This is a genomic window from Taklimakanibacter deserti (assembly GCA_003574785.1).
The window spans coordinates 110968-224759 of record QORU01000011.1; the positions used below are offsets into that span (position 1 = coordinate 110968).

Genomic DNA, 113792 nt, shown 5'->3' on the forward strand with positions numbered 1-113792 from the left:
CTGCCCGGAATCCGCCTGTCCAGGTGCGCCGCGACGGGATGAGGCCGACATGGCCGACGACCGGAATGCCCTCATCGCGCAGCCGCCTGACGATGGCGAGGCTCGCCCCGCAATAGACCGCATTGGCGCCGAGCTTGAGGAACCGGAAGGCGGCGCGCAGATAGTCTTCCTCGGTCACATAGAGTCCGGGCTCGAGGCCGGCGACGGCAAAGGGTGTCGGACACACAGCGCGAAACCTCGGCTGCTCGATGATCTCGGGCGGCACTGAAAGCATGTCGATGCCGGCGAGGCTTGCCGCTTCCGCTTCATCGAGCGATTCGACCCTGAGCTTGCTGAGCTGCCGCTTGCCCTTGAGCGCAAGGAGATCGGCGACGGTGGCCTGTGCGGATTTCATGAGGTCCTTCCTAGGCGGCGAGCAGGGATTTGAGCCGATAGGACGGTTCGGCAAGGACTTGCGGATCCGGCCGGCACTGCCTCGCGATGAGCAGCTCGGCGATCTTGATGTCCTTGGCGATCGCGCCCACAGGCCCTATTGCGCTGGCGGCGACGAGCTTTCCCGTGGCGTCGAGATGGAAATTGAGCACCGCATCCGGCACGGCGCGCGCGATCGTCGTCGCACCGCTGTCGGGCAGACCGGCAATCTGCAGGCAGATTTCATATTGATCCGACCAGAACCACGGCACCGCCGTCTGGCTCAACTGCTGGTCCAGCATGTTGCGGGCCGCGAGCGCCCCTTGCTCCAGCGCATTGCGCCAGGATTCGAGCCTGAGGCGCCGGCCGCCGAACAGCGGATGCGTCGCGGCGGCGCAATCTCCCGCGGCGAAGATCATCTCATCGCTGGTGCGAAGGCAGGCATCGGTCGCGATCCCATTGTCGATCGCGAGGCCCGCCTGCTCGGCAAGCGCAATATCGGGACGAGCGCCGACGCCGGCGATCACGATGTCGCCGGCGATCGTTTCACCAGTCGATAATGTCACCTTGCCGTCCAGACCGATCTTCTCGACCGCGACACCGAAATGGAAGACGACGCCGGCGGCGCGATGCCTGGCCTCGACGATGGCGGCGATGTCGGCCGGCACGTTCCGCGACAGGAGCCGTGGCGCAAGCTCGATCACGGTGACAAAGGCGCCGCGCTGCACGGCGCTTGCCGCAAGCTCGAGGCCGATGAAGCCGCCGCCGATGATGGTCACGCGACTGCCTTTCGTGAGATCCGCGCGCAACCGCAGCGCATCCCCATGATGGCGCAAGGTGAGCGCCGCCGCGCCGCCCGGGACGGTGAGCGGCCGGGCTTGCGCCCCGGTCGCGAGCAGCAGCCGGTGATAGGGAACGGTCGCACCGTCATCGAGACGGATCGTGCGATCTGTCCGCTCGATGGCGACCGCGCGGCGCGACCGGCGATGGTCGATCGCCAGCTCTTGGAAGCGCGCCGCATCCGCATTGCACTGGCAGGCCTCCGGACCATCATCGGTCAGGAAGGTTTTCGACAGAGGCGGGCGTTCATAGGGCGCATGCTCTTCCGCGCCGATGAGCGTGATGGCGCCCGTCCAGCCCTGCTCGCGCAAGGCGACCGCGGCCCTGCCGCCGCATTCCCCTGCCCCGATGATGACCATGCCGCGATCCGACACGTTCAAGTCTCAGCCGAGCTTGATGAAGAGCCGGCCGCCATCGACCTTCACCGGATAGGTGGCGAGATCGACGCAGACCGGCGCGCCCTTGGCCTTGCCGGTGGTGTAGTCGAAGCGGCCATTGTGCTTCGGGCATTCGATGATCGTGCCCATCACCAGCCCGCCTGAAAGATGCACTTTCTCATGCGTGCACAGACCGTCGGTGGCGAAGTAGCGGTCGTCCTCGGTGCGGTAGACGGCGAAGGTGCGCCCGTCATGATCGAAGCGGACGACATCCTCCGGGTCAATGTCCTCGGCGCTGCCAGCATCGATCCATTGATCTCCCATGATGAATGTCACTCCGCAGGTCTCAGCACGGTGCCGAAATTATAGGGAACGGACTTGGCGCCGGACGGCAATTGCCGCACCACGTGATATTGGGGCTCGCGGATCTGCCGCAGGATGGTGGGGATGATCTCGCGATAGGCGGCGATGGTGCTCGGATAAGGTGCCGGGCAATCGTCTTTGATCGCGTCGTGCAATTTGGGCAGCGCATGATAGGGCACCATCGGGAACATGTGATGCTCGACATGGTAGTTCATGTTCCAATAGAGGAAGCGGAACAGCGGGTTCATATAGACGGTGCGCGTATTGAGCCGATGGTCGAGCACGTCCTCGGCAAGGCCCGCATGCTGGGTCAGGCCGAAGAAGATGGTCATGAAGCCGCCATAGAAGGTCGGAAGCCCGACCAGCATTGCCGGCAGGAGGCTTCCCATCCACAAACAGGCCGCGATGACGGCGGCAAAGATGGCGAGATAGATGCGCGCCACGAGAGTGACCTTCCAGCGCTCCATCTCGGGGATGAAGGTTTGCTCCTCGGCGGTGAGGCGCCCCGCCGCATGGATGAACAGATGCCGGATGGTGCGCAGGCTGCTCTTGATGGCGAAGACATTGAGCAGGAGCCCCGTCACGTCGGGCGGGCGCGGCACGGCGATCTCCGGATCGCGCCCGACGATGATCGTGTCGGTGTGATGGCGCGTATGGCTCCAGCGCCACACCGTCGGCTCGCGCAGGATCATGAAGCTCGCAATGTGATAGACGACGTCGTTCATCCAGCGCGTCTTGAAGGCCGTGCCATGTCCAGCCTCATGCCAGCGGCTGTCGCTCGATGAGCCATAGAGGACGCCATAGACAAGGAAGAACGGCACGGCCCACCAGCTGCCCCAGAAATAAACGCCCCCGGCCGCGGACGAAAGCAAAGCCGCAAACCATATCACCGTGTCGCGCAAAGCCGGTCCGTCGGACCGCTTCATCAATTCCTTGAGCGCCTTGCGCGGGATCGGACAGGCATACCATTCGGCCGCCGACAGGCCGTTTTCCTCAGCCAGTGCCGAATCCCTGCCGATCAGGCTGTAATCGCGTGCTGAGGGTGTCATCGGCACCTCATTCACCCTTGTGGTCCGCCCCCGGACCCGCTCTATGACATCATTTTGATGCGTCATTTTGAGGATAGCATTCGAATTGGGCAGGTTCAAGGGACATTACGACCAATCAGCCCGGATAAAACCTCATTTTGAGGTTTTTCTTGACCATTGTCCTATCACCCCGCTAGCTTCAGCGAATCGAAAGGACCGCCTTGGCCAAAGAGCGACCCAAGCTGGATGAGATTGCCCGCGCCGCCCGCGTCTCCAAGGCGACGGTCGACCGGGTGGTCAACCAGCGTCCGGGCGTCCAGGACCATACCCGCGCCCATGTGCTTGCCGTGATGGCCGAGCTTTCGGGTGAGAAATCGGCGCTCGCCGCGATCAGGAAGGTCAGTCTCGATTTCGTCCTTCCCGGCGGCAGCAATGCTTTCATCTCCGATCTTGCCCGGCATATCGAGAAGCAGGTCGGCGCGCGCGGCGATGTCGACATCCAGATCCATCGCCTGGGCGGCATCGAGCCGGAAGAGATCGCCGCCCGGCTCGCCAATCTGCGCACCGTGTGCCAGGGCGTCGGGCTGATCGGCCTCGACAGTCCGGCGGTGCGCGAGGCGGTGCGCAAGCTCATCGCGCAAGGCACCGTGGTGATGACGCTCGTCTCCGACATCAGCCATGTCGGGCGCGTGAATTATGTCGGCATCGACAACCGCGCCGCCGGACGGCTCGCCGGCTATCTCATTGGCCGTTTCGTTGCGGGCTCCGCCGGCAAGGTGGCGATGCTCGCCGGCGCCCTCGCCTATCGCGGCCATGAGGAGCGCGAGATGGGCTTCCGTCACATATTGCAGGAGAATTTCCCGCAATTGCGCATCGTCGCGGCGCGCGAGGTGCGCGAGGATGCGAACCGCGCCTATCGCGAGACGCGCTCCCTTCTCGATGAGCATCCCGACCTCAGCGCCATCTATTGCATCGGCGCCGGCCAGGACGGCATTGCCCGCGCCTTGATCGAACGCCAGCGCGACAAGTCCGTCGTCTTCGTCGGCCACGATTTGACCGAGGACACGCGCCAATATCTCCTGACCGGCGTCATGGATGTGGCGATCGACCAGAACGCCCGTGTCGAGGCGCGCGAGGTCGTCGACCGCCTCGTTCGCGCGGTGCGCGGCGAAGATGATATTTCCACCGCCACGATCCGCATACAATCGGTCTTCCGCGAAAACATCCCCAATGAAAGCTGAGCGCATGGACACTATGAGCACCGAGGGGATCTCCCTCGCCTTCCGGCCCGAGAGCGGCATCATCGACGATCTCGTGATCAATTGCGAAGGAGCGAAGGATTTGCGGCCCCTGCATCGCGCCCCCTGGGTCCGCTCCGGCGAAGCCCTGCCCGATGGTGTGGCGCCCGTCGAAAGCCGCCTTGCCGGTGATTTCTTCTGCGCGCCTTTCGGCCGGACGAAGGCCGACATTCCGATCCATGGCTGGGCCGCCAATGGCACATGGGAAAAGGCCGGCAGCGACCGCGCAGGTGACGGCGCCGTCACCACGACATATGCTTTGCGCGAGGCGGTCGAAGGCGCGCGCCTCGTCAAGCATCTGACGCTCTGCCCCCATCACCCGATCGTCTATCAAAGCCATGTCTTCGAGGGCGGCGCCGGCGCCATTCCCGTGGCGCATCACGCCATGATCCATGTGCCGGGCGGCGCGCGCTTGAGCTTTTCACGCAAAGCCTCGGGCTTCACGCTCGGCAAGGCGCTCGAGACCGATCCGAAGCGCGGCCGCTCGGTGCTTCTCTATCCGCAGCGCTTCGCGTCCCTGGCCAAGGTCAAGCGCGCCGATGGCGGCATCAGCGATGCGAGCCTCTATCCCTTCGATCAGGGACATGAGGACTTCATCATCATGAGTGAAAGGCCGGGCACGAAGCTCGGCTGGTCGGCGGCGCTCGCCAAGGCCGATGGCTTTCTGTTCTTCGCGCTCAAGGATGCGACCGTCCTGCCGCATACGGCCCTGTGGATGAGCAATGGCGGACGCAACTACGCGCCATGGAACGGCCGCCACCGGGCGGTGATCGGCATCGAGGAGGCATCGCTCGACCACCATCTGATCGAGGATCCCGAGGACGGGCTTGCGGGCGTGGCGCTCGGCAAGGGCAAGGTCACGGTCCGCTATGCGCTGGGCGCCATCCCGGTGCCGGCGAACTGGACCGCGGTCAGCGACATCGCTCTTGGCAATGGCGAGATCACCCTCACCGATGCGAGCGGCGACACACGCAAGGTGCCCTTCCTCGCCGGCTTCCTCTGACGCGCCTTGACTCGCGCTTCCGCTTCCTCCTACCATCATCAAAATGATGCGGCTCAAATAGCATTTTGAGTTCATGGCCGGGCTTGACCCGGCCACCCAAAAGATAAGTGCGCAACATTAGTGGGAGGATGAAATGCTGAAGCGAATAATGGTCTGTCTCAGTGCCGCACTGGTGGCGCTGAGCCTGGGGCTGGCCTCGAGCGTCTCGGCCGAGGCCAAGAAGACATTCTATTGGATATCGCATGGATCGCCCGCCGATCCGGTCTGGACCTATTTCCTCGCCGGTGCCAAGCAATGGGCCGAGGACACCGGCAACACGGTGAACACCTCCTTCCACAATGGCGATGTGCCGGCGCATCAGGAAGCGGTACGCGCCGCCATTGCCGCCAAGGCCGACGGCATCGTCACCACCAGCCCCGATCCCGGCAGCCTGGTCGCGGTCGCCAAGGAAGCGAATGACGCCGGCATTCCGATCATCAATTTCAATACGCCCGATCCGAAAGCGAGCTTCGATGCCTATGTCGGCGGCGACAACGTCACTTTCGGCCGCAACTGGGCGCAATATCTGGTCGACAAGGGTTTGGTGAAATCGGGCGACTTCGTCTGGATGCCGGTCGAGGTGCCGGGCGCAACCTATGGCGTGCAGGAAGAGGAAGGCATATCGAGCGTCTTCAAGCCGCTCAACATCACCTGGGAGATCACCGACGCCACGCTCGATCAGGCGGAGATCATCACCCGCATGTCGGACTACCTGACCGCCAACCGCGCCAAGATCAAGGCGATCATCGGGCTCGGCGATCTCGTGACCGGCAGCATCAAGCGCGTCTTCGACCAGGTCGGCGTCAAGGCCGGCGAGATTCCGGTGGTAGGCTGGGGCAACTCGACCGAGACCACGCAGGAAGTGCTCACCGGCTATGTGAATGCCGCGCAATGGCAGGACCCGCAGGCGACGAGCTACATGGCGCTGTCCATGGCCGCCATGGCGTCGAGCAAGATCCCGCCCGGCTTCAACATCATCACCGGCGCCCTCTATGAGAAGGACACGGCCGAGGTCTATGACAAGATCCTCTCCGGCAAGTAGTGTTGGCTGAAAGTCCGCAAGCGCATCTCGCCATCCTTATCCTTCCCCCTTGCGGGGAAGGTGGCTACCCGGCCTGGGGCCGGGTAGCCGGATGGGGAGCGGTGCCGCGCGAACAGTGTTGACGGCCGTCATGCAGCACCGCTCCCTTTTGCAGCGCCTCATCGCCGCGCCAGAATTCGGCCCGCTCGTCCTTCTGGTGCTCGAGCTTCTCGTCTTCTGGTCGATCAATCCGGGCTTCTTGTCGCTCCAGAATATCAGCAACACGCTCGCCTTCACTGTCGAGCTCGGCCTCATCGCGCTGGCGATGACCTTGCTCATGACCTCGGGCGAGTTCGATCTCTCGGTCGGCTCGGTCTTCGGCTTCTCGGCCGTGCTGATGTGGACCTTGTTCAACAGCGGTGTCGTGCCGTTGGAAGTGGCCTTTCTCATCGCCTTGGGTGTCAGCCTGTTCATCGGTTTTGCCAATGGCTGGTTCGTCACCAGGCTCAACATCCCCTCCTTCCTCGTGACCTTGGGCATGCTGCTGGTGGTGCGCGGCACGGCACTTTATGTCACCGACGGTTTCCCGCAGCGGACCTGGAATGCCGAAGGCAACTGGCTCGCCGATCTCCTGGTCGGGAGCTTCTATATCGGCACCTTCCGCGTCTATATGTCGGTCTTCTGGTTCGCCCTTGCGGCAATCGCGACGCATTATCTCCTGACCGAGACCAAGGCCGGCAACTGGATCCAGGCCTCGGGCGGCAATCCCGGCGCCGCGCGCGCCCGCGGCGTCAATGTCAAGCGCACCAAGATCCTGCTGTTCATGTTCGCGTCCGCCATGTCGGCGCTGGCCGGCATCATCTCGTCGATCCGCACCTCGGCCGCCAATCCCAATAGCGGCACCGGCTATGAGCTCGAAGTCATCGCCATGGTCGTCATCGGCGGCACACTGTTGACCGGCGGCCGCGGCACGATCCTCGGAACCGTGCTCGGCATCTTCATCCTGCGCGTCATGCGCAACGGCATCGTGCTGGTCGGCGTGCCGGGCCTTGCCTACAATATCTTCATCGGCGCCATCATCCTCGGCATGATGGCGCTCCATTCATGGCTCGAACGCCGGCACAATGCGGGGACTTGAGCAGATGGAAGACGAACTCGTCCGCATGGAGCGGATCAACAAGTTCTATGGCCGCGTCCATGCCTTGCGCGATGTGAGCCTGAGAATCCTGCGGCGCGAGGTCGTGGGGCTCCTCGGCGACAATGGCGCCGGCAAGTCGACTTTGATCAAGGTCCTGTCGGGCGCCGTGCCGATGTCGGGCGGCGAGATCTATGTCAAGGGCCGCAAGGTCGAGATGAAGAGCACCACCGATGCCATCGCCAATGGCATCGAGACCATCTATCAGGATTCGGCCCTGGTGCCGCAGCTCTCGATCGCCCGCAACCTGTTCCTGGGACGCGAGCCGGTCAAAGGCCCGCGCTTCCTCAACCGGCTCGATCACGAAGCGATGAACGGCGTCGCCCGCGACCTGTTGAAGAAGGTCGGCATCACCAAGGAGATCCCGCCCGACACGCCGATCACCGCTCTGTCGGGCGGCGAGCGCCAGGCGGTAGCGATCGCGCGTGCCATGCAGTTCGACAGCGATCTCATCATATTGGACGAGCCGACCAACAATCTCGGTGTCGCCGAAACCCAGGGCGTGCTGCGCTTCGTGCGCGAGGCGCGCAATACCGGCCATTCCTGCATCTTCATCGCCCACAATATCCATCATGTCTTCCAGGTCGTCGACCGCATCATCGTCATGCGCGGCGGCCGGATCGTCGCCGACGACATCGATCCCAAGCAGACCAGCATCGAGGAGGTCGAGCGCGTCATCACCGGCGAAGCCATGATCGCGGCGGTCGAGCGCGCGAGCTAGACTACTTCCCTACTCCGGCTCGTATCCGGCGGCCGTGAATCCCAAAACTCGCTCCTCGGCTGAGGATCAGGGGCCGGTTGGTTTGACCGCTGCGACAACGCGCTTGATCGCCGTCATCAGAGAAGTCGTGCCGCGCCGGTGTTCGCTGTCGTTTTGGCGCATGAACAGGCCGTTTTCTATGCCCTCGAACATGCCGAGAAGTGCCTTCGCCACCTCGCCGGGCACGCCTTCCTCGGCAAGCAGTGCCGCGCGGCGTTCCGGCGGCACCGGCACCGGCGCCACCGGACGGCCGAGAATTTGCGCAAAGGCCGACGCCACATCGCCGGCGCTCCAGTCTTCCGGTCCGCTGAGCTCCACGATCCGCTTCCCGGTCCATTCCTCGCCCAGAAGGGTTGCCGCTGCGCGCCCGACATCGATCGTGCTCACCATCGGGATCTTCTGAGAAGGTTCGAGAAAGGTCGGCAGCACGCTTTCCGACAGGACGGTTTCCGCCGCCTCGCCCCAGGTCTCGACAAAATAGCCCGACCGCAGGAAGGCGGTCGCCGGCGCCACCCCGTCAAGCAGGGCCTCGAACCGGTTGAGGGTGGCAATGACGCCGGTGCCGGAGGCATGCTGCGCGCCGATGGACGACAGGATAACGGCCTTGGGCAGATGCGCCCGCCGTGCCGCATCGGCCAGCGCCGCGCCGAGTTCTTCCGTGCGCTGATAGGGATCGCCGCTCACCGGCGGCGGATTGAGAAGGAACGCTCCCGACGCACCTTTCAGCGCATCGGCCATCGCGTCCGAATCCTCGATGCGCGCGACGACCACCTCCGCGCCGAGTTCTGTCCATTTTTCACCCTGGTCCCTGCGGCGCAGGACGACGCGCACGGCCTTGCCGCGTTCAATGAGGGCGCGCGCTGCCTCGCCGCCGGCCCGTCCGTTTGCTCCAAGCACGACATACATGATGCTCTCCTTCAGTTGCTCGCTGGAGAACGGATAAGCCTGACATTTCCATGCGTCCAATGCATGGTATATATAGTCAGCATGCGCGAAATGGATTTACGCCGGATCGACCTCAACCTGCTGGTGGCGCTCGAGGCACTGCTGGAAGAGAAGAACGTCACACGGGCCGCCCACCGGCTCGGCATGAGCCAGCCGGCCGCGAGCCGGGCGCTCGGACGGTTGCGCGCGCTGTTGTCGGACGCGCTGCTGGTCGATGGGCCGGGCGGCTATGTCCTGAGCTCCCGCGCCGAAGAGCTGCGCCCGGCGCTGCGCCGGATACTGGCCGGTATCGGAGAAATGCTGGAAGCGAACGTGTTCGATCCCGCGACGGCGACGGGCCGGATCCGGCTTCTCATGCCCGATCTCCAGGCCGTGGCACTCGCGCCGCATTTGCTCGCCCGCCTCGCAGAGGAGGCCCCATCCCTCGATCTCGATATTGTCGCACCCGGCACGAACGGGATGGAAGCGCTGGAGCACGGTGACGCCGATGCGATGGTGGCGCTGATCGACGAAGCGCCGGCCGGCATCCACCGACGCCGCCTCTATGACGAAGAACTCGTAACGCTCATGCGGGCGCGCCACCCTGCGCTCGCCCGAAAGCTCACGCTCGACCGCTTTCTGGCGCTCGAGCATATCGTGGTGAGCGTCACCGGCGTCGGGCCTGCGCCTGTCGATGAGGTGCTGGCGCGAATGGGGCGAACGCGACGGGTGAAGCTGCGCGTGCCGAACTTCTTCGCCGCCGTCGAGATCGCCGCTCGCTCCGACCTCGTCATGACCCTGCCGGCAAGCCTGGCGCGCGCCGCCGCCAATATGAGGCGCTTCGTATCCTTGCCGCCGCCCCTCGATCTTGCGAGCTTCACCATGAGCCTCGCCTGGCACGCACGCCAGCAGGATGCGCCGAGGCACATCTGGTTGAGACGCGCCATTGTCGCGGCGGCGATGGATATGTCAGCGTAATCGAAGCTGGAAGCTGAGGCTGCAAATCGGTCTCATCCAGATCTATCTATTGACATTGCGGGCCAAAACGGAGGATTTGGGAAATACAAGGCTGGCAACCTGCGTCTATTCGCTTCACGATCAGTCAATCACATCACGCCAGAATGTCCGCCCGAAAACTGGAAGACCTCTTTTTCAAGACGAGAAATTCCCTGCTCCGCGTCATGCTGAACCACCAACGCCTTGAAATGATTGGAGGCGAAAAGTTTTTCGCAAAAATTCCCTGATAATCCCTGATAATCCCTGATATTCGCTGTTCTTGGACCGGGAGGGCCTTAGAGTCCGCCCGAACGCAAGAGCGGCGGAAGCCGGTTGCTCGACCAGGAGCTGAGGCGCGCTTCGATCCATTGCCCGATGGCGAGAAGCTCGGGCTCGGCGTCCTTGCGGCCGATAAGCTGGACGCCGATCGGCAGGCCGTCGCGCGAGAAGCCGGCGGGCAGCGCCAAGGCCGGATGGCCGGTGACGTTGCACAGCATGCGCACCGAGGCTTCCGACAAGGCGTCGAGCGCCTGGGCATCGTCCATCCGGCACGGCGGCAAGCCGCTGACCGCCGTCATCAGGCAATCGACGCCCGTCAAGGCATCATCGACAAGGGCCGCAAGATCGTTCCGCAATTTCTGGGCGGTGAGATAATCATCCATGTCGAGAAAGGCGCCGGTCAGCAGCATCGATCGCAACGCCGCGCCATAGAGCTCGGGCGCCTCGATGAGCCGCATACGGTGGATGGCGAGCGCTTCGACATGGAGCGTCACCCAGCCCACGGTGTTGATCTTGGCGAGCGGCGCCACTTGGCGCTCGACCAAGGCGCAGCCTTGCTCCGTCAGCTCGGCGATGGCTCTGTCGATGACCGCGGCGACATCAGGAGAAGGCGTCTGATCGCTTCGCCATAGATGATCGAGGAGACCGATGCGCGGCGGCCTGCCCGGTCGGGAGGGTGGCGCGCCGCTGAGACATTCGAAGGCAAGCGCCGCATCGCCGACGGTGCGCGTCATGGGGCCGACCGTGTCCATGCTGGGGGCCAGCGGAAACGTGCCGGCGGTCGAAAGCCTGCCGAAGCCGGGCTTCAGTCCGACGACGCCATTCATCATGGCGGGACTGCGGATCGACCCGCCGGTGTCGGTGCCGACGGCAAGCGGCACCATCCGCGCCGCAAGCGCGGCCCCGCAGCCGCTCGAGCTCGAGCCCGGCGTGAAAGCCGGATTCCAGGGATTGCGTGCCGCGGGCCAAGGGTCGTCTTCGCCGGGCTCGCCCAGCCCATATTCATGCAGGGCTAGCTTGCCGAGCGGAATGGCGCCCGCCGCGACCAGCCTCTCGACCACGACCGCATGGCGCAGGGCCGCTGTCCTGTCGCCCGCCCGCGAATGGCACGTCGTCGGCAGGCCTTCGATGTCGATATTGTCCTTGACCGCGAAGGGAATGCCGAAGAGCGGGGGCAATCCTTCACGCCGCCAAGCGCTGCGGCAGGCCTTGGCCATCGACCGCGCTTTGTCGCCATCGACCCGGAGAAAGGCATGGACGGCCGGATCATGGGCGTCGATCTGCGCCAGTAGCGCATCGACATAGTCGACCGGATCGAGCTCTCCCGAAGCGATGGCGTCGCGCGCCTCGATCAAGGAGAGAAGCGCCGGCGTCGTCATGGTCTGGTGCGCTCGCTCGAAACCTCTTCGAGGGCAGCCCGCAATTTCATCGCGCGCCGGCGCGCCTCATCGAGGTCCTTCGCATATGGCTCGGCGAGCTTCGCCACGAGGTCGGCGTCCGGTGATGTCATTGTCAGTAGGACGAGGTGCCGGCGCCGGCGAGGTCGTGCTTCTCATCGCCCTTGATCGGCGGATTGAACACGCTCACCAGCCGCATGTCGGTCCAGGCCCGCAAGCGATGCGGATCATGCTGGTCGAGCGCATAGAGCGTGCCGCGCCTGATCTCATGCTTGCGCCCTTGCGTGTCCTCGATCTCGCCTTCCCCTTCGATGCAATAGCAGGCTTCGAGATGATGACGATACTGGATGAAGATGTCGGTGCCGGCGAGGATCAGCGTCTCGGTGAAGGCGAAGCCCATGCCGTCCTTCTCGATGAGGAAACGGCGGCTCTGGCCGTTGCCCCAATTGACATCCCGTTCCGTGCCCGCGATCTCGCGCAACGTCCTGACGATCATCCGTCCCTCCTATTTGACTTGGTTAGAGCAATCCCAGCGGGGATCGCGCTCATGACGGATGAAAGGCGAATGGACCGGCGCCCCCGGCCGCAACTGGCGCAAGGTGTCATAATCCTCATCCGGATTGTAGGGGACGAGCGGACGCTCATCCAAGGATCGAAGGACTCGGGCGTAATCGCGCTCATAGCCGGCGATCATCGCCTGATAATCCGCAAGCTCGTCGGGCCCGACGCCGCCCCGTATGCCATGCATGATGAAGGGCCTCAGGACATCGAAGCCGACATAGCGAAAAGCATAGAGGCTCGGCCACAATATGAGCTCGGTCTCGCCTTCCTGGCCGTTATAGGCGCAGGCCCGCGCCGAGGCGCCCGCCGTGGTCGAGGCGAGGAATCTCTTGCCCCGGCAATGGCCGGTATCGTGGCGGCGCCCGCCCGAATACATGCCGCCATAGATGAAGACGCGGTCGATCCAGCCTTTGAGGATGGCGGGCAAGCCGAACCACCACAGCGGAAACTGGGCGATGACCAGATCCGCCCACATCAGATCCTCGATCTGGCGCGTCACATCGGGCGGCGTCGCGCCATCCTCATGCGCCCAGCGCTGCTCGCTCTGCACATCGAAGCGGTCGGCCTTGCGCCGCTTCCGATAGTGGCGCGGATGCTCGACCGGATCGAGCGCGATGGCGGCGAGATCGGTCAGCCGCACTTCCGCCCCTTGCTGCTCGAGGATGTCTTTGGCAAATCGAGCGAGGTGATGATTGTAGGATTGCTGCTCGGGATGGGCGACGATGATGAGCGCCTTCACCATTTCTTCTTCCCCAGCATGCGCTGCGAGATCAGTATGGCGATCTGCTGCTCGGCTTCGAAAGCGAATGTGCAGGAGGACTCGGCCATATCGAGAAGGTCCTCGGGCGTGTCGGCGCGCAGGCAGTGGACGCCCATGGCATGGAGCGATGTCCCCGTCGCGCGTCCCATCGGCACCTGCCAGGGATTGAACTCGGCCCATTCGCCGCGCATCGTCACCAGCATCAGGAGCGGGAAGCGCGACATCGCGGCCAGCGACAGCATATTGATGCAGTTGCCGACGCCGCTCGACTGCATGAGGAGCACGCTGCGCTGGCCGCCAAGCCAGGCGCCGGCGGTGAGCCCGATGCCCTCCTCCTCGGTGGTGAGCACCGTCGATATGACATCGGGATCGGCCAGGAAGAGCTCGATGAGCTTCGAATGACCGGCGTCGGGCACATAGGCCATTTGCCGGATATTCGCCTGCTTCAGGATCTGGTGGAGTCTGGCGGGCCAGTTCTCGATGGCGGCGTCCGTCACGTGCGTTTCCTTCCCCTGTGTTCCGTCTCAGATAAGGCAACTGCCCCAAAAGGATGACTGCCGGTTTTTGTGATCAGCTATAAAGCGGGGCGAGAGCTTCCTCACCAGGAGGCGGAAGCCGTCATGCCGATGGGCACCGTTTCCGAGCCGGTCCAGCATTCGAGCGCGCCATCCCGCAAAGGCGCGGAGCGGACTCGGAAGGGCTGGCGATGCGTCAGAGGCGCCATGCCGCGATAGGAAAGCCGGCGGGGCGCGCGCCCGGCAATCGCCGCCGCATGATAGAGCAGCAAGGTCGCCTGGAGCGGGCCATGCACCACGAGCCCCGCATAGCCCTCTTCGCGCATCGCATATTCGACATCGTAGTGAATGCGATGGCTGTTGAAGGTGAGCGCCGAATAACGGAACAAAAGGACGGGTGAAGGATCGATCACCGTTTCTGCGACATGTGCCTCGGCAGCTGCTTCCGGCGTCGCCGCTTCGCCGCTTGGCTTGTCGCGATAGACGATATCGTGACGCTCGCGGATGCATGTCGAGCCATGGGCGCTGAACTCATGGACGACGGTCACGAAGCACAATGGCCCGGAGCGGCCCCTCTTGAGCGCGACATCCGCGATGCGCGACCGGCGCATGACGGTATCGCCGACCCGCAAGGGCGCCAGCAATTCGAGCTCGCCGCCCGCCCACATGCGGCGCGGCAAAGGCACCGGCGGCAGGAAATCGCCTCGCTTCGGATGCCCGTCGACATCGGCCTCGGCGAGCGTCGACAGGCGCGGCGCCAGGCACCAATGGAAGGCGAGCGGCGCCGGATCGCCCTTCTGCGGGAGGGAGAGATCGCCGCCGATCGTCGCTCTGAACGCGCGGACCCGTTCGACGGTAATCTCGTCTTCGGCACTTTCCGTTCGCCCGACCCAGGCCTGCAAAGAATCGACGTCGATCGCGGTGGTCATGACGGCACGGCCATGGCGGAGAATTCCCGCCGGATCGCGTCGCTGTGCTCGCCGAGCGCCGGCACTTTGGCCCGAGCGACATCGGGATGAAGCGGCGGTGCCGCGAGTTCGAAGGATCCGCCCGGAACCTCGCTCGCCGTGCGGCGCAAGGCCGGATGGGTGGCGAGATCGGCGACCGTCGACACCTTGCCCCAGGCGAGCTGCGCCTGCTCGAGCCTTTGGATCGCTTCGGCGGTCGAGAGCCTGGCGAAGATGGGCCTGATCTCCGCATCGAGCTCGATGCGGTGGATGAGGCGGGAGGGATTGTCGCGGAAGCGGATGTCGTCGACGAGCTCGGGCCGGTCGAGGACCGCGCAGCACAATCGCGACCATTCGCCGGCATTCTGGGCGACGATCACCACGGCCCCGTCGCGGCAGGCGACGAGCCCATAAGGATAGATCGCGGCATGCGACAGCCCGACGCGCGGCGTCGCCCGCCCGGCATAGTCGTGATGCAGCAAGGGCACGTTCATCCAGTCGGCGAGTCCGTCGAACATGGCCATCTCGATCGCCGCACCCTCGCCGGTGCGCTCGCGCCGGAACAACGCTTCGACGATCGCGGCATGGGCATTCATGCCGGTGCTGATATCGGCCACCGACGCGCCGACCTTGGCCGGCGCGTCGGGCGCTCCGGTCACGGCGCAGAGGCCCGACTCGGCCTGGACCAGCATGTCATAGGCGCGCATGCCGGCATATGCCGTGTCCTGGCCGTAGCCCACGATGTCGAGCGCCACCAGGCGGGGAAAGCGCTTGACCAGGTCCTTCGAGCCGAGGCCGAGCCGCCGCGTGGCACCGGGCGCCAGATTCTGGACGAAGACATCGGCCTTGGCCAGCATCGCCTCGAGCAGGATCTTGTCCTTCTCAGCCTTGATATCGAGCACCAGGCTTTCCTTGCCGCGATTGAGCCAGGCGAAATAGGCGCTGGTGCCCTGGACGGTCGCATCATAGTGGCGCGCAGTGTCGCCCTCCTCGCGCTCGATCTTGATGACGCGGGCGCCCGCATCGGCAAGCCGCACGGTGCACATCGGCGCCGCGACCGCCTGTTCGAGGGCGACGACGAGAAGGCCTGCGAGCGGACGGGTCATGAGAGCCTCAATAGGAGCGCGGAAGGCCAAGCACATGCTCGGCGAGATAGCCCAGGATCAGATTGGTCGAGATCGGCGCCACCTGATAGAGCCTCGTCTCGCGGAACTTGCGCTCGATGTCGAATTCCTCGGCGAAGCCGAAGCCGCCATGGGTCTGGACGCAGACATTGGCCGCTTCCCAGGCGGCATCGGCGGCGAGCATCTTCGCCATGTTCGCTTCGGCACCACAGTCCTTGTTCGCCTCGAACAGCGACGCGGCTTTATAGACCATGAGCTCGGCGGCGCGCATGCCGGCATAGGCCTTGGCGATCGGGAACTGGATGCCCTGGTTCTGGCCGATCGGCCGGCCGAAGACGACACGCTCCTTGGCATAGGCGGAAGCCTTGTCGATGAACCATTTGGCATCGCCGATACATTCGGCGGCGATCAGGATGCGCTCGGCATTCATGCCGGAAAGGATGTAGCGGAAGCCCTTGCCCTCTTCGCCGATGAGATTCTTGGCCGACACCTTGAGCCCGTCGAAGAACACTTCCGTGGTCGAATGGTTCATCATCGTGCGGATCGGCCGGATGCTGAGGCCGTGGCCCAGCGCATCGCGCATGTCGACGATGAAGACGGAGAGCCCGTCGGTGCGCTTGACTACTTCCTCGCGCGGCGTCGTGCGCGCCAAGAGCAGCATGAGGTCGGAATGCTCGGCGCGCGAGGTCCATACTTTCTGGCCACTGACGACATAGTGGTCGCCCTCGTGCTTGGCGAAGGTGCGGATCGATGTCGTGTCGGTGCCGCTTGCGGGCTCGGTGACGCCGAAGGCCTGCAGGCGCAATTCGCCCGAGGCGATGCGCGGCAGATATTCGCGCTTCTGCGCCTCGCCGCCGTGATTGAGCAAAGTGCCCATGATGTACATTTGCGCATGCGAGGCAGCCCCGTTGCAGCCATTGCGCTGGATCTCCTCGAGGATGACGGCGGCGGCCGAAAGCGGCAGTCCCGATCCGCCATAGGCCTCGGGGATCAGCGCCGAGAGCCAGCCGGCCTCGGTCAGCGCCTGAACGAACTCCGCCGGATATGTCCGGTCGCGATCGCATTGGCGCCAATAGTCGCCGGGAAATCGCAGGCAGAGCTTGCGGATCTCTTCCCTGATCTCGCGATGCGACGTTACTTCTTCGCTGTCCATTGAAGCTCCTGAGATTCGCTCCTCGGTTTTTTACGCGGCGCCACGAAATAACACCAAGACATAGAGGTTCGATGAGATATAGCGAGTTTCTATGCCTTGTCGCTCAGCAAGTGCCCTGCCCAGACGCCGCTCGAGACGAGATCGCCGACCACGGCGCCGATGCTTTCACCGGCAAATCGGGTGAGCCGGCTGATCGGACGGTCGCCCGGATAAGCGAGGATCAGGCGGCGCGTCGGGGTCGGATCGACGAGAGGGGCGGCCTTGAGCCGGCCCGCGGCGATATCTTCGTGAATGGGCGCCAAAGGCAGGATCGTCAGGCCGAAGCCCGTCTTCACCAGGTCCTTGAGCGTCGAAAGCGAGTCGGCCTCGAGGGCGACGCAGAAGGAGATGCCCGCCTCCTCGGCGCAGCGGTCGACAATGGCGCGAAGCCCATGCCTCGCGCTCGGCAGCAGCATCTTCTCGCCGGCGAGCTTCTGGAACGGCACGGCCCGGATCTGGACCAGGTCCGCTTCGGCGGGCCCGATCAGGAACAGGTTTTCGAGGAGAAGCGGCTTGATCTTGAGGGTTCGCGAGGGTTGCGGGTCATAGAGCACAGCGACATCGACCTCGCCGCGCTGCAGCCAGTCGAGGAGATAGCCGGTGAAAGCCGGCACGAAACGCGGCACCACTTGCGGATGCTTGTCGCGGAACAGCCGGGCGAGCGGAGCGGTGATGATCTCGGCGACGGTCGGCGGCATGCCGATGGCGACGGTGCCTTGCAGCGACGCATTGAGATCGGCGACCGAGGCGCGGATCTGCTCCATCTCGCCGAGGACTCTCAGCGCATGCGCCAGCACCTCGCGGCCGATATCGGTGATCACCATGCCGCGGCCGTGGCGGTCGAAGAGCCGCGCCCCCAATTCCTCCTCGAGCAGGCGGATCTGCCGGCTGAGCGCCGGCTGGGCGATATGGAGCCGGTCGGAGGCTTTGCTCAGGCTTCCGAGCTCCGCCACATGCACCAGGGTGCGCAATTGGCCGACATCCATCCGATTATTCGCTTTTTGCGATAGCTGCTCACGCAATATACGATTTATTCTATCGCCGGCAATGGACTAGGGGATGAGTCAAAGGGAGAAGGCAGATGACATCGGAGATGAACCGGCGCGAGGCCGTCAAGGCGCTGCTCGACTATCGCGACAAGCTTCTCGTCGTCACCGGCCTCGGCTCGCCGAGCTATGACGTCCATGCCTGCGGCGATGCGGAGAGCAACTTCTATCTGTGGGGCGCCATGGGATCGGCCGCGCTTGTCGGCCTCGGCCTCGCCCAGGCGCAGCCCAAGCGGCGCGTGCTCGTCATCACCGGCGATGGCGAGCAGCTCATGGGCCTGGGCGGCCTCGCGACGATAGGCGCCGCTGCGCCGAAGAACCTCACCATTGCCGTCATCGACAATGGCCATTTCGGCGAGACCGGCATGCAATTGAGCCACACCGGCAAGGGCCTGAGCCTCGCCAAGGTCGCTACTGCCTGCGGATTCGCCGAAGTCGAGGAAGTGTGCGATATCAAAAACGTCAGGCGCATCCGCAAGAGATTGCATGAGACCATGGTGGGACCGCGCTTCATCGTCCTGAAGGTCAAGCCCGAAAACCTGCCGCGCTCGCTGCCGCCGCGCGATGCCGTCCATGTGAAGAACAGGTTCCGCGCCGCCCTCGGCTTCCCGACCATTTGAAGGTTTGCGCATGGCGACTCTCGAACGCTTCCACAATATCGTCGATGGCGGGAAGGCCACGGCCGCCAGCGGCCGCTGGTTTCCCTCCTACAATCCGTTCACGGGCGAGGCCTGGGCGGAAATCCCGCATGGCGATGCGACCGATGTCGATCGAGCCGTCATCGCCGCCGATCGCGCCTTCACCGGCGGCGACTGGCCGAAGCTCACCGCCTCGGCGCGCGGCAAGCTGCTGCATCGCTTCGCCGATCTCGTGCTGAGCGAAGCGGAACGCCTGGCCCGGATCGAGACGCGCGACAATGGCAAGCTCTTCGCCGAAATGTCGGGCCAGCTCCGCTATATCCCGGAATGGTTCCACTATTTCGGCGGCCTCGCCGACAAGATCGAAGGCGCGGTCTTGCCGATGGACAAGCCCAACATGTTCGCCTTCACCCGCCGCGAGCCGCTGGGCGTGGTCGCGGCGATCACGCCGTGGAATTCGCCGCTCCTGCTCCTCGCCTGGAAGCTGGCGCCGGCGCTCGCCGCCGGCAACACCGTCGTCATCAAGCCATCCGAATTTGCTTCCGCCTCGACGCTCGCTTTTGCCGAGCTCTTCGCCAAAGCGGGTTTCCCGAAGGGAGTCGTCAACACGGTGACGGGCTATGGCTCGGAGATCGGACAATCCCTCACCGAGCATCCGCTCATCGCCAAGATCGCCTTCACCGGCGGCGATGCGACCGGCGCGCAAGTGGGTGCGGCCGCTACGCGCCATTTGAAGCATGTCACTTTGGAGCTCGGCGGCAAGTCGCCCAATATCGTCTTCGCCGACGCCCGGCTCGACAATGCGGTGAAGGGCGCCGTTGCCGGCATCTTCGCCGCTTCCGGCCAGACCTGCATCGCGGGCTCGCGCCTTCTGGTCGAGCGTAGCATCCATGACGACTTCGTCGACCGTCTCCTCGCCTTGGCGCGCCAGGCCAAGCTTGGCGATCCCGCCGAGGCCGAAACCCAGGTCGGACCGATCACCACCGAAGCGCAGCTCAAGAAGGTCCTTTCTTACATCGATATTGCCAAGGCCGAAGGCGCGAAGCTCATGCTCGGCGGCAAGCGCCCCGAGGTGCCCCATCTGGCGCAAGGCTGGTTCGTCGAGCCCACGATCTTCGCCGGCGTCGACAACCGCATGCGCATCGCGCGCGAGGAGGTCTTCGGGCCGGTGCTCAGCATCATCCCCTTCAGCGATGAGGACGAAGCGGTGAGCATCGCCAATGACAATGCCTATGGGCTCGCCGCCGGCGTGTGGACGGAGAATGCGCGGCGCGCTTTGCGCATGGCGGAGCGCATCCGCGCCGGCACGGTATGGATCAACACCTATCGCGCGGTGAGCTATCTCGCTCCCTTTGGCGGCATGAAGCGCTCAGGGTTGGGGCGCGAGAGCGGCATGCGCGCGATCGATGAATATCTGCAAACCAAGTCGGTCTGGATGAACCTTGCCGAAGACTTCCCCAATCCCTTCGTCCTGCGCTGAGCCTCAAGCTTTTCGCCGCGTGACCATCGGCTTCGTGCCTTCATAGCGCAGGCGCTTGCACATGAGGGCAAAGCCGTCGAGATTGTCGATGATGCGGCCGAAGATGCAGGCCTGGTTCGGATGCTGGAGGCCTTCCTTCGTGTAGATCGTCGTCGGGAAATTCACGCAGGCGTTCCGCCCATAGGCGATCGTCACTTCCTCGATATAAGGATCCCAGATCATGTCGCCGGGCGCCAGCTGCTGGAAGCGGTTCTCGAGCTCATAGCCCAGCTTGTCGAGCATGGGTACCCGGTCGAGATAGAAGGCGGCGTGCCCGAACCAGGCGCAGTGGATCATGTTGCCGCCATAGGGCAAGAGCTCCCAGAAGGCCTGGCAGGTCTTGGGCGCCAGATGGTCGAGCAGCACGGCGCCGAAGATGTCGCCGCCCATTTCGAGCTCGAGCCGCCGGGCGTCGGGCGGGATGGCATGCGGGATCTCGAAGCGGTCATACCACCAGCCGTCCCACATTTCGCGCTGGGCCGCCTTGTCATTCGGATCCATGCCGACGTCTTTGCGCTCACTCATCTGGTGCTCCTGAGCATTGGTTGAACGTCTGCATCTGGCTCCGGAAATGGATTTATTGAAACGACCATTTCTTGCTAGACTGACAATACCATTATGACCAAGCCGACGCACCGCATGGCGCTTCCCGGGCTCGTCCTCGCCCCAAGATCGCGAGCACCTTTGCACCTGCAGATCTACCGCCATCTGCGCCAGGCGGTTCTCACCGGTACGCTGAAGCCCGGCAGCCGCCTGCCGTCGACCCGCAGCCTGGCGGAGGATCTCGGCGTCTCGCGCACCACCGTGCTTGCGGCCTATGACCAGCTTCTTTCCGAAGGCTATGTCGAAGGCCGGATCGGCGCCGGCACGCGCGTCGTGCGTCATCTGCCCGATGGGTTGTCGGGGGCGCCGGCACGGCGTCGCCCGCCTGCCGTTCCAGCCTTGATCGCCAATGACGGTTTGGGCGATCACCCGAGCATCTTCGGCCCGGAGTTCCGTCTCCCGACCAAAGACTGGAAGGCCTGTTTCAGGCTTGCTCTGCCGGCCCTCGATCTCGTGCCCTTCAAGATCTGGGCGCGGCTCGTCGGCAAGCATGTCCGCCGCGCGGCGCGCGAGACGGTTGACTACCATGACGCGTTGGGCCTACCCCGCCTCAGACGGGCGATTGCCGCGCATATCGCGGTGTCGCGCGGCATCGCTTGCGCGCCCGAGCAGATCCTCATTTGCGCCGGCGCCCAGGCGGCTATCGACCTTGTGGCCCGCGCTTTGCTCAAGCCGGGCGACCGTGCCCTCGTCGAAGACCCGTGCCATCTGGGCTTTGCCGGGGTCATCCATGCCGCAAGCGCGATTCTCGTCAGGCGGCCCGTCGACGCCACAGGGATGCGGGTTCCCCGGCAAAGCTCTGCGCCGGCACGTCTCGCCTTCGTGACGCCCTCCAACCAATTTCCGCTCGCCGTCACCATGAGCCTCGCGCGGCGGCTCGAGCTTCTGGACTGGGCCCAAAGAGAGAAAGCCTGGATCGTGGAAGACGACTATGACAGCGAGTTCCGCTTCGACGGCCGCCCTGTCCCTGCCCTTCTCTCCCTCGACCAGCAGGCGCGCGTCATCTATGTCGGCAGTTTCAGCAAGTCGCTCTATCCGGGCCTCAGGCTCGGCTTCCTGGTGCTCCCCGACAGTCTCGTCGACCGCTTCGTCGAACGGCGCCGCTTCATCGATTTCCATCCGCCGATGCTGCTTCAGGCGGCGCTCGCCGATTTCATCGAGGACGGCCATTTCGCCCGCCATATTCGCCGCATGCGCAAGGCCTATGGCGAGCGCGCCGCGGCGCTCGAGCATCACTTCGGGAAACAGGCCGCGGGGCTGATGCGGCTCATGAAGCCCGCAGCCGGCATGCACGCCATTGCCTGGCTCCCGCCCGGCGCCGATGATGCGGCCGTGGCGCGTCTCGCCGCGCAAAGGGGCATCGAGGCCCGCGCCCTCTCCTTCTATGGCCGCCGCAGGCAGGAACCGGGCTTGGTCCTGGGCTTCGGGACCGTGACGCCGGCCGAGATCGTCAAGGGGGTCATGTCCCTGACCCGGATCAGCGCCGAGGCCGTAGGCAAGTCAGGGCGGTAACCGTTAACGGCGACGATCTTCTTTCGTCACAATGTTTTTGTTACAGTGTGGCCACAGCGGCAGAGGGCGCCGGGCCAAGGCGCCTTCGGAAAATGGAGGTCCCCCATATGTTTATTGCCCGTCTCACGGCCCTTGCCGGCATTGCCCTGGCAGCGGCGGCCTTCGCGGTCACGCCCGCCGAGGCCCTCACCACGAAGGAATGCAGCGCCAAATATCAGGCGGCCAAGGAGGCCGGCACGCTTGGCGACATGAAATGGAACGACTTCCGCAAGACGCAATGTGCTGCGGCTGCAACGGATGACGATGACGCCGACCAAGCGACGACGAAGACCAAGACAAAGGCTGCGACCAAGGCCGACGATGATGACGATGCCAAGGGCCTGACCTCCAAGCAGTGCAGCGCCAAGTACCAGGCGGCCAAGGAGGCGGGCACCCTCGGCGACATGAAGTGGAACGACTTCCGTAAAGCGCAGTGCGGTCCGGGCGCCTCGGCCGAGATCGAGAAGCCGGCCAAGAAGAAGGCCGCCGCCAAGAAGGATGACGACGATGACGACGCCAAGGGCCTGACCTCGAAACAGTGCAGCGCCAAATACCAGGCGGCCAAGGAAGCCGGTACCCTCGGCGACATGAAGTGGAACGACTTCCGTAAAGCGCAGTGCGGCCCCGGCGCCACGGCCGAGATCGACACCAAGGCCAAGACCAAGAAGGCGGCCTCGACGTCGGATGACGACGACGCCGCAAAAGGCCTGTCGATGAAGGACTGCAGCGCCAAGTATCAGGCGGCGAAGACAGCGGGCACGCTGGGCGATGCCAAGTGGAACGACTTCCGCAAGGCCGAATGCGGCCCCGGCGCCACCGCTGACAGCGACTCGAAGGCCAAGAAGAAGACGGCGGCCAAGTCGGACGACGATGACGACGCCAAGGGCCTGTCGATGAAGGACTGCAGCGCCAAGTACCAGGCGGCCAAGGAGGCGGACGCGCTCGGCGACATGAAGTGGAACGACTTCCGCAAGGCCGAATGCGGCCCGGGCTCGTCCATGGAGGTCCAGTCGAAGAAGTCCACCAAGGCGGTCGCCAAGGCCGACACGTCGGGCGGCGGCCTGACGATGAAGGAATGCAGCGCCAAATATCAGCAAGCCAAGGCTGACGGCAAGCTGGGCGACCTCAAGTGGAATTCGTTCCGCAAGGCCAAGTGCAGCGCCGATGCAGCGGATGACGAGACCGTCCCGGCGCCGGACGAAGCGAGCTACACCAATGAGCCGGAGGCACCGACCGTCACCGTACCGCGCGGCGTCAAATTCCCGCGCGGCATTTCGAGCAAATACTCCAACGAGTCGGAAGGCAAGGCGCGCATGCACACCTGCCTCGATCAGTATTATGCCAACAAGGAGAACGATGCCTTGGGCGGCCTGAAATGGATCCAGAAGGGCGGCGGCTATTACAGCCTGTGCAATGCCAGGCTTAAAGCCGGCGCGTAAGCCGTCCCTTTCGACCCCTGAATAGTTAAGCGCCGCTCCGATCTATGGGGCGGCGCTTTCATTTCCGCTCAATCATACTGCAGCTGCTCTTCCCATCGCGTGCGCGCCGATAGGCAGCACTTTCGTTAGGGAACCGGCGGTCGTTTTCCCGTGCCAGCTTGCCGGCAGGAACAAGTTTCTTCCTCGCGACCATGACTCTTACCCGCGCAGGTAAAAAACAGCTCCGCCTTCAACGGCAGCCTCGCGGATTGGTTCCTAGCGCTCGGGCAGCGGAATGAACTCCGTCTCTTCCGGCACCGGGCCGAAGCGTCCGGTCTTCCAGTCCTCCTTGGCCGCCTCGATGCGCTCCTTGCGCGATGACACGAAGTTCCACCAGATGTGGCGCGGGCCTTCGAGCGCGGTGCCGCCCAAGAACATCATCCGCGTCTTCGTGACGGCCTTGATGGTGATCCGGTCGCCCGGCCGGAAGATCAGCATTTGCGGCGCTGCGAATCTGTCGCCGGCGATATCGACCTCGCCTTCGACCAGATAGACGGCACGCTCCTCGTAAGTGGGATCGAGCGGCACGGAAACACCGGCATCGGCCGCGACCTCGACATAGAACCAGTCCGACACCATGTCGACCGACGCCTTGGCGCCGAAGGCTTCACCGGCGATGATGCGCGCCCTGAGCCCCGTCTCTTCCACCACCGGGAGGACGGCCGCATCGAAATGCTGGAACGAGGGGGCGATCTCTTCCTTGTCGGCGGGGAGCGCGATCCAGCTTTGCAGGCCGAGCATGTGCTGCCCCGTCTTGCGCGGCACATCGGGCGTGCGCTCCGAATGGGCGATGCCGCGGCCCGCCGTCATGAGGTTCATGGCGCCCGGCACGATCTCCTGGATATTGCCCTCACTGTCGCGATGCAGGATCGAACCGTCGAAGAGATAGGTGACGGTGGCAAGCCCGATATGGGGATGGGGCCTTACATCCATCCCGTGCCCGGCGATGAACTGCACCGGTCCGAAATGGTCGAAGAAGATGAACGGCCCCACCATTTGCCGCTTTCCATGCGGCAGGGCGCGGCGCACTTGGAAGCCGTCGCCGAGATCACGCACGCGCGGCACGATCACGAGATCGAGCGCATCGCAGGATTTCACGTCGCCCAGAATGGGATCTTTTGTCGGAAGCCAGCTCATGAAACTCTCCACTCACAGACAGACGCGCTCGCGGCACCGCCGCGAACGCACTCAGTTGATGTGGAGCAAGATTAGGACAGTTTGCGCTTGCGGCAAATATCGTAAGTTTGCTGCCAGGGTCGCAGCCGCTCGAAGGCGGCACTTACCGCAAGGACATCTGTGTCGGCATAACGCTTGCCGATGATCTGCATGCCGACGGGAAGTCCCTTGGCGAGTCCCGCCGGGATGGAGGCCGCCGGATTGCCGGTGAAATTGATCGGGAAGGTGAGGCACCACCCGATGAGCCGGTTGACCTCTTCGCCGGCGACCGTCTTGGGCCCGAGCGTATTGCCGTCCTTGGCATTCTCGACCGGCAGGCAGGCGAGCGTCGGCGAGATGAGGATGTCATGCTCGGCGAAGACGCCGCGCACCGCATCATAGATTTCGGTGCGCACCGACTGCGCCTCGTGCATCTCGGCCGGCGTGATGTTTTCGTAGCGGTCATACCAATAGAGATATTCGGGCGGCAGGTCGTCGCGATGCTTGCCGATGAGGTCATAGCCCGCGGCCTTCATGCCGATCACGCCCGCGACATTGAGCGGCATGATGATCTTGCACCAGAGATCGGCGAGCTCCATATGCGAGCGCTTGATGCCGAGCTTGACGTCCGTCACGGTGGCGCCCGCCTCGCGGAGGGCATCGACCGCCTTGCGCACCGTCTCGGCGACCTCGGGCTCGACCGGGAACACGTCGAAATTCGGACTATAGGCGATCTTCATGCCCTTGATCGGACGATCGAGGGCGCCGAGGAAATCGACCTCCTCATCGAGCGCGTAAGGATCGCGCGCGTCATAGCCGGCAAGCACCGAGAGCGCCAGGGCGGCATCGCGCACATTGCGGGTGATCGGGCCTTCGTGGATGAAAGGCGTTTCCGCCGAGAAGGCATTGGGCCTCGTCCACAACGGCAAGCGGCCGAAAGCGGCCTTGTAGCCATAGACGCCGCACCAGGATGAGGGAATGCGGATCGAGCCGCCGCCATCGGTGCCTTCGGCCAGCGGAAACAGTCCGTCAGCGACGGCCGCGGCGCTGCCGCCCGACGAGCCGCCGGGATTACGCTTGGTGTCGAAGGGATTGCCGGTCGGGCCGAAGAGATAATTGTCGGTGACGCCGCGGAATCCCATGATCGGGCTGTTGGTCTTGCCGATGATAATCGCCCCGCCGCGCTGCTCGATCCTCTCGGAGAAAGGACACAGATAATCCGGCTTGAAGTCCTTCAGCGCCCTGATGCCGCCGAGCGTCGCGGGCCAGCCCGGCTTGAAGTCGAACAGGTCCTTGATCGCGATCGGCACGCCATGCAGAGGCCCGAGCTTCTTGCCGGCCATGACCGCGGCTTCCGCCGCCTTCGCGGCCTTGCGGCCCTCTTCCGGCGCCATATGGACGACGGCATTGAGGCTCGGATTACGTTCCGCGACGCGCTTGATGAAATAGTCGACCACCTCGACCGGTGACAGTTTCTTGGCCTTGATCGCATCGGCAATGCTGCCGGCGGACGCAAATGAAAGATCATCGCCCGTCATGTTTCCTCCCGAGAATTGACCCTTTCTAGGACAGCAATCTTAACCGCTGCCGTGCGTTTGACACCAGAACTATGTGCATATCTGACATACTCCCGAGGACCTTGGCCCATTCCGGGAAAGAGTGGTCCAGTGCGAAATGCTGTTTTTGGTGCTGTTCCGACGCCGCGCAGCCCTGCATCGTGAATGATCGATAAAAACGGAGAGCAAATGATCGATCTCTATTACTGCGGCACACCCAACGGCCTGAAGATGAAGGTGTTTTTCGAGGAGACGGGGCTTCCCCACCGGATCATTCCCGTCGACCTCGGCAAGGGCGATCAGTTCAAGCCGGAATTCTTGAGGATTTCGCCCAACAACAAGATCCCCGCCATGGTCGATCACGATCCCGTAGATGGCGGCGAGCCGATCGCGCTTTTCGAATCGGGCGCCATGCTGCTCTATCTCGCCGACAAGATCGGCCGTTTCCTGTCGCGCGATCTCAGAGGCCGCAACGAGGTGATCAAATGGCTGTTCTGGCAAGTGGGCGGCCTCGGTCCCATGGCCGGGCAGATCGGCCATTTCAATGCCTATGCGCCGGAAAAGATCCCCTATGCGATCGAGCGCTATGCGCGCGAGACGCACCGCCTCTACAGTGTGCTGAACACCCGCCTCGCGACCTTCGACTTCATCGTCGGGGATTATTCGATCGCCGACATGGCCTGCTATCCCTGGATCGTGCCCCACAAGGGGCACGGCCAGTCGCTCGAGGAACACCCTCATCTCAAGCGCTGGTTCGAGACGATCGCGCGGCGCCCGGCGGTCGTCAGAGCCTATGTCGGCACGAAGGACTCCTACTCGGCTTCGGCCGGGAACATTTCCGAGGAAGAGCGCCGCATTCTTTTCGGCACATCGAAAAGGAAAGCGGCATCGTGAGGGATCAAAGGCTGAGCGTCATGCCGTCGCGCGCCGCAAATGCACCGATGAAACGCGTGCGGGCCAGCTGCTCAAGTCCCGCAAGGTCGCCATCGTCCCTCTCGGGCGCGTGGTGGAAAAGCGCCAGCCGCTTGGCGCGGGCGCCTTCGCACAGGGCGACGCCTTCTTCCCAGGTCGAGTGGCCGAATTCTACGCGCTCGGAAGCCTCGGCTTCCGTATACATGCAGTCATAGATGACGAGGTCAGCCTGGTCGGCAAGGCGCAGGCAAGCTTGCCGCGCCTCGTGTGAACGCACTCCTGTATCCGTCAAATAGGCGACGGTCCGTCCATCGAATTCGATCCTGTAGCCGGTGACGCCGCCCGGATGATCGAGCCGTGCGGTCGCGATCCGGATCGTGGGCGCCGGCGAGATGACGTCGCCGGCCAGAAAATCGCAATATCTCACCTGGGCGCGGAACATGCCGGCGCCGGCCGGGAAGAACAGCGGGTTGAGAAGCGCATCGACCAGCGCCTGCGTCTTCATCGCCCCCATCGTGTGACCCGACCAGATCGCGCACTGGGTGTCGGGATCGAACAGCGGCGCGAAGAACGGCAGGCCGATGATATGGTCATAATGGCTGTGGGAAAGGAAGAGATTAAAAGTCTTGATCCCTTCCCCGGCCAGGGACCGCCCGGCCTTGCGCAAGCCTGTACCGGCATCGAACAGGAGGAGATGAGAACCGCAGCGGATTTCGACACAGGCGGTATTGCCGCCCGTAGCCATGATCTCTTCGCCGTCGGTCGCTATGCTGCCGCGCACGCCCCAGAATTTGACAAACACCGATGCCTCATCCTGCGGCGGCATGCTGGATCTCTCCCGGTTCTTCTGATTTCTTTTCCGCCAGGCGCAGAAGCTCGAAGACCATGACCTTGCTGGTCCGTCCCTTGATGGGCGCAGCGCCATGCGACCTCGTCACGATCGCCGGTCCAGCGAGCTTGCGGGTGTCCTCGCTGATCAGGATCTCGGCATTGAGTTCCTTGCCCAGCGCCTCGAGGCGGCTCGCGACATTCACCACATCGCCGATGGCCGTATAGCTCAGGCGCTCGGACGACCCGATATTGCCGACAAGCGCGATGCCGCTATTGATGCCGATGCGAACGAATTGCCCGTCCTTCCGCCCATCCGGGCGTGCCACCCATTGCATCGCCTGACGTATCGTCTCAGCCGCGCGGCAGGCGCTGAAGGCGTGATTTTCATTGGCCGCCGGCGCGTTCCAGATGCCCATGATGCAATCGCCGATGAACTTGTCGACGATGCCGCCTTCCTCATGAATGGCCTTGGTCGCCAGAGTGAGGAATTCGGTCAGGAAGGGCGCGACATCGGGGCCATGATCCTCGGTGAGCTGGGTGAAGCCCGGGAGATCGGCGAACATCACTGTGATCTCGCGCAACTCCCCGCCGGGCTTGGGCTCAACTCCTTGCTGGATGAGGCTGCGCACGATGTCGGCGGGGACATAGAGGCCGAAGGCTTTGAGACTTCCGGCCATGCGGTGAAGCGCGCCGGACAGGCTGTCGAGCTCGAACAGCCGCGTCGCGATGTGCCTGACATTGGCGAGCGCGAAGCTTTCGACATGCCTGATCTCACCGGCCACTTGCTGGATCGGCCTGACGAAGGAGTAATGCGCGAACAAGGCCGCAAGGCCGGCCGTCAGCAGGGCGAACAGCACCAGCGTTGACAGGAGGCGGCGCGTATTCCGGTCGATCTCCTCGGTGAAAGCGGAGCGCGGTATGGCCGTGACCAGCGCCCAGCCATTGAAATCCAGGGTGGTCCTGGTCACATAGAAGACCGTTCCGTCATTCGTCGTGACCATGCCCTCCGGCGCTTTGCCGGTATTTGCACGATTGAGGGCATTGACGATCTGAGCGCTGTCGCCGGCTTCGAGCAAGGACGCCGATCTCATATCCGCAAGCGATGAGGCGACGACCGTGCCGCTGTCGCTGACGATGACCGCGGCCCCTTTCTGCGCCACATCCAGCCGCGCCAGGAAATCAGCCAAACGGCGCAGATTGAGCGAAACCATGATCACGCCCTGGAAGCGGTTGTGCAGATCGAAGCGCGTCGCCGCCACCGCCGCCGGCTCGAAGCCGCTCGGCAAAAGGTCAACCATGGTCCAGACCAGCCCCTCCCCACCCATGGCGCCACGATACCATTTACTACCCGGCGTCACATAGGCCGATTCGCCCTTGCTGCGCTCTTCGAAAAATATGTCGCCGGGGATGGGCCTGTATCGGTCCCGGCGCAGGCTGCGCGCGCCATTCGCCAGTGGAGCGCCGATCTCGACCATCTCGATCCGGTCGTCGCCCAGTATGTGCGAGCCGAAGAAACGGCCGTCCGGAAAGCCGAAGCCGATCCAGGACACGGAAGGCAGCGAGCGTAGGACCGACAGGAAGACGAATTCGCGCTTGGCCTCGTCGTCGGCCTTGATCGCGCCCTGGAAGAGGATGGAGCGGATGACTTCGACCGCCCCTTCGGAGGCGCGGAATGTCGCTTCGAGCTCCTTCTTCACGGCGCCCGCGGTCTGGACATTGATCGAGCCGACGACGGTTTCGACATTGCGGTTGGCGGTGCGCATCCATGAGAAATGCACGATGAGCGCGGTCGCAAGCACCGCGATCAGCACCAGCCCGGTCAGGGCGGTGCCGATCCGCACCTTGAGGCGCGGACTGGCGTCAGTTCTCGTCGCCGGTGATGAGGCGGGCGCCGCGCTCGAAAGAGACATAGGCCACGATCCAGTCGAGGAAGACAATGAGACGATTGCGGAAGCCGATGAGGAACCAGATATGGGCGAAGCACCAGATCACCCAGGCGGGAAATCCGGACAAGGTGAAGCGGCCGAAATCCGCCACCGCCGAGCTCCGGCCGATGGTCGCGAGATTCCCGTAATTGCGGTACCTGAACTTTTCCCGCGGCTTGCCCTTGATATCCGCCAGGATCGACGCCGCCGCAAAATACCCCATTTGCTTGGCCGCTGGTGCTATTCCGGGCGCGACGACGCCATTGCCATCGGTAACCGCCGCCGTGTCGCCAATGACGAAGATGTTGTCAAAGCCCGGCAAGCGAAGCGCGGCATCGACGATGACCCGCCCGGCTTTGTCGCATTGGGCATTGAGCCACTTGCCCGCCGGCGAGGCCATGACGCCGGCGGCCCAGATGATCGTCGCCGTTTCGATCCGGCGGCCATCCTGGAGGGTGATGCCGTCCTGGTGGCAATCGGTGACCGGTGCGTCGGTCATGACCGTCACGCCCAGCCGGCCAAGCTGCTTTGCCGCCGACAATGAAAGCTTCTCCGGAAAGGCGGGAAGGACCCTGCCACCGGCTTCGACAAGGATGATCTTCGTCTCGGCCGGATTGATATGGCGGAAGTCGCGCAGGATGGTGCGATGCGCGAGCTCGGCGATGGCGCCCGCCATCTCGACACCGGTCGGGCCGCCGCCCACGACGACGAAGGTCTGAAGGCGCCGGCGCTCATTCTCGTCAGTCGTCGCCTCGGCCTGCTCGAAGGCGAGGAGGATGCGCCGGCGGATCTCGGTCGCATCCTCGATCTTCTTGAGTCCGGGCGCGAATTCCTCCCACTGGTCATGGCCGAAATAGGCATGGCGCGCACCGGTCGCGACGATCAGATAGTCGAAATGTATGCGACGCGTCGACGTCACGACCTCGCCGGCCGTTTTGTCGATAGCGATGATCTTGTCCATGAAGACAGTAATGTTCTTCTGCGGCGCGACGATGCGCCGGATCGGCGAAGCGATCTGGGCCGGCGACAGGCCGGCGGTCGCGACCTGATAGAGCAACGGCTGGAACAGATGGTAATTGCGCCGGTCGATCAGCGTGATGTCGACGGCCGCATGGCGCAGCGCCGTGGCGGCGGAGAGCCCGCCAAAGCCCGCACCCAGGATGACGACTTGCGGGCGGGCCGGAGCTTGTCCGGCACGCTCTATTGCAGAAGGTTGGTTCAAAGTTCACCTGTTGCCCAAAATCAGGCGTCTGCCCAGTTGGTCGAGTGACACGACGCCTGCGCCACGCGCCAGAAGGAGACCGAGCAGGCTCGCCCACAAAAGATGCTCGCCCCAATGTCCAGGATAAACGAATATCTGGATCACGGCGACTATGCCCAAAAGCGCCAGCGCCCCGAGACGGGTGAACAGACCGAGAAGGATCAGGATCGAACCGGTCAGTTCGGTGGCCGTCGCCAGGGGCGCGGCGATCTCCGGCGGCAGCAGCGGGACGCGGTATTCCATGGCGAAAAGCTGGATCGTGATCGGCCAGCTCGCCAGTTTCGATTGTGCCGAATTCCAGAATACATGGGCGACGGCGATCCGAGCGGCGAGCTGTATCACCGACAGCGGAATGGCATCGGCGGCAGCTATGGCTTTCCTGACAAGGCCTAGAGCCGAAAAGGCCTGCTTGCCAGTGGCCGGCATGGCGGGATTCATCATGGGGGCTTATCCTTTCTGTGGCTCGGCCGCATCAACTCCGGTCGCGAGCCGGTTGCGAAACAGGAAGACGATCTCGTCGGTCAGATTGAAGTGAGGGTCGCGCGCCAGGGCGCGAGCCGCCGCCTCTTCGATCGTGAGGCGGCGGGAGAGGCCACGCCAGAAGGCAAATCGGGCGGTGTTGAGCTCGAAGAACCTGATGTCATCGTCATGGCGGAGCAAGGCGATGCGGCTTATCCGGCGCGGCAAGGCCTGCCGGCGCTCGCTTTGATGGGCCCAGAGGCCGAGGACCGGCCAGCGCGAGACGACGAAGCCGAGGCTCGGTTGGAGATCGAGCGTTGAAGCGTGAGCCAAATCCGCGAAGTCGAGAAACGGCAATTGCGCGCTGGTGAGTGCGCGATGGATCGCCCATTCAAGCGCCGCCATCTGGGCCAGGATCGGCGCATGCCGACAGGCGGGAAAGCGCGACAGGAACTGCGGGAAAGCCGAGCCATAGACGACGAGACGCGACTCGCGCGGGGGGCCACGCAGGATGAACTGATGCGCGGCATAGGCGAAGAACCGCTCATCGCCGAGCTTGGCCGTCACCGGGAAGATCGTGCGCAAATGGGCGATGAGCGACAGGAACATGTTGTTGCGGTAGATCGCGTAGCGGCGTGCCGGATCGGCATGCCCGGCCGTGAACTCGCCTTCGATATCGCTGAAGCTGCCGTCGATGAGGGCGCGCGTCATGGACACCTGGAGCTCTGCGAGATCACGCATGGGCGAGTTCCTTTCGGCTGGGATGATGATCGCAAACAGCCACCTTCGCCGTCCTTGACCGACTCGGCGGCAGGAAAGGCAGAACCGAGGGCTCAGGCCGCGTCACGGTTTCGGACAGGAGGTCAGCCCACATGGCTTCGCCCAGCAGCGTCTCGAGCGGCGGGATGTCGGAATCCCATTCGATGAGCGTCGGGCGGGCGCCGAATCTTTCCAGCGCGAAACGGTAGAGCGACCACACCGCGGGCGCCACTCTCGACCCGTGATTGTCGATCAGGACCGGCCCATCGGGCGTTTCGTTGGAAGCATGGCCGGCGAGGTGGATTTCCGCGATGCTCTCGCCTGGCAGGCCCGCAACATAGGCCTCCGCATCGAAGCCGAGATTTTGCGCGGAGACGAAGACATTGTTGATATCGAGCAGCAGGCCGCAGCCGGTGCGCTTGGCGATCTCGCTGAGGAATTCGGGTTCTTCCATTGTCGAACGGGCGAAGCCGATATAGAAGGACAGGTTCTCGATGAGGATGCGGCGGCCGAGCGCTTCCTGCGTCTGGTTGATATTGCGGCAGACGATGGCGAGGGCTTCCTCGTCATGCGGCAGGGGCATGAGATCGTTCAGATAGATGCCGTCGCCGACGCACCAGGCGAGATGCTCGGACACCATGGCCGGCTGGAAACGGTCGCACAGCGCCTTCAGGCGGGCGAGATGCGAAGCCTCGACGCCTTGCGCCGAGCCCAGCGACAGGCCGACGCCATGGATGGAGAGCGTGTAGTTCTTGCGCAGTTGCTCGAGCGCCGCCGTGGCGGGGCTCGCATGCATGTAATTCTCGGCATGGACCTCAAGCCAGCCCGCCGAGGGCCGCTGCTTCAGCATTTGCGCCAGATGGGGGCCGCGCAAACCGATGCCGGCGACGGGAGGCAGGGGAGAACGGAGGGGCTTCGTCGGCATGTCAGTGACCTTTCGGTGGACTGGCCTGAGGCTCTGCCGGCGCGTGATCAGGAAAAGTGGAGGCCGGTTTTCCGTCAGATCACGCGCCAACAAGTGTGTTTAGGCCTTGGGTTCGGTGGCCCCGCCGGTCAGCTTGGCGCAGCTGCCGGCCGGCAGATAGATCCAGGCATCGCCCTGATTGTCGGCCGTCGCCGTTCCGGCGCAGGAATGCGTCGAGGTCTGGCAGTCATTCGTGCCGGCCTTCGACACGCCGTAGCATTTCTCGAACTGATAATTGGGCTGCTCGGCGGGACCGGCGAAGGCGCCGCTCGCCGCGAGCGTGGTGATGGCCGCGAGCGCCGATCCGACGAGAAGCTTGGTGTTGATCATTGGAGTCTCCATTGGGAATGTTGGGTTCACACGGCCTCGTTGACCGATGACCAGGAGTTTCCGCCAAACAACTGTCGAACTGAAATGCCGTATCCGCATGGTTATGATAGCGGCGCTCTATGATTGCGCCGTCCGGCGCATAAAGAAGCCGCTCCCTTTTGGGGAGCGGCCGAGGGTGCAGCCAGGAGGGGGAGGCGGGGAGGCTGCTTGGGAGATTCACAAATAGGTGTTGCCGATATCGACGGTCGACTGCTTGCCGATATGATCATAATTCTGGCCGAGCCAGGCCGACGCCCGCTCGCGGCCGGCGTCACGCAGGTCGGTCAGGAATTCCCAGTCGGCGTTCAGCTTGCTGGCCACGCCGAGGTCCAGCATGATGTCGTCGGCCGAGATCGCATGAATCAGCATGCGCTTGAGCTCCATCCCGCATTTCGACCCGCTGTCGATGAGTTTGGTGACGAAATCGATCGCGCGCATCTCGCGCATCAGCGACGAGTTGAAGCTGATCTCATTGATCCGGTTCATGATCTCGGTCGCCGTGTGCGGCAGCTCGGGCCGGGCCATCGGATTGATGTGAACGATGAGGACATCGGGCGATTCGCAGCCATAGATCAGAGGAAAGATCGCCGGATTGCCCATATAGCCGCCGTCCCAATAGGCATCCTCGCCGATCTCGACGGCCCGGAACAGGAACGGCAGGCAGGCCGAAGCCATCACCGCATCGCAAGTGATGTCGTCATTGGAGAATACCTTGACCTTGCCGGTGCGCACATTGGTGGCGCAGATATTGAGCTTGAGCTTGCAGCGCTCCGTGCGCAGCGTCTCGAAATCCATCGACTGCTCGAGCACGCGGCGCAGCGGATTGATGTTCAAGGGATTGAACTGATAGGGCGACATCAGCCGTGTCACCAGATCGAACAGGACATAGGGCGGCGAGTTCTCCAGTGAACGATTGCCGGTCAGGCGGTCGAGCAGCGTCGGCTGGATCGGCGAGAAGGCCGCGGCATGGCTCACCCGGCGCCAGAAATTGGCCAGCGCCTTCTGCGCGCCCTCGCGCCCGCCTTCGATCAGGCCGTAGGTCATCACTGCCGCATTCATGGCGCCGGCGCTGGTGGCGACCACTCCCTCGAAATCGAGCCTGGGCTCTTCGAGCAGCCGGTCGAGAACGCCCCAGGTGAAGGCGCCATGGGCGCCGCCGCCTTGCAATGCCAGGTTCAGGGTCTTGGTCCTGGACACCTTGCTCACGCTGCGTCGCGGATTCGCGGATATGGTTACCTGATCCATGGGGTCTTCCTCCCTAATGTGCAGTCCACCCGCCATCGACGGGGATAGCCGCACCGGTGATAGAGCTTCCGCCCTCGCTGCACAGGAACACCGTGAGCGCGCCCAACTCCTCGACCGCGGCGAAGCGCTTGTTCGGCTGGTTCTTGAGAAGCACGTCGCGGATGACGGCTTCGCGCGGGATCTTGTGCGATTTGGCCTGATCGTCGATCTGCCGCTCGACCAGCGGGGTCCATACATAGCCGGGGCAAATGGCGTTGCTCGTCACCCCGGTCTCCGCCCCTTCGAGAGCGATCACCTTGGTGAAGCCGACGATGCCGTGCTTGGCGGCGACATAGGCCGATTTGAAGGGCGACGCGACGAGCCCATGCGCCGATGAGATGTTCACGATGCGTCCGAACTTCCGCGCCTTCATGCCCTCGAAGGTGGCGCGCACCAGATGGAAGGCCGAGGACAGGTTGATGGCCAGGATCTGGTCCCATTTCCCCGCCGGGAAGGACTCGACCGGTGCCACATGCTGGATGCCGGCATTGTTGACTACGATATCGACCTGGCCGAAGCGGCGCGTGGCCTGCTCGGCCATGCAGCGAATGGCCTCGGCCTGCGACATGTCGGCGTCGCTATAGGCGACGTCCACGTCATGCGCTTCCGCCAGCGATTGGCGCTGCATCTCGATATCGTCGCGGTCGCCGAAACCATTGAGCATCACCGCGCTGCCGGCTTCCGCCAATGCCTTGGCGATCCCGAGACCAATGCCGCTGGTCGAGCCGGTGACGATCGCTGCCCGCCCCTCCAGCGGTCGCCGTGAGGATTGCATGTCCATTTTCCTGTTCACTACAAGCATCGAATTCTCCGACTTCAGGGGCCTGTTGTGCCGGCAAGCATGGCCAAAACGGAGCGCCGGCGGAAATGCCGAGCGGCTATTATTTCCATGTCGAGGGCGCATTGGCGGTATGGCGCAGCCGTCTTTAGGGTCGCCGCCATGGACCTGCATCACATTCGATACTTTCTCGCCGTCAGCGACAGCCTGAACTTCACCCGGGCGGCCGAGGCCTGCAATGTCACCCAGCCGGCTCTAAGCCGGGCCATCCAGCAGCTCGAGGAGGAGATCGGCGGCCAGCTGTTCCGCCGCGAGCGCAATTTCACGCATCTGACCGATCTCGGCATGTTGATGCGCCCGCGCCTGCAGCAGATCCTGGACACGGTGGGCGCGGTCAAGCGCGAGGTCCGCCAGTTCCTGACGCTCGAAAACGCCCAGATCCGGCTGGGCATCATGTGCACGGTGGGACCGACCCGCTTCACCGGGCTCCTGGCCGATTTTCGCATGCGCTATCCGGGCGTTTCGCTCGAGCTCGTCGAGGGCATGCCGACGGGCCTGGCGGCCAAGCTGGAGCGCGGCGAGATCGACATCGCCGTGATGGCCTCGGCCGAGGGCTATCCCGAGCGCCTCGACCTCAAGCCCCTATACCGGGAGCGTTTCCTCCTTGCCTGCCCCACCGGCCACCGTTTCACCCGCATGAATGCCATCCGCATGCCGGAAGTCCACGGTGAGAACTATCTGCTCCGGCTCAATTGCGAGTACCAGAACAATATCGAGGATCTCATTCGTCAATCGGGAGGCGCGGTCCATGTCTGCTATCAGAGCGAGCGCGAGGACTGGATCCAGAACATGGTCGCGGGCGGGCTCGGCATCTGCTTCATCCCCGAATTCAGCGCCGTGCTGCCGGGCCTGGAGCTGCGTCCGGTGATCGAGCCCGAAGTCTGGCGCGAGATCAATCTCGTGACCATGTCCGGCCGCCGCATGTCGCCGGCCTTGATCAGTTTCATCAAGGCGGTTCGCGACTATCCCTGGCCGGCGAGCCGTTTCGACACGAACTAGAAGAGCGAGCCATGCCGAACGACACTCTTGCCTTCACAATCCGTCCCTATCGGCCCGAAGATCGCGACGCTGTCGTGGATCTGTTCGTCCGCGTCAATCGCAGCCTGGCACCGCCCGAAATGAAGGAGGTCTTCGAGGCCTATGTGGCGAGGTCGCTTGCGGAGGAAATCGGCCAGATAGATCGATACTATGATGCCGCCCGCGACAGGAGCTTTTGGGTCACCATCGCCGATAGCCGCCTGCTCGGCAATTTCGGCCTCGAACCGGCGGATGACGGCGCCGCTGAAGTGCGGCGCATGTATGTCGATTTTCCGTTCCGGCGATCCGGGATCGCGCGGGCCATGCTTCTCCATGCCGAGACATGTGCCAGGCAAGCTGGTTTCACCCGGCTCATCCTGAGCACATCCAGCCTCCAGCAACCGGCCCTGGCGCTCTACCGTTCCAGCGGTTTCGAGCTGGTTCGCCAGGAAATCGCCAACTCGCCCAGTCTCAAGACAGTGGGCAACGGCATTCCGCGCTACCACCTTGAGAAGCCGCTGATAAAAGGCCCGCCGCCTAATATTCAGGCATCCGTGCGCCTTTCAAATCCAGCCTGTTCACCGTAAGCGAACATGGCTACGATACCAGAGGGCTGATCCCTTCCGAGAGCGACCTTTGGATATCCACCATATCCGTTATTTCCTGGCCGTGTGCGAGACCTTGAACTTCACGCGCGCGGCGGAGAAATGCAACGTCACCCAGCCGGCGCTGAGCCGGGCCATCCAGCAGCTCGAGGAAGAGGTCGGCGGCCTGCTGTTCCGCCGCGAGCGCAATCTGACCCATGTCACCGATCTCGGCCTGCTGATGAAGCCGCGCCTGCAGCAGGTCCTGGACGGGCTCAGCGAGGTCAAGCGTGATGCCAAGCGGTTCCTGACGCTGGAAGACGCCAATATCACCCTCGGCATCATGTGCACGATCGGCCCCCGGCGCCTGACCGGTCTCATCGCCGAATTCGGCCGGAGATTTCCCGGCGTGTCGATCAAGCTCATCGAGGGCGTCGCCAAGGACCTGGCGGGCAAGATCGAAGCCGGCGAGATCGATCTCGCCATCATGGCCAATCCGGACGGATTTTCCGACCGCATCGACGCGCACAGTCTTTATGGCGAGCGCTTCGTCATCGCCTTCCCCGAGCAGCATCGCTTTGCCGCCATGAACGGTATTCCGATGCGCGAGATCCATGGTGAAAGCTATCTGCGCCGGATCAACTGTGAATATCGCGATCATCTGTCGAAGATCGCCGACGAATGTCATGCCGATGCGCCGCTCGCTTTCGCCAGCGAGCGCGAGGACTGGATCCAGAACATGGTCGCGGGCGGCCTCGGTATCTGCATCATCCCCGAATTCAGCGCCGTCATCCCCGGCATCCAGATCCGTCCTCTCATCGACCCGGACGTGTCGCGCGATGTCAGCCTGGTCTGGATGGCGGGGCGGCGGCATTCGCCGGCCGTCGCGGCTTTCGTGAAGATGGCGCGATCGCATCCTTGGCCGGAAAGCCAATACGCGCCCGTGGCCGCCTGACCCCATAAGATCAGGCTATCGAATCCAAACTCATTCGGCATTTCAGCCTTGCCTGGCACTTTGGCAGTGTTCGCCATGGAAGCTGCGCCTCCTCATGTCACGCAGCAAACATGGAGACACTTGATGAAACTCGATCTGACCATACGCCTCGGCGTCGCTGCTCTGGCATTTGCGGCGGCTGCCAATTTCGCTCAGGCCGGAGAATGTCCGGCCGGCAAGATGAAGGACAATGCCGTGACCACGGGCGAGATGATGCCCAAGGGAGTCACCGATGACGTCCTCGCTTCCATCGATCTGGCGCCGAAGGGCGAGGCCTTCAAGGGTGAAGCGCTGCGCCTGCGCAAGCTGGTGATCCAGCCGGGCGGCATCGTGCCGTGGCATGACCACAAGTCGCGCCCGGCGAATATCTATATCGTGTCGGGCACGGTGACTGAATATCGCAGCAGCTGCGAAGTGCCCATCGTCCACAAGACCGGCGACACCGTTGCCGAATTCGGCGAAGGCTACGCCCATTGGTGGAAGAACACAGGCAAGAAGCCGGCTATCCTGCTGTCCGCCGATATCATCCATACCAATATGGACGATCACATGATGTGAAACCCGCCCGGCCAAGCCTTTTGCAACCGCAGCCGGGACTTGCCTGCGTGGCACCCTTCCCCCGGGGTGTCACGCAAATTTCTATTGATGGAAATCCGCATGACCAGCGCCATTGAAACCGCGCCGCGCATGGGTGCGACACCCATTGCGAGGTTGATCGCTATCGCCATCATCAGCTTTCTCACGCTGGTCGATCTCTTCGCGACGCAGGCCATCTTGCCGTCGCTTGCGGCGGCCTATCACGTATCGCCGGGCGTCATGGGCTCGGCCGTCAATCTGTGCACGCTGGGAATGGCGATCTCTGGCCTCGGCGTCGCCCTGCTCAACCACCGGATCGGCCGGCGCAAAGGTGTGGTTCTGAGCCTTACCTTGCTGACCATTCCCACGCTGCTCCTGGCGCTCATGCCGGATCTCACCTTGTTCGCGGCCCTGCGTCTCTTGCAAGGCGTCTTCATGTCGGCGGCCTTCAGCCTGACGATCGCCTATATTGCCGAGACGGCAAGCGCGAATCTCATATCGGCAGCCCTTGCCGCCTATGTGACCGGCAATGTCGCGAGCAATCTTTTCGGCCGGCTGATGTCGGCCGCCATTGCCGATCATTTGGGCCTTCCCGCCAATTTCCTGATCTTTGCCGGACTCAATCTCGCCGGCGCCGCCCTGGCCTTCATCCTGCTCAGCGACGAGACGATGAACCGGACTGGAGCCAGGCAGAGAAACCTTCTCGCTCTCTTCCGCCGGCGCGCCCTCAATGCCAGCTTCGCCATCGGCTTCCTGATCCTCTTCGTGTTCATTGGCGCCTTCACCTATGTGAATTTCGTGCTCACGCGGCCGCCGCTCGGCCTCTCGACCATGCAGCTGGGCTTCGTCTATTTCATTTTCCTCCCCTCGATCATCGCCACACCTTTCGCAGGCCTCGCCAGCAACCGGCTCGGCGCCGGAACGGTCATCATCCTGGCTCTCCTGGTGGCACTCCTGGGCCTTGCGGCATCGCTCATTCGGGATTTGACCTTCGTTCTCGGCGCAATGACTCTGCTCGCCGCCGGCACGTTCTTCGCCCAGGCCGCCGCCACCGGCTATGTCAGCCGCAGCGCCGGCGCGGCGCGTGGTTCCGCGGGCGGCGTCTATCTCGCTTCTTACTATTCGGGCGGCCTCGTAGGCAGCATCGTTATCGGCCAGGTGTTCGACCAATTCGGCTGGACTGCGGTCGTGATCGTCCTTGGATTTGCGCTCAGTGCCGCATGCGTTATCGCTCTCTTCATGACGGAAGACGATAGCACGCTCGCATCGCAACGATAGCGATACGGCATTTCAAAGGACGAGATGCTTTTGCGATGTTGGGTCATCGCATCCACAACAGGAGACAAACATGTTCAATCGTCGCACTCTCACCATGGCGCTCGCTATGTCCGCCCTCGCTGTCCTTCCGGCTCACGCCGCCAACAATGGCGTGGTCAAGGGCAAGAGCGCCTATAAGATGGCCGAAACCATCGACCGCCTGAAGAAGGATGTGGCCGCCAAGGGCATCACTTTCTTCGCCGAAATCGATCAGGCGAAGCTCGCGGCCGATGCCGGTATCACGCTCGGGCCCTCGACGCTTCTGATCTTCGGCAACCCGGCGCTCGGCTCCCAGTTCATGACCTCGAACCCCTCGTCCGGCATCGATTGGCCGGTCCGCCTTCTCGTCATCGAGGACAAGAACGGCCAGGTTTGGACGGTCTATAACGACTTCGGCTATATCGCACGCCGCCACGGCATCAGGAACCGCGGCGCCGCCTTCAAGATGGCCTCCGAGGTGATCGCCTCGATCACATCGTCGGTGAAGAAATAAGCTCGTTGTCCAGAGCCTCGCGGGCGGCGATCGCCTGCGCACCGAACCACTCCTTGCGCATGGCTTCGCGCACCAGCACACCGAGAGCGGGCGAATGCGCCCGCTCCGTCATCGTCACCAGATTGACGATGCGCCAGAATTCCGGCTCGACGACCGGCAGGCCGATCACGCCCGGATGATTGACGCTGTGCCGCGGCATGAAGCCGAAGCCGAGCCCGGCGGCGATCATCGCCTGCGTCCAATCCTCGCTGTCGCTGAAATAGGCCGGCGATACCGTCACCCCTTGCGACGCGAGGATGCCATCGGCGTAGCCCGCGAATTCGCAGTGATTGCGATGGATATAGGCTTCACCGCTCAGATCCTTGACGCGCACCGCTTCCTGATTGGCGAAGCGATGGCTCGGATGGACGGCGATGACCATTTGCTCGCGGAACAAGGGCAGCAAATGCAGCTCCGGCCCCGGCTCCTTGCCGGGCAGGGCATAGATGGCGGCATCGATCTCACCGGCCGCGAGGCGGCGCTCGAGCTCGAAGGAGTTCGCATCCGAGAGCAGCATGTCGATCCCGGCATAGGCGCGGGGTACGGCCAGGATGAGGTCAGTGAACTGGTTCGGCGCGATGGTCGTCATGATGCCGAGCCTGAGCGTGTGCTTTTCCGCGCCCGCATATTGCCGGGCGAGCTTCAGCGCCTCGTCCGATTCCCTGGCGACCTGTTCGAGATAGGGCCGCACCATCCGGCCGAGGGGCGAAAGATTGGTGAGCCGGCGCTCACGGTGGAACAAAGGGCCGCCGAATTCCTGCTCGAGCAGGATGATGGCGCGGGAAAGTGCCGGCTGCGAAACATTGCACTTCTCGGCGGCGCGGGAAAAGTTGAGCTCCTCCGCGACCGCCAGGAAATAGCGCACTTGATGGAGTTCCATCGCCGCCTCCGCCCGCTTTGGGCGGCCCATCGTAGCAAGAGCGGCAGGCAAAGCCAGACCGGGTGCTGATGGCCTCAAATGCCCTCGATCAACTTATTGTTTTATCGAGGAATTCTCTGACCAGTCGGATGGCGGCCGGCGCTTGCGTCTCCAGGACGAAGTGGCTGGCATCGAGGAAGTGCAGCTCGGCGTCGGGCATATCGCGCCTGAAGGCCTGCGCGCCGGCCATGGTGAAGAAGGGATCGTGGCGGCCCCAGACGATGAGCGTCGGAGGCTTGTGCTCCCTGAAATAGGCCTGGAACTTCGGATAGAGATCGATATTCGTCTTGTAGTCGCCGAACAGGTCGAGCTGGACATCGAGGCTTCCTGCGCGTTGCATGAGATATTGATCGATCAGCCAGTTCTCCGGTGCGACGCGTTCGATATCCTTGTCGGACAATCCGGCAAGATACTGCAGCTTGACGCCTTCCGGCCCGAGCCAGCCCGTCAAGGCGGCACGCTTTTCCGGTGTCGGATCACGCCAATAAGCTTTGAGAGGCGCCCAGCCGTCGCTCAAGCCCTCCTCATAGGCATTGCCGTTCTGGACGATCAGCCCGGCAATCCATTCGGGTCGCTTCAGGACCAGGCGCAAGCCGATCGGCGCGCCATAGTCCTGGATGTACAGGGCGAAATGGCGCAGACCTACGGCCGCAGCAAAATTCTCCATGAGATCCGCATAGGCGGCGAAGCTGTAGGCAAAGCGTCCACGCTCGGGAAATTCGCTGAAGCCGAAGCCCGGATAGTCGGGCGCCACGACTCGATAGCGATCGGCGAGAGCGGGCATGAGGTGCCTGAACATGTGCGATGACGTAGGAAAGCCGTGGAGCAGAAGCACGGCCGGCGCATCCTTTCGGCCCGCCTCGCGGTAGAAGATCTCGATGCCGTCCACGGAAATGCGGCGATGCCTGACGATGAGGTGATCACCGCTCTCTTCCGGCTGCACACTCGTTTGGTCGACCTCCTGCGCCGCGACCGCCGTCGTCATCAATGAGGCGGCGCCCGCCAGGGTCGCGCGCCTTGTACAACTGCCTGCCATGTGAATCGATCCTTCTCGATAGGCCCGGGGTCGTTACAGGATCTCGCCGAGATGCGAAGAATGGAAATGCCGAGGATGATTTGAATCAATAGGCAGCCGGCATTGGTCCAAGTCCATGCCGGTGGCGCACACTCCCTCCAGCACAGCTCATGGAGGATGCCATGAAGAGACTTTGGTTCAGATTTTCGCGCTGGTTCCACTCATTCGACGAAACGGACGCCGAAATCGCGCGCCTCATCAAGACCGCGGAAGACGGCGCGCGCGTCGGAATGATGGGGTGGTATTAACTAGCCGCCGGCGATGCGCGGCAGCAGATACACTTCGGCATTTTCCGGGATCTTCTCGCCCCAGGAATCGCGGAAGATGCGGCCATTGATGGAGACGGCGATGCCGCGCTCGATATGGGGCCTGAGGCCGGGATATTCGGCCTCGAGCTTGGTGAAGAGATCGCGGATGTCGCGCGCCTCGACATCGACGGCGGAAGCGCCGTGGGCGGCGGATTTGAGCGCCCCCCACAGCACGACATTGACCATCAGGCCGCCTTTGCCTTCGCGGCTTTCTTCTCCGCCTTCTCGTCCAGCGCCTTGAGGATGCGCGGCGGCGACATCGGAATATGCGTCATGCGCACGCCCGCGGCGTTGGAGACGGCATTGGCGATCGCCGCCAGCGGCGGAACGATCGAGGTCTCGCCGACGCCGCGCACGCCATAGGGATGGTTCGGATTGGGGATCTCCATGATGACCGTGTCGATCATCGGCAGGTCCGAGCAGACCGGAATGCGATAATCGAGGAAGCCCGCATTCTGCAGCCGCCCATCCTTGCCATAGATATATTCCTCGTTGAGCGCCCAGCCGATGCCCTGCGCGGCACCGCCCTGATACTGGCCCTCGACATAGGACGGATGGATCGCCTTGCCCGCATCCTGGATCACCGTGTAGCGGACGACCTTGGTGGCGCCGGTTTCGCGATCGAGCTCGACGTCGCAGATATGGGTGGCGAAGGAAACGCCCGCGCCATCGGCGACGAACTCATTGTGCCCGGCGATCGGGCCGCCGGTATTGGCGGCGGCCGCCGCGATCTCCTTGAGCGAAAGCGGCGGGAAGTTGCCGGCATTGGCGCCGGCGGGCTTCGCATGGCCGTCTTCCCAGGTGACCGCGTCTTCCGGGATGTCCCACATCTTGGCGGCGCGCTGGATGAGCACCTTCTTGGCATTGCGCGCGGCGATGACCGTGTTCATGCCGGAAGAGAAGGTGACGCGGCTGCCGTCGCTCATGTCGTTGTGGCCGAGCGAGCTCGTATCGGCGACGACGCAGCGCACATCCTCGTAAGGCACGCCGAGCTCCTCGGCGGCGATGAGCGCCATGGAAGCGCGCGAGCCGCCGACATCGATCGTGCCGACCGACACCGTCACCGAGCCGTCGGGCGTGACATTGAGCGAGGTGCAGGTCTGGCCGCCGAAATTGAACCAGAAGCCGCAGGCCATGCCGCGTCCCTGATTCTTGCCGAGCGGCGCCTTCATATGCGGGTGGTTCTTAGCGGCCTCGAGCGTCGGCCCGATGCCGATCGGGCCATAGGTCGGGCCATAGGAGGACTTGGTGCCTTCCTTCGCCGCGTTCTTGATGCGGAAGTCGACCGCATCCATGCCGATCTTGGCCGCAAGCTCATCGACCACGCTTTCGACCGCGAAAGCGGCCATGGGTGCTGAGGGCGCGCGATAGGCCGCGACCTTCGGCCGGTTGACCACCACTTCATAGCCGACCGTCTTCACATTCTTGAGGTCGTAGCAGGCATAGGAGGTCATGGCGCCGAGCTCGGCCCACATGCCGAGGAAGGGACCGCCCTGATAGCGCAAGGTGGCGGTGGCCGCGGTGATGGTGCCGTCGCGCCTGGCGCCGATCTTGACGTCGATCGAGGTCGAGCTGGTCGGCCCTGAGGCCTTGAACACTTCATCGCGGGTCATGACGAGCTTCACCGGCCGGTTGGCCTTGCGCGAAAGCGCGAGCGCCAGAGGTTCGGCCCAGATATGGGTCTTGCCGCCGAAGCCGCCGCCGATCTCGGACGCCGTGACGCGCAGCTTCGCCGCATCGATGCCGAGAAGCTGGGCGCATTGGTTGCGATAGACGAAGTGGCCTTGCGTGCACACCCACATCTCGCCCTGGCCGTCCGGCCCGACATTGGCGAGGCAGGCATGCGGCTCGATATAGCCCTGATGCGTCTGCTCGGTCTTGAAGCTGCGCTCGACGATGACGTCGGCTTCCTTAAAACCCTGCTCGACGTCGCCATGGCCGAATTCGGTGCGCTTGGCGATGTTGGACGCTTTTTTCGGCTTGGGCTCGACGCCGTCGGTGAACATGTTGGCATGGAGCACCGGGGCCCCTGGCTTGATCGCCTCATCGACATCGGTGACATGAGGGAGGACCTCATAGTCGACCTTGATGAGCTTCAGCGCTTTCTTCGCCGTCGTCTGATCGATGGCCGCCACCGCCGCCACCGCATGGCCGTCATAGAACGCCTTCTCGCGCGCCATGCAGTTGACCAGGATGTCATACATGCCGGAATCGCCGTTAGTGAGATCCGGCAGATCGGCGCTGGTGATCACCGCTTTCACGCCGGGAAGCTTCTCGGCTTTCGAAATGTCGATCTTCTTGATCTTGGCATGCGCATAGGGCGAGCGCAGCACGAGGCCGACGAGCTGGCCCGGCGCGAAGGCGTCGGCGCCATAGCGGGCGCGGCCCGTCACCTTGTCGACGCCGTCGGGGCGCAGCGGGCGCGTGCCGACGACCTTGAATTTCTGACCGGTATAATTGGTGTCATAAGCCATGGTATCAGGCTCCTCTCATCTCAGCCGCCGCCGCCTGGACGGCGCGTACGATCTTGTCATAGCCGGTGCACCGGCAGAGATTGCCGGCGAGGCCGAAGCGGATCTCTTCCTCGGTCGGGTTCTTGTTCTTCTTGAGCAGAGCGCGGGCCGCAATCAGGAAGCCCGGCGTGCAGATGCCGCATTGGAGGGCGGCATGCTCGATGAATTTGCGCTGCAGCGGATGCAGCTTGTCGCCATCCGCCATGCCTTCGACGGTCTCGATCTTGCGGCCTTCGGCTTCGGCGCCGAGGACGAGGCACGAGCAGACCAGCTCATTGTCGACGATGACGCTGCAGGCGCCGCAATCGCCGGTGCCGCAGCCTTCCTTGGCGCCGGTCAGGCCGAGGCGGTTGCGCAGCACGTCGAGCAGCGGCTCGCCCGGCTCGCAGACGAAGTCGACGGCATCGCCATTGACGGTGGTTGAAACATGTACGCCAGCCATATTATTTGCCTCCTGCGCGCCGATACGCGATTTTTGCAGCACGCTTTGCCAGCACGCCTGCGACCCTGGTTCTGAATTCGATGGTGCCCCTCTTGTCGTCGATGGGCTTGCACGCGGCCGAGCAGGCGGCGCTAAGCTTTTCCAACGCTTCATCATCGAGTTTGGTTCCGATGATGGCCTTGGCGGCGGGGGCGACGAGCAGCACGGTCGGCGCCACGGCGCCGAGCGCCACGCGCGCGTCCGTGATGACGCCCTTGGCGTCGAGGACGAGATTGACGCCGGCCGAAACCACGGCGATGTCCATCTCGGAGCGTGGGATGAAGCGCAAATAGGCATCGCCGGCGCGCGCCGGGCGCTTGGGCAGCAGGAGTGATTCGACGATCTCGCCCTTGGCGAGGCTGGTGCGGCCGGGGGCCGTCGCGACCTTCTCGACCGGAATGGTGCGCTTCTTCTTCGGCCCGACGATCACCGCCTGGGCGCCCGCGGCAACGAGCGCCGGCACGCTGTCGGCGGCGGGCGAGGCGTTGCACATATTGCCGACCATGGTGCAGCGGCCCTGCACTTGCTTGGAGCCGATGAGGTTGGCCGCTTCGACGACGCCGGGCCATGCCTTCTTGACAATGCTCTTGCCGAGCTCGTTGCCCGAAACGGCGGCACCGACTTGGAAGCCGGAAGAGGTCTGCTTGATCTGGCTCATCGCCGGGATGCGCTTGATGTCGACGATCAGGTCAGGCTCGATGAAGCCGCCTTTCATCCGGACGAGAAGATCCGTTCCGCCGGCGAGTATGGCCGACTTTCCTCTTTCCTTTGCCAGAAGAGAAACCGCGGCCTTGGTCGAGCTGGGTGCTTCGTATCGCATAAATCTTGATCCACCTGGGTTGCTGGCGTGTGGCTCACGCTTGTTTTTTCGAAGGGCAAGAAGGCGAGGCCCTTCGCGAAGGGCGTGATTGTCATCCGAGAGCCCCTTTGCCGTCAATACGGCGCGACAAAGTATATCGGCTTGACACGCATTCCTTGGGAGCACGTCACGGCGCTGACAAGGTGATGAGGAATCGCAAGCTCACTGCTGCATATTTCACAATGCGGACCTTGGCCGAGCAGTCCTCCCCCCATGCCGACTGTATGAAAAATAGCGGCCCGTGATTTCGGCTTGACTTTTATATTTTATACAATGTACAGAAAACCGAACCTTTGATTCATGCTTTTAGTTAAGCCATGGCCAGATCTACGTTTTTCTGCTTCGATGCCCATACTTGCGGCAATCCGGTCCGCGTCGTGACGGGCGGCAGCGTGCCCCAGCTTCGGGGCGCGACCATGTTCGACCGGCGCCAGCATTTCCTCACGGAATTCGACTGGATCCGCACCGGGCTCATGTTCGAGCCGCGCGGCCATGACATGATGTCGGGCTCGATCCTCTATCCGCCGACGCGCAGCGACTGCGATGTCGCCATCCTCTTCATCGAGACATCGGGATGCCTGCCGATGTGCGGCCATGGCACGATCGGCACGGTGACCGTCATCATCGAGCAAGGCCTCGTCACGCCCAAAACCCCGGGCGTCCTCAGGCTCGACACGCCGGCAGGCCTCGTCGAGGCGCATTACGAGAAGAAGGGCGACCATGTCGAGCGCGTGCGCATCGTCAATGTCCCCTCTTTCCTTCTGGGCCGCGCTTTTCCGGTCGAGGTCGAAGGCCTGGGCGAGCTCGCCGTCGATGTCGCCTATGGCGGCAATTTCTACGCCATCGTCGAGCCGCAGCAGAACTATCGCGATCTCGCCGAAGTCCGCCCCGCCGATCTCTTGCGCTGGTCGCCCAGGCTGAGGAGCGCCTTCAATGCCCGCCACAGTATCGCGCATCCGGAGAACCCGGCGATCGACCGGCTCACCCATGTCCTGTGGACCGGCAAAGCGCAGACTCAGGGTGGCACGGCGCGCAATGCCGTCTTCTATGGCGACAAGGCCATCGACCGCTCGCCCTGCGGCACCGGCACCTCGGCGCGCATGGCGCAGCTCAGGGCCACGGGCCGCCTCGGCGAAGGCAGCACCTTCATCCATGAATCGATCATCGGCTCGACCTTCACCGGGCGCATCGAGGGCAGCGCCCGGGTCGGCAATATCGAGGCGATCATTCCCTCGATCGAGGGTTGGGCCCGCATCACCGGGATGAATACCATCTTTCTCGACGACCGCGACCCTTATGTCAGGGGCTTTCAGGTGAATTGAAGCGAAGCAGGCGGCGCTGATCCGATGCCGCAATCGACGTTGAGCCTCGCAAAACAACAGTAGTCAAAATCGGCTCGTGCGTCGTACTATGGTTGGGCTCTCATGGAGCTTACATTGGAACGCCGCCTCGCTGCGATCCTGGCTGCCGATGTCGCCGGATATTCTCGACAGATGGCTGTCGACGAGACCGGCACTTTGGCGCGACTCAATCATGTCAGAACCGAGATAATAGAACCCAAGGTCGATCAGTTCCGTGGGCACATCGTGGGCTCGGCGGGAGATAGCCTGCTTGTCGAGTTCAATAGCGCCGTAAGTGCTGTTGAGTGCGCGGTAAAGACGCAAGACGCCCTTGCAAGCTGGAATGAAGGATTGTCGGAGGAGAATCGTGTCATATTTCGCATGGGCATCAATCTCGGCGACGTCATTGCAGACAGGGACACGATATTCGGCGATGGCGTAAACATCGCCGCGAGGCTGGAAAAGCTGGCCGAACCGGGCGGTGTATGCGTAGCGCACAGCGTTTTTGATCAGGTCAAGGGCAAGCTCCCCTATGCCTACGACGATCTCGGAGCCCAGCAGGTCCACAACATACCGCAACCAGTTCATGCCTACAGGGTGAAAATCCGCACACTCATTGAATCGGCGCAAAAGTCGCCGTCCTTGCCGGACAAGCCGTCAATTGCCGTCCTGCCCTTCAACAACATGAGCGGTGATCCTGATCAGGAGTATTTCGCAGACGGCATCGTGGAGGAGATTATCACTGCTCTCTCACGCTTTCATGGCCTGTTCGTCATCGCTCGCAACTCGAGCTTCACTTACAAGGGTCGAGCCGTTGACGTGAAGCAAGCCGGCCGCGAACTCGGTGTACGCTACGTCCTGGAGGGAAGCGTGCGTAAGGCCGGTAGCCGCGTGCGAATTACAGCTCAGCTGATCGACAGCTCCTCAGGTGTGCATCTGTGGGCAGATCGATACGAGGGCGCATTTGAGGACATCTTCGACCTACAGGACCAGGTTATGTCCAAGGTCGTGGGAGCAATTGCTCCGCAAATCGAAAGAGCGGAGATCGAGAGGACTAAGCGGAAGCCGCCCGAGAATCTGGACGCGTACGATCAATATCTGAGAGGCATGGAGGGATTCCACAAATTCTCGCGAGAAGGAAGCAAAGAGGCTTTGTCCCACCTTTATCGAGCGACGGAGCTCGATCCGAGCTACGCTGCCGCATATTCGATGATCGCCCGGATATACGTTCAGCGGAATGCGGGAGATTGGGCTGAGGACCAGGCTCATGAGGTGGCCGAGACGGAGAAGGTGGCGATCAAGGCCGTGGAGCTGGATCGCAATGACGCCGTTGTGTTGGCCAACGCCGGATTTGCGTTTTGCGACATCCTCGGTCTCGTCGAGGAAGGTGATGCGATGATTGACAGGGCTTTGGAGCTAAACCCCAATCTCGCATGGATATGGCTTTACAGCAGCTGGACGAAAACCTCGCTGGGTCAGCCCGAGATCGCGATTGAACACATCCAACGCGCTTTGCGGCTGAGCCCCAACGACCCTCTGACCTTCAGCTTCCACGCGGCCAAAGCCTGGGCAGAATTTTTCGCCGGCCGTTTTTCAGAAGCATATGCATCGGCGGAGAGCGCGATACGCCAGCGTCCTGGCATGTTGCTCTATACGTGCATCGCCGCCTGCAGCGCAGCATTGGCCGAGAGACATGATGATGCACGTAGAATTGTGACACGAATGCTGCAAGCCAACCCGAGTGTGAACGTCGCCAAGGCGAGTAAGCTCATTCCCTTGCGCCGCGCCGAAGACAACGCCCGATGGACAGAAGGCCTCCGCAAGGCCGGCCTGCCGGAATAGCCTGTATTGGAGAGGCGCTGGCGGGATCGATCCTAAATCGTCAGGTTTATCCGGCCGCCGAAGACCCGGTAATGATCGACATGGGGCGGGCGGTCGACGAGGAAATGATCGTCTTCGGGATAATAGACCGCGATCTCGGGCTGATCGCCGGCAAAGGCCTTGATGGCCTCCATCGACTCCCACCAGCTCAGCGTCGTGACCTCGCTCACCCCGTCGCCAAGTGCCCGCATGAGGATCTGAAAGCCGAGATTTCCCGGAGTCTTGCCATAGTCGACCGCGCCGGTCCGGTTGAAATAGGCGAGATACTCAACCTCCTCGGCCGTTCTCAATCGTCCGCTCCAGCGGCGCAGGATCACTTGCTTTCCATTCATGATTTTATCTCCAGCTTGCGCTCACCTGATGGTGCTCCGCGCCAAGCGTCGTTCGAGCGCATGACTGAAGGCGGTGAGCAAGGTTGTCAATGTGAGATAGATGCCGGCGACCGCGATAAAGACCGGCACAGGCCGGAAGCTTTCGGCCTGCACGCGATTGCCGACGAGCGACAATTCGACGACGCCGATGACGTAAGCGAGGCTCGAATCCTTGAGCAGCGCGACGATATTGTTGACGAGCGGCGGCAGGGAGAGGCGGATGGCTTGCGGCAGGATCACCAGCACCAGCGCATAGAAGGGCGGAAGGCCCAAGGCCTGCGCCGCCTCGCGCTGGCCCTTCGGCACGCCCAATATGCCCGCCCGGATGACCTCGGAATTATAGGCGCCGACATTGAGCGAAAGAGCGAGCACCGCCGACCAGAAATCGGAAAGCTCGAGACCGGGCAGAAGCGCCGGCAAGGCAAAATAGACGAACAGGATCTGGACGAGCAGCGGCGTGCCGCGAATGACCCAGAGATAGAATTGCGCGATGCGTTGGATCACGGGTTGATGCGAGAGCCGCATCAGGGCCACGATCACGCCGGCGAGAAGCCCGAGGCTGCCCGATGTCAGCGTGAGCAGCACGGTCATGCGCGCGCCATTGCCGAACTGCACCGCCGCCGGCCCGATCGGATCGGGCATGGCGGCAAGCGGGATCGGCAGCAGCCAGAGAACGACCAAGAGGCCCAAGGCCGCGCCCAGCATGGCGCGGCCCTCCTCGTCGGGCGTGAAGTCGGGAAGGAAGCGGCTTCGCGACAGAGTATGCATGGCGGTCTCCCCTGTTACGGGCAGCGTATGTCCTGCTTGAAATAGTGATCGGAGATCTTCTTGTAGCCATCGCCCGCCAGCATGCCGGCCAAGGCCTTGTCGACGGCGCCGCGCAACGCGTCATTGCCCTTCTTGAAGGCCATGCCATAGCGCTCCTCATAGAGAAGATCGCCGATCTGGAGCTTGGCGTCCGGAGCCTTCTCGGACGCGGTCAGCGCGGTGAGCTTGTCCGAGACCCACACCTCGGTGCGCCCGGCGATGAGATTCTGCAGCGCATCGGTGTCCTTGGGAAAGGTCTTCACTTCCTTGACGCCCGGCACTTTGTCGATGGCCGCGAGATAGGTGGTTCCCACTTGCACGCCGACGATCTTGCCGGCGAGATCGGCGACGGTCCTCGCCCCGCCCTCCTTGGCCACGATGGCCGCCCCGCTGCACACATAGGGTGTCGAGAAATCGACCGCCTTCTGCCGCTCGGGCGTGATGCCGTGGCCCGCGACGACGAGATCGTAGCGGTCGTGATCGAGGCCGACGAGCAGGCCGTCGAAGGCGAGCGTCACCCATTCGACCTTGAGGCCGAGTGCCTCGCCGATGGCGGTGCCGAGATCGACATCGAAGCCGGTGAGCTTGTCGCCTTCGAAATAGTTGAAGGGCGGTGTCGCCCCTTCGGTGGCGATCTTGATCGTGCCGGAAGCCTTCACTTCCGCGAGATCGCGCGCCGCTGAGGGTGCGGAGAATGCGAGGGCAAGGCCCAGCATCAGGCAAATGGCTGACTTCATGACGTTCTCCTCCTGTTGTTATGGCTTCGTGAAAGTGACGGACGGTCGATCCGGAACGGATGCAGATCGATTGCGGGCTTCTGATGCATCGCGAGATCGGCGACCGCCTCGCCGAAGAGCGCACCGAATTTGAAGCCATGGCCCGAGCAGGCCGAGACGATGGCGATGTGCTCATGCTCGGGATGGCGATCGATGATGAAATCCTCATCCGGGGTGAGCGTGTAGCGGCAGGTCTGGACGCGAAGCGCCCTGGGCTCGAGGCCGGGCAGGATGCGGCCGACCTGCGCCTCGAGCCGCGTGACAAGCTCAGGGTCCGGCCCGTCATCACCATCGCGTGCCGGGCGCTTGTTCTCGATCATGAGCTTGAGGCCCTCTTCGCGCAGGAGTGGAAACCCCGAGCTCAAGATCACACCGCCCAGGTGCAGGATGAAGATCGGCAAGCGATCCGGACCGTGGAGCGCTGGATCTTCCGGCCGGAAGAAGGCGACCTGTTCCTTGGACACGGTGAGCGGCAGATCGAGGCCGAGACGGCGCAGCATCGCCGCCGTCGCCGCGCCGGCGGCGATCACCAGCCGGCCAACGTTGTAGGTGCCTTGTAAGGTCTGGAGCTCGATGCCTTGCGCAGAGGGCGTGAGCGCCAGGACGTCCTCGCCTTCGCGCAGGACGGCGCCGTGGCGCCGTGCGCTCGATGCCAGCGCGGCGAGGCCGCGATCCGCATGGAGCACGCCGCCCTCGCTTTGCAGGAGGCCTTGTGCGCCGTCCGGCAGGCTGAATTGCGGGAACTGCCGCTTGATCTCGTCGCGGTCGAGCATCTCATGCGGAACCCGGGCTTGCACCATTGCCGCTTGCGTGGCGCGCCAGGACGGCACCTCGCCGAAAGCGAGATCGAGACCGCCCGTGATCGTAAGGAGCGTGTCGCCGCTTTCCTCTTCAAGCTGCCGCCAGGCGGCATAGGCAGCGCGGCACAGGGGAATATAGGCCGCATGGCCATAGGCGAGACGGATCATGCGCGAGCGGCCATGCGAGCTTCCCTGCGCGTGACCGATCCTTGCCCGCTCGAAGAGGACGACGCGCTCGCGCCGTGCCGCAAGAGCGCGTGCCGCGGCACACCCCATGACGCCGCCGCCGATCACCGCCACATCGAAACTGCCTGATGTCATGCCGCCATTGGCACGCCCCCGCGCATGGTTGACAAACGGCGATTCCTGATCACCATGCATTAGCTACGCTTATGGATAGGGCCGCCTGACATGCGCCGTTTGCCGCCGCTCCAGACCTTGCGCGCTTTCGAGGCCGCGGCCCGCCAGGGCAGTTTCACCGCTGCCGCGCGCGAGCTCAACATCACCCAGTCGGCGGTGAGCCAGCAGATCCAGCTCCTCGAAGATGCGCTCGGCAAGCCCTTGTTCGACCGCCTCACAAGGCGGCTGGCGCTGACCCATGCGGGCGAGCTTTTCGCACCCACGGTGCGCCAGGCGCTCGATATGATCGCCGAGGTGACCGACCATGTCAGAGGCGATGCGCGGGTGAGCGATCTCGCGGTGGCGGTCATCCCGTCGCTGTCGACGCGCTGGCTGGTCTCGCGCCTGCCGCGCTTCCGTGCCCGCCATCCCGATATCGATCTGGCACTTTTCCCGGCCATCGAGCCTGCCGAGATCCATGATTGCGGCGCCGATCTCGGCATCCTCTATGGCAGCGGGCGCTGGCGCGGATTCCGGTCGGAGGAGCTCGCCAAGGAAACGGTCTTTCCCGTCGCGAGCCCCGATCTCGCGTCACCGGGTTCCTTGCAAGTCGACGACATCTTCGCCTTCACGCTCCTGCGCGATGCCGATGTGAAGCATGAATATTGGCCGGCCTGGCTCGCCGCCGCGGGTGCCAGGAAGCGTCTCGTCGCCAAGGGCCCGCGCTTCGACAATTTGAGCGACATGATCACCGCCGCCGTCGAGGGCCAGGGCATCGCCCTCGTCCGCGGCCTGCTCGTCGCCGATGATTTGCGCGCCGGTCGGCTGGTGCGCCTGTTCGAGACCGAGGTTCAGGCGCGCTATGCCTATTACCTCGTCTGGTCGAAGACCCCGCGCAACCGGATCGCCGGCCTCGCCTTCCGCGACTGGATCATCACCGAGATGACAAATCCTTGATGAGGCCGATGAAGCGCTCGACGTCCTCAGGCGGCGTCGCATAGGAGAGGACGAAGCGCACGAAGATCTCGTCATCGGCTATGCCGCCGGGTCCGAGCGTGTCCGGCATCCAGTCGTAATAATGGGCGCCCGCGGCTTGCGCCTTGTCGTGGAGCGCCCTCGGCATCACCGCGAAGATCTCATTGGCTTCGGTCGGGATCGGGATGCGGATGCGGTTGGAGGCCTTGAGGCCTTCCGCCAGGCGCTTGGCGAGGCCATTCGCTTTGCGCGCATTCTCCAGCCACAGATCGCCTTCGAGATAGGCCAGCATCTGGGCGCCGAGATAGCGGCTCTTGGAGATGAGCTGGCCGCCGCGCATGCGCCGGTAGAGGAAATCCTCGGCGAGCTTCGTGTCGAAGAACACGACCGCCTCGAGCAGCATGCCGCCATTCTTGGTGCCGCCGAAGGACATGACATCGATGCCGGCCTTCCAGGTGATCTCCGAAGGCTTGAGCCCGAGGCTCGCCACCGCATTGGCGAAGCGTGCCCCGTCCATGTGGAACTTCATCCTGCGTGAGCGTATCGGACTCTCGATCTCGTGGACTTCGCCTTCCAGTGTTTGCGGGGGCGGGCTTTGCGGAACGGCCGCGGCTGCAAGAGCCTTGATCTCGGCCGGCGTATAGACGCGGCCAAGCTCGGTGGAGTTGGTGACCGAGATGGCTGAGGGTTTCGGATCATGCTCGCCGCGGATGAAGCCCTTGAGTGTCTTCTTGACCATCTCGGGCGTGATCTTGCCGAGCGTGCCATGCAGGCCGATGATCTTGGCGCCGCCGGTGAACATTTCCGGGCTGTTGCATTCATCGACCGCGGCATGTGCTTCGGCATGGGTGATGATCGCGCCATAGGAGGGCGCCAGCGCCGAGAGCGCTAGGCCATTCGCCGCCGTGCCGGTGGTGACGAGGAAGGCGCGGACGTCTTTTTCGAAGACTTCCGAGAGCTTTTCCTCGGCACGCTTGGAGTAGTCGTCATAGCCATAGGAGGCGGAGGTGCCCTTGTTGGCCGCTTCGATAGCGGCGAGGATCTTGGGATGGATCCCATAGACATTGTCGGATGCGAAATTCATGGAAGGAGGCCCCGAAGTGAAGCAGGGCTATCGCAAATGAAGTTCATCGAGGGATGACATCGCTCTCTCCATCGCTTCCCCTTCTCCCGTTGCGAAGCAATGGGAGAAGGTGCCCGACCCCGCTACGCCAAAGCGAAGCCTTGGCTTCGCGGCGGCGAGCAGGGCGGATGAGGGCTCTTCTGAAATTGCGACGCGGGTCAAGCGAAGAGCCCTCACCCGGCCTTCGGCCACCCTCTCCCATCCTGCGGACGGGAGAGGGGGAAACCTGGAGAGAGCTGACGCATCCAGAAAATCATATGCGTCACCCTGCAAGGTGAGGGAGTGATGCTTAGGCCAGGCGCCGAGGCTCTGCCAACCCCCAAACCGGCTTCCTCCCATGCCTGCGTAATTTTGTTTCGAAATTCCCGGGTGCCTCAATCTTTGCTTGCGCCGCCCGGGGTTGTCTGACATAAATCAAAAAAGGACAGCTATGCTGTCCTTTCGCAGTGCAACAAGTTCAGGATGAGCCCGGATGATCCGGACCAATGCCAATACGGCTCTGAACGCGACGGCCCGCAAAGCCGCCGAGTGCCTGCGCATGTCCCGAGCTAAGACGACGAAAACAAAAAAGGATTGAAGCTCCGGGACGACCCTTGAAAGGGTGCCGGAGGTTCGATCCAGGTCAGGCTCGCGAGGAAACCTCGCCCCTGCCCCGCCGGCTCGGAACTCCAGCACCGCCAATAAGCACCTTCTGACCGGTTCACCATCCGGCTCAGGGGTTTATAAAAGTGATTAGGAAACGTGAGAGGCTCGGACGCCATGGCACACGCGACCCATCTTCTTCCCGAAGGCCTGCCGGAGGCGCACGGCCTCTATGACCCGCGTCACGAGCATGATGCCTGCGGCATCGGCCTCATCGCCAATATCCACAATATCAAGAGCCACAAGATCATCGCCGATGGCCTGAGCATCCTGCGCAATCTCGAGCACCGGGGTGCGGTCGGCGCCGATCCCAAGGCCGGCGACGGCGCCGGCATCCTCTTGCAGATCCCGCATGAGTTCTTCCTCGAAGAAGCCAGGCGCCTGGGCTTCACCCTGCCCGAACCACAGCATTACGCCGTGGCCCAGCTCTTCCTGCCGCGCGAGCCCGTCTATCGCCAGGACATCGAGCGCATCTGGTGGGAGACGGCGCGCGAGGAAGGCCTGAAAGTCCTGGGCTGGCGCGACGTGCCCGTCGATGAGACGGTGCTCGGCCACAGCGTCAGGCCGACCGAGCCGTTCCATCGCCAGCTCTTCGTCAGCCGCGGGCCGACCATTCGCGATGAGGCGCATTTCGAGAGAAAGCTCTTCGTCTGCCGCAAGGTGGTGTCGAACCGCGTCCTCGAAGTGCTGGCCGCCAAGGGCCGCGCCTATTACCCGGTCTCGGTCTCGAGCCGCACCATCGTCTATAAGGGCCTCGTCCTCGGCAAGGATCTGGGCCTCTATTACAAGGACCTCGCCGATGAGCGCGTGGCCTCGTCGCTCGCCATGGTGCACCAGCGCTTCTCGACCAACACTTTCCCCTCCTGGCCGCTGGCGCATCCCTATCGCTTCATCTGCCACAATGGCGAGATCAACACGCTCCGCGGCAACTACAATTGGATGGCGGCGCGCCAGGCGAATATGAAGTCCGACATGCTGGGACGCGATCTCGAAAAACTCTGGCCCATTTCCTATGAAGGCCAGTCCGACTCCGCCTGCTTCGACAATGCGCTCGAGCTCCTGTTCATGGGCGGCTATTCGCTGCCGCATGCGATGATGATGCTCATCCCGGAAGCCTGGGCCGGCAATCCGCTGATGGATGAGGACCGGCGCGCTTTCTATGAATATCACGCTGCTTTGATGGAGCCCTGGGACGGGCCCGCCGCCATGGTCTTCACCGACGGAAGGCTCATTGGCGCGACCCTCGACCGCAATGGCTTGCGCCCCTCGCGCTACATGGTGTCGGATGACGGCTTCGTGCTGCTCGCTTCCGAAATGGGCTGCCTGCAGTTCGCCGAAGAGAAGATCACCCAGAAATGGCGCTTGCAGCCCGGCAAGATGCTGCTCATCGATCTCGAGCAGAAGCGCATCATCTCCGACGACGAGCTGAAGAAGACGCTCGCCACGCAATATCCCTACAAGGAATGGCTAGCGCGCACCCAGCTCGTCCTGCGCGAGATGCCGCCGGCGAAGACCAAGCGGCCGAAGATCGCCGTGCCCTTGCTCGATCGCCAGCAGGCTTTCGGCTATAGCCAGGAGGATCTGAAGCTCCTGATGGCGCCGATGGCGCAGACCGGCCAGGAAGCGGTGGGTTCGATGGGCAACGACACGCCGATCTCGGCCTTGTCCGACAAGCCGAAGCTTCTCGACACCTATTTCAAGCAGAACTTTGCGCAAGTGACCAACCCGCCGATCGACCCGATCCGTGAGGAACTGGTCATGTCGCTCGTCTCCTTCATCGGCCCGAGGCCGAACCTGCTCGACCTCAAGGGCACCTCGACCCATATGCGCCTCGAAGTGCCGCAGCCCATCCTCACCAATGAGGAGCTGGAACGCATCCGCACCATCAATGTGGTGAAGAACAACCCCTTCCGCACGGTGACCATCGACATCACCTATGATGTCGCGAACGGCCCCGAATATATGGAAGCGGCTCTCGAAGCGATCTGCGCCGGCGCCGAGCGCGCGGTGCGCGACGGCTATAACATCATCATCCTGTCCGACCGCGCCGTCTCGGCCGAGCGCGTGCCGATCCCGGCTCTGCTCGCGACCTCGGCCACGCATCATCATTTGATCCGCCGCGGGCTTCGCACCTCGGTCGGCCTCGTGGTCGAATCGGGCGAGCCCCGCGAGGTGCATCAATATTGCACGCTCGCCGGCTATGGCGCCGAAGCGATCAATCCCTATCTCGCTTTCGAGACGCTCGAGGACATGATCGTCTCGCTCGATGAGAAGATCACGCCCGACGAGGCCTTCAAGCGCTACATCAAGGCGGTCGACAAGGGCATATTGAAAGTGATGTCCAAGATGGGCATCTCGACCTACCAGTCCTATTGCGGCGCCCAGATCTTCGACGCGGTCGGCCTCGCGAGCGAATTCATCGGCCGCTATTTCACCGGCACCGCAAGCCAGATCGAAGGCGTCGGCCTGGATGAGATCGCGGCCGAGGCCTTCGCCCGCCATCAAGCGGCCTTTGGCGAGAGCCCGGTGCTCACCAGCGCGCTCGAGGTCGGCGGCGAATATCTCTACCGCATCCGCGGCGAGCAGCATGTGTGGACGCCGGAAACGGTCGCCAAATTGCAGCACGCCGTGCGCGGGCAATCGCACGAGACCTACCGCGACTTCGCCAGGCTGGTGAACAATCAGAGCGAGCATTTCATGACGCCGCGCGGCCTCTTCCGCATCAGAACTGCGGAAGAGATCGGCAAAACGCCGGTCGCCATCGACGATGTCGAGCCCGCCAAGGAGATCGTCAAGCGCTTCGCCACCGGCGCCATGTCCTTCGGCTCTCTGGGCCGCGAGGCGCATACGACGCTCGCCATCGCCATGAACCGCATTGGCGGGCGCTCCAACACCGGCGAGGGCGGCGAGGAGCCGGAGCGCTTCAAGCTCCTGCCTAATGGCGATTCCATGCGCTCGGCGATCAAGCAGGTCGCCTCCGGCCGCTTCGGCGTCACCACCGAATATCTGGTCAATGCCGATCAGATCCAGATCAAGATGGCGCAAGGGGCGAAGCCCGGCGAAGGCGGACAGCTGCCCGGCCACAAGGTCGACGCCACCATCGCGCGCGTGCGCTATTCGACGCCGGGCGTCGGCCTCATCTCGCCGCCGCCGCATCACGACATCTATTCGATCGAGGACCTGGCCCAGCTCATCTACGACCTGCGCAACACCAATCCGAAAGCCTCGGTCTCGGTCAAGCTCGTCTCGGAAGTGGGCGTCGGCACGGTCGCCGCCGGCGTCGCCAAGGCGCGCGCCGATCATGTCACCATTTCGGGCTTCGAGGGCGGCACCGGCGCTTCGCCCTTGACCTCGATCAAGCATGCCGGCAGCCCGTGGGAGATCGGCCTCGCCGAAACCCAGCAGACGCTCGTCGCCAACCGCTTGCGCGGCCGCATCGTCGTCCAGGCCGATGGCGGCATCCGCACCGGCCGCGACGTCGTGGTCGCGGCCCTTCTCGGCGCCGATGAGATGGGCTTCTCGACGGCACCCCTCATCGCCGCGGGCTGCATCATGATGCGCAAGTGCCATCTCAACACCTGCCCGGTTGGCGTCGCAACCCAGGATCCGGTGCTGCGCAAGCGCTTCAAGGGCGCGCCTGAGCATGTCATCAACTACTTCTTCTTTGTCGCCGAGGAAGTGCGCGAGCTCATGGCGCAAATGGGCATCCGCCGCTTCGATGAGCTCATCGGCATGAGCGAATATCTCGACAAGCTCGCGGCCATCGATCACTGGAAGGCCAAGGGCCTCGACTTCACCCGCATTTTCGAGAAGCCGCAGGTCATCGGCAAGGTTTCCATCCGCCGCGACGACCCGCCGAAGCATGATCTCTCGCAAACCCTCGATGTTCATCTGATCCGTGAGGCGCAGGCGGCGCTCACTTCGGGCACGCCGGTCGAGATCGAGGCCAAGGTCACCAATGTCCATCGCACCATCGGCGCCATGCTGTCGGGCGAGGTCGCCAAGCGCCATGGCCATCAGGGCCTGCCCGAGGACACGATCCGCGTCGCCCTCACCGGCATTGCCGGCCAGAGCTTTGGCGCCTTCCTCGCCCATGGCGTGACGCTCGATCTCACCGGCGAGGCCAATGATTATGTCGGCAAGGGCATTTCCGGTGGCAAGCTCATCATCAAGCCGCATGAGCATGTGGGCTTCCAGCCTGAGAAGTCGATCATCGTCGGCAACACCGTGCTCTATGGCGCCATCGGCGGCGAATGCTATTTCCGCGGCGTCGCCGGCGAACGCTTCGCCGTGCGCAATTCCGGCGCCATCGCCGTCGTCGAAGGTGTCGGCGATCATGGTTGCGAATATATGACGGGCGGCATCGTGCTGGTCATCGGCGAGACGGGCCGCAATTTCGCCGCCGGCATGTCGGGCGGCGTCGCCTATGTGCTCGATGAGAAGGGCGACTTCGCCCAGCGCTGCAACCTGGCGATGGTCGATCTGGCGCCGGTGCCGGCCGAGGAGGTTGCGATCGAGCGCCTGCATCATCATGGCGGCGATCTCGAGCATCACGGCCTCGTCGACGTGACCGTTGATATGGACCGGCACGATGCCGAGCGCATCTGGGAGCTGCTCGCCCGCCATCTGAAATACACGAACTCCAGTCGGGCGCGCGAGATCATCGACCACTGGGGCGACTATTTGCCGAAATTCGTGAAGGTGATGCCGGTCGAATATGCCAAGGCCCTGGCTGAGCTCGAAAAGGCGCAGGCCCAGAGCGACGGCATGACCATTGGCATGAAGCGGAGAGCCTAGATATGAAGATCTATGGCGACAGGAACTCCGGCAACTGCCAGAAGGTCAGCATCACCGCCGACTTTCTGAAGATTCCCTATCGGTGGATCGATATCGACATCATGAAGGCCGAGAGCCGGACGAACGCGTTCTTGCAGAAGAGCCCGATGGGGCAGGTGCCGGTCATCGAGCTCGATGACGGGCGCTGCCTGGCGCAGTCCAATGCGATCATCCGCTATCTGGCCAATGGCAGCTCGCTCCTGCCGGACGATCCTTTCACGCAGGCGAAGATCGACGAATTATTGTTCTGGGAGCAATACAGCCACGAACCCTATGTGGCGACGAGCCGCTATCACATGGTCTATCTCGGCCGCAGCAAGGATGAGCGCGAGCCGATGCGGGTCGAGCGCGGCGAGAAGGCGCTCGATCTGATGGAGCAGCTCATCAAGGGCAGGATGTGGTTCGCGGGCGATGCGCTGTCGGTCGCCGACATTGCGCTTCTCGCTTATACACGGCTTGCCCATGAAGGCGGTTTCGATCTCACGACCCGGCCGCGGGTGATGGCGTGGATCATGCGCGCGGAAATGGCGCTCGGTCTGCCACCGGCAGGAAAGCACGAGGAGTAGACTATGGGAAAGATCACCGGCTTTCTTGAGATCGACCGGCAGGAGCAGAAATATGCGCCGGCGTCCGATCGCGTCCGGCATTTCCGCGAATTCGCCATTCCGCTCGATGACCGCGATACCGAGAAGCAGGCGGCGCGCTGCATGGATTGCGGCATCCCCTATTGTCATACCGGCTGTCCGGTGAACAACCAGATCCCCGACTGGAACGATCTCGTCTATCAGGGCAATTGGCGCGACGCGTCGGTCAACCTGCACTCGACCAACAACTTCCCGGAATTCACCGGCCGCATCTGCCCCGCACCTTGCGAGGAAGCCTGCACGCTCAATCTCGAGAATGTGCCGGTGACGATCAAGACGATCGAGCAGGCGATCGCCGACAAGGCCTGGTCGGAAGGCTGGATCAGGCCGGAGCCCGCGGAAGAAAAGACCGGCAAGACGGTCGCTATCGTGGGCTCGGGCTCGGCCGGCATGGCGGCGGCGCAGCAACTGGCGCGCGCCGGCCATGAGGTGCATGTCTTCGAGCGCTATGCCAAGGCCGGCGGCCTTTTGCGCTACGGCATTCCCGACTTCAAGATGGAGAAGCATCCGATCGACCGGCGCGTCGAGCAGATGGAGGCCGAGGGTGTCACCTTCCACTACAATGTCGATATCGGCGTCACGCGCCCCTTCCGCTCGCTCACCGATGTCTATGACGCGGTGCTGCTGGCGGGTGGCGCCGAACGGCCGCGCGATCCGGGCCTGCCGGGCATGGATCTCGACGGGGCGCATTATGCCATGCCGTTCCTCATCCAGAGCAACCGTCGCGTCGGCGGTGAGGATATCGCGGCCGAGCGCCCGCTCATCGCCACCGGTAAGCATGTGGTGGTGATCGGCGGCGGCGATACCGCTTCCGATTGCATCGGCACGTCCTTCCGGCAAGGCGCGCTGTCGGTGACCCAGCTCGACATCCGTCCCGTTCCGCCGGAGCAGGAAGACAAGATGGTGGTGTGGCCCTATTGGCCGACCAAGTTCCGCACCTCGTCATCGCAGGCCGAAGGTGCGGCGCGCGAATTCTCCTGCGCGACGCTCAGCATTGTCGGCGAGAAGGGCAAGGTCACCGGCGTCAAATGCGCGCGTGTCAATCAGAAGCGCGAGCCGCTGCCGGGCACCGAATTCATCATCAAGGCCGATCTCGTGCTGATCGCCATCGGTTTCGCCGGGCCGGAGGAGAAGGGCCTTCTCGAAGAGACCCCCTTCGAGCGCGACAAGCGCAGCAACATCAAGGCCAATACCGACGACTACAAGACCTCGGTCGAGAAGGTCTTCGCCGCGGGCGATATCCGCAAAGGCCAGTCGCTGGTCGTCTGGGCGATCCGCGAGGGCCGCCAAGCGGCACGCGCCATCGATGAATATCTGATGGGCGAGTCGGAACTGCCGCGGTAGAGCGCCGGACGTTCTCATAGAATCGCCTCGGCACTCTATCTTTTTGTTTGCGTAACCTCGTGTCTCCACCCCTCACCCGCACAGGGTGAGGGTATTCACCATCAATTACTGCACCGGCGTGAAATCGTCGAACCGGCCGCGCCGCGCGGTGATCGCCTCGCCGCGGCTGAACAGGCGCGAGGCGTCGGTGCCGGGCTTGGTCGTGCGCGCGAGCTGCGCCATGGCCGGATCGTTGGGTGCCGGAAGCGCCCCCGCATAGTCCGATTTCGCCGGCGGTGCCTGCTCCGATCCGTTGGCACCTGGCGCCGCCTGGGGCAGGGTTTCGGAAGGCTGGCCGAAGCCCGGCATGGGCTGGCTTTCGGTCGCCGCGACCGGCGGCGGCGTCGCGGGGGCCGCGGCCACCGCCACCTCGATGTCCTTGTTGATCGCGGCCATGACCAAGCTTCCCAGCTTGTTGTTGCCTTCCTTCAGGAAATGCACGCCGTCGCGCGAGCGCAATCTGACGAATTCGCCGGTCTCATCGAAGCCCGAGTCGCTGTATTTGCCATTGTCCAACAGTTCGGGGCGCGTCTCGACGAAGCGGATGCCGGCTGCTTGGGCGCGCTCCTTATGGATGGCGGCGATGATCTTCATCGAGGCATCGTATTTTTCCGCCTCCACCGGCGGCATCTCCATCCAGTAGACCGCCGCACCCGCGGCCTTGAGGCTCGCCATGAGCTCGTCGACCTGCTTGACATAGGCCGCCCGCCATTCCGGCGTGTCGAAGGCATAGCGCATCGCCCCGTCGCGGATCGGCTGCGCGTCGTTCGATCCCAGCATCACGATGGCGATATCGATCTTGTTGCTGGCGAGGATTTTGGGCAGCGCGCCGTTCCAGTCATAATATTCCGGACGCGAAAGGCCCGAATCCTCCTTGTAGCGCCCGTTGAGCGATATCCGCACATCGCCTTCGATGGTGCGCGACACGCCCGACCACAGGCCGGCGGCGAGCGAGTCGCCGAGGACGAAGACCTGATAGAGGTCCTTGGAGGCGAAATAGGGTTTCGCCGCATCTGCCTGCCGGTCCTGCTTGCCCTCTTGCGCATGAACGGAGAGCGAGAGGGCCACGATCGCACAGACGGTGAGAAACGCGCGCTTGATCATGCCCCGATCCTACCCGCCCTGGCGCAAGCGCTCAAGCAGCGCCACGGTCGGCGTGCCGTCGAGCTTCAGGCCGGTTTTGTGCTGGAATCCGAGTATGGCTTCGTAGGTGCGGGCGCCGAAGCGCCCATCCGTGCCGCCCGGATCGAAGCCTTGGGCGGTGAGCAGCTCCTGGATCTCGACGCGCTGCGCGACGGAGAGATCGTATTTGATCTCGGGCCATGACGCCACGAAGGGAGCACCACCCTTGAGGCGGTCCGCCAGATGACCGACCGCCACCGCATAGGAATGCGACTGGTTGTAGTCCATGATCGCCATGAAATTGCGGGTGACGAGGAAAGGCGGGCCGTTGACGCCCTGCGGCACCATGACGAAGGCTTCCACCTTGGGCGAGCCGAAATCGCCGCCGCGCGCCGGCTTGATCCCGAGCTTCGACCATTCGGCGACGGTCCGCCAGTTCGAGCGGCCGATCAGCGCGCGGTCGAATTTCGCCGGCAGCTTGACTTCCCAGCCCCAGGGACGGTCGTTCCGCCAGCCCTTCTTGGCGAGATAGTTCGCCGTCGAGGCGAGCGCATCGGCGCTCGAATTCCAGATGTCCTTCTTGCCGTCGCCCGTCCAGTCGACCGCGAAGGAGAGATAGGAGGTGGGGATGAACTGGGTGTGGCCCATGGCGCCGGCCCAGGAGCCGGTGAAATTTTGCGGTGAGACGATGCCGATCTTCAGGATCTTGAGGGCAGCGATGTATTGTTCCCGAGCGTAGTCCTTGCGGCTGCCGGAATAGAGCAAGGTGGCGAGCGAGCGCATCACCTTCATCTGGCCCTTGTCGCGGCCGAAATTGCTTTCCATGCCCCAGATGGCGAGCAGGATGTTGCGGTCGACCTTGTAGCGCTTTTCGATCTGGCCGAGGAGATCGGCCTCCTCCGCCTTCACGCCGCGACCTGCGTCGATGCGCGCCTGCGTCACCGCCTTTTCCAGATATTGCGACGTCGTCGTGGTGAGTTCCGGCTGGTTGTTGGCGAGCTTGAGCACCAGGGGGTCGGGATCGCTGATCCCGGCGAAGGCGCGGTCGAACACCTCACGCGATATCCCGGCAGCCTTCGCCCTTGGCCACATTTTCTGGACGAAGCTCTCGAATTCGGCGTCGGCCATTGCCGCGGGTGCCGCCATTCCACAAAGGCTCGCCACCAAAAGGGCGACGGTCAGACTTTTCGCCATCAATGTCCTCAATCAACGGGTGAGTCGATTCGCCCCTCGCAACCGTCATATCAGAGGAAGAGAAAAGCCGCCAAATGCGGCCTCTTTCAGGCGGCCTCGTTACGCTGGCGCAAATAGTCTTCCCAGGCGAGCGCGCTCTCGACGATGCGGTCGATATCCTGGTGCTTCGGCGTCCAGCCCATTTCCGCCTTGATCTTGTCGGAAGCGGCGACAATCGCCGCGGGATCCCCTGCCCGGCGCGGCGCCATGCGCTTGTTCACCGGCTTCCCGGCCGCCTTTTCCACCGCCTTGATGATGTCGAGCACGCTGTAGCCCGTGCCATAGCCGCAATTATAGGGGCCGCTCTTGCCGCCATTGCGCAGATGCTTCAGCGCATCGAGATGCGCCTGGGCGAGATCGCTGACATGGATATAGTCGCGCAGGCACGTGCCGTCCGGCGTGTCATAGTCCGAGCCGAAGACGTCCATTTGCTGCCTTTCGCCGAGCACGGTCTGGCAGGCGACCTTGATGAGATGCGTGGCCTTGGGCGTCGACTGGCCGGTGCGGCCTTTGGGATCGGCGCCGGCGACGTTGAAGTAGCGCAAGGCCACATATTGCAGCCCGTAAGCCGCATGGCTGTCGCGCAGCATCCATTCGCTCATCAGCTTCGATGAGCCATAGGGCGAGATCGGATTGAGACCTGCGTCTTCCTCGACCGGCACCGATTGCGGATTGCCATAGACGGCGGCGGTCGAGGAGAAGACGAAACGCGGAACTTGCGCCTTCACCGCCGCGGCGATGAGACTGCGTGTCTTGACCGTATTGTTGAGATAGTAGCTCAAGGGGTCGGCGACCGATTCCGGCACGACGATGGAGCCGGCGAAATGGATGATGGCGTCGAATTTGTGATCCTTGGTCAGCTGGCCGAGCAGCGCTTCATCGCCGATATCGCCTTCGACCAAGCGGGCTTGCGGCGCGATCGCCCACCAGAAGCCGGTCGACAGATTGTCGAGGACGACCACTTCCTCGCCGGCATCGGCGAGCGCATAGACCATGTGGCTGCCTATATAGCCAGCACCCCCGGTCACCAGAACCGCCATGCCGCTTCTCCTTCACGAACACACACCAGAAATATTCCCTGTCTTCACGATTTAACCCAAATTGGCGCAAGAATGCGTCAGGCCTTCGGGTCGGCACGAAAACGAGCTCAATAAGGAGTAACACACAAATGCAGCGCCGCATCAAGAAAGCAGTTTTCCCCGTCGCGGGCCTCGGGACACGGTTCCTTCCGGCGACCAAGGCTGTCCCTAAGGAAATGCTGACCATCGTCGACAAGCCGGTCATCCAGATCGTCGTCGATGAGGCGCGCGAGGCCGGCATCGAGCATTTCGTCTTCGTCACCGGGCGCAACAAGAGCGTCATCGAGGATCATTTCGACAAGCAATATGAGCTCGAGGCGACGCTGCGTCAGCGCAACAAGACGCCTGAGCTCGAGCTCCTGCAGAAATCGCTGCCGCGACCCGGCGAGACGAGCTTCACCCGCCAGCAGGAACCTTTGGGGCTGGGCCATGCCGTCTGGTGCGCCCGCGACATCGTCGGCGACGAGCCCTTCGCCCTCCTTCTTCCCGACATGCTGATCCACGCCAAGCCCGGATGCCTGCGCCAGATGGTCGATGTCTATGAGGCGCAAGGCGGCGGCAATGTCATCGCGGTCGAGGAAGTACCGTGGGAGCATGTGCACCGCTATGGCGTGGTGAAGCCCGGCGCCTGGTCGGGCCGCGCCTTCACCATCGAATCCATGGTCGAGAAGCCGAAGCGCGAGGCCGCACCATCCAATCTCATTATCTCCGGCCGCTACATCCTGCAGCCCGAGATCTTCGCCGAGATCGAGAAGCAGGAGCCGGGTGCGGGCGGCGAGATCCAGATCACCGATGCGATGATCCGCCTGCAGGCGCGGCAGAAATTCTCCGGCCTCAAATTCACCGGCCGCACCTATGATTGCGGCGACAAGGTCGGCTTCCTCACCGCCAATGTCGCCTATGGTCTCGAGCGCCACGACCTGTCGCTCCCCTTCAAGCGCGAGCTCAAGCGCATCATCGATGAAGCGGGCGGGCTTGGCTGACGCTGGCGTCGGCACCTGGAAATATTCCCCCTCTCCCATTGCTGCGCAACGGAGAGGGGGAATGCTAGGCGAGATCTTCAACTCTGCTTGCAATTTTATCGCCTGATTTCAATCCCGGCGGTGAGGCGGTTCTCGTAGTAGTCGGAGTTGGGTTCGCTGTTATCGTTGTAGAGGAAGTCGTAATCGAGGGTCCAGGCGATCCAGCGGTTCATCCGCCACAGCACGCCCAAGTTGCTGCGCAGCTTCAGCTCGGTTTCATCCGTGCCCTGAACATCTTCGTAGGAGAGGCCGACGCGGCCATGGAGTGTCAGATAGTCGCGCAAATCATGGCTGATGCCGAGATAGGCGTCATAGTTGCGGGCGCCGCTCGAGTCGGCGGTCGCCGTTTCGTCGAGACCGGTGCCGAGCGTCAGATCGAGCGTCGTCAGCTCGGTGGGCCGCCAGATGACTTGCCCCGTCAGGCCGAATACGTCGAGCGTCTCCAGCCGATCATCGGCATAGTCGCGCCACAGATAGGTGAGCGCCAATTCACCCGACCATATGGGTGACGGTTCGAAGGCAACGCCGACCGCGACGCGATAGCCGTCGGAATCGCGGTCGAAGCCGTTGCGGTCGGGCACCTCGAAATGGAACCGCGGCATATAGCCCGCTTCCACGAAAGGCTGCAGCGCAGGCGAGGCTTCATAGCCGACCCGCAGCACCGCCTGGGGCTGGACATAGTCGCGATCCCCGTTCTCTTCCTTGCCGCCGCCCGCCAGCTCGACGTCGCCGTAATATTGCCAGTCGGCGCCGGCCAGCAGGGTTGCCGAAATGCGCCCATAGCGATGCCGCAAGGCGGCATTGGCGCCGAAGGACTGGTCGGTGCGAATGCCGACGGGCGTGTCGGGCACCTCGCTGTCCGAGCCATTGTCCTCCGACAGAGCATAGAAGGCATCGAGGGTGAGCGTGGTCGAGCGCAGGACATCGAGCCGCAATCTGGCATTGGCATCGATGTCCTTGGAATCGTTCTCGCTCTGGTCGTCGTAATAGATGAGATCGCCGGCCCCTTGGATGGCGAGCTCGTGCCGGACCCAGTCGCTGACGATCCTGAGCGACGGCCTGAACCTCGCGCCGACGTCGCCTTTTGGATCGTCCGTGTCGAGGCCCGGATTGTCCGAGACGATGACCCCGGCGCGCATGACGGGAAAAATGGTGAGCCCGCCGGCCTGGATGCCGAGCGCGTCATAGGGGTCGACGTCGGAATAGCGTTTTTTGGGCGGCGGCGGTGGCGGCTCGACGATGGGATTGACCTCGAGCGTCGTCGGCCGCGCGGCGACCACGATCGGCTGGGCTTCCTGGTTCGCCTCTTCGATGCCGGTGTCCTGGGCCGCTTCCGGAACGTCAAGGCCGGTCCTCAGGCCGATATCTTCCTGCGCCCCGACCTCACCGCTCAGGAGGAATGCCGCCGCGATGCCGCAATATATGAAACGCTGGCGGACCATCCACTAACCCCGTTCTCTCCAGAACTTAACGAAAACATGGTTAATGGGCGGTTGACGGGTCCTGGCCGGCGGCCGATAGGCTCTTTCACTGAGGCATCGGAATGAGCTAGGTGAGGGGCCATGGCAAAGATCATCGAAGTCGACACCGAGGGCCTGCGGGCCTGGATCGCCTCGGCGAAGCGCACCCTCACCACCGAGAACGAGGCCCTGGCCAAGCTCATCGCGGCGCTCGACGGCCCGCTCGGCATCGCCTTTGGCGAAGCGGTCCGCCTGATCAAGGGGGCGAGCGGGCGGGTGGTGGTCACCGGCATGGGCAAGAGCGGCCATATCGGCCGCAAGATCGCAGCGACCCTCGCCTCGACCGGGACCCAGGCCTTCTTCGTCCATCCCGCCGAAGCCGGCCATGGCGATCTCGGCATGATCGGGCGCGACGACGTCATCATCATGATCTCCAATTCCGGCGAGACGGCAGAGCTGCGCGCCATACTCGACTATGCCAAGCGCTTCGACGTGAAGATCATTGGCCTCACCAGCCGCGCCGAAAGCACCCTCAGCACCCTTTCCGACGTGTCGCTCTGCCTGCCCGATGCACGCGAGGCCTGCCCGATCGGCATGGCGCCGACGACATCGACCTTGCTGCAGCTCGCCATGGGCGATGCGCTCGCCTTGGCTCTGCTCGAGGACAGGGGCTTCAACGCGGCGCAGTTCAAGACCTTCCATCCGGGCGGCCTCCTCGGTGCCGCCCTCACCCATGTGCGCGAGATCATGCACAAGGCGCCGCGGCTGCCGATCGTCGCGCCGGCGACGCCCATGGCCGAAGCATTGGTGATCATGACCCAGAAGAGCCTCGGCTGCCTGGGCGTCGTCGATGACGCCGGCAAGCTTATCGGCATACTGACCGATGGCGACTTGCGCCGGCATATGTCGCGCGACCTCATCGACCTGATGATCGCCGATGTCATGACCTCGACGCCGCGCACCATCACGTCCGACATGCTGGCCTCGGAAGCGCTCGAACACCTGAATTCCTCGAAGATCACCGCTCTGTTCGTGGTCGATGACGAGAACCGGCCGATCGGCCTCGTCCACGTCCACGACCTGCTGCGGCAGGGCGTTAAGTGACTCCTCGCCCTCGTAGGCGTTAAGTTAACCGTGCACGCCAAATCTCCCTCCACCGCGCGAAGCGCGGCGGAGGGAGACGCGTACATGTGGAGCAGCCGATTAAGCGGGCTTGCTCGCCGGCTCGACGACGAGCCGCGTTCCATCGACGCTCTTGACCTTGACCCATTCGCCCTTGTCGCGATCGGATCCCGTCACCACCCACAGCGTGTCGTCGATCCTGACTTTGCCGCGCCCGTCCACGATCGGCTCGTGCAGCACATAGGAGTGCCCGACAAAGTCATACATGCGCTGGTTGAGGTTCGTGGCCTCGCCTTCCGGGAATTTCACCCGCGGCCGGACGAACAGGACGAAAAGCGCCGAGAGCACGGCGAAAAACGCGATCTCGATCTGCCAGGAAAGATCGGCGAAGAGGTCGATGACGCCGATCACCGCCGCGGCGAGCCCCAGCCACATGAAGAACACGCCGGGCAGCATCAGCTCGATGAGGAGCAGGATGCCGGCGATCACCCACCAGGTCCAGCCGCCGAGAAAGGGAAGGAACTGCTGCATCAGCCGTCTCTTGGAGGCTCAGGGCTTGTGCGGGACCGCGGGGACACTGCTGCTGGCGCTACCGCTGCTGCTGCTACTGCTGCTCGACTTGCGCTTGGGCGTGTGTGCCGCCGTCTGGTCGGAGGGACCGCCGCCAAAAGTCTCGCGCGCGATCTCGGCGATGCCGGTCAAGGAGCCCATCAGCGATGACGCCTCGAGAGGCAGCATCAGCACCTTCTGGTTGGGCGCGGTCGCCAGCGCCTCGAGCGCCTTCACGTAGTTGTTGGCGACGAAATAGTTGATCGCCTGGATGTTGCCGCCGGCAATGGCCTCGCTCACCATGAGCGTCGCCTTGGCCTCGGCTTCGGCGGCGCGCTCGCGGGCTTCCGCATCGCGGAAAGCGGCTTCGCGGCGGCCTTCGGCCTCGAGCACCACCGACTGCTTCTCGCCCTCGGCGCGCAGGATCTGCGACTGCCGCTGGCCTTCCGCTTCGAGCACCGAGGCGCGCTTGTCACGCTCGGCCTTCATCTGCCGCGCCATCGCTTCGACGAGATCGCGCGGCGGGCTGATGTCCTTGATCTCGATGCGGTTCATCTTGATGCCCCAGGGCGATGCCGCCTGATCGACGACCCCGAGGAGGCGGTGATTGATCTCGTCGCGTTGCGACAGGAGGCTGTCGAGATCCATCGAGCCCATCACGGTGCGGACATTCGTCATCACCAGATTGAGGATGGCATTTTCGAGATTCTGCACCTCATAGGCGGCCTTGGCCGCCTCGATGACCTGGAAGAAGGCGACACCGTCGACCTTCACCATGGCATTGTCGCGGGTGATGACTTCCTGGCTCGGCACGTCGAGGACGCGCTCCATCATGCTGAGCTTGTGGCCGACCCGGTCGAAGAAGGGCACGATGATTCCCAAACCCGGTGGCAGCGTGCGGACATAGCGGCCGAAACGCTCGACCGTGTAGTTCGAGCCTTGCGGAACCATCCGGATCGAGCGCAAGAGACCGAACAGGACCACGGCCAGCAGAATGATGACCGCTATACCAGCGCCTTCGAACATAAGCCGTCTCCAAACCTCAAATTAGGAAAGTAGTCAAGCGCCCTCTCTGGGGAGCTACCATAGGGGCACGTTGATGAATCGCAAGCCCTTTCATAGCCACCCGGCCAGTTCCTGGCGAATTAACAATGCCATCATGGTAATGGCGACGTCCGAATCGTTAAGACACGGCACAGCCGAAAAGTTTATTCCGCCATTTTCACGAAATGTCTCGGCGAGGCCGATGGCGACTTCCTCCAGCGTCTCGACGCAGTCGGCGGCGAAGCCCGGCATGACCATCACCAGATGGCGCACGCCCTGGCCGGGCAGGCTCGCCACCGTGTCCTGGGCATAGGGCTTGAGCCATTCGGCGCGTCCGAAGCGCGATTGGAAGACGAGCCTGAGCTTGGTCTCCGAAAGATCGAGCTTCGCGCGCAACAGCCGGGTGGTTTCCTGGCAATGGCGATAATAGGGATCGCCGGCCGCGACATAGCTTTCCGGCAGGCCATGATAGGAGGCGAGGATGACATCGGGCACCCAGTCCAGCGTCGCCAGATGCGCATCGATACTCTCAGCCAGCGCATCGATATGGACGGGCTCGCCATAATAGGGCGGGACGAATCGCAAGGCCGGCTGCCAGCGTAAGTCCGCCATGGCCTCGAAGACCTTGTCCGCCACGGTTGCCGTCGTTGCGGCGCTGTATTGCGGATAGAGCGGGAAGATCAGGATGCGCTCGCAACCCTGCTCCTTGAGCGCCTTGAGACGTTCGCCGACCGGTGGTGAGCCGTAGCGCATGCCCCAATCGAGGAGGATCGGTCCATCGCCGCGCAGCTCGGCTGCGAGCTTCTCCGCCTGGGCGCGGGTGATGGTCTTGAGCGGCGATTCGTCCAGCTCGCGGTTCCAGATCTTCTCATAGGCATGGCCGCTGCGTTTCGGCCGCGTCGTCAGGATGATGCCGTTGAGAATGAACCACCACAGGAGCCGGTTGGTCTCGACGACTCTGGGATCGGAAAGGAACTCCTTCAGGTAGCGGCGCATCGGCCAGTAGGACGTCGCTTCCGGCGTTCCCAGATTGACGATGAGGACGCCGATGCGGCCCTTGACCTTAGGATCGCCGCTCTCTGCGAGGTTCAGCATGATGGACTTTGCAGTACCGGATTGTTAACCAAAGCGGAAGAACCGGCGACACCTTAACGCAACCCCAAGCCGCCCCCAGATATGAGACGAGCAGGGCTATAGGAACGGGCCGGAACATCATGCCGACGCTGAGCGATGGGCCTCTCGGGCAATGGGGAAGGCGCTCCTTGAGCGAGCCTCACCAGGCCTCCGGCCCGTTCGCCCATGACCTCGGCTCCCGGCTCAAATTCGACACCGGCAGGTTCCGCGCCGAGCAGCTCGCTCCCCTCGCCCAGTTCCGCCCCTATGTGATGGGCGCCAATATCCTCGCGGTCCTGGTCATCCTGTGGTTCGGCTCGGGATCGGTGAACGATCCCTGGCTCACGGCCTGGACCGTGGCCCAGGCGGCATTGACCGTGGCGGTCCTGCGCGCCTGGTCGAAAAGCCGCAACTTCCTCACCAATACCCGCCGCACCATCGGGCTCATCGAGGCGGCGAGCCTCGCTTTCGCCGTCCTGTGGGCCTTTCCTCCGCTGCAGCTCTTCCCCCATGCCGCACGGGAAATGCAGCATGTCATCACCGCGATCTCCTTCATCGCCTCGGTGACCGGCGCTTTCGCGCTCACCCGGCTGCCTTCCGCATCGATCGCCTTCACCGCCGTGGTGTCGGGCGCCATCTTCATCAGCGAGATCCGCCACGGCGAGGACATCGACCTTATCCTGGGCTTCATCGCGGTCGCCATCGCCGTCCTGATGTCGCTGATGAGCCTGGCGCTCAACCGCACGCTCATCCGGCGCGCCGCCGACAATTACGAGATGAACCGGCAGAGCGAGTTCATCTCCCTGCTGCTCAAGGATTTCGAAAGCTGCTCCAGCGATCTTTTGTGGGAGACCGACGCCGAGGGCAAGCTCATCTACTTTTCCGACCGCCTGCCGATGCTGATCGGCACGGAAGCCGCATCGCTCATCGGAAAGACCTTCCAGGAGGCGGTGGCGGCTCCCTCCGAAGCCGAGGGCTGGGACGACTTCCTCAAGCTTTCCGGCAATCGCGTGGCGATCGAAGCTTTGCGCCTCGAAGTTAAGCGCGGGACATCGAGCAGCGACTGGTGGATGGTGACGGCGCAGCCGCTCCAGGACCATACCGGAATTTTCCTGGGCTATCGCGGCGTGATCCGCGACATCTCGCTCGAAAGACGGGCCCAGCTCGAGCTGATCAAGGCCAAGGAGGAAGCCGAGCACGCCTCCACCGCCAAGTCGCAGTTCCTTGCCATCACCAGCCACGAGCTCAAGACACCGCTCAACGCCATCGTCGGCTTTTCCGAAATGCTCGTCGCCCAGCGCGACGGTCCGCTGGGCAGCCCGGTCTATGCCGAATATGCCACGACCATCCTGCAGAGCAGCAGCCATCTGCGCAACATCATCGGCGACATTCTCGACGTCACGCGCATCGAGCGCGGCGCTCTGAGCCTGATCGAGCAGGACATGGACGCAGCCGAGATCTTCGAGATCGCTTATATGATGTGCCGCGAGCAGGCCAAGGCGGCCGACATCCCGCTCACCATCGATCTCGATCGTTCGGCGGAAATCCAGGGCGACATCACCCGCATCCGCCAGGTGCTGATCAACCTGATCACCAATGCGATCAAATTCTCCATGCCCGGAAACCCCGTCCATCTCGAGATCGAGCGCTGCGCCAAGGATGGGCTCGCCTTCCTCATCAAGGATCACGGCATCGGCATAGACCCGAAAGACATCGAGCGGATCTTCGAGCCTTTCGAGCAAGGCGACACCGGCGCCGCCCGTCGCCATGGCGGCATTGGCCTCGGCCTTGCGATCGCCCGCCGGCTCGCGCGCCTCCATGGCGGGGACGTAGCCTTGACGAGCACGCTGGGCGCGGGAACCACCGCGCGCTTCGCGCTGCCGCCCGAGCGCGTGAAATGGCCCAAAGCCACTGCGACCTCTGGCGCGGCTTGACTCTCTGTGTGATAGAGAGCGGATGAAACTCAAGAAGCCTCCCATAGCCTTTCTCGGCAGCCGCTTTTCGGCGTCGGCGCGAGATTTCGACGTGGCGCTGTTCGGCGCGCCGCATGGCACACCCTATCGCGGCATCGACAACCGGCCTTACGAGCGGGCGCCCAATGTCCTGCGCAAGGCGCTCAAGGCGGATCAGACCTTCATCGAGTCATGGGATTTCGATTTCGGCGGTCCCTTGCTCGGAAAGGAACACAAATATCGTCTCGCCGACCTTGGCGACCTGCCGACGCAATCGAAGCAGGCGGCGCGCAATCGCAAGATGATCGAGGACTGCACGCGCGCCGTCCTTGCCAACGGCGCCTTGCCGATCATGATCGGCGGCGATGATTCGACGCCTATTCCCTTCATCCAGGCCTTTTCCGATCAGGCCCCGATCACCATCCTGCAGATCGACGCCCATATCGACTGGCGCGAGGAGCGCTATGGCGAGCCGCTCGGCTTTTCGAGCACCATGCGCCGCGCCTCCGAGATGAAGCATGTCGAGAAGATCGTCCAGGTCGGCATGCGCGGCATGGGCTCGGCGCGCGAGAAGGAAGTGCAGGACGCCGAGGCCTGGGGCGCCAAGCTCATCACCGCGGCAGACATTCATGAGCGCGGCATCGGGCTGGCGCTCGACGAGATCGAAGCTGGCGCATCGCTTCTCATCACGCTCGATTGCGACGCGCTCGATTGGTCGATCATGCCGGCCGTCGCCTATCCGACGACCGGTGGCCTGACCCATACGCAAGTGACGCGCCTGATCCAGGACGCCATCGCCAAGGCGAGGCTGGTCGGCTTCGACCTCATCGAATTCGTGTCCAGACGCGATCGGGACGGCATCGGCGCCTTCACCGCAGCCCGGCTCATCTGCAATGTGATCGGTAGTCTCGCCAACCGTTAGAAAGTGCCGTGCGCTGCCGGGACGGCGAGGAAGAAAGTCGGGCGGGACAAACGGATACAGGGAAGATACAGGGTAAAATCCCAAAACACTTGCCTTTCGTGAAGGCTTTTCGAAGAAAGCCTTTGCATTTCAGAATGCTATCTGAGCTTTCTCCACAGTGAACGCAGGGAAGTTGGACACGGCAAAGTGGTCCCAACAGGGATCGGCACAATTCGCCCAGGGAGATTACTCCGCCGCGATCGCCGCCGGCATTTTGGCCTTTCCGGCCCGGAAGGCGTCGAGCAGTTCGGTTTCGCGCGCCTTGGCCTGCTTGAGATGGCGCTCCTTGACATGGCCATAGCCGCGGATGCCCTCGGGCACGCCGGCGATCTCCGCGGCGAGCGCGATATTCTTCGGCGTCAGCGAGCCAAGCAGCTCATCGATGATCGCTTTATATTCACCGATCAGCGCCCGCTCGCGCCGGCGCTCATGGGTGCGGCCGAAGGGATCGAAGGCCGTGCCGCGCAGGAACTTGAACCACGCCAGGACCGTGAAGGCGCGCTTCATCCACGGACCGAACCGCATCTTGCGGGGAACGCCGGTCACCGGGTCAGTCTTGGCGAGGAGCGGCGGCGCCAGGTGGAAAGTGAGCTTGCCGCCCTTGAAGCGCTTGCCGAGCTCGGCATCGAAGCTGCCGTCGGTATAGAGCCGCGCCACTTCATACTCGTCCTTATAGGCCATCAGCTTGAACAGATAGCGCGCCACCGCGCGGGTAAGCTCCACCGATTTGGGCACGACCTCCGCCTCGCGTTGCCTTACCTTGGCGACGAATTCCATATATTGCGCGGCATAGGCGTGGTCCTGGTAGTTGGCGAGGAAGGCTTCGCGCCGTGCCACCATCTCGTCCAGCGTCTCTTCCTTGCTTTCGCGCGGGCCTAAGATCTTCTCGACCGCGGCAAGATCATGCGCGGCGCGCCTGCCCCACAGGAAGGCGTCGAGATTCATCTTCACCGCCTGGCCGTTGAGACGGATCGCCTGCTCGATCGATTGGGCGCTGAGCGGAACGAGGCCCTTCTGATAGGCGAAGCCCAGCGTGAACAGGTTGCTCGCTATGGAGTCGCCCATGAGCGCGGTCGCGATGCGGGTCGCATCGACGAGATGTGCCGCTCCCTTCAACACCCGGCCTTCGATGCGCAGCCGCATCTCGTCGGAAGGGATCTTGAGATCGGCCTTCTGGGTGAAGGAAGCCGGCATGACCTCGGCTATATTGAGCACCGCGTGGGTGCGCTCGGGCGACGCGCCGGCCAGCACCTTCTCGCCCGCCGATGTCACGATATCGCAGCCGAGGATCAGGTCGGCGGCGCCGGCGGCGATGCGCACGGCGGCGATGTCTTCCGGCCGGTTGGCAATCTTGAGATGGCTCACCACCGCGCCGTTCTTCTGCGACAGGCCCACCATGTCGATGATGCCGGTGCCTTTGCCCTCGAGATGCGCCGCCATGCCGAGGATATGCCCGATGGTGATGACACCAGTGCCGCCGATGCCGGTCACCATGATCGACCACGGGCGGTGGAGCGGCGGCAATTTGGGATCGGCGAGGACCGGGAAGACGGCGCCGCTGCCGGGCAGGCTCTTGACGTCGAGGCCGCGGATGAGCTCACCGCCTTCGACGGTGACGAAGCTCGGACAGAAACCTTTGACGCAGGAATAGTCCTTGTTGCAGGCCGACTGGTCGATCTGGCGCTTGCGGCCGAAGGGCGTCTCGACCGGCGCGACGGCGACGCAGTTGGATTGCACGCCGCAATCGCCGCAGCCTTCGCAGACGAGCTCATTGATGAAGACGCGCTTGTTGGGATCGGGATATTCGCCGCGCTTGCGCCGCCTGCGCTTCTCGGCGGCACAGGTCTGGTCATAGATGAGGACCGACGTCCCCTTGACGTTCATGAATTCCTTCTGCACCGCATTGAGATCGTCGCGGTGATGGAAGGTGACATGCGCCGGGAATTGGGCGCCCGAATATTTATCGGGTTCATCCGAGACGACAGCGATGCGCTCGACACCTTCGGCGCGCACCTGCTGGGCGACGATCGGCACACTGAGCTTGCCGTCATGCGCCTGGCCGCCGGTCATGGCGACGGCGTCATTGTAGAGGATCTTGTAGGTGATGTTGGCATCCGACGCGAGGGCGGCGCGGATGGCGAGCAGGCCCGAATGATTGTAGGTGCCGTCGCCCAGATTCTGGAAAATATGCTTGCGCTTGGAGAACGGCGCCTCGCCCACCCAGTTGGCGCCCTCGCCGCCCATTTGCGTCGAGCCATGGGTGTTGCGGGTCGGCATCGACTGGACCATCCAGTGGCAGCCTATGCCGGCATAACCGCGGGCACCCTCGGGCAGAATCGTCGATGAATTATGCGGGCAGCCGGCGCAGAAATAGGGCGTGCGCGCGAGGAGATCGGGAATGTTGCTGAGCCGGCTTTGCACGCCCTTGATCTCTTCCAGCCGTTCGGCGACCGATGGCCAATGCTTGTGGGAGAGGATGCGCTCGCCGATGGCGATGGCGATCTGGTTGGGCTCGAGCGTGCCATAGACCGGGAAGAGATTGTCGCCCTGCTCGTCCTTCTTGCCGACGATGATGGCGTGCTTGCGGTCGTTGAACAGCAACTCGCGCACATGCGTCTCGAGCAGGTCGCGCTTCTCTTCGACGCAGATGATGAGATCGAGGCCGCTTGCGAATTCATGCATGATGGCGGAATCGAGCGGCCAGATGAGGCCGATCTTGAGCAGGCGCAGGCCGATCTTCGCCGCCATGGCCTCGTCGATCCCGAGCTCGTCCAGCGCCTGGCGCGTGTCGAGATAGCTCTTGCCGACGCTGGCGATGCCGATCTTGGGATGGGGACCGCCGCGGAACACGATCTGGTTGAGGCCGTTCGCCTGCGCGAAGGCGATGGCCGCCTGGCGCTTGAAATTGTGGAGGCGCCTCTCCTGATCGTGGCGGTCGTCATTCGGCCTGATATTGAGCCCGCCGGGCGGCATCTTGAAGTTGGTCGGCAGCTTCGGGCGGATGCGATGCAGGCCCGCTTCGATGACGCCGGTCGATTCCACCGTGTCATGCAGGCACTTGACGCCGACCCAGGTGCCGGCGAAGCGCGACAGCGCCCAGCCATAGATCGAATAGTCGTAAAGCTCCTGGAGGCCCGCCGGATTGAGAATGGGAATCATGGCGTCGAGCAGGGCGATCTCGCTTTGATGCGGCACGGTCGAGGATTCGGCACCATGGTCGTCGCCCGCCATGACGAGCACGCCGCCATGTTTCGAGGTGCCCGCCGCATTGGCATGGCGCAGCACGTCGCCGCTCCGGTCGACACCCGGGCCCTTGCCGTACCAGATGCTGAAGACGCCGTCATAGGCGCCCTCGCCCCACATTTCGGCCTGCTGGCTGCCCCAGACCGCGGTGGCGGCGAGGTCCTCATTGAGGCCGGGATGGAACTTGATGGCTTCGGGCTCGAGCTTGGCCTTGGCGCGCTCGAAGGCCTGGTCGACGCCGCCGACGGGCGAGCCGCGATAGCCGGTGATATAGCCCGCCGTATTGAGGCCGGCCTCGCGGTCGAGGGCCTTCTGGGCGAGCGTCGCCCGCACCATGACCTGGGGTCCCGAGATGAACACCCGGTCCTTGGTCAGGTCATATTTGTCGTCGAGCGAAACTGGTGCCTGAGTCATGCCTCTGAATCTACCACTCATGGGCCCAACGACAATAAGGTAGGGATTTCAAGGCAAAAAAGAAATAGCGGCCGGAAAGCACCGCAAACATCGGCAATCTGCTATCGCCCAGACCTGCCGCGACGAAACGGACTTGCGCGGTTCTTGACTTGCGCCACCGGACAGGGCCTAATTGGCGCATGGGGCGAAGCGATCACCCCACAAGGCGACATGCCGAAGCATCGCGTCCTGTTCCTATTTCATGAGGACGCCCATGCCATCTCCCAACACTATTGCTGTCGATAAGCTCGCCCGTCTCGTGGGCCTGCCCAAATGCCCGCATCTCATCGATGTGCGCACCGATGAGGATTTCGCCGCCGATCCGCGCCTCATCCCGGGCTCGGTCTGGCGCCCGCACCCATTGGCCGAGAGCTGGGGCAGCGAGCTCGGCGGCACGTCCGCCATCGTCATCTGCCAGAAGGGCCTCAAGCTCAGCCACGGCACCGCCGCGTGGCTGCGCCATCTCGGCAAGGAGGCGAGCGTCCTCGAGGACGGCTTCGAGGCCTGGTTGAAATCGGGCCTGCCGCTCATCCCTGACGCGAAGCTGCCGCGCCGCGACGGCAAAGGCCGGACCGTCTGGGTGACCCGCTCGCGGCCCAAGGTCGACCGCATCGCCTGCCCCTGGCTCATCCGCCGCTTCGTCGATCCCGACGCCGTCTTCCTCTTCGTCGCCCCGAGCGAGGTCGTCATGGTGGGTGAGCGCTTCGGCGCAACGCCTTTCGACATCGAGGACACGTTCTGGAGCCATCGCGGCGAAAAATGCACCTTCGACACGATGATCGAGGAATTCGGCCTGACGACGGAACCGCTCCTGCGCCTCGCCAGGATCGTCAGGGGGGCGGATACCGCAAGCCTCGATCTCGAGCCGGAAGCGGCGGGCCTGCTCGCGGCTTCCCTCGGCCTGTCGCGCATGTTCGCCGACGATCTGCAGCAGCTCGAAGCCGGCATGCTTGTCTATGACGCCTTCTACCGCTGGTGCCGCGACGCGACCGAGGAGACCCATAATTGGCCGACCAACAAGCCGAAGCCGTGAACGGACTTCAGGTGGAACAAGCAGGAAGGCCGAGCTTCGCCGAGACGTTCAGGACCTGGGCGGAGATCGGCCTTCTTTCCTTCGGCGGGCCGGCGGGCCAGATCGCGCTCATGCATCGCGTGCTGGTCGATGAGAAGAAATGGCTCGACGAGAAGCGCTACCTGGCGGCGCTCAATTTCTGCATGCTGCTGCCGGGCCCGGAAGCCATGCAGCTCGCGACCTATGCCGGCTGGACGCTGCATGGCTGGCGGGGCGGACTCGCGGCGGGCACGCTCTTCGTGCTGCCCGGCGCCGTGGTCGTCCTCGTTCTGTCGATGATCTATGCCGCCTTCGGCCAAGTGCCGTTCGTCGCGGCGCTTTTCTTCGGCATCAAGGCGGCGGTGCTGGCGATCGTCATCGAGGCGCTCTTGCGCGTGGCGCGGCGGGCGCTCAAATTCACGAGCGACTGGTGGATCGCCACGGCGGCCTTTGTCGCTCTTTACATCTTTCAGATTCCCTTTCCGCTGATCATCCTCATCGCCGCCCTCATCGGCTTCTTCCGCGCCACCCCGGCAACTGAGCCGGCAGCGCCGGCCGTCGCGGTCGATTGGCGCTCGACGCTCGCCACCACGGCTTTGTGGCTGGCTCTGTGGCTCGTTCCGCTGGCCCTGATCATCATGGGTTTCGGCTGGAACCATGTCTTCGCGCAAACCGCCCTATTCTTCTCGAAGCTCGCGATCGTCACTTTCGGCGGCGCCTATGCCGTCCTGAGCTACATGGCGCAGCAGGCGGTGGAGACTTTCGGCTGGCTGAAAGCAGATGAGATGATTGATGGCCTGGGCCTTGCCGAGACGACGCCCGGTCCCTTGATCCTGGTCACCGAATTCGTGGGCTACATGGCGGGCTACCGCTTCGCCGGCGGCTTGTGGGGCGGCATCGCCGCGGCCGTCATCACTATATGGATGACCTTCGTCCCCTGCTTCCTGTGGATCATGGCGGGAGCGCCCTATATCGAGCGACTGCAGAACATGCCGCGTTTGTCAGGCGCTTTGGCCGCGGTGACAGCCGCCGTCGTCGGCGTGATCCTCAATCTGACGGTCTGGTTCGCGCTGCATGTGCTGTTCGGCACGCTAGACCGCACGCCTTTCGGCCTGGTGCCGCAATTCGAGAGCCTCGACGTCCCGGCCTTGATCCTGTCCGCCATCGCGGCCACGGCCTTGTTCGCTTTCCATCAAGGGATCTTCAGAACCTTGCTGCTCTGCTCTTTGCTCGGCGTGATCTGGAAGACCTTGTTCTGAGCAGTTTCCCTTTTCACGATAGGCTATTCACATTAAGTTCGTCGCCGATCGAGCAACGGGAGCCGTCATGATCCGCCACATCGTCGTTTTCAGGCTGAAGCATCCGAAGGGATCGGCCGCTGAGAAGAAGTTTCTGGCCGATGCGACGCTGCTCGCGAGCATACCTGGCGTCGGCGCCTTCGAGCAGCTTCGCCAGGTAAGTCCCAAGAACGATTATCACTTCGGCTTCTCGATGGAGTTCACCGACCAGCAAGCCTATTCGGGCTATAACGATCATCCCGATCACGTCGCCTTCGTGCGCGACCGCTGGGTGCCAGAGGTCGAGGCTTTCCTGGAGATCGACTACGTGCCCCTCGCCTAGATCATTTTAGGTCGATCCGATCGGCGCTCAGGATCACGCCGGGATTGAGCAGGTTGTGCGGATCAAAAGCTCTCTTGATGCGGCGCTCGATCTCGCGCCGGCTGGCGCTGTGCCGGCTGGCAACGGCTTCCCGCTTGGCGCGGCCGACTCCGTGCTCGGCGCTGATCGAGCCGTTCAGCTGATCTATCAGAGCATAGAGGTCTGAGAGCAGCTCCGATCGCAGAGCCGTCTTCGAGCCTGGTGGCAAAACGAAGTTGATATGGATGTTGCCGTCGCCCACATGGCCAAAGCTCAGAACCTTTACCCCCGATCCGGACAACCGTGCCTTCGTGCTTTCCGTCCAGCCAAGAAGGCCTGGCAATTCCCGAATCGGGATGGAGACGTCGCTGCGCAGCACATAGCCGTATTTGCTTGCGGCCTCGCTTTGGCTCTCCCGCAGCCGCCACATATTGACACGCTGCGCTTCCGACACAGCGATAGCGCCATCGGCGCATAGTCCTTCGTTGAGCAGAGCTTCGAGCGCGGCCTCGACATGAGCCAGCAAACCGCTTTCGAATGTCCAGGCAACCTCGATCAGAAGATGGAGCGGATGTGGAGCGGAGAGCGGAGACTGGACACCGCTTATTCCGCCGAGCACGTTGTCCACGCAATCCGCGGTGAGGAGCTCGAAGGCGGAGATCAGTTCGCCAAACCGGTCACCGAGGCGGCTGAACAGCGTAAGGACGTCTTCCGCCGCAGTGACGGCCAGCCACACCGTGACGGTTTCCTTCGGCCTGCTGGCCAGCTTCAAGCTGGCGGCCGTGACAACGCCCAACGTGCCTTCCGAGCCGATGAAGAGCTGCTTCAGGTCATAGCCGGTATTGTCCTTGCGCAGCGGATTGAGCATGTCGAGGACACTACCGTCGGCAAGCACGACTTCGATGCCGAGGACAAGGTCGCGCATCATCCCATAGCGCAGGACATTGAGACCGCCAGCATTGGTCGCGATGTTGCCGCCAATGCGGCAAGAGCCACCCGACCCGAGCGCAAGCGGAAACATCCGGTTCGCCTCTTCGGCGGCCGATCTCACCTTGTCGAGGATGCAGCCCGCTTCCACAATGAGGAAGCCCGCAGCCGCATCCATGGCACGGATCTTGTCGAGCCTCTCGACGGAGATAACGACCTGGCTCCCGCTCGCATCCGGAATCCCGCCATTCACCAGGCCTGTGTTGCCGGCCTGAGGAACGAGCGTGATGCCGTGCCGGGCGGCGAGCGCCACGACGCTCGCGACTTCCGCCGTCGTTCCCGGGCGAATGACCGCAGCCGCCTTGCCGGAATATTGCTGCCACACGTCGACTTCGAAGCGGCGCAAGTCATCTTCCGCCATGAGGACGTTGCGCGGGCCGACCAGGCTCCGGCAATCTTCGAGAAACTGGCTGGACACCTCGCCGCTCTATCCTTGATATTCGAGTATGTACAGGCCACCATTATAGTCGTTGGCATAGACGAGGCCGGCTTTGTCCACATAGACATCGCAGGACTGTATGACCTTCTTGCGGTTGGGTCGCCGGTCGGCGAGCGTCGCGGGCTCGCCGGGCACGAAGGCGGCGACCTCCTTCGGCCGGTACTGATCGCTTATGTCGAAGACGCGGATGCCGGCATTCTGGTAGGTGGCGAAGATCAGCTCGGAGCTGACGAAGGAATCCGGCCGGTTCTCGTGAATATTGTGCGGCCCGAAATGACCACCCTTGCTCTTGTAATCGGCCTCCTTGGGTTCGGGAAAGGTCGCGAGGCTGATGGGATTGCCGGGAACGCGATTGTCGAAGATCCAGATCGGCTTGAAGCCGTCCTCATAGTCATCGAGCACCGCCTCATCGGCGACCACCAGCAGGTCGCGGTCGGGCAGAGCCAGGCAATTATGCGTGCCGCCGCCGAAGGGAGGCGACCAGTTCCGGTGCGTGATGAGCTTCGGCTTGCGGCGGTCGGCGACATCGATCACCACCATGCCGGCATCGCGCCAGGCGCCATAGGCGATATCGCCGGATACCGTCGCATGATGAAGGCCATAGCGTCGGGTGGGCTCCCAGTCCGGCGTCTCGCCGGCGGCGAGGTTCATGCCCGGCAGCCAGTAGCGCCCCGCCTCGACCGGACGCGTGGGATCGGTCATGTCGATGGTGATGAAGATATAGTCGGTGAAGCCGTCGAGCAGCGCCGAGGCATAGGCCCAGCGCCCGCCGGTATACCAGATGCGGTGAATGCCGCCGCCGGCCACCGGCATGAAGCCGATCTTTCGCGGCTTTCCCGCCGTCGAGATATCATAGACCGCCATGCCTCCTGTCCAGTCGCGCGCCGCATCGCCGCTGGCGGTGCCGACCTTCCGGCCGATGGCGCCCTTGTAATAGGCCTTCTCGTCCTGGAATTCGGCGGCGGCGAACATGTCCTTGGCGTTGATCACCAGCAGCAGGTCGCCATGGGTCTGGAGATGGATGTTCCAGGTATTGTGCGGGGCCGCGACATATTCGACGGCTTTCGGATGATGCGGATCGCGCACGTCGATTACGCTGAAGCCCTTTGAGAACATGTGGCCGACATAGGCGAAGCCCTTGTTGACCATGAGCTGCACGCCGTCCGGCCTTCCGCCTTGATCGCTATGGCCGATCAGTTTCATGTTGTAGCTGAAATCGGCTTTCGGAAGAGGCTGGATGCTCATGGGCTGTTTCCCGTATCCTGTGGTTGCGGTGATTTCACGGATGCCGGACGGCGCCGTGGCGCCGCCCAGCGTGGAGATTTCCTATTTCACGCCCCAGATCTTGGCATAGGCATCGGCATAGCCGTTATTGGGGTCGTAGGTGTTGGCGGGCCCGCCGTCGAACTCGATGTTGGACGGCAGGAACAGATGCGGCGGCGCGATGAAGCCGCTTTCCTTCTCGCCGTTCTCGGCCCGGTTGGCTTCATCGACGATCTGCCAGCCCTGCAGAAGCAGCGGCTCGGCCACGGTTCCCGCCTGATACTCGCCGGCCCGGATGCGCTGGAAGGCAACTTCACTGCCGTCGCCGGCGGAGATCGCCAGCGGATTGTCCTTGCCGCCGATGCCCGCGGCTGAGAGCGATGGCGCCATGAAGTCGAAAGTGAGATCATTGATGCTGAGCGAGGTGGTCCATGCGGCGCCGTGGCGCTGCAGCAGCGATGTCGTCAGCTGCGGCATGCGGTTCGACGCGTCGGCCAGCGGCGTATCGACGATCTCGAGCACCTTGCTTTCACCGCAGACCTTGATGACCTCGGCCATGGCATCCGACTTCTTGACGGCGATCTCATAGGTGCTGTCGGTGAAGATCACGGCGCCGACCTTGCCGCCGGTCTCGGCGCAAGGATAGGACGCGGCGGCGCGCGCCACGTCGAGCGGGTCGGTGGTGATGTTGGTGAAGATCGGCAAAGTGTCATGCGGGCCGGCCTTGCCATAGGAATGCCAGCCGATGAGGGTGATCCCCTGCTTCCCCGCTTCCTCGATGACCGCCGCCTGTTCGGTTGCGTCGATGCCACCGAGCACGATGATATCGGGCTTCGAGGCGATCGCTTGATTGAGGGCAGTGGCGCGGCCCGCGACCGATCCCTGGCCGTCGCTCTCCTTGAATGTCCAGCCGATCCGTTGCGCCGCGGCCTTCACGCCTTCACCGGCGCCGCGCGCACCGCCATTGCGCTGGTCGGTCGACACGTAGAAGATCGTCTTGCCTGCGGCCGCCTTTGGTCCGGTGGTGGGTCCGTTCCACGGCGCGTTGGGTTTGCTCATCTTTTCCACGAAGGCCTTGGCGTCCGCAACCGCGTCGGCGAAGGCGACACTCGCGCCGGTTGTCAGTGCCGCAAGGAGCAAGGCTGTCGTGGTGATCGTCCGCTTCACTATCATGTCACTTTCCTCCCGTTGATATCCTCCGCCAATGCGAAGTCCTTTGCTCAGGCGCTCGCCTGAGGAGTGTCGCTCGTCGCCGGCGCTCGCGCGCGGCCGCGCCGCTTCTGGGCATAGGCGGCGAGGCCAATGGCGATCAGCAGCGTGACGCCGTTGAACAGCGGCTCGATGTAGAAGGCACCGCCGATCTGCTGGATGCCGGATATGCCGACCGCGAGGACCGCGACGCCGACAATCGTTCCCCAGACATTGACGCGTCCGGGCTTGATCGTCGTCGAGCCGAGGAAAGCGCCGACCAAGGCAGGCAGCAGATATTCGAGCCCGACACTCGCCTGGCCGATCCGCAGACGGGCGGCGAGGAGCAGCCCGGCGGCGGCACCGAGCAGGCCCGACACGACGAAAGCGCCGATGATGAAGCGCCGGTTGGGGATGCCGTTGAGCTCGGCGGCGCGCGGGTTGGCTCCGATCGCATAGAGGCAGCGGCCGATCGGCGTGTATTCGAGGACGACCCACATGGCGAAGCTGATCGCCAGCACATAGAAGGCGACGACCGGGATGCCCAGCGGCTGCCAGGCATACATATCGGTGAAGCCCTTCGGCAGGACGCCGACGATCTGGCGTCCTTCCGTGTACCAAAGGGCGATCGCATAGAGGATCGTGCCGGTGCCCAGCGTGGCGATGAAGGAATCGATGCGGGCCACTTCCACGAGGAGCCCGTTCAGGAGCCCGAGCAGGCAGCCGGCGAGCAGGACCATCACCACCACGATGCGCCAGTCGATCCCGAGCGTGGTCTGCAGTGCAATGGCCAGAATGTGCCAGAGCACGATGCCGTAGCCGACCGTCAGGTCGATGCGCCCGGCAGCCATGGGCGTCATGGCCGCCAGCGAAAGAATAGCGATGATCGCCTTGTCGCCCAGGATGGAGCGCAAGTTCAGCATCGTCGGGAATGTATTGGGTAGCAGAATGGAGAAGAGCAGGATCAGCAGGATCGTGAACACCAGCAGTCCATAGACCGGTATCAGCCTGACCAATTTTTGCCGGATATTCATCGAGGCCAGCTCGACTTTGGTCGGTTCGAGGGCGGTGGACTTGATGGATTGCATGTGACGAGCCCTTGCTAGACCGCGGCATGGATGCCGGATGGTGAATCGGCCAATGACGATGCCAATGTAACCGTCTCGATGCTCAATGCGCCGCCGTCGAGCTCGCTGACGATCTCACCATGGCGGAACACCAGGGCGCGGTGGCAGATCTGCGCGACCTCCTCGAAGTCGGTGGAGATCAGAAGGATCGCCTGCCCGGCGGCGAGCTGCTCGGCCAGCAGGTGATAGATTTGGGCCTTGGCTCCGACATCGACTCCGGCGGTCGGATCCTCGAGCACCAGCACCTTGGGCGCGATACGCACCCACCGCGACAGCACGACCTTTTGCTGGTTGCCGCCGGACAAGCTTTCGATCGGCGTTTCCGGATCATTGGGAACCAGTCCGATCCGGCGGCCGGCCTCGTGGCATTGCTGCGCCTCGATGCCGGGCCGGGCGAGCGACAGCAGCCCATGGCCGGAGGCTGGCGGATTCAAGAACAGGTTTTCCCGGATCGACATGCCGGGCGCGACCGATTCGGCGAGGCGATCGGCGGCGATGATCCCGAGCCCGCCTGTGATCGCCGCGGCGGGCGATATATTGGCGAGCTTGCGGCCACCGATCGATATTGCTCCCGCGGTCTGCGGCTCGTCGCCGACCAGGATCCGTCCGATGATCTCATGGCCTGCTCCCCTGAGACCCACCAGCCCGACAATCTCGCCGCGGTGGACGGTGAAGGAGACGGGTCCCACGCTTTCACCCGCCAGATCCTTGCAAACGAGAACTTCCTCCGGCGCCGGCCGCGGCGGACGGACGAACACTTTCTCTGGCTCCCGGCCGATGATGCTGCGGATCAGCGCCTCCGGGTTGGACTTGTCCGTGCGGCGCGCATCGGCCACCTTCCCATCGCGCAGGACGAGCAGCGAGTCGGAGATGGCGAATACCTCGTCGAGGCGATGCGAGACATAGATCATGCTCACACTTTCCCGCTTCAGCTGGCGCAATACGCTGAACAGGACTTGCACGTCGTTCTTGGGCAGGCTGGCGGTCGGCTCGTCGAGAACCAGGATACGCGACTGGATGCCAAGCGCGCGCGCAATGGCGACCAGCGATTTCTCGGTGCGGGTCAGATCGCTGACGCGGCGACGCGGATCGATGGCCGGCGCGATCCGCGCCAGCGACCGGCGCGCCTGGTTCTCCACCGCCGCCCAGTCGATGAGCCCGAAGCGGCGTGCAAACCCTTGAGCCAATGCGATGTTCTCGGCAACCGTCATCCACTCGATGAGGCCGAGGTCCTGGTGGATGAAGGCGACGGCATGGCGATCACGCTTGAGGTCGTAGGGCTCCTCGCCGAGCCGGACCTCGCCGCCATCGGCCTCGAAGACCCCGGCAAGGATCTTGACCAGCGTCGACTTGCCGGCGCCGTTCTGCCCGAGAAGAGCCAGCACTTCTCCTTGCAACAGGGTCAGATCGACGTCTTGGACGGCCTTGGTGGCGCCGAAGGACTTCCGCAGACCGCGGATCGTCAATGCAGCCGGCCGATGGGCAACCCCCGGATCTTGTTGCATTTTCTCCCATTCCTGGACCGATCTTCGCCAGCCTCCAAGGTATGGTGGCCGATATTATAAAAAAGGTCAATAATAATATATAATCAGCCAAGCGCAATGTTGTAACCTGGGGGACCCTTGGCTATGTGGTCCCAAATTTGATGGTGATGGCTTGAACTCCGTATCAACGGTTGACCGGCTGGTTCGCATAACCCGAGACTTCGCGTTCGTGTCGAGGGGCGGCCGGAAATTTGCCGGCGACAGCAAAGCAGGCCCGTCGGTCGCGACATTTGACTGCGGCGAATGGGAGGAATCCTCCGAGGGGGATGAGCTGCACAAGCTCGTTCTCGTTGTCGATGGGATGATGGATGTCGAGGGAGGTTCCGGTGGCTGGCTGGTGATGCCGAACCACATGATATTTGTGCCGGCCAATCGTCCGTTCAATTTGCGCACGGCGGCCGGAACACGGGTGAATGCCGCGTTTCTCGACCCCAATGATCATCCCTGGCACCATCACGGCTGCTGGGTGACCCAGGCCAATCCGCTGGTTCATGAAATCTTCGCGCTGTTGGTTGACCTGGCCGGCCGTGAGTCCGGTGATCCGGACATGATGCGCCACTTGCTCAAGACGATCTCGATGCTGTGCACCGAATGGTTCTCCAATCCCAGGATGCTGTGGCTTCCAGCGGCGAAGTCACCAGAGACACGGGCTTTCGTCAGCCATGTCCGGGAACATCTCGATGACGTCACGGTTGAATCGGCCTGCCGCGCCTGCGCGCTGGCCCCCCGCACGATGCAGAGACTGGCCCAGCAGGAATTCTCCTTCGGACCCAAGACACTGATCTCGGAGGTCCGCATCATGCGCGCCATGGAGCTGCTTGCCGCTGACAGCCTGTCGCTGGACAGGATAGCGCGAGCTGTCGGCTATTCCAGCTCGAGCGCGTTCACCATTGCCTTTTCCGGACGCATCGGACGCTCTCCCCTGGAATACCGGCTCACGAACCGCACCGCTCTGCAGTCGTGCCGGATAGCGGCCGACTGAGAGCCGGGCAAGGATCTCTCCAAGTGATTTGAGGACGCTACCAGACGCTCATTTCCGCGTGGCTCTCGCGTCCTGCCAGTCTTGCGGGCTCATCATCTGCCTGAGGAAGTTGAATTGCCCGGCCCCTTGCAGCCACTCGCCGCCGTCGATGGTCACGTACTCGCCATTGATATAGGCGGCCTGATCGCAGACGAGGAAGGCGGCAAGGTTCGCCAGTTCCTCGTGGCGCCCGGCGCGGCGCAGCGGGTTCTTCTCCTCGAAAGCCTTGGCGAGCTCAGGCTTGGGCACCAGCCGTTCCCACGCCCCTTCGGTCGGAAAGGGACCGGGCGCTATGGCATTGAGCCTGATGCCGCGGCCGCCCCATTCGACGGCGAGCGAGCGCGTCATCGCCAGCACGCCCGCTTTTGCCATCGCCGAGGGCACGACAAAGGCCGATCCGGTGAAGGCATAGGTGGTGACGATCGAGAGCACGGTGCCGGCATGGCTTTCCGCCAGCCAGCGCTTGCCCGAGCCCAGCGTGACATAGCCCGTGCCATGCAGCACGACACCTAGGATCGCATCCATGGCGCGATGCGACAGGCTCTCGGTCGGTGCCGTAAAATTGCCAGCGGCGTTGTTGACCAGGATGTCGAGCGCGCCCTTCTCCCAAATCGCCGACAGCATGGCGTCGACGGCTTCCGGATCGCGGATGTCGCAGCTTATGTGTTCGACCCTTCCGGCGCCAGAGGCCGAGAGCTCGGCGGCTGTCTTCTCAAGCACCTCTGGGCGCCGCCCACAAATGACGACATGGGCGCCAAGGGACATGAAGCGCTGGGTGATCGACCGGCCCAGGCCGGTGCCGCCACCCGTCACCAGCACCCGCTTGCCGGCCAGCAGATCATCCTTGAACATCCCGGCCCCATTTCCAGAAATCGATGCCCTCCTTCGCCAAAGCGCGCGCGATCAGCATGCGGTGGACCTCGGAGGCGCCGTCGATCAGCCGCGCGGCGCGGGCATAGCGGTAGATCCAGTCGAGCACCGTGTCCTTGGAATAGCCCTTGGCGCCGAGAAGCTGGATCGAGGTATCGGCGGCCTTGTGCAGCGTGTCGGCGACATGGATCTTGGCCATGGAGATGTCGCTTTGCGCCTTGTCACCCTGGTCCAGGCGCCAGGCGGCGTTCATGGTGAGAAGGCAGCCGACCTGGATGTCCTTGGCGACATCGCCCAGCATCATCTGCACGGATTCGCGGGTCGCGAGCGTCGCGCCAAAGGCCTTGCGCTCACCGACATGGGCTTGCGCGATCTCGAGGCATCGCTTGGCGAGGCCGAGCCAGCGCATGCAATGGGTGAGGCGCGCCGGACCTAAGCGCAGTTGCGTGAATTTGAGCCCATCGCCTTCCTCGAGGAGGCGATGCTCCATCGGGATCTCGAGCCCGTCGAATTCAAGCTCGCACACGCCGCCATGCTCCTGCGGCCCCATGATGTCGATGCGCCGCACGATGCGCCAGCCGGGATCGTCGCCATGATAGAGGAAGGCCGAAAGCCCGCGCCGCGGATCATCGGAGGTACGGGCGATGAGGATGAAATGGCGGGCGAGTGCCGCGCCCGAGATGAACCATTTGCGGCCCCTGACGACATAGCGGTCGTTCTTCCTCTCGGCCCTGGTCAGCATCATGCCGCCGGGATCGGAGCCCGAGCCCGGGGCAGGCTCGGTCATGACGAAGGACGAGCGCAACCTGCCGTCGATGATCGGCTGCAGCCATTTGTCCTTCTGCTCATCGCTCAGCACCTTGTTGAGGACGGTCATGTTGCCGTCATCGGGCGCCGCGCAATTGAGCGTGGCGGGTCCGAAGATCGAGCGGTTGGCTTCTTCATAAAGCGCCGCCCAGCCGACCACGGAGAGACCGAGCCCGCCGCGCGAGGTCGGCATTTGCGGGGCCCAGAGGCCCGCCGCCTTGGCTTTGGCGCGCAGCTCGTCCAGCCGGTCGAGCCTTATATTCTCGAATTCGTCATAGATCTCGGGGCGGCTTTCGAGCGGCAAGACCTCGCTCGCGATGAAATCGCGGGTCTTGCGGCGGAGCTTCTCGATATCTGGGGAAAGGGTGAAATCCATGTTCTACCGGGATGAGGACGGGCGGATGGGGCGTAAATGGCGCATGTGGCAATCTTTAACACCTGGAAATCCCAATTGAATCAAGGTGCCATGGATTTGCCGCCTATTCTAGGGTATCAGTTCGCACCATGATCAGACATCCCCTCGTCGGCCTCCCCTCCGACACCTATGAAAGCAACCACCTGCTCTTCCATTCCCTCGGCGACAAATATGTCCGCGCCGTCTCCGATGTCGCGCAATGCCTGCCGGTGATGATCCCGGCCATTGCCGAGGCCATGGATCTCTCGGCGCTCCTCGATCATTTCGACGGTGTCCTGATGACCGGCGCCATCTCCAATGTGCATCCGCCGCATTATGGCGGAGCGCCCTCGGTCGATCACGAGCCCTATGACCATCATCGCGACCAGCTCACCTTGAAGCTGATCCGCGCTGTCATCGACCGCGGCATGCCCCTCTTCTGCATCTGCCGCGGCTTCCAGGAGCTCAATGTCGTGCTGGGCGGCACGCTCGAGACCGAGGTGCAGCGCGGCGAGGGCCGGCTCGATCACCGCTCGCGCAAGGTCGAGGACATGGACGTCAAATACGGACCCGTCCATGCGATCTCGATCACCCCCGGCGGCCAGCTCGAAGGCATTCTCGGCAAGCGCGAGACCATGGTGAACAGCCTGCATCGCCAGGCGGTGGACAAGATCGCCCCCGGCCTCACTGTCGAGGCGCGTGCGCCCGACGGCATCGTCGAGGCGGTGTCGGTCAAGGGCGCCAGGTCCTTCGCCATCGGCACCCAATGGCATCCCGAATACAAAGCCGCAGGCAATCCCGACTCGGTCAAATTGTTCAAAGCCTTTGGCGATGCGGTGCGGCTCCATGCGGCGCGCCGCATGAACGAGAAGCTCGCCCGCGCCAGCTAGAGTCCTTCGTCAAGTCGTCTTGAGCCCAATCCTTCGCAGGATGTCGAATGCCTTAATCAGGCACGTGTGGTGACACGATGAATTCGACATGGGCCCGCTGTCGGGCCAGATAACGTTTGAAATCGAGTTCGGTCTCGCCAATGAGCTCAACGAAGAGGGAATGTTGAATCTTGTACAGGACACTCGCCATCATCGTCGCATTGGCCGCCATCGACAGCTTGCCGGCCTTCTGAAGCGCCCGCACGACCGCTTCATAGCTCTCGATGAACTTGCCGTGGATGGCGGAAAAGCCAGTACCGTAGTCCGGCTCGTCCCGGGTAATGCTGGTTGCAATCGCATGCCGCCAGACTTTGTGGTTCAGATATTCCAGGGAATGATTTGTCGTTTTCGCAACGACCTCGTTCAGCGTCTCGATTGCATCCTGAAGCGGGCCGGCGGCAATCTTGAGCGCAAACCGGTGGATCTCTTCATCGCCGCGCTCGACGATAGCCAACAGCAATTGTCCCTTTGAGACATAATAGTTTCGAACCGTGGCCGCCGACACCTCTGCCCGATTGGCAATATCTTCGATCGTGACCTCTTGGTAGCCAAACTCATTGAACAAACCCGCCGCAGCCGAGATGATTCTCTCACCGCGCTGGATTTTCTGCCTCTCACGCAATCCCATCGCTTGCCATTCGTCAGTGTGGTCGAGGCGCTGTGCGGCTCGGTCCGAGGTTCTTGAAGGACGCATAATCCGAATCCTGTAGCAGTGCTAATTTTTTGTGCGATGCTATGCTTGTTGTCAAAAATAATTTTACGTCTTGACATATTTTTATATCTGACCATAAATTTTGGCTCACCGGGAGTTGGGGTGGGAATGCCCATGGTGAAGCACGAACGCAGTGTGGTCGGTTCGATCGACGCGCCGTTCGATCCGCGGTTGAGGGCGGTGCCACAACCTTCAATTTTGGTCGCTGCCGGGCTCGCGAAGACTTATGCTGCCCATCTCGCACTGAAGCCTACCGTCCTTGAGGTGAGAGCGGGAGAGTTCCTGGCGCTTGTCGGACCTTCCGGCTCCGGGAAATCGACATTCCTCAAGATGCTTGGCGGTTTCGAGCGCCCCTCCGCCGGCCGTGTGCTGATTGACGGGATCGATGTCACCGACGTCGAGCCTGCCGGGCGGCCGACGAGCATGGTGTTCCAGCGTCTCGCGCTGTTCCCGCATATGACGGTCGGCGACAACATCGGCTTTCCCCTGAAGCTACGAAAAATACCGCCTCGCGAGCGTGCGGAGCGCGTGGCCGACATGATGAAGCTCATGCAACTCAAGCCCGAGTATCTGAGGAAGTATCCTGCGCAGCTCTCGGGCGGCGAGCAACAAAGGGTCGCCCTGGCCCGATCGATGGTTTCCTCGCCCCGCATCCTCTTGCTTGATGAGCCGCTGAGCGCCCTCGACGCCAAGCTCCGAATGAACCTGCAGGCTGAGCTGCGCTCATTGCATCGCCGGCTCGGCGTGACGTTCATCCATGTCACGCATGATCTTGAAGAGGCCATGATCCTTGCCGACCGCATTTGCGTAATGCGCAACGGCGAGATCATCCAGATCGGAACACCGGAAGAGATCTACCATCGTCCAAGAACCGCATTTGTGGCCGGCTTCATCGGCGAAACGAATCTCATACCGGTCGAGATCACGGAAGTCGGCGAACAGGAAATCGGATACCGCAGCGCCTTCATCGAGCCCACGAGGTCGTCATTCGCATCTGGACAGGCCGGTGAAAAGATCGTCAGCGGACCGGCCCTGGTCATGGTTCGGCCCGAGCATCTCAGGGCTGACGAGCACGCCTCCGGATCATGCACCATCGCAGCACGTGTCACGGAGATCTTCCGCAAGGGCTCGATCACCCAATATCGGGCAGCGACGCGGCATGGCGACATCCCGCTCGTGGTCGAGGCCCAGGGCGTGCGCCGGCCCGGCATCACCATCGGCGCCGATGTCCGTCTCAGCTTCGCCGGGAACGATGCCTTTGTTCTCCAGGTCGACGACCGATGATGGAAGACTCATCAGCACGGAGTTGGCGCGATCGGGAATTGCTGACGGCAGCCCTTCCGTCGACAGTTATTCAGGTGCTGTTCTATGCCGCGCCGCTGCTCCTGATGCTGGTTCTGACGTTTCAGGCCAGCCGGCAGTTCCAGCTCTACTGGAGCTGGGACCTGTCGACATGGTCGCTCGCGCTGACGCGTCCCCATTACTGGTGGACGCTGGCACGCACCCTGTCGACGTCGTTGACCTGCGTCGCCCTGTGCCTCGTCATCGCGTTCCCCATGGCCTACTGCATGGTCACGCGGCTGCGCGCCTGGGATGCGCACATCAAGGTCCTCATCGTCTTCGCTTTTCTGACGGATCTTGTGCTCAAGACCTATGGCTGGGTCCTAGTGCTTGATCAGGAAGGGCTCGCCAACTGGCTCATAAGGCGGACCGGCCTTGTCGAGGCTGGCTTCGATCATGGTTTCATCTTCACGCCTTACGCGGCCCTCTTCGGCATGGTCGTCAATCTCCTGCCCTTCATGATCTTCACGCTCTATTTGTCCATCGAGGCTCTGGATCGCGACCTGCTGCTCGCTGCCTATGACGCGGGCGCCACGCGGCTTCGCGCTTTCTGGGAAGTGACCGTTCCCCTTTGCGTTCCCGGCATGGCAGCCGGCTCCGCCTTCGTTTTCATCCTCAGCATGGGCTCGCTGCTCGAGGAGCGCGTCCTTGGCGGCGGCAAGGCCCCCATGATGGGCTCGCTCATCCGGCAGACCTTCGAGACACGCGTCAACTGGCCGCTCGGCGCCACACTCACCACGATCCTCGTAAGCGCCACGCTGCTTACAATCGCCGTCGCGTGGCTGACCCTGGTCAAGAACCGCAGGATGCCGCAATGACCCTACGCTTCATCGACAAGCGGATCGTGCCTGCCGTGCTCTACGGCTCCGTCGTCGCCGTATTGCTGCTGTTCTATGTGCCGATCATCACGCTGATCGGCTTTTCCTTCCGCTCCGGTCGGCATCTCGTGCTTCCCTTCGACGGCGTGACCACGGACTGGTATCTCAGTCTGTTTCACGATGCCGCCTTCAAGGAGGCGGCCTGGAACTCGCTGGTCATCGCGACGCTTGTGATGGTCGTGTCTACCGTCTGCGGCACGCTGCTCGCCATCGGGCTCGTCCGCTTCAGCTTTCGCTTCCGCACGGCCCTGGCTTTCCTCAATCTTACTCCCCTCCTGTTCCCGCAATTGCTGCTCGGGATCGTGCTGCTCCTGTGGTTCGCCGTGCTGGGCAACTGGCTCCACTTCTCGCTGGGCCTCGTCACCACCATCGTCGGGCACATTGTCTATATCATTCCATTTGCGGCAATCGTCGTCGCGGTGCGCCTGGCCTCGCTCGACCCGCAGCTCGAGCATGCGGCCCGCGATTGCGGCGCGAGCACTTGGCAGGTCTACCGCCATGTGACGGTGCCACTTCTGTGGCCGGGAATCTTCTCGGCGGCGATCTTCTCCTTCCTCCTGTCATGGAGCAACTTTTACATCTCGTTCAATCTGAGCGGCACCACGCCGGTCTTGCCGACCTATGTCTATGCAGGACTCGCCTTCAATTCGTCTCCTGCATATCCCGCGATCGCAACAGTGGTCCTTGTTCCAATGATCGCGCTGGTGATCCTTGCCGAAGTCCTGAGGCGCCGCTCGCCGTCACACCAGCAGCTCAGGACGGTGGAGACCTACGCATGAGCAAGAGCGTGCAGCGAAAAGGCCCGCGCAACAGGCGGAAGGCGGATAGAGCCATCGCAAATCCCATTGCCTGGCCCAACGGCGCCCACTGCGCCCTGGCCATCACATTCGATGTCGACACCGACAGCCTGATCCACATCGGCCATCGCGAGAAAGCCATCGACTATCTCGCTTCCATCTCGTGGCTCAAATACGACGAGGTGGCCGTGCCGCGCATTCTGGCACTGTTTCGCCGCTTCGGATTGAAGCAGACATTCTTCTATCCGGCCTGGTGCATGGAGCGTTATCCGCATCTGGTCGATCTGATCCTGAAGGACGGACATGAGATCGCCGCGCATGGCTACCTTCACGAGGCGGCCAATACCATGCCGCTCGAGCGCCAGATCTATTGGCTGGACCGCCAGATCGACGTCATTGCCCGGATGACGGGAAAGAGGCCGCGCGGCTGGCGCGGTCCGCTCTATTCGGCATCGCGCCACACGCCAACGCTCCTCGCCGAGCGCGGGTTTCTCTATGACTCCACCCTGATGGGGGACGACATCCCCTACTTTCTCGATACGCCGAAGGGCGAACTGACGATCCTTCCGACACATCACGCCATGGATGACTGGGCGCATTTTACGCACGCCCACGAATTCGATTACGTGATGCCGATAAGATCGCCGTCCGAGGCCTTCGCCGTCTATGACGCGGAGCTCGACGCGGCCATGATCCATGGCGGGCTGGTCGTCACGGTCTGGCATCCATTCGTCACCGGGCGCCTGTCGCGCTTCGACTTCCTTGCGGCCTGGCTGGAGCACGTCATCAAGACCGGAAAGGTATGGGTCGCTTCTCTCGAAGAAATCGCGGTCCACGCCAAAGCTTCGGCTCAAGACGGAATCTGGACGCCACGCAGGCATCCTTATCCCTATTACGACCAACCCGTCGCGGAACTGGAACATGAACCGTGAGGTCTGGACGTCGCAGGAACTGGAGCAGAAAGCATGACGCGCTTTGCGAAAGGCCAGCATGAGTTCGTCGTCGTCGAGGCCATTGGCGCGACGGCCGAGGCGGTGTGGGACCTGGTCGGCGGATTCAACAACCTGCCGGCCTTCGATCCGACCAGCAGGTGGAGCATCCTCGAGGCCGGCGGCAAGGATCGCCGGATCGGGGTAACCGGCGGCGGTGAGATCGTCGAGCGTCTGATTCACTTCGACGAAGCGGCTCGAACCTACAGCTACATCATCACCGAGCTTGTCGGACTCAAATTCCCCTTCGAGAACTACTATTCGACAATTGTCGTGCGGGAGGGCGCCACCCCCCGAAGCTGCGTGGTCGACTGGCGCGGTTGGGCCGACGTCCGCCCGGACTGCACTCTGGATGACGTCGAAAGGGAACTCATCGGCATCTATCGCGGCATCGCCGACACGCTGAAACGCAAGTTCGGCTGACGGACAAGAACGAGGCCGGCTTGCCCGGCCCGACAACAAGGAGGAGGAAACGAGAATGACAATCATGCACAGGACAAACGACACGACCTATCGGCTATCAAGCGTGCCATGGCGAGCCGGGCCGATCTCGCGGCGACATGCCCTGATGGGCGGCGCGGCACTCCTTGCCGGACTGGGCTTCTCCGGCAACGCCCGCGCGGCACGGACGCTCAACTGGATCGGGTGGGACGGCTATCAGGGGGACGAGGTCATCGGCCCCTTCAAGAAAACACATGATCTGTCTGTCAAGTTCGAGTCGCTGACGGACTCGGGTGGGACGTTCACGAAATTGGCGGCTGGCGCCTATCGCGACTACGATCTCGTCGTCAACGATGTGCCGTGGATCCAACGCATGGGGGCGGCGGGGATCTGCGAATTCCTCGACCCAGGGGAGTTCAAGGAGACATTCGACAGCTTCTATCCGCAGTTCCAGCCTCCCTTCGCTCCATTGACGTGGGAAGGCAAGACCACCGGCCTGCCGACGCGCTGGGGCTGGGTCGGGGTGAACATCAACACAAAATTCTCCGACCCCGACGACTGGACGAGCTACGCGCCGGTATTCGATCCCAAGAACAAGGACAAGATCGGCATCCTCGACTTCGGTGACTGGGCGACCTTCCAGGTCATCCTCTATGCCGGCATCAACCCGTTCAAGGAGATGGGCAGCGCAGAGCTGGCGGAGGTACGCAAGGTCTTCCGCGCCCTGTTCAAGAACACCAGGTTGATCACGGCCGATCTGGTGCAGGCGCAGCGCACCCTGCTCGACGGCTCGGCACTGATCTTCCTTGCCGGCGGCAACTACATCGCCTCGGGCCTGCGCAAGGCCGGCCACATGGAAATGATGAGCTTCGTGCCCGAGCCGATCAATGGCCTCCAGCAGGGCGTGATCTGGCTCGAGGCAGCAGCCGTGATGAAGGACGCGAGCGAGCCCGAACTCGCGAAAGGCCTGATCAAGCACCTTGTTTCCGAGGAAGCCGGCCGGGCTCTCGCCTGGACCGAATGGTCAGCTTGTCCGGTACCGAACAAGCACGTGGCGGAAACGCTTAGCGCGGAGCAGCGCAAGGTGATCCAGACCGACGATATGTGGACCTACTACGAGCGCAGCCTGACCTATCAAGTGGCACCGAACATCGATGACATTCTGGCGATCTGGCAGGAAGAGCTCAGCGCCGGCTGAGATGTCGCCTGTACGGCTCGACACAGTATCCAAGCTTGATAACATTGGAGAGAAAGATGAACGTACTTTCGAAAGTCCCGCGCGAACACATATGCCCTGCCGGCTACGGCCATGCCTTTTCGGTCGAGAAAGGGCAACTCTTCCGCCTCACAGATCTTGAAGGACAGCAGCCCATCGATTTCTGGGCCTTCAACAAGGAAGATCCCAACGAACATTTATCGGTTGCGCACACCCGTGTCGCGAATATGAGCATGGTCGTGCGGAAAGGTCAGTCGGCCTATACGAACAAGAGGCGAGCCATCGTCACGCTGATCGAAGACAATTCGCCGGGCCAGCACGACATGCTGCTGGCGGCGTGCGACAAGACCCGGTTCGAGACCCTCGGTCACAAGGGCTACCACCGCAATTGCCAGGACAATTTGCACGAAGCCCTTGGTGCTGCGGGTGTCACCATTCCGTTCTCGCCACAACCGTGGAATCTCTTCACGCACTTCCCATGGACGTCCGATATGCGCGTCGAAATGCTGTCCCCTGACACCAAGCCCGGGGACAATATCGTGTTCCGTGCCGAAATGGATGCCGTGATTGCAATATCAGCATGTCCGCAGGACATCGTGCGCATTTGCGGGGACAAGAATACGCCGGTCAAGGTCGAGGTTGCAATCTGACCGGTCTGTTGCGGCCTGTCGCGACAGCGTCCAAAACGCCATGTCGAGGCCGGCTTTGACGACGAAAGGCAATGCGGGGCGTTCCAGCTAAACCTCAGCTGCGAAATCGACGGCCGGCCCTACCCTGAAATCTTCGAAGCGCACCTTGAGGCCGGCGCGTGTCGGCGAGCAGGCCATGGGCCCGACCATGAGGGGGGCGCTTGCGGAAAAGGCGCCGAGCCGCAAAGTCTGGAATTTCCCGTCCTTCGCCCATTGCACGCAGACGGCTCCTGCTTTGCGGGTGAGGCGCAAATGAACATGCTCCTTCGGCGAAACTTCGGGGCCGATCGCCCAATCGGACACGTCCTGTGTGAGAACGGCGCTGAGCGTCGCGCGGCCATGGGCGAATTCGACGCCGGCCTTGAGCCAGTGCAATTCGCCTGACCGCAGCATGAGCCCCGCCTGGTCGTATAGCGCTTCATACTCCGCCCGGAAGACGACCTCGGCGGTGAAATCTCCCTCGACTTCCCGGTGGTAGAAGTGACCATTGTCGTGGCGAAAGCCATAGAAGGTCGTTTGCCAGAAATCCGTCTTGTCCTCGGTGACAAAAGAAAGATTTGCACCTTGCGCGTTCCATTCGCGCGGTTCGTTGAGCCATTTCATCAGACTATCCTACAGAAGCGCCGGCAATTCGCTGAGCGATTTGACTTTCGCCGCGGGCTTGCCCGGGATTTTGTCGTCGGGCAGACCGAAGCGGTCGATGCGGACCACCTGGAAGCCGAATTGCGCCGCCGCTTGCGCATCCCAGGTGTTGGACGAGACGAAACAAATGGAGGGCGCATCCGGGAGGACGAATTTCTGCATGGCGAGGCGGTAGACGCGCCGGCTCGGCTTGTAGATGCCGACATCCTCGACCGAGAGCACCTGGTCGATGAGCTTTTCGAGCCCGGCCGAGCGCACCGCCGCCTCCAGCATGGAGGGGCTGCCATTGGACAGGATGCCCAGGCGCATATTGCGCGATTTGAGTGTCTCGAGCGCCGCCTTAGCGTCGGGATAGGCGTCGAGCTTGAGATAGAGGACCATGAGCTCGTCCTTGAGCCCCGGATCCTCGATGCCATGGAAGGCGAGCGCGTAATCGAGCGCATCGCCGGTGACATGCCAGAAATCGGCATGCACCCCCATGAGGCTTCTGAGCCAGGAATATTCGAGCTGCTTCTGCCGCCACGTTTTCGACAGCGCATCGGCCTTCTCGCCGATCTCCTGGGCGAGCTTGGCCACCGGCGCATGCACGTCGAACAGCGTGCCATAGGCGTCGAAGACGCAGGCCCGGATGCCCTCGAGTTTCGCCATGGAAAAGCTTCTCTCCCCAGTCCCGAGCGACTATGCTAGCGGCCTTGGAGAGAAACACAATGCCGCACGACCACGACCATGATCACGACCATGACGGGGGATCGGCCCTGTCGCCCACCGCACTCAGAGTGAAGGCGCTCGAATCGCTTCTCGTCGAGAAGGGCTATGTCGACCCGGATGCACTCGATGTCATCGTCGAGACCTATGAGACGAAGATCGGCCCCCGCAACGGCGCAAGCGTCGTCGCCAAGGCCTGGACCGACCCTGAATACAAGGCCTGGCTCCTCAAGGATGCGACGGCCGCCATCGCCTCCCTGGGCTTCACCGGCCGCCAGGGCGAGCATATGGTGGCGGTCGAGAACACGCCCGACACGCATAACCTCATCGTCTGCACTTTGTGCTCCTGCTATCCCTGGTCGGTGCTGGGCCTGCCGCCCGTCTGGTACAAGGCGCCGCCCTATCGCTCGCGCGCCGTGATCGATCCTCGCAGCGTGCTCGCCGAATTCGGCCTCGACCTTCCGGCGGAGACGGCGATCAGGGTATGGGATTCGACCGCGGAGATCCGCTATCTCGTGCTCCCGATGCGGCCCGAGCGCACCGAAGGTTGGAGCGCAGAGAAGCTCGCGACCCTCGTCACCCGCGATTCCATGATCGGCACCGCTCTTGCCTCGGATCCTGGAGCCAGATCATGAACGGCCCCCAGGATCTGGGCGGCCAGATGGGCTTCGGACCCGTAGCGCCCGAGAAGGACGAGCCCGTCTTCCACGCGCCCTGGGAGCGCCGCGCCTTGGCGCTGACCCTCGCCATGGGGGCGACACGGGAATGGAACATCGACATGGGGCGCCATGCGCGCGAAAGCCTGCCGCCGGCGCAATATCTCTCATCCAGCTATTACGAGATCTGGATGGCCGGCCTGCGCAAGCTGATCCTCGCCCGTGGTCTCGTCACCGAGGACGAGCTCGCTTCCGGGAAAATGACGGCGCCGCCCAAGAAGGTGGCGGGCAAGCTCCTCCTCGCCAAGGATGTGCCGGCGGTCCTCGCCAAGGGTGGTCCGACGACACGCGCCGCCACCGCGCCGCCGCGCTTCAAGGTCGGCGACAAGGTGCGCACCAAGAACATCCATCCCCTGACCCATACGCGGCTGCCGCGCTATCTGCGCGGCCATGTGGGCGAGATCGCGCTCCTGCACGGCACCCATGTGTTTCCGGACAGCAACGCGCATGGCAAGGGCGAAGAGCCGCAGCCGCTTTATACCGTGCGCTTCTCGGCGCGCGAGATCTGGGGCGAGGCGCGCAACCCGCGCGATGCGATCTCGGCCGATCTGTGGGAGCCCTATCTTGAGCCCGCCTGACAAGCCGCCTGAAGATCCCGTCTTCAACGAGCCCTGGGAGGCCCAGGCCTTCGCCATGGCGGTGAGCCTCAATGCCAAGGGCTTCTTCACCTGGACGGAATGGGCGGAAGCCCTGGCCCGCGAGGTCGCCGCCGATCCAGACCGCAGCTATTATGAATCCTGGCTCGCGGCGTTGGAAAAGCTGGTCGAAGCAAAAAAGCTCATGAATGAGGAAGAGCGCCTCGCCCGTATCGACGCCTGGGACCGCGCGGCCAAAGCGACGCCGCACGGCCAGCCGATCGAATTGTCGGCCGGGGAATGATCAAGCCATGAGGTCATCGCTGTTGCGCGTATAGAGCTCCGGAGTGCCGCCCGTATGGATGAAGATCACCCTGGACCCCTTGGGAATTGATCCACGCGCGACATTGCCGATCAGGCCGGCAAAAGCCTTGCCTGTATAAGTCATGTCCAGGAGCGTGCCTTCGCGGCGGGCGGCGAGGAGGACGGCCGATCGCCCCTCTTGCGATATCCGGGCATAGCCTGGGCCGATGAAACCGACGTCGAACCACAGGTCTTCGCCGGCGAGGCTGCCGAGGCCGAGACGTTCGGCCGTGAGGGCGAAAAGCCGAGCCGCTTCCGAACGCAGCTTTTCTTGCGTCCAGCTGACGCTGATGCCGAGGACGCGCGTTGCGGGCGAGAACAGCCGCGCACCGAGAGCAAGCCCCGTATAGGTCGAAACCGTGCCGGCCGCCACGACGACATGGTCGATCGGCTCATCCATCTGTTCGGTGAGCTCGGCGAAGGCTTCGACATAGGCGGCGGTGCCCTCGGCCGTGGCCCCGCCCAACGGAATGATCGCCGGCGCCTCTCCTCGCTGCCGCAGGAGGTCGGCTTCCTTCGCCATGGCGAGATCGGCTGCCGCGTAATCGACTTCGCCGAGAAGCCTGATTTCCGCGCCGAAGATCTGATCGAGAAACAGGTTGCCGGTGAGCGCGCCCGACCACGGTCCGCGCAGCATGAGCGTGCAGCCCATGCCGAGCTTGGCCGCCACCGCCGCCGTGAGCCGGGCGTGATTTGACTGCGGGCCGCCGGTGGTCAGAAGCCAGCTCGCGCCTTCGCTCTTCGCCTTGCCGAGCACCAGTTCGAGCTTGCGCAGTTTGTTGCCGCCGGCGCCGATGCCGCCCAGATCCTCGCGCTTGACGAAGAGCGATATCCCGAGCTCGTCCGAGAGCCGGTCCCAGCGCTCGAGCGGCGGGACTGTGGACAAAAGCCTGGCGCGCGGCATCCGGGCGAGGATGTCACGAATTGGGGACGTCATGACGGCCTTCCTTTCGCGCACAGGGAAAGAGCGCTGGCGAGATATGTTTGGGCGGCAGTCACGACATCGGCGACCGCGATGCTTTCATTCGCCGTCGATATGTCGCTGACCTGGCCCGGTCCATAAATGGCCGTCGGGATCCCGGCAGCGAGGATGTGCGAGGCGTCGGAACCGAAGAAGACCTGAGGCACGAGCGTCCCGACATGCGCAGGCTTGGCACTCACCGCCAGATGCGCCTTGGCCACCGCAGTCACGATCGGCGCATCCGTCGCCATGTGGAAGGGGTGCGGCTGCATGAAGGTGGGGCGCTTGGAAAGAACTACTTCCGCCTTGAGCTTCGCGTCTTGTTTTTTCGCCTCCTCGATCAGGCGCTGGAGGTCGCCGAGCACACTCTGCGGCGTCATTCCGGGGACGGTGCGGACATCGATCCGGGCCTCGGCGCTGGGCGCCAGCATGGAGGGCAGTATGCCCCCCGCTATGACGCCCACATGTATTGTCGGCAGGCCGGGAAAATCCGGATGAGCCGTGTAGGTCAGCGCGTCTTCACGAATATGCCGCAGCAGCGCCACCAACCCGGAAATGGCATCGATTCCCTGCGCGCGCTGGGAGACATGGGCCGGGTGGCCATGCACGGTGAGCTTCAGCTGCGTGACTCCGGCATGCGAGGTCATGACCGCGAGGTCGGTCGGCTCGCCATTGATGCAGAAGTCGGCGGTCAACCCTCGCTCGAGCGCCGAGACGGTTCCGAGCCCCAGGGAATCGCACTCGCCGACAACCGCCGACAGAATGATCTCACCGCACAGGTCGGCGGAGCGGCGCTGCAGTTCCGCCATCGCCCACATCATGCCGCCGACGGCGCCCTTCATGTTGTTGACTTCCGCCGCATAGAGGCGGCCGTTCTCGATCGCGGGACGATAGGGATCCCGCGTCCAGCCCTCGGCGGGAGGCGGCAGCGTATCGAGATGGCCGTTGAACAAGAGGCGCGATCCCTCTCTACCGGTTTTGAGGCGCGCAATGACATTGGACCGTCCGGGCTCCACCTCCTGCAGCTCTACCGACAATCCGTCCTGCTCGAGCAGGCCTGCCGCCCTTTTCGCCACTTTCCCCTCATTGCCGGAGACGCTGGGGATCTCGCAAAGCGCGCAAATGCGCTCGATGATCGCATTCTCGATCACACTCATCCGCATCTCCTTCGACTAGGCCGAGAACAGCCGGCCACGATGCGGCGGCTTCACCGGGATGCCGCCGATCTTGAGGGCATGCCACAATATCGCGATGTTGCTGGTGACCACGGGCTTGCCGAGCTCTTGCTCAAGCATCTCCACTATTCCCGCCGTCGGCAGGCCGGTGCAGCTGATGACGACGCTGTCGGCCTCCGGACGATCGATCTCGCGGGCGAAGGCCGCAACTTCGTCTTCCTCGAGCGCTTGCAGCGTGTCGTCGTCGACCAGCTCGACGAAATAGCCCGCTACGGGCAAAGGATCGAAACCGTTCTCCCGAAGAAAAGCGCCGAGCACCTTGTTGATCGCGGGCGAATAGGGCGTGCCGACGGCAGGTCGCTTCAGGCCGAGCGCGTTCAATGCCGCCACCAGGGCGCTCGATGCCGTGGCCACCGGAATGCCGCCCGAGGCCGCGGCGAGCTCGCGCAGCAGATTGTCATTGCCGGCCTTCCCATTGAAGAAGCTCCCGCTCGTGCATGACCACACGATGGATTTCGGCTGCACCGCCACAAGACTTCTGACCGCGAGCTCGAGGCCTCGTGTCGCCTCGGCCATGGCCGCGGGCGTGACCTCATGCGGGTAGACGACACGGGCGGCGTGGATCTCGACACCGTCCGGCAGGATGCGGCGAAGATCAGGCTCGATGCACAAATCATTGTCCAGCACCGCGAGGCCGATGCGGCCTTTTTTTCCATACATGAGCGCCTCCTAGCCCCGGATCACTTCGATATGACCGGCCTTGTGCACCGTGAAGCGCCAGCCTGAGGGAATATAGCTGGTGGCCGTGCCCTCCTCGATGACGGCCGGACCGCCGGCACCGTCGCCCGCCGCCAGCGTGTCACGCGCCACGAAGAGCGCATCGACCCAGCGTCCGCCGGCAAAGACCGATTCCTTGTCCCCCTTGACCTTCCCATTGCGCCTTATGTCGATCTCCGGTAGCCGCGGCTTGCGCCGGGAAAAGATCGAGATGGCCCGTAGATTGACGAGCTCTATATCGGCATCGGGCTCGCAGAAGCCGAAATGCTGTTCATGGAGAGCATGGAACTGGCTTGCGAGATTCTTCATGAAGGGCGCCCGCTTGGCGATGTTCACTGCCACCTCATAGGCCTGGCCGCGATAGCGGCATTCCGCCTGGAAGCTCCAGTGCGGCGATCTGCCGGCCATCTCTCCCAGCGAATGCATGCCTTCGGCCGTCAGCTCGCTCATCATCTCGGCAAGCTTCGCCTCGTCGATCTGCGCCAGTGGCTTCAGCACCGAGCGGACAAAATCACGGCGCAGATCGGCGCATAGGAGCCCATAGGCCGAGAACGCGCCGGGATACATGGGAATGACGACGCGCGAGATGCCGAGCTCCTCGGCGATGGCGCAGGCATGCAAGGGCCCGGCGCCGCCGAAGGCGAAGAGCGCATAATCGCGCGGATCATGGCCTTCCCTGACGGACACGACCCTGACCGCATTGGCCATCTTATGATTGGCGATGGTGTAGACCTTTTCCGCGACGTCTTCGATCGAGGTGGCGAGAGCCGCGACGAGATCCTCATAGGCCTTGGTCGCGGCGCCATGGTCGAGACCCATCTCGCCGCCGAAGAATTTCGACGGGCGCAGCAATCCCATGAGGAACGCCGCGTCGGTGACGGTCGGCCGCGTCCCGCCGAAGCCGTAGCAGGCGGGCCCCGGGTTAGATCCCGCACTTTGCGGGCCGACATGCAGCAGGCCGCCGCTGTCGATCGAGGCGATGGAGCCGCCGCCGGCGCTGACCGTCTCGATATGGATCTGCGGCAGGGAGATCGGCAGGCCCGATATCTCGGAGCGGTTCGACATCGCCGCCGCGCCATTGCGAATGAGGGAAACATCCGTGGACGTGCCGCCCATGTCGAAGGAGATGGCGTTCTTGATGCCGAGCTCGCGCGCCACCTGCACGGTGGCGATGACGCCGCCGGCGGGGCCCGACAGGCACGTCGCCGCCGCGTGATCGCTCGCCGTCTCGGGCGGAAGCACGCCGCCATTGGAGCCCATGACTAGAATGTCGCCGGCAAATTTCTGATCGGCGAAGCGGCGGCGGAACTCCGACAGATAGGCCCTGATCTTGGGGCCGACATAAGCCGAGAGGACCGTCGTGCTCATCCGGTCGTATTCGCGGAAATGCGGCGCGATGACCGAGGATATGGCCGCATAGATGTCCGGCGCCTCCTCCTTGAGGAGTTGGGCCAGCATCTGCTCATGCGCCGGATTGGCATAGGAGTTGAGCAGGCAGACGGCGATCGCCGTGCAGTTCTGCCGCTTGAGTGCGGCGATGCGGGCGCGCGCTTCTTGGACATCGAGCGCCTGGCGCGCTTCGCCATTCGCCATCATGCGCTCGGGCACGCCGAGGCGCCTGCGGCGCGGCACCAAGGGCTCGGGCTTCTCTGCGAACAGGTCCCAGATATTGCGCCGCTCCTGACGCTGGAACTCGAGCACGTCGCGGAACCCATCCGTGGTGAGGAGCCCCACATCCGCGCCCTTGCGCTCGAGGATGGCATTGGTCGCCACCGTGGTCCCGTGGACGATCGCCGCGACGTCCTCGAATTTCTCGCCGAGCTTGGCGACGGATTCGACGGCACTTATCGACTGGTTCGGCGTGGTGACCGCCTTGGCGACGCGGATCTCTCCGTCCCCGGTTATCATCACCGCGTCGGTGAAGGTCCCACCGACATCAATCCCGATCAGGCAGTTCATTTCACGCTCCGTTTCTGTGGGCGCCGGATGCCGGCCTGTCGACCGCGTCCAGGGCATGCGGGTAATACGCGGCGATATGGTCGCGCGTGATCTTGTCTTCCTTGAAATCCTTCACGACGTCCGCGACCAGGCGTTCCGGCGCCGGACCGAAGCCGCCGCCGCCGCCGGCGATGACGCGGATGATGTCGCCCTTGCGCAGCTTGAAGCGCGTCTTGGACGGCAGCACGATCTCTTCCTCGTTGCGCAGGATGCGGAACGCGCCCCGTGTTCCCGGCTCGCCGCCGGCGGCTCCGGGCGGCGCGAAGCGGTGGCGGTCGGAATAGCCGAAGAACTCGGCGCCCTGGTCCATCACCTCATATTCCCTGACCGAGCCCAGGCCGCCGCGATGGCGTCCGGCGCCGCCGGTGTCAGGCAAGAGCTCATAGCGCTTCATCATCAGGAACGGATGATCGAGCTCGACCGCCTCGATCGGCGTGATGATGCAGTTCGACAGCGGCGCATCGAGCATGTCGGCGCCGTCGCGCACCGGGTTGCCGCCCCAGCCGCCGCCGATGTCCTCGATGAAGATCGAGAACTGCCCCTCGTTGAAACGCGAGACGCCGGACGTCGTGTTGGCATGGTAGCCGGGCGCCGGCACCCGGGTCGGAAGCGCCTTCTGCAAGGCCATGAGAATGGCATCGAACAGCCGGTAGGCGCCGCACATGCGGGCGCGCACCGCCGCCGGCGGCCTGGGATTGAGGATCGATCCATAGGGCACGTCGATCTTGATCGGCCGGTAGCATCCGTCATTGGCGGGTATCGTCTCGCCGCCGGCGGTCAGCGCCATCTTGATCGAGCTGAAGGTGCTCGAATAGGTCGAGCCCAGCGGCACGTTGAGGAACTCGTCGACCTGCGGCGCCGTTCCGGCGAAATCCACGTCCATGCGGTCGCCGATCACCGTGAGCTTCACCTTGACGGGGATCGGATCCTTCTGGAACACGCCGTCGTCGATCGCATCTTCCGCCTCATAGACCCCGTCCGGTATCGCCGCGATCGCGGCGCGCATCATGCGCTCGGAGTACTCCATCGCCGCGCCCATATAGCCGACGAGCTTTGCGGACCCGTAGCGCTCCGCCAATTCGACGATGCGCCGCCGCCCCAGCTCATTGGCGGCGAGCTGCGCCTGGATATCGCCCCATGTCGTCTCCGCGGCGCGGAAATTCGAATGGACGATGTCGTGAAACACACCGTTGCGGCCGAAATCGCGCTTGAGATTGAGCTTCATCGCCGTGAAGCGCAGGCCCTCCTCGTAAAACTCCTTGGCATCGAAGGTCAGGCCGGCGGCGCCTCCGCCGATATCGACATGATGGGCGATCGACCCCGAGAAGCCGATCAGCAGGCCTTCGTGGAATATCGGCGTGAAGATAGTGATGTCCTGGAGATGCTGGCCGCCGATATAGGGATCGTTGGTCACGAACACTTCGCCCGGCCTTATGCCGCCGTGCTTGGCGAGGCAGGCGCGCATCGGCAGCGACAGCGAGCTCATCTGGACGGGAATGTGCTCGGCCTCGGCGACGATCCGGCCTTCCGGATCGAAGAGCGCGCAGGAGCAGTCACGCGCCTCGCGGATGATGGTCGAGCGGGCCGACCGCAAGAGGTTGATGCCCATCTCCTCGGCCGTCGCATGGAAGGCGTTGATGAGAACATTCAGGGTTACGACGTCCAACGATGCATCATTCATGACTCGACCTCAGGAATTGAGATTGCGGCGCAGGACCTTCTTCAGGAACTCCTGGGTCCGCGGGTTGCGGGGATTGCTGAAAATGACGGAAGGCGGTCCCTGCTCGACGATGCGTCCACCGTCGATGAAGACGATGCGGTCGCCGACTTCGCGGGCGAAATCCATCTCATGCGTCACGATGATCTTGGTCATGCCGTCGAGGACGAGCTGCTTGATCACCGCGAGCACGTCCTCGACGAGCTCGGGATCGAGCGCCGAGGTCGGCTCGTCGAACAGCATGACCTGCGGCGACAAAGCGAGGGCGCGGGCGATCGCGACGCGCTGCTGCTGGCCGCCCGACAATACGTTCGGATAGGCATCGAGCTTGTCGGCGAGGCCCACGCGCCGGATCAGCTCCTCGGCGCGCGGCGCCACCTCCCGCGCCGGCTTGCCTTGCGCCCGGACCGGTCCGAGCATCACATTTTCCTTGACGCTCAGATGCGGGAACAGGTTGAAGCGCTGGAATACCATGGCAGTCTTGGCGCGCGCCTCGGCGGCCATCGCGTCGAGCTGCTTGTAATGGGGCTCGGCGGCCCCCGCATCGCGCGAGAAAACGAGCTCGCCCGCGATTTCGATCTGGCCCTGGTCCGGCACTTCGAGCAGGTTGATGCAGCGCAGGAGCGTGCTCTTGCCCGACCCGCTCGGACCGATGATGACGACCACTTCGCCGCTGCCGATCTCGAGCTCGATGCCGGAGAGGACCTGGTGCGCGCCGAACCTTTTGTGGATGTTGGAAAGCCGGACGATCGGCGTGTTTCTATGGTCAAGCATGGCCGCGCGAGACCTTCCGTTCGAAATAGCGGATGAGAAGGGCGCAAGGGTAGCTCATCGCGAAATAGAGCACCGCGACCAGGAGATAGATATCCATGGCCCGGAAGGTGATGGCGACCCTGAGCTGGGCGGCGCGCATCAGCTCGACGATCGAGATCGTCGACACGAGGGCCGAGTCCTTCAGCATCGAGATGAAATAGTTGCCGATCGGCGGCAGCACGATGCGGGCCGCCTGTGGCACGATCACATATCTGAGGAGACCTGCGCGCGACAGCCCGACCGAGGAGCCGGCTTCCCATTGTCCCTTGTCGATGGCGAGTATGCCGGCGCGAAAGACTTCCGCCAGATAGGCGCTGTAATTGATCGAAAGCCCGAGCACGCCGGCGGTGAAGGCTTCGAGCCTGATGTCGTATTGCGGCAATCCGTAATAGATGATGAAGAGCTGCACCAGGAGCGGCGTGCCGCGGATGATCTCGACATAGGCGCCACTGAGGACTCTCAGGAGACGGTTGCGCGACAGGCGCAGGAGCGCGACGGCGAGCCCGAGCAGCAGCGCCAGCGTCATCGAGGCGAAGGTCAGCTTCAAGGTCATGACTGCCCCGCTCAGGAGATAGGGCAGCATCTCATTCACGAATTGCATGGTACCTGCTTTGCGACGGAGAGATCACATCCCGCCGCGCGGCTTGCCGCGGCGGGATGTGATCGGGACGCCTCACTTGGGCGGGAAATACGGAACACCGTAGTGGTCGAGCGCCTTGGCGATGACGCCGGAAGAGATGAGCTCGGTCAGCGCCGTATCGACCTTCGCCTTGAGCTCGGCATCCTCCTTGCGAATGCCGACACCGGCATCGAAGCGCTCTTGCGGCACATATTCGCTCACCACCTTGACGGCGAGCGAGCGGTCCTTGTGGATGGCCCAGGCCGCCGAGGGCGCCTCGAGATAGGCCGCATCGATGCGGCCGTTGCTCAGCTCGATGATGACCGTGTTCTGATCGGGATAGATCGCGAGCGGGCCGATGCCCTTGCTCTCGAGCTCGCCCACGGTGACGGAGCCCGCGAGGACCCCGGTCTTCTTTCCCTTCAGATCCTCGATCCCCTTGATCGACGTATTGTCCTTGTGGACGAGGATCGTTTCGCCCGAGCCGTAATAGGGGACCGAGAAATCGATGACCTTCTTGCGTTCGTCGGTGATGAACAGGCCGTTGATGATGGCATCGCAGCGCTTGCTCGTCAGGGCTGGAATAAGGCCATCCCAGCTCACCCATTCATGTTTCGAGCTGACACCGAGCTTGTCGGCGATAGCCTTGGCGATCTCGACCTCGAATCCCGGCACCTGCTGGTCGGAGCTCGAATAGGGCAAGAGGCCATCCACGCCACAGACCACGAGGCCATTGGCCTTCACCCGCTCCCAGCTGTCATCCGCTGCTGCGGACACACCGCCCGACACGGCCAGGCCCGCCACGGCGCACATGGCCGCAAGCAACAGCCGTCCTTTGGCAAGCGATTTCGCGTCGCTCATCCCTTCCTCCTATGGTTGTATTTTTCTTCCTTTGATTGCCCCCTCTTCGAAAATGCAGCTTTCCGAAGGGGATGCGCCGTAATTACTGGCTCTTGCGGGGACGCACAAAGACATTAGACTTATGCGACATATAAACAGAATATATGGTTCAATCGAAGTCATCGATGGATTTTCGGAAGCTCAATCAGTTCCTGGTCGTTGCCGAGTCCGGCAGCATCTCGCGCGCCGCCGAGCGGCTGCACATCGCGCAACCCGCCCTCACGCACGCCATGAAGTCGCTCGAGGACGATCTCGGCATTCAGCTTCTGGAGCGCCATGCGCGCGGTGTCCTGGTCACCGACCTGGGAAAGGTCTTGGAGGATCAGGCGCGTGTGATCCTGCGCGAAGTCGAAAGGACGCGGGAAATACTGAAGGCGTGCGCGGTCAATCCGGTCGGCAATGTGCGCATCGCCCTACCCTCGCTCATCGCCGGCGACCTCACCGTTCCATTTCTCAAACGGCTGTCCCTTGGGCGGCGCAAATTTCACATCACGCTGATCGAAAGAGAGGCGGCACTGGCCGAGGAGGCGGTGAAGACCGGCCAGTGCGATGCGGCTTTGACCTTCAGTTCCGCCGCCGGCACCGATGTCACTTTGCAGCCTTTGCTGGCGGAAGAGCTTGCCGCCCTTCTGCCGCCGCCCTCCCCCGTGCCGGGCACGACGGTCAGCATAACCGACCTCGTCTCGATCAAGCTGGCGCTCTTGCCCAAGGAAGATCCGGTCCGGCTGGCGCTCGACCAGACGGCGGTCCGCCACGCGATCCGCCTCGACGTGCCGGTGGAGGTCAGCAGCTGGCCCGATCTGTGCGCCCTCATCAAGGAAGGTTATGCGACCGTATTGCCGGCTTCGATGGCGAAGCGGATATCCGCGGCGACCGGTGCCGAGCTCGCCTGGCTTTCGGACCCGCGCATCACCTGCGCCCTTTCGATCATGACCGCCAAGCACCGCAATCTGTCGCGCGCCGCCCTCGCCGCCGTAGAAGACCTGGCGCGTACCGTCGAGGAACTGGTCAATGACGGAAGATGGGTCGGCCGGTATATCGGCAATGTCAGGACGTCCGCCGGTGCCGTCTCCGTCGTCGCCAACTAGGATCCGGCCGTGCGGCCGTTCGTGCCACGCCGGTTATCTTTGCCGGCCGTGATGCACCAGCCAGTCGATATTGCCGCGCGAGACGCCGATATCGGCCAGCATGGCGTCATCGGCGCCGAGCAACCGGCGGCCGGCGAGCCACATGTCGAAGGCATCCCTCATCATGCGGATTGCCGACATGGTTCTCATCCAACGGGTTTCGGTCATCATGGTCGTCAAGCTCCTGAAGCCATGAGACGCCCAGGTGGTTGATCTGTCCAACGAGTAGTTGAAATATGTGCCATTAGGGAAATTCATCAACCCATGGACATCGACCTTCTCAAGAGCTTCATCGCCATTTGCGAGACCGGGAGCTTCACCCAGGCGGCCCGCCAGGTCGGGCGGACGCAATCGGCCGTGAGCCTGCAGATCCGTAGGCTCGAGGCCCTGTTGGGCCGGCCGCTTTTGTCGCGGTTGGGCGGCAATGTCCAGCTTACCGATCATGGCGAGCTGTTTCTGGGCTACGCCAAGGACATCGTCGCTTCCTATGGCGCAGCGCTCGCCGCCTTCAATCGCGGCTCGGTCGAAGGCGTCGTGGTGCTCGGCCTTTCGGAACATTATGCGCCGCGTATCCTCTCCGACGTCCTGCGCAGCTTCATCGAGCTCTATCCCCTCGCCACCGTCGACCTCGTGCCGGAGGAATCGATGGTTCTCGCCAAGGGCCTGAGCGACGGGGCGATAGACCTCGCCTTCATTACCGAGGGCATCGGGCCGGTGCGCGGCGGCCCGGTCGTCTTCCGCGACGAGATCGTCTGGGTGG

At 63.2% G+C, this 113792-nt stretch carries 109 protein-coding genes (2 of these 109 only partly in view); 45 read left to right on the forward strand and 64 right to left on the reverse strand.

The window, feature by feature from the left end:
* The 4 genes in view from DS839_RS22895 to DS839_RS22910 are tightly spaced (at most 10 nt apart) and all read right to left on the reverse strand, a layout consistent with a single transcriptional unit that may run on beyond the window.
* Nucleotides 1-394, reverse strand: the beginning of a protein-coding gene (locus DS839_RS22895; RefSeq protein ID WP_119272809.1) for a 3-methyl-2-oxobutanoate hydroxymethyltransferase. Its footprint begins 416 nt before the window's first position; the window shows 394 of its 810 coding nt (coding positions 1-394); it begins with the start codon at nt 392-394; its stop codon lies beyond the left edge, outside the window.
* A 10-nt stretch (nt 395-404) separates the two neighbouring features.
* Entirely contained in the window at nt 405-1625 is a 1221-nt protein-coding gene (locus tag DS839_RS22900; RefSeq protein ID WP_368911846.1) for an NAD(P)/FAD-dependent oxidoreductase, read from the reverse strand.
* 9 nt (nt 1626-1634) lie between these two features.
* Nucleotides 1635-1952: a MocE family 2Fe-2S type ferredoxin gene (locus DS839_RS22905; RefSeq protein WP_119272971.1), complete on the reverse strand. Its 318-nt coding sequence runs from the start codon at nt 1950-1952 to the stop codon at nt 1635-1637.
* Between the two features lie 8 nt (nt 1953-1960).
* On the reverse strand, nt 1961-3040 hold the full coding sequence (locus DS839_RS22910) for a fatty acid desaturase family protein (RefSeq protein ID WP_119272810.1): 1080 nt from the start codon (nt 3038-3040) through the stop codon (nt 1961-1963).
* Between the two features lie 200 nt (nt 3041-3240).
* Between DS839_RS22910 and DS839_RS22915 the strand changes: the two genes are divergently transcribed.
* The 5 genes from DS839_RS22915 to DS839_RS22935 all read left to right on the forward strand — a co-directional run bounded on the left by DS839_RS22915 (nt 3241) and on the right by DS839_RS22935 (nt 8296).
* Nucleotides 3241-4260, forward strand: coding sequence for a LacI family DNA-binding transcriptional regulator (locus DS839_RS22915; RefSeq protein ID WP_368911847.1), 1020 nt, complete (start codon nt 3241-3243; stop codon nt 4258-4260).
* Nucleotides 4261-4264: 4 nt separating this feature from the next.
* Nucleotides 4265-5320 carry a hypothetical protein gene (locus DS839_RS22920; RefSeq protein WP_119272811.1) on the forward strand — a complete coding sequence of 352 codons (1056 nt, stop codon included), beginning with the start codon at nt 4265-4267 and terminating at the stop codon, nt 5318-5320.
* 133 nt (nt 5321-5453) lie between these two features.
* Nucleotides 5454-6401, forward strand: coding sequence for a substrate-binding domain-containing protein (locus DS839_RS22925; protein ID WP_119272812.1), 948 nt, complete (start codon nt 5454-5456; stop codon nt 6399-6401).
* Between the two features lie 130 nt (nt 6402-6531).
* Nucleotides 6532-7518 carry an ABC transporter permease gene (locus DS839_RS22930; protein WP_119272973.1) on the forward strand — a complete coding sequence of 329 codons (987 nt, stop codon included), beginning with the start codon at nt 6532-6534 and terminating at the stop codon, nt 7516-7518.
* Nucleotides 7519-7522: 4 nt separating this feature from the next.
* Nucleotides 7523-8296 carry an ATP-binding cassette domain-containing protein gene (locus DS839_RS22935; protein WP_119272813.1) on the forward strand — a complete coding sequence of 258 codons (774 nt, stop codon included), beginning with the start codon at nt 7523-7525 and terminating at the stop codon, nt 8294-8296.
* Nucleotides 8297-8362: 66 nt separating this feature from the next.
* Here the strand turns inward: DS839_RS22935 and DS839_RS22940 are convergent, their stop codons facing one another.
* Nucleotides 8363-9241, reverse strand: a complete 879-nt coding sequence (locus DS839_RS22940) for an NmrA family NAD(P)-binding protein (RefSeq protein WP_119272814.1) — start codon at nt 9239-9241, stop codon at nt 8363-8365.
* 81 nt (nt 9242-9322) lie between these two features.
* Here DS839_RS22940 and DS839_RS22945 point away from each other — a divergent pair, with 81 nt between their 5' ends.
* The gene (locus tag DS839_RS22945) at nt 9323-10237 is read left to right on the forward strand and encodes a LysR family transcriptional regulator (RefSeq protein WP_162918760.1); all 915 of its coding nucleotides are present in this window, start codon (nt 9323-9325) and stop codon (nt 10235-10237) included.
* A gap of 314 nt (nt 10238-10551) precedes the next feature.
* Here DS839_RS22945 and DS839_RS22950 read toward each other — a convergent pair whose 3' ends face one another.
* From DS839_RS22950 to DS839_RS22985, 9 genes are all read right to left on the reverse strand, one after another.
* Nucleotides 10552-11913, reverse strand: coding sequence for an amidase (locus DS839_RS22950; RefSeq protein ID WP_119272816.1), 1362 nt, complete (start codon nt 11911-11913; stop codon nt 10552-10554).
* Nucleotides 11910-12044, reverse strand: coding sequence for a hypothetical protein (locus tag DS839_RS37005; RefSeq protein WP_368911848.1), 135 nt, complete (start codon nt 12042-12044; stop codon nt 11910-11912). The genes DS839_RS22950 and DS839_RS37005 overlap by 4 nt, the downstream gene beginning before the upstream one ends.
* Nucleotides 12045-12046: 2 nt before the next feature.
* Nucleotides 12047-12427 (reverse strand): ectoine synthase, encoded by a 381-nt coding sequence (locus DS839_RS22955; protein ID WP_119272817.1) that lies wholly within the window; start codon nt 12425-12427, stop codon nt 12047-12049.
* Nucleotides 12428-12436: 9 nt separating this feature from the next.
* On the reverse strand, nt 12437-13234 hold the full coding sequence (locus DS839_RS22960) for an NAD(P)H-dependent oxidoreductase (RefSeq protein WP_119272818.1): 798 nt from the start codon (nt 13232-13234) through the stop codon (nt 12437-12439).
* Entirely contained in the window at nt 13228-13749 is a 522-nt protein-coding gene (locus DS839_RS22965) for a thiamine pyrophosphate-binding protein (protein WP_368911849.1), read from the reverse strand. Before DS839_RS22965 ends, DS839_RS22960 begins: the two co-directional genes overlap by 7 nt.
* Nucleotides 13750-13850: 101 nt before the next feature.
* Nucleotides 13851-14696, reverse strand: a complete 846-nt coding sequence (locus DS839_RS22970) for an HTD2 family dehydratase (protein WP_119272819.1) — start codon at nt 14694-14696, stop codon at nt 13851-13853.
* Nucleotides 14693-15820 carry a CaiB/BaiF CoA transferase family protein gene (locus DS839_RS22975; RefSeq protein ID WP_119272820.1) on the reverse strand — a complete coding sequence of 376 codons (1128 nt, stop codon included), beginning with the start codon at nt 15818-15820 and terminating at the stop codon, nt 14693-14695. Before DS839_RS22975 ends, DS839_RS22970 begins: the two co-directional genes overlap by 4 nt.
* Nucleotides 15821-15827: 7 nt before the next feature.
* The gene (locus DS839_RS22980; protein ID WP_119272821.1) at nt 15828-16991 is read right to left on the reverse strand and encodes an acyl-CoA dehydrogenase family protein; all 1164 of its coding nucleotides are present in this window, start codon (nt 16989-16991) and stop codon (nt 15828-15830) included.
* Nucleotides 16992-17080: 89 nt separating this feature from the next.
* Nucleotides 17081-18016 carry a LysR family transcriptional regulator gene (locus tag DS839_RS22985; protein ID WP_119272822.1) on the reverse strand — a complete coding sequence of 312 codons (936 nt, stop codon included), beginning with the start codon at nt 18014-18016 and terminating at the stop codon, nt 17081-17083.
* A 95-nt stretch (nt 18017-18111) separates the two neighbouring features.
* Between DS839_RS22985 and DS839_RS22990 the strand changes: the two genes are divergently transcribed.
* Together DS839_RS22990 and DS839_RS22995 are read left to right on the forward strand one after the other, a co-directional pair.
* Nucleotides 18112-18696, forward strand: a complete 585-nt coding sequence (locus DS839_RS22990; protein WP_119272823.1) for a thiamine pyrophosphate-dependent enzyme — start codon at nt 18112-18114, stop codon at nt 18694-18696.
* A 10-nt stretch (nt 18697-18706) separates the two neighbouring features.
* Nucleotides 18707-20194, forward strand: coding sequence for an aldehyde dehydrogenase (locus tag DS839_RS22995; protein WP_119272824.1), 1488 nt, complete (start codon nt 18707-18709; stop codon nt 20192-20194).
* A 3-nt stretch (nt 20195-20197) separates the two neighbouring features.
* Here the strand turns inward: DS839_RS22995 and DS839_RS23000 are convergent, their stop codons facing one another.
* Nucleotides 20198-20758, reverse strand: coding sequence for a DUF3830 family protein (locus tag DS839_RS23000; RefSeq protein WP_162918741.1), 561 nt, complete (start codon nt 20756-20758; stop codon nt 20198-20200).
* 93 nt (nt 20759-20851) lie between these two features.
* Between DS839_RS23000 and pdxR the strand changes: the two genes are divergently transcribed.
* Both pdxR and DS839_RS37010 read left to right on the forward strand, forming a co-directional pair.
* Nucleotides 20852-22348, forward strand: coding sequence for a MocR-like pyridoxine biosynthesis transcription factor PdxR (gene pdxR / locus DS839_RS23005; protein WP_119272826.1), 1497 nt, complete (start codon nt 20852-20854; stop codon nt 22346-22348).
* Between the two features lie 107 nt (nt 22349-22455).
* On the forward strand, nt 22456-23826 hold the full coding sequence (locus tag DS839_RS37010; RefSeq protein WP_368911850.1) for a hypothetical protein: 1371 nt from the start codon (nt 22456-22458) through the stop codon (nt 23824-23826).
* Nucleotides 23827-24081: 255 nt separating this feature from the next.
* Here DS839_RS37010 and DS839_RS23015 read toward each other — a convergent pair whose 3' ends face one another.
* Nucleotides 24082-25002 carry a pirin family protein gene (locus DS839_RS23015; protein WP_119272827.1) on the reverse strand — a complete coding sequence of 307 codons (921 nt, stop codon included), beginning with the start codon at nt 25000-25002 and terminating at the stop codon, nt 24082-24084.
* Between the two features lie 71 nt (nt 25003-25073).
* Nucleotides 25074-26558, reverse strand: coding sequence for an amidase (locus tag DS839_RS23020; RefSeq protein ID WP_119272828.1), 1485 nt, complete (start codon nt 26556-26558; stop codon nt 25074-25076).
* A 207-nt stretch (nt 26559-26765) separates the two neighbouring features.
* Here DS839_RS23020 and DS839_RS23025 point away from each other — a divergent pair, with 207 nt between their 5' ends.
* Nucleotides 26766-27470 (forward strand): glutathione binding-like protein, encoded by a 705-nt coding sequence (locus DS839_RS23025; RefSeq protein WP_119272829.1) that lies wholly within the window; start codon nt 26766-26768, stop codon nt 27468-27470.
* 4 nt (nt 27471-27474) lie between these two features.
* Here the strand turns inward: DS839_RS23025 and DS839_RS23030 are convergent, their stop codons facing one another.
* From DS839_RS23030 to DS839_RS23070, 9 genes are all read right to left on the reverse strand, one after another.
* Nucleotides 27475-28314, reverse strand: a complete 840-nt coding sequence (locus DS839_RS23030) for an MBL fold metallo-hydrolase (RefSeq protein ID WP_119272830.1) — start codon at nt 28312-28314, stop codon at nt 27475-27477.
* A complete protein-coding gene (locus DS839_RS23035) occupies nt 28298-30229 on the reverse strand; it encodes an adenylate/guanylate cyclase domain-containing protein (RefSeq protein WP_368911851.1) in 1932 nt (643 codons plus the stop codon). The genes DS839_RS23030 and DS839_RS23035 overlap by 17 nt, the downstream gene beginning before the upstream one ends.
* Entirely contained in the window at nt 30180-31466 is a 1287-nt protein-coding gene (locus DS839_RS23040; protein WP_119272831.1) for an NAD(P)/FAD-dependent oxidoreductase, read from the reverse strand. The genes DS839_RS23035 and DS839_RS23040 overlap by 50 nt, the downstream gene beginning before the upstream one ends.
* Nucleotides 31467-31469: 3 nt before the next feature.
* The gene (locus tag DS839_RS23045; RefSeq protein ID WP_438816542.1) at nt 31470-31946 is read right to left on the reverse strand and encodes a DoxX family protein; all 477 of its coding nucleotides are present in this window, start codon (nt 31944-31946) and stop codon (nt 31470-31472) included.
* A 6-nt stretch (nt 31947-31952) separates the two neighbouring features.
* Nucleotides 31953-32705 (reverse strand): HvfC/BufC family peptide modification chaperone, encoded by a 753-nt coding sequence (locus tag DS839_RS23050; RefSeq protein WP_119272832.1) that lies wholly within the window; start codon nt 32703-32705, stop codon nt 31953-31955.
* Nucleotides 32698-33648: an MNIO family bufferin maturase gene (gene bufB / locus DS839_RS23055; RefSeq protein WP_119272833.1), complete on the reverse strand. Its 951-nt coding sequence runs from the start codon at nt 33646-33648 to the stop codon at nt 32698-32700. The genes DS839_RS23050 and bufB overlap by 8 nt, the downstream gene beginning before the upstream one ends.
* A gap of 99 nt (nt 33649-33747) precedes the next feature.
* Nucleotides 33748-34017 (reverse strand): BufA1 family periplasmic bufferin-type metallophore, encoded by a 270-nt coding sequence (locus DS839_RS23060; protein ID WP_119272834.1) that lies wholly within the window; start codon nt 34015-34017, stop codon nt 33748-33750.
* A gap of 216 nt (nt 34018-34233) precedes the next feature.
* Nucleotides 34234-35301 carry a patatin-like phospholipase family protein gene (locus DS839_RS23065; protein ID WP_119272835.1) on the reverse strand — a complete coding sequence of 356 codons (1068 nt, stop codon included), beginning with the start codon at nt 35299-35301 and terminating at the stop codon, nt 34234-34236.
* Nucleotides 35302-35314: 13 nt separating this feature from the next.
* Nucleotides 35315-36121: a 3-hydroxybutyrate dehydrogenase gene (locus DS839_RS23070; protein WP_162918742.1), complete on the reverse strand. Its 807-nt coding sequence runs from the start codon at nt 36119-36121 to the stop codon at nt 35315-35317.
* Nucleotides 36122-36280: 159 nt separating this feature from the next.
* On the opposite strand from DS839_RS23070, the gene DS839_RS23075 reads away from it, so the two are divergent.
* The 6 genes from DS839_RS23075 to DS839_RS23100 all read left to right on the forward strand — a co-directional run bounded on the left by DS839_RS23075 (nt 36281) and on the right by DS839_RS23100 (nt 41159).
* Entirely contained in the window at nt 36281-37177 is an 897-nt protein-coding gene (locus tag DS839_RS23075; RefSeq protein WP_119272837.1) for a LysR family transcriptional regulator, read from the forward strand.
* Nucleotides 37178-37188: 11 nt separating this feature from the next.
* Nucleotides 37189-37782, forward strand: a complete 594-nt coding sequence (locus tag DS839_RS23080) for a GNAT family N-acetyltransferase (RefSeq protein WP_119272838.1) — start codon at nt 37189-37191, stop codon at nt 37780-37782.
* Nucleotides 37783-37831: 49 nt separating this feature from the next.
* Nucleotides 37832-38734, forward strand: a complete 903-nt coding sequence (locus tag DS839_RS23085; protein WP_119272839.1) for a LysR family transcriptional regulator — start codon at nt 37832-37834, stop codon at nt 38732-38734.
* A 123-nt stretch (nt 38735-38857) separates the two neighbouring features.
* Nucleotides 38858-39331, forward strand: a complete 474-nt coding sequence (locus DS839_RS23090) for a cupin domain-containing protein (RefSeq protein ID WP_119272840.1) — start codon at nt 38858-38860, stop codon at nt 39329-39331.
* Nucleotides 39332-39430: 99 nt separating this feature from the next.
* Complete coding sequence (locus tag DS839_RS23095) at nt 39431-40627, forward strand: MFS transporter (RefSeq protein ID WP_162918743.1); 1197 nt, start codon at nt 39431-39433, stop codon at nt 40625-40627.
* Nucleotides 40628-40697: 70 nt separating this feature from the next.
* Nucleotides 40698-41159, forward strand: a complete 462-nt coding sequence (locus DS839_RS23100) for a DUF302 domain-containing protein (RefSeq protein ID WP_119272842.1) — start codon at nt 40698-40700, stop codon at nt 41157-41159.
* Here the strand turns inward: DS839_RS23100 and DS839_RS23105 are convergent.
* On the reverse strand, nt 41137-42078 hold the full coding sequence (locus DS839_RS23105) for a LysR family transcriptional regulator (protein ID WP_119272843.1): 942 nt from the start codon (nt 42076-42078) through the stop codon (nt 41137-41139). The two genes, DS839_RS23100 and DS839_RS23105, sit on opposite strands and share 23 nt — an antisense overlap.
* An 88-nt stretch (nt 42079-42166) precedes the next feature.
* Entirely contained in the window at nt 42167-43153 is a 987-nt protein-coding gene (locus DS839_RS23110; RefSeq protein ID WP_368911853.1) for an alpha/beta fold hydrolase, read from the reverse strand.
* Nucleotides 43154-43314: 161 nt separating this feature from the next.
* Here DS839_RS23110 and DS839_RS37015 point away from each other — a divergent pair, with 161 nt between their 5' ends.
* Nucleotides 43315-43440, forward strand: coding sequence for a hypothetical protein (locus tag DS839_RS37015; RefSeq protein WP_368911854.1), 126 nt, complete (start codon nt 43315-43317; stop codon nt 43438-43440).
* Here DS839_RS37015 and DS839_RS23115 read toward each other — a convergent pair whose 3' ends face one another.
* From DS839_RS23115 to DS839_RS23130, 4 genes are read right to left on the reverse strand one after another with little or no spacing between them, the layout of a single operon-like run.
* A complete protein-coding gene (locus tag DS839_RS23115; protein ID WP_119272845.1) occupies nt 43441-43686 on the reverse strand; it encodes a MoaD/ThiS family protein in 246 nt (81 codons plus the stop codon).
* Nucleotides 43686-45974: a xanthine dehydrogenase family protein molybdopterin-binding subunit gene (locus tag DS839_RS23120; protein ID WP_119272846.1), complete on the reverse strand. Its 2289-nt coding sequence runs from the start codon at nt 45972-45974 to the stop codon at nt 43686-43688. Before DS839_RS23120 ends, DS839_RS23115 begins: the two co-directional genes overlap by 1 nt.
* A gap of 4 nt (nt 45975-45978) precedes the next feature.
* A complete protein-coding gene (locus tag DS839_RS23125; RefSeq protein ID WP_119272847.1) occupies nt 45979-46455 on the reverse strand; it encodes a (2Fe-2S)-binding protein in 477 nt (158 codons plus the stop codon).
* A 1-nt stretch (nt 46456) separates the two neighbouring features.
* A complete protein-coding gene (locus DS839_RS23130; protein ID WP_119272848.1) occupies nt 46457-47314 on the reverse strand; it encodes an FAD binding domain-containing protein in 858 nt (285 codons plus the stop codon).
* Nucleotides 47315-47670: 356 nt separating this feature from the next.
* On the opposite strand from DS839_RS23130, the gene DS839_RS23135 reads away from it, so the two are divergent.
* Nucleotides 47671-48675 carry a 4-hydroxyproline epimerase gene (locus tag DS839_RS23135; RefSeq protein ID WP_119272849.1) on the forward strand — a complete coding sequence of 335 codons (1005 nt, stop codon included), beginning with the start codon at nt 47671-47673 and terminating at the stop codon, nt 48673-48675.
* A gap of 114 nt (nt 48676-48789) precedes the next feature.
* On the forward strand, nt 48790-50535 hold the full coding sequence (locus DS839_RS23140) for an adenylate/guanylate cyclase domain-containing protein (protein WP_368911855.1): 1746 nt from the start codon (nt 48790-48792) through the stop codon (nt 50533-50535).
* Between the two features lie 32 nt (nt 50536-50567).
* On the opposite strand, the gene DS839_RS23145 is transcribed toward DS839_RS23140, so the two are convergent.
* From DS839_RS23145 to solA, 4 genes are read right to left on the reverse strand one after another with little or no spacing between them, the layout of a single operon-like run.
* A complete protein-coding gene (locus tag DS839_RS23145) occupies nt 50568-50906 on the reverse strand; it encodes an antibiotic biosynthesis monooxygenase family protein (protein WP_368911856.1) in 339 nt (112 codons plus the stop codon).
* 21 nt (nt 50907-50927) lie between these two features.
* The gene (locus DS839_RS23150; protein ID WP_119272851.1) at nt 50928-51713 is read right to left on the reverse strand and encodes an amino acid ABC transporter permease; all 786 of its coding nucleotides are present in this window, start codon (nt 51711-51713) and stop codon (nt 50928-50930) included.
* 14 nt (nt 51714-51727) lie between these two features.
* A complete protein-coding gene (locus tag DS839_RS23155) occupies nt 51728-52489 on the reverse strand; it encodes an ABC transporter substrate-binding protein (protein ID WP_119272852.1) in 762 nt (253 codons plus the stop codon).
* Nucleotides 52486-53649, reverse strand: a complete 1164-nt coding sequence (gene solA, locus DS839_RS23160) for an N-methyl-L-tryptophan oxidase (protein WP_162918744.1) — start codon at nt 53647-53649, stop codon at nt 52486-52488. The genes DS839_RS23155 and solA overlap by 4 nt, the downstream gene beginning before the upstream one ends.
* Nucleotides 53650-53739: 90 nt before the next feature.
* Between solA and gcvA the strand changes: the two genes are divergently transcribed.
* Nucleotides 53740-54624: a transcriptional regulator GcvA gene (gene gcvA / locus DS839_RS23165; protein ID WP_119272854.1), complete on the forward strand. Its 885-nt coding sequence runs from the start codon at nt 53740-53742 to the stop codon at nt 54622-54624.
* Here gcvA and DS839_RS23170 read toward each other — a convergent pair.
* The gene (locus tag DS839_RS23170; protein ID WP_119272855.1) at nt 54602-55726 is read right to left on the reverse strand and encodes a threonine aldolase family protein; all 1125 of its coding nucleotides are present in this window, start codon (nt 55724-55726) and stop codon (nt 54602-54604) included. The genes gcvA and DS839_RS23170 overlap by 23 nt on opposite strands.
* Before the next feature lie 798 nt (nt 55727-56524).
* On the opposite strand from DS839_RS23170, the gene gltB reads away from it, so the two are divergent.
* Genes gltB through DS839_RS23185 form a run of 3 tightly spaced genes read left to right on the forward strand, consistent with a single transcriptional unit; the run spans nt 56525 to nt 63231 of the window.
* Nucleotides 56525-61204 carry a glutamate synthase large subunit gene (gene gltB / locus DS839_RS23175; RefSeq protein ID WP_119272856.1) on the forward strand — a complete coding sequence of 1560 codons (4680 nt, stop codon included), beginning with the start codon at nt 56525-56527 and terminating at the stop codon, nt 61202-61204.
* A 2-nt stretch (nt 61205-61206) separates the two neighbouring features.
* Entirely contained in the window at nt 61207-61809 is a 603-nt protein-coding gene (locus DS839_RS23180) for a glutathione S-transferase family protein (protein WP_119272857.1), read from the forward strand.
* Nucleotides 61810-61812: 3 nt separating this feature from the next.
* Nucleotides 61813-63231: a glutamate synthase subunit beta gene (locus tag DS839_RS23185; RefSeq protein WP_119272858.1), complete on the forward strand. Its 1419-nt coding sequence runs from the start codon at nt 61813-61815 to the stop codon at nt 63229-63231.
* Nucleotides 63232-63336: 105 nt separating this feature from the next.
* On the opposite strand, the gene DS839_RS23190 is transcribed toward DS839_RS23185, so the two are convergent.
* The 3 genes from DS839_RS23190 to galE all read right to left on the reverse strand — a co-directional run bounded on the left by DS839_RS23190 (nt 63337) and on the right by galE (nt 66665).
* Nucleotides 63337-64374, reverse strand: a complete 1038-nt coding sequence (locus DS839_RS23190) for an SGNH/GDSL hydrolase family protein (RefSeq protein ID WP_119272859.1) — start codon at nt 64372-64374, stop codon at nt 63337-63339.
* 9 nt (nt 64375-64383) lie between these two features.
* Nucleotides 64384-65586 (reverse strand): lytic murein transglycosylase, encoded by a 1203-nt coding sequence (locus tag DS839_RS23195; protein ID WP_119272860.1) that lies wholly within the window; start codon nt 65584-65586, stop codon nt 64384-64386.
* An 86-nt stretch (nt 65587-65672) separates the two neighbouring features.
* A complete protein-coding gene (gene galE, locus DS839_RS23200) occupies nt 65673-66665 on the reverse strand; it encodes a UDP-glucose 4-epimerase GalE (RefSeq protein WP_119272861.1) in 993 nt (330 codons plus the stop codon).
* Between the two features lie 128 nt (nt 66666-66793).
* Here galE and galU point away from each other — a divergent pair, with 128 nt between their 5' ends.
* Nucleotides 66794-67687, forward strand: a complete 894-nt coding sequence (galU, locus tag DS839_RS23205) for a UTP--glucose-1-phosphate uridylyltransferase GalU (protein WP_119272862.1) — start codon at nt 66794-66796, stop codon at nt 67685-67687.
* 95 nt (nt 67688-67782) lie between these two features.
* Here the strand turns inward: galU and DS839_RS23210 are convergent, their stop codons facing one another.
* Complete coding sequence (locus DS839_RS23210; RefSeq protein ID WP_119272863.1) at nt 67783-69168, reverse strand: outer membrane beta-barrel protein; 1386 nt, start codon at nt 69166-69168, stop codon at nt 67783-67785.
* Between the two features lie 120 nt (nt 69169-69288).
* On the opposite strand from DS839_RS23210, the gene DS839_RS23215 reads away from it, so the two are divergent.
* Nucleotides 69289-70290 (forward strand): KpsF/GutQ family sugar-phosphate isomerase, encoded by a 1002-nt coding sequence (locus DS839_RS23215; protein WP_119272864.1) that lies wholly within the window; start codon nt 69289-69291, stop codon nt 70288-70290.
* A gap of 99 nt (nt 70291-70389) precedes the next feature.
* Here DS839_RS23215 and DS839_RS23220 read toward each other — a convergent pair whose 3' ends face one another.
* From DS839_RS23220 to hemH, 3 genes are all read right to left on the reverse strand, one after another.
* A complete protein-coding gene (locus DS839_RS23220; protein WP_119272865.1) occupies nt 70390-70839 on the reverse strand; it encodes an NfeD family protein in 450 nt (149 codons plus the stop codon).
* An 18-nt stretch (nt 70840-70857) separates the two neighbouring features.
* Complete coding sequence (locus DS839_RS23225; protein WP_119272866.1) at nt 70858-71883, reverse strand: SPFH domain-containing protein; 1026 nt, start codon at nt 71881-71883, stop codon at nt 70858-70860.
* A gap of 90 nt (nt 71884-71973) precedes the next feature.
* The gene (hemH, locus tag DS839_RS23230; protein WP_119272867.1) at nt 71974-72996 is read right to left on the reverse strand and encodes a ferrochelatase; all 1023 of its coding nucleotides are present in this window, start codon (nt 72994-72996) and stop codon (nt 71974-71976) included.
* Between the two features lie 167 nt (nt 72997-73163).
* On the opposite strand from hemH, the gene DS839_RS23235 reads away from it, so the two are divergent.
* Both DS839_RS23235 and DS839_RS23240 read left to right on the forward strand, forming a co-directional pair.
* Nucleotides 73164-74948 (forward strand): sensor histidine kinase, encoded by a 1785-nt coding sequence (locus DS839_RS23235; RefSeq protein WP_162918745.1) that lies wholly within the window; start codon nt 73164-73166, stop codon nt 74946-74948.
* A gap of 22 nt (nt 74949-74970) precedes the next feature.
* Nucleotides 74971-75888: an arginase family protein gene (locus DS839_RS23240; protein WP_119272869.1), complete on the forward strand. Its 918-nt coding sequence runs from the start codon at nt 74971-74973 to the stop codon at nt 75886-75888.
* A gap of 225 nt (nt 75889-76113) precedes the next feature.
* On the opposite strand, the gene DS839_RS23245 is transcribed toward DS839_RS23240, so the two are convergent.
* Nucleotides 76114-79584: an indolepyruvate ferredoxin oxidoreductase family protein gene (locus DS839_RS23245; RefSeq protein WP_119272870.1), complete on the reverse strand. Its 3471-nt coding sequence runs from the start codon at nt 79582-79584 to the stop codon at nt 76114-76116.
* 253 nt (nt 79585-79837) lie between these two features.
* On the opposite strand from DS839_RS23245, the gene DS839_RS23250 reads away from it, so the two are divergent.
* The 3 genes from DS839_RS23250 (at nt 79838) to DS839_RS23260 (ending at nt 82294) form a co-directional block, all read left to right on the forward strand.
* Nucleotides 79838-80656 (forward strand): chromate resistance protein ChrB domain-containing protein, encoded by an 819-nt coding sequence (locus tag DS839_RS23250; protein WP_119272871.1) that lies wholly within the window; start codon nt 79838-79840, stop codon nt 80654-80656.
* Nucleotides 80629-81933, forward strand: coding sequence for a chromate efflux transporter (gene chrA, locus DS839_RS23255; RefSeq protein WP_368911857.1), 1305 nt, complete (start codon nt 80629-80631; stop codon nt 81931-81933). Before DS839_RS23250 ends, chrA begins: the two co-directional genes overlap by 28 nt.
* A 67-nt stretch (nt 81934-82000) precedes the next feature.
* Nucleotides 82001-82294 (forward strand): Dabb family protein, encoded by a 294-nt coding sequence (locus tag DS839_RS23260; protein ID WP_119272872.1) that lies wholly within the window; start codon nt 82001-82003, stop codon nt 82292-82294.
* Nucleotide 82295: 1 nt separating this feature from the next.
* On the opposite strand, the gene DS839_RS23265 is transcribed toward DS839_RS23260, so the two are convergent.
* The 5 genes from DS839_RS23265 to DS839_RS23285 form a co-directional block, all read right to left on the reverse strand.
* Nucleotides 82296-83717 (reverse strand): FAD-binding oxidoreductase, encoded by a 1422-nt coding sequence (locus tag DS839_RS23265; RefSeq protein ID WP_119272873.1) that lies wholly within the window; start codon nt 83715-83717, stop codon nt 82296-82298.
* Between the two features lie 9 nt (nt 83718-83726).
* Nucleotides 83727-84983, reverse strand: a complete 1257-nt coding sequence (locus DS839_RS23270; protein ID WP_119272874.1) for an LVIVD repeat-containing protein — start codon at nt 84981-84983, stop codon at nt 83727-83729.
* An 81-nt stretch (nt 84984-85064) separates the two neighbouring features.
* On the reverse strand, nt 85065-86174 hold the full coding sequence (locus DS839_RS23275; RefSeq protein WP_119272875.1) for a substrate-binding domain-containing protein: 1110 nt from the start codon (nt 86172-86174) through the stop codon (nt 85065-85067).
* A 47-nt stretch (nt 86175-86221) separates the two neighbouring features.
* On the reverse strand, nt 86222-87277 hold the full coding sequence (locus DS839_RS23280; protein ID WP_119272876.1) for an ABC transporter permease: 1056 nt from the start codon (nt 87275-87277) through the stop codon (nt 86222-86224).
* Between the two features lie 14 nt (nt 87278-87291).
* Nucleotides 87292-88821, reverse strand: coding sequence for a sugar ABC transporter ATP-binding protein (locus DS839_RS23285; RefSeq protein WP_119272877.1), 1530 nt, complete (start codon nt 88819-88821; stop codon nt 87292-87294).
* A 151-nt stretch (nt 88822-88972) separates the two neighbouring features.
* On the opposite strand from DS839_RS23285, the gene DS839_RS23290 reads away from it, so the two are divergent.
* Nucleotides 88973-89842 carry a helix-turn-helix domain-containing protein gene (locus DS839_RS23290; RefSeq protein WP_162918746.1) on the forward strand — a complete coding sequence of 290 codons (870 nt, stop codon included), beginning with the start codon at nt 88973-88975 and terminating at the stop codon, nt 89840-89842.
* A 48-nt stretch (nt 89843-89890) separates the two neighbouring features.
* Here DS839_RS23290 and DS839_RS23295 read toward each other — a convergent pair whose 3' ends face one another.
* Nucleotides 89891-90733, reverse strand: coding sequence for an SDR family oxidoreductase (locus tag DS839_RS23295; protein WP_119272879.1), 843 nt, complete (start codon nt 90731-90733; stop codon nt 89891-89893).
* Nucleotides 90720-91934, reverse strand: a complete 1215-nt coding sequence (locus tag DS839_RS23300) for an acyl-CoA dehydrogenase family protein (protein ID WP_119272880.1) — start codon at nt 91932-91934, stop codon at nt 90720-90722. The genes DS839_RS23295 and DS839_RS23300 overlap by 14 nt, the downstream gene beginning before the upstream one ends.
* 128 nt (nt 91935-92062) lie before the next feature.
* Here DS839_RS23300 and DS839_RS23305 point away from each other — a divergent pair, with 128 nt between their 5' ends.
* Entirely contained in the window at nt 92063-92842 is a 780-nt protein-coding gene (locus DS839_RS23305; protein WP_119272881.1) for a gamma-glutamyl-gamma-aminobutyrate hydrolase family protein, read from the forward strand.
* A 52-nt stretch (nt 92843-92894) separates the two neighbouring features.
* Here DS839_RS23305 and DS839_RS23310 read toward each other — a convergent pair whose 3' ends face one another.
* A complete protein-coding gene (locus DS839_RS23310; protein WP_119272882.1) occupies nt 92895-93575 on the reverse strand; it encodes a TetR/AcrR family transcriptional regulator in 681 nt (226 codons plus the stop codon).
* 36 nt (nt 93576-93611) lie between these two features.
* On the opposite strand from DS839_RS23310, the gene DS839_RS23315 reads away from it, so the two are divergent.
* From DS839_RS23315 to DS839_RS23345, 7 genes are all read left to right on the forward strand, one after another.
* A complete protein-coding gene (locus DS839_RS23315; protein ID WP_119272883.1) occupies nt 93612-94877 on the forward strand; it encodes an ABC transporter ATP-binding protein in 1266 nt (421 codons plus the stop codon).
* A gap of 74 nt (nt 94878-94951) precedes the next feature.
* A complete protein-coding gene (locus tag DS839_RS23320; protein WP_162918747.1) occupies nt 94952-95752 on the forward strand; it encodes an ABC transporter permease in 801 nt (266 codons plus the stop codon).
* Nucleotides 95749-96591: an ABC transporter permease gene (locus DS839_RS23325; RefSeq protein WP_119272885.1), complete on the forward strand. Its 843-nt coding sequence runs from the start codon at nt 95749-95751 to the stop codon at nt 96589-96591. The genes DS839_RS23320 and DS839_RS23325 overlap by 4 nt, the downstream gene beginning before the upstream one ends.
* Nucleotides 96588-97541, forward strand: a complete 954-nt coding sequence (locus DS839_RS23330; RefSeq protein ID WP_119272886.1) for a polysaccharide deacetylase family protein — start codon at nt 96588-96590, stop codon at nt 97539-97541. The genes DS839_RS23325 and DS839_RS23330 overlap by 4 nt, the downstream gene beginning before the upstream one ends.
* A 33-nt stretch (nt 97542-97574) precedes the next feature.
* Complete coding sequence (locus DS839_RS23335) at nt 97575-98021, forward strand: SRPBCC family protein (protein ID WP_119272887.1); 447 nt, start codon at nt 97575-97577, stop codon at nt 98019-98021.
* 55 nt (nt 98022-98076) lie between these two features.
* On the forward strand, nt 98077-99237 hold the full coding sequence (locus DS839_RS23340; RefSeq protein ID WP_119272888.1) for an ABC transporter substrate-binding protein: 1161 nt from the start codon (nt 98077-98079) through the stop codon (nt 99235-99237).
* Nucleotides 99238-99293: 56 nt separating this feature from the next.
* Complete coding sequence (locus DS839_RS23345; RefSeq protein WP_119272889.1) at nt 99294-99905, forward strand: DUF1989 domain-containing protein; 612 nt, start codon at nt 99294-99296, stop codon at nt 99903-99905.
* Nucleotides 99906-99992: 87 nt separating this feature from the next.
* Here DS839_RS23345 and DS839_RS23350 read toward each other — a convergent pair whose 3' ends face one another.
* Nucleotides 99993-100547, reverse strand: coding sequence for a DUF1349 domain-containing protein (locus DS839_RS23350; protein WP_368911858.1), 555 nt, complete (start codon nt 100545-100547; stop codon nt 99993-99995).
* Between the two features lie 9 nt (nt 100548-100556).
* Nucleotides 100557-101234 (reverse strand): haloacid dehalogenase type II, encoded by a 678-nt coding sequence (locus DS839_RS23355; protein WP_119272891.1) that lies wholly within the window; start codon nt 101232-101234, stop codon nt 100557-100559.
* A gap of 59 nt (nt 101235-101293) precedes the next feature.
* Between DS839_RS23355 and nthA the strand changes: the two genes are divergently transcribed.
* From nthA to DS839_RS23370, 3 genes are read left to right on the forward strand one after another with little or no spacing between them, the layout of a single operon-like run.
* Entirely contained in the window at nt 101294-101926 is a 633-nt protein-coding gene (nthA, locus tag DS839_RS23360) for a nitrile hydratase subunit alpha (protein ID WP_119272892.1), read from the forward strand.
* On the forward strand, nt 101923-102585 hold the full coding sequence (nthB, locus tag DS839_RS23365; protein WP_119272893.1) for a nitrile hydratase subunit beta: 663 nt from the start codon (nt 101923-101925) through the stop codon (nt 102583-102585). The genes nthA and nthB overlap by 4 nt, the downstream gene beginning before the upstream one ends.
* Nucleotides 102539-102886, forward strand: a complete 348-nt coding sequence (locus DS839_RS23370; protein WP_119272979.1) for a nitrile hydratase accessory protein — start codon at nt 102539-102541, stop codon at nt 102884-102886. The genes nthB and DS839_RS23370 overlap by 47 nt, the downstream gene beginning before the upstream one ends.
* Here the strand turns inward: DS839_RS23370 and DS839_RS23375 are convergent, their stop codons facing one another.
* The 8 genes from DS839_RS23375 to DS839_RS23410 form a co-directional block, all read right to left on the reverse strand.
* Nucleotides 102887-103882 carry a 1-aminocyclopropane-1-carboxylate deaminase/D-cysteine desulfhydrase gene (locus tag DS839_RS23375; protein ID WP_119272894.1) on the reverse strand — a complete coding sequence of 332 codons (996 nt, stop codon included), beginning with the start codon at nt 103880-103882 and terminating at the stop codon, nt 102887-102889.
* Nucleotides 103879-105063 (reverse strand): M20 family metallopeptidase, encoded by a 1185-nt coding sequence (locus tag DS839_RS23380; protein ID WP_162918748.1) that lies wholly within the window; start codon nt 105061-105063, stop codon nt 103879-103881. Before DS839_RS23380 ends, DS839_RS23375 begins: the two co-directional genes overlap by 4 nt.
* A gap of 15 nt (nt 105064-105078) precedes the next feature.
* Nucleotides 105079-105801 (reverse strand): maleate cis-trans isomerase family protein, encoded by a 723-nt coding sequence (locus DS839_RS23385; protein WP_119272896.1) that lies wholly within the window; start codon nt 105799-105801, stop codon nt 105079-105081.
* Nucleotides 105802-105810: 9 nt separating this feature from the next.
* Complete coding sequence (locus DS839_RS23390; protein WP_162918749.1) at nt 105811-107817, reverse strand: hydantoinase/oxoprolinase family protein; 2007 nt, start codon at nt 107815-107817, stop codon at nt 105811-105813.
* Nucleotide 107818: 1 nt separating this feature from the next.
* On the reverse strand, nt 107819-109537 hold the full coding sequence (locus tag DS839_RS23395; protein ID WP_119272898.1) for a hydantoinase B/oxoprolinase family protein: 1719 nt from the start codon (nt 109535-109537) through the stop codon (nt 107819-107821).
* A gap of 9 nt (nt 109538-109546) precedes the next feature.
* The gene (locus DS839_RS23400) at nt 109547-110347 is read right to left on the reverse strand and encodes an amino acid ABC transporter ATP-binding protein (RefSeq protein ID WP_119272899.1); all 801 of its coding nucleotides are present in this window, start codon (nt 110345-110347) and stop codon (nt 109547-109549) included.
* A complete protein-coding gene (locus tag DS839_RS23405) occupies nt 110340-110987 on the reverse strand; it encodes an amino acid ABC transporter permease (protein WP_119272900.1) in 648 nt (215 codons plus the stop codon). The genes DS839_RS23400 and DS839_RS23405 overlap by 8 nt, the downstream gene beginning before the upstream one ends.
* Nucleotides 110988-111059: 72 nt before the next feature.
* Nucleotides 111060-111866, reverse strand: coding sequence for a substrate-binding periplasmic protein (locus tag DS839_RS23410; protein WP_119272901.1), 807 nt, complete (start codon nt 111864-111866; stop codon nt 111060-111062).
* A gap of 164 nt (nt 111867-112030) precedes the next feature.
* Here DS839_RS23410 and DS839_RS23415 point away from each other — a divergent pair, with 164 nt between their 5' ends.
* The gene (locus DS839_RS23415; protein WP_162918750.1) at nt 112031-112993 is read left to right on the forward strand and encodes a LysR family transcriptional regulator; all 963 of its coding nucleotides are present in this window, start codon (nt 112031-112033) and stop codon (nt 112991-112993) included.
* 33 nt (nt 112994-113026) lie between these two features.
* Here DS839_RS23415 and DS839_RS36625 read toward each other — a convergent pair whose 3' ends face one another.
* Nucleotides 113027-113173: a hypothetical protein gene (locus tag DS839_RS36625; RefSeq protein ID WP_162918751.1), complete on the reverse strand. Its 147-nt coding sequence runs from the start codon at nt 113171-113173 to the stop codon at nt 113027-113029.
* A gap of 123 nt (nt 113174-113296) precedes the next feature.
* On the opposite strand from DS839_RS36625, the gene DS839_RS23420 reads away from it, so the two are divergent.
* Nucleotides 113297-113792, forward strand: the 5' portion of a protein-coding gene (locus DS839_RS23420; protein ID WP_119272903.1) for a LysR family transcriptional regulator. The gene runs 362 nt beyond the window's last position; 496 of the gene's 858 nt are visible here — the first part of the coding sequence; it begins with the start codon at nt 113297-113299; its stop codon lies off the right edge, out of view.

Excerpts from the sequence above, each read along its gene's own strand:
- DS839_RS22985 (WP_119272822.1), bottom strand. The coding sequence starts at position 18,016 with ATGGATGTCGGCCAATTGCGCACCCTGGTGCATGTGGCGGAGCTCGGA.
- gcvA (WP_119272854.1), top strand. The coding sequence starts at position 53,740 with ATGCGCCGTTTGCCGCCGCTCCAGACCTTGCGCGCTTTCGAGGCCGCG.
- DS839_RS23220 (WP_119272865.1), bottom strand. The coding sequence starts at position 70,839 with ATGCAGCAGTTCCTTCCCTTTCTCGGCGGCTGGACCTGGTGGGTGATC.
- DS839_RS23260 (WP_119272872.1), top strand. The coding sequence starts at position 82,001 with ATGATCCGCCACATCGTCGTTTTCAGGCTGAAGCATCCGAAGGGATCG.
- DS839_RS23415 (WP_162918750.1), top strand. The coding sequence starts at position 112,031 with ATGGATTTTCGGAAGCTCAATCAGTTCCTGGTCGTTGCCGAGTCCGGC.
- galU (WP_119272862.1), top strand. The coding sequence starts at position 66,794 with ATGCAGCGCCGCATCAAGAAAGCAGTTTTCCCCGTCGCGGGCCTCGGG.
- DS839_RS23345 (WP_119272889.1), top strand. The coding sequence starts at position 99,294 with ATGAACGTACTTTCGAAAGTCCCGCGCGAACACATATGCCCTGCCGGC.
- DS839_RS23045 (WP_438816542.1), bottom strand. The coding sequence starts at position 31,946 with ATGATGAATCCCGCCATGCCGGCCACTGGCAAGCAGGCCTTTTCGGCT.
- galE (WP_119272861.1), bottom strand. The coding sequence starts at position 66,665 with ATGGCGGTTCTGGTGACCGGGGGTGCTGGCTATATAGGCAGCCACATG.
- DS839_RS23150 (WP_119272851.1), bottom strand. The coding sequence starts at position 51,713 with ATGCATACTCTGTCGCGAAGCCGCTTCCTTCCCGACTTCACGCCCGAC.
- DS839_RS23115 (WP_119272845.1), bottom strand. The coding sequence starts at position 43,686 with ATGGTCAATGTCGTGCTGTGGGGGGCGCTCAAATCCGCCGCCCACGGC.
- DS839_RS23195 (WP_119272860.1), bottom strand. The coding sequence starts at position 65,586 with ATGGCGAAAAGTCTGACCGTCGCCCTTTTGGTGGCGAGCCTTTGTGGA.
- DS839_RS23110 (WP_368911853.1), bottom strand. The coding sequence starts at position 43,153 with ATGGCAGGCAGTTGTACAAGGCGCGCGACCCTGGCGGGCGCCGCCTCA.
- DS839_RS23390 (WP_162918749.1), bottom strand. The coding sequence starts at position 107,817 with ATGAACTGCCTGATCGGGATTGATGTCGGTGGGACCTTCACCGACGCG.
- DS839_RS23400 (WP_119272899.1), bottom strand. The coding sequence starts at position 110,347 with ATGCTTGACCATAGAAACACGCCGATCGTCCGGCTTTCCAACATCCAC.
- nthB (WP_119272893.1), top strand. The coding sequence starts at position 101,923 with ATGAACGGCCCCCAGGATCTGGGCGGCCAGATGGGCTTCGGACCCGTA.
- DS839_RS23090 (WP_119272840.1), top strand. The coding sequence starts at position 38,858 with ATGAAACTCGATCTGACCATACGCCTCGGCGTCGCTGCTCTGGCATTT.
- DS839_RS23170 (WP_119272855.1), bottom strand. The coding sequence starts at position 55,726 with ATGAATTTCGCATCCGACAATGTCTATGGGATCCATCCCAAGATCCTC.
- DS839_RS23280 (WP_119272876.1), bottom strand. The coding sequence starts at position 87,277 with ATGCAATCCATCAAGTCCACCGCCCTCGAACCGACCAAAGTCGAGCTG.
- DS839_RS23125 (WP_119272847.1), bottom strand. The coding sequence starts at position 46,455 with ATGGCTGGCGTACATGTTTCAACCACCGTCAATGGCGATGCCGTCGAC.
- DS839_RS23370 (WP_119272979.1), top strand. The coding sequence starts at position 102,539 with ATGCGATCTCGGCCGATCTGTGGGAGCCCTATCTTGAGCCCGCCTGAC.
- DS839_RS23355 (WP_119272891.1), bottom strand. The coding sequence starts at position 101,234 with ATGGCGAAACTCGAGGGCATCCGGGCCTGCGTCTTCGACGCCTATGGC.
- DS839_RS23350 (WP_368911858.1), bottom strand. The coding sequence starts at position 100,547 with ATGAAATGGCTCAACGAACCGCGCGAATGGAACGCGCAAGGTGCAAAT.
- DS839_RS23155 (WP_119272852.1), bottom strand. The coding sequence starts at position 52,489 with ATGAAGTCAGCCATTTGCCTGATGCTGGGCCTTGCCCTCGCATTCTCC.
- DS839_RS23020 (WP_119272828.1), bottom strand. The coding sequence starts at position 26,558 with ATGACGGGCGATGATCTTTCATTTGCGTCCGCCGGCAGCATTGCCGAT.
- DS839_RS23315 (WP_119272883.1), top strand. The coding sequence starts at position 93,612 with ATGCTATGCTTGTTGTCAAAAATAATTTTACGTCTTGACATATTTTTA.
- DS839_RS23030 (WP_119272830.1), bottom strand. The coding sequence starts at position 28,314 with ATGCCGCCGCAGGATGAGGCATCGGTGTTTGTCAAATTCTGGGGCGTG.
- DS839_RS23145 (WP_368911856.1), bottom strand. The coding sequence starts at position 50,906 with ATGAATGGAAAGCAAGTGATCCTGCGCCGCTGGAGCGGACGATTGAGA.
- DS839_RS23050 (WP_119272832.1), bottom strand. The coding sequence starts at position 32,705 with ATGCGTGATCTCGCAGAGCTCCAGGTGTCCATGACGCGCGCCCTCATC.
- DS839_RS22935 (WP_119272813.1), top strand. The coding sequence starts at position 7,523 with ATGGAAGACGAACTCGTCCGCATGGAGCGGATCAACAAGTTCTATGGC.
- bufB (WP_119272833.1), bottom strand. The coding sequence starts at position 33,648 with ATGCCGACGAAGCCCCTCCGTTCTCCCCTGCCTCCCGTCGCCGGCATC.
- DS839_RS23225 (WP_119272866.1), bottom strand. The coding sequence starts at position 71,883 with ATGTTCGAAGGCGCTGGTATAGCGGTCATCATTCTGCTGGCCGTGGTC.
- nthA (WP_119272892.1), top strand. The coding sequence starts at position 101,294 with ATGCCGCACGACCACGACCATGATCACGACCATGACGGGGGATCGGCC.
- DS839_RS23025 (WP_119272829.1), top strand. The coding sequence starts at position 26,766 with ATGATCGATCTCTATTACTGCGGCACACCCAACGGCCTGAAGATGAAG.
- DS839_RS23325 (WP_119272885.1), top strand. The coding sequence starts at position 95,749 with ATGACCCTACGCTTCATCGACAAGCGGATCGTGCCTGCCGTGCTCTAC.
- DS839_RS22940 (WP_119272814.1), bottom strand. The coding sequence starts at position 9,241 with ATGTATGTCGTGCTTGGAGCAAACGGACGGGCCGGCGGCGAGGCAGCG.
- DS839_RS22920 (WP_119272811.1), top strand. The coding sequence starts at position 4,265 with ATGGACACTATGAGCACCGAGGGGATCTCCCTCGCCTTCCGGCCCGAG.
- DS839_RS22945 (WP_162918760.1), top strand. The coding sequence starts at position 9,323 with ATGCGCGAAATGGATTTACGCCGGATCGACCTCAACCTGCTGGTGGCG.
- DS839_RS23130 (WP_119272848.1), bottom strand. The coding sequence starts at position 47,314 with ATGCGATACGAAGCACCCAGCTCGACCAAGGCCGCGGTTTCTCTTCTG.
- DS839_RS22970 (WP_119272819.1), bottom strand. The coding sequence starts at position 14,696 with ATGACCACCGCGATCGACGTCGATTCTTTGCAGGCCTGGGTCGGGCGA.
- DS839_RS23180 (WP_119272857.1), top strand. The coding sequence starts at position 61,207 with ATGAAGATCTATGGCGACAGGAACTCCGGCAACTGCCAGAAGGTCAGC.
- DS839_RS23275 (WP_119272875.1), bottom strand. The coding sequence starts at position 86,174 with ATGATAGTGAAGCGGACGATCACCACGACAGCCTTGCTCCTTGCGGCA.
- DS839_RS23395 (WP_119272898.1), bottom strand. The coding sequence starts at position 109,537 with ATGAATGATGCATCGTTGGACGTCGTAACCCTGAATGTTCTCATCAAC.
- DS839_RS23375 (WP_119272894.1), bottom strand. The coding sequence starts at position 103,882 with ATGACGTCCCCAATTCGTGACATCCTCGCCCGGATGCCGCGCGCCAGG.
- DS839_RS23295 (WP_119272879.1), bottom strand. The coding sequence starts at position 90,733 with ATGTTCAAGGATGATCTGCTGGCCGGCAAGCGGGTGCTGGTGACGGGT.
- DS839_RS23015 (WP_119272827.1), bottom strand. The coding sequence starts at position 25,002 with ATGAGCTGGCTTCCGACAAAAGATCCCATTCTGGGCGACGTGAAATCC.
- DS839_RS22975 (WP_119272820.1), bottom strand. The coding sequence starts at position 15,820 with ATGACCCGTCCGCTCGCAGGCCTTCTCGTCGTCGCCCTCGAACAGGCG.
- DS839_RS23100 (WP_119272842.1), top strand. The coding sequence starts at position 40,698 with ATGTTCAATCGTCGCACTCTCACCATGGCGCTCGCTATGTCCGCCCTC.
- DS839_RS23120 (WP_119272846.1), bottom strand. The coding sequence starts at position 45,974 with ATGGCTTATGACACCAATTATACCGGTCAGAAATTCAAGGTCGTCGGC.
- solA (WP_162918744.1), bottom strand. The coding sequence starts at position 53,649 with ATGACATCAGGCAGTTTCGATGTGGCGGTGATCGGCGGCGGCGTCATG.
- DS839_RS23405 (WP_119272900.1), bottom strand. The coding sequence starts at position 110,987 with ATGCAATTCGTGAATGAGATGCTGCCCTATCTCCTGAGCGGGGCAGTC.
- DS839_RS23000 (WP_162918741.1), bottom strand. The coding sequence starts at position 20,758 with ATGAGTGAGCGCAAAGACGTCGGCATGGATCCGAATGACAAGGCGGCC.
- DS839_RS22925 (WP_119272812.1), top strand. The coding sequence starts at position 5,454 with ATGCTGAAGCGAATAATGGTCTGTCTCAGTGCCGCACTGGTGGCGCTG.
- DS839_RS23305 (WP_119272881.1), top strand. The coding sequence starts at position 92,063 with ATGATCAGACATCCCCTCGTCGGCCTCCCCTCCGACACCTATGAAAGC.
- DS839_RS23285 (WP_119272877.1), bottom strand. The coding sequence starts at position 88,821 with ATGCAACAAGATCCGGGGGTTGCCCATCGGCCGGCTGCATTGACGATC.
- DS839_RS23340 (WP_119272888.1), top strand. The coding sequence starts at position 98,077 with ATGACAATCATGCACAGGACAAACGACACGACCTATCGGCTATCAAGC.
- DS839_RS22955 (WP_119272817.1), bottom strand. The coding sequence starts at position 12,427 with ATGATCGTCAGGACGTTGCGCGAGATCGCGGGCACGGAACGGGATGTC.
- DS839_RS23035 (WP_368911851.1), bottom strand. The coding sequence starts at position 30,229 with ATGTCTCTTTCGAGCGCGGCGCCCGCCTCATCACCGGCGACGAGAACT.
- DS839_RS23185 (WP_119272858.1), top strand. The coding sequence starts at position 61,813 with ATGGGAAAGATCACCGGCTTTCTTGAGATCGACCGGCAGGAGCAGAAA.
- gltB (WP_119272856.1), top strand. The coding sequence starts at position 56,525 with ATGGCACACGCGACCCATCTTCTTCCCGAAGGCCTGCCGGAGGCGCAC.
- DS839_RS23105 (WP_119272843.1), bottom strand. The coding sequence starts at position 42,078 with ATGGAACTCCATCAAGTGCGCTATTTCCTGGCGGTCGCGGAGGAGCTC.
- DS839_RS23080 (WP_119272838.1), top strand. The coding sequence starts at position 37,189 with ATGCCGAACGACACTCTTGCCTTCACAATCCGTCCCTATCGGCCCGAA.
- DS839_RS37010 (WP_368911850.1), top strand. The coding sequence starts at position 22,456 with ATGTTTATTGCCCGTCTCACGGCCCTTGCCGGCATTGCCCTGGCAGCG.
- DS839_RS23135 (WP_119272849.1), top strand. The coding sequence starts at position 47,671 with ATGGCCAGATCTACGTTTTTCTGCTTCGATGCCCATACTTGCGGCAAT.
- DS839_RS23075 (WP_119272837.1), top strand. The coding sequence starts at position 36,281 with ATGGACCTGCATCACATTCGATACTTTCTCGCCGTCAGCGACAGCCTG.
- DS839_RS37005 (WP_368911848.1), bottom strand. The coding sequence starts at position 12,044 with ATGACATCACCGGACGCCGACCTCGTGGCGAAGCTCGCCGAGCCATAT.
- DS839_RS22905 (WP_119272971.1), bottom strand. The coding sequence starts at position 1,952 with ATGGGAGATCAATGGATCGATGCTGGCAGCGCCGAGGACATTGACCCG.
- DS839_RS23300 (WP_119272880.1), bottom strand. The coding sequence starts at position 91,934 with ATGGATTTCACCCTTTCCCCAGATATCGAGAAGCTCCGCCGCAAGACC.
- DS839_RS23065 (WP_119272835.1), bottom strand. The coding sequence starts at position 35,301 with ATGGATCAGGTAACCATATCCGCGAATCCGCGACGCAGCGTGAGCAAG.
- DS839_RS23060 (WP_119272834.1), bottom strand. The coding sequence starts at position 34,017 with ATGATCAACACCAAGCTTCTCGTCGGATCGGCGCTCGCGGCCATCACC.
- DS839_RS23385 (WP_119272896.1), bottom strand. The coding sequence starts at position 105,801 with ATGTATGGAAAAAAAGGCCGCATCGGCCTCGCGGTGCTGGACAATGAT.
- DS839_RS23410 (WP_119272901.1), bottom strand. The coding sequence starts at position 111,866 with ATGAGCGACGCGAAATCGCTTGCCAAAGGACGGCTGTTGCTTGCGGCC.
- DS839_RS23190 (WP_119272859.1), bottom strand. The coding sequence starts at position 64,374 with ATGATCAAGCGCGCGTTTCTCACCGTCTGTGCGATCGTGGCCCTCTCG.
- DS839_RS23330 (WP_119272886.1), top strand. The coding sequence starts at position 96,588 with ATGAGCAAGAGCGTGCAGCGAAAAGGCCCGCGCAACAGGCGGAAGGCG.
- DS839_RS23250 (WP_119272871.1), top strand. The coding sequence starts at position 79,838 with ATGCCATCTCCCAACACTATTGCTGTCGATAAGCTCGCCCGTCTCGTG.
- DS839_RS22990 (WP_119272823.1), top strand. The coding sequence starts at position 18,112 with ATGACATCGGAGATGAACCGGCGCGAGGCCGTCAAGGCGCTGCTCGAC.
- DS839_RS23095 (WP_162918743.1), top strand. The coding sequence starts at position 39,431 with ATGACCAGCGCCATTGAAACCGCGCCGCGCATGGGTGCGACACCCATT.
- DS839_RS22960 (WP_119272818.1), bottom strand. The coding sequence starts at position 13,234 with ATGGTGAAGGCGCTCATCATCGTCGCCCATCCCGAGCAGCAATCCTAC.
- DS839_RS22950 (WP_119272816.1), bottom strand. The coding sequence starts at position 11,913 with ATGACGACGCCGGCGCTTCTCTCCTTGATCGAGGCGCGCGACGCCATC.
- DS839_RS22995 (WP_119272824.1), top strand. The coding sequence starts at position 18,707 with ATGGCGACTCTCGAACGCTTCCACAATATCGTCGATGGCGGGAAGGCC.
- DS839_RS23310 (WP_119272882.1), bottom strand. The coding sequence starts at position 93,575 with ATGCGTCCTTCAAGAACCTCGGACCGAGCCGCACAGCGCCTCGACCAC.
- DS839_RS23240 (WP_119272869.1), top strand. The coding sequence starts at position 74,971 with ATGAAACTCAAGAAGCCTCCCATAGCCTTTCTCGGCAGCCGCTTTTCG.
- DS839_RS23270 (WP_119272874.1), bottom strand. The coding sequence starts at position 84,983 with ATGAGCATCCAGCCTCTTCCGAAAGCCGATTTCAGCTACAACATGAAA.
- DS839_RS23335 (WP_119272887.1), top strand. The coding sequence starts at position 97,575 with ATGACGCGCTTTGCGAAAGGCCAGCATGAGTTCGTCGTCGTCGAGGCC.
- DS839_RS22930 (WP_119272973.1), top strand. The coding sequence starts at position 6,532 with ATGCAGCACCGCTCCCTTTTGCAGCGCCTCATCGCCGCGCCAGAATTC.
- DS839_RS36625 (WP_162918751.1), bottom strand. The coding sequence starts at position 113,173 with ATGTCGGCAATCCGCATGATGAGGGATGCCTTCGACATGTGGCTCGCC.
- DS839_RS23245 (WP_119272870.1), bottom strand. The coding sequence starts at position 79,584 with ATGACTCAGGCACCAGTTTCGCTCGACGACAAATATGACCTGACCAAG.
- DS839_RS23215 (WP_119272864.1), top strand. The coding sequence starts at position 69,289 with ATGGCAAAGATCATCGAAGTCGACACCGAGGGCCTGCGGGCCTGGATC.
- DS839_RS23070 (WP_162918742.1), bottom strand. The coding sequence starts at position 36,121 with ATGGACATGCAATCCTCACGGCGACCGCTGGAGGGGCGGGCAGCGATC.
- hemH (WP_119272867.1), bottom strand. The coding sequence starts at position 72,996 with ATGCTGAACCTCGCAGAGAGCGGCGATCCTAAGGTCAAGGGCCGCATC.
- DS839_RS22980 (WP_119272821.1), bottom strand. The coding sequence starts at position 16,991 with ATGGACAGCGAAGAAGTAACGTCGCATCGCGAGATCAGGGAAGAGATC.
- DS839_RS22910 (WP_119272810.1), bottom strand. The coding sequence starts at position 3,040 with ATGACACCCTCAGCACGCGATTACAGCCTGATCGGCAGGGATTCGGCA.
- pdxR (WP_119272826.1), top strand. The coding sequence starts at position 20,852 with ATGACCAAGCCGACGCACCGCATGGCGCTTCCCGGGCTCGTCCTCGCC.
- DS839_RS23210 (WP_119272863.1), bottom strand. The coding sequence starts at position 69,168 with ATGGTCCGCCAGCGTTTCATATATTGCGGCATCGCGGCGGCATTCCTC.
- DS839_RS37015 (WP_368911854.1), top strand. The coding sequence starts at position 43,315 with ATGAAGAGACTTTGGTTCAGATTTTCGCGCTGGTTCCACTCATTCGAC.
- DS839_RS23380 (WP_162918748.1), bottom strand. The coding sequence starts at position 105,063 with ATGAGTGTGATCGAGAATGCGATCATCGAGCGCATTTGCGCGCTTTGC.